112 protein-coding genes, 2 tRNA genes and 2 pseudogenes (2 of these 116 cut by a window edge) are annotated in these 110916 nt (G+C 68.2%); 38 read left to right on the forward strand and 78 right to left on the reverse strand.

The genetic code is table 11. The annotated features are described in order from the left end of the window. The 6 genes from dapF to AB6732_RS09060 form a co-directional block, all read right to left on the reverse strand. A protein-coding gene (dapF, locus tag AB6732_RS09035) for a diaminopimelate epimerase (RefSeq protein ID WP_370959667.1) crosses the window boundary here: on the reverse strand, positions 1–200 show its beginning. It extends 745 nt beyond the left edge of the window; 200 of the gene's 945 nt are visible here — the first part of the coding sequence; it begins with the start codon at positions 198–200; its stop codon lies beyond the left edge, outside the window. A gap of 23 nt (positions 201–223) precedes the next feature. Then, on the reverse strand, positions 224–1156 hold the full coding sequence (gene miaA, locus AB6732_RS09040; RefSeq protein ID WP_370959668.1) for a tRNA (adenosine(37)-N6)-dimethylallyltransferase MiaA: 933 nt from the start codon (positions 1154–1156) through the stop codon (positions 224–226). Between the two features lie 88 nt (positions 1157–1244). After that, positions 1245–2819, reverse strand: a complete 1575-nt coding sequence (gene miaB / locus AB6732_RS09045; protein WP_370959669.1) for a tRNA (N6-isopentenyl adenosine(37)-C2)-methylthiotransferase MiaB — start codon at positions 2817–2819, stop codon at positions 1245–1247. Between the two features lie 79 nt (positions 2820–2898). After that, positions 2899–3570, reverse strand: coding sequence for a regulatory protein RecX (locus AB6732_RS09050; protein ID WP_370959670.1), 672 nt, complete (start codon positions 3568–3570; stop codon positions 2899–2901). 61 nt (positions 3571–3631) lie between these two features. After that, entirely contained in the window at positions 3632–4684 is a 1053-nt protein-coding gene (gene recA / locus AB6732_RS09055) for a recombinase RecA (RefSeq protein WP_370959671.1), read from the reverse strand. Positions 4685–4936: 252 nt separating this feature from the next. Beyond that, positions 4937–5164: a DUF3046 domain-containing protein gene (locus tag AB6732_RS09060; RefSeq protein ID WP_370959672.1), complete on the reverse strand. Its 228-nt coding sequence runs from the start codon at positions 5162–5164 to the stop codon at positions 4937–4939. 88 nt (positions 5165–5252) lie between these two features. Here AB6732_RS09060 and AB6732_RS09065 point away from each other — a divergent pair, with 88 nt between their 5' ends. Continuing rightward, positions 5253–5795: a MarR family winged helix-turn-helix transcriptional regulator gene (locus AB6732_RS09065; protein ID WP_370959673.1), complete on the forward strand. Its 543-nt coding sequence runs from the start codon at positions 5253–5255 to the stop codon at positions 5793–5795. A 78-nt stretch (positions 5796–5873) separates the two neighbouring features. Here the strand turns inward: AB6732_RS09065 and AB6732_RS09070 are convergent, their stop codons facing one another. The 13 genes from AB6732_RS09070 to AB6732_RS09130 all read right to left on the reverse strand — a co-directional run bounded on the left by AB6732_RS09070 (position 5874) and on the right by AB6732_RS09130 (position 18933). After that, on the reverse strand, positions 5874–6293 hold the full coding sequence (locus AB6732_RS09070) for a helix-turn-helix domain-containing protein (RefSeq protein ID WP_066215327.1): 420 nt from the start codon (positions 6291–6293) through the stop codon (positions 5874–5876). Between the two features lie 93 nt (positions 6294–6386). Further along, entirely contained in the window at positions 6387–6884 is a 498-nt protein-coding gene (locus tag AB6732_RS09075) for a CinA family protein (RefSeq protein WP_370960105.1), read from the reverse strand. A gap of 10 nt (positions 6885–6894) precedes the next feature. Then, positions 6895–7476 (reverse strand): CDP-diacylglycerol--glycerol-3-phosphate 3-phosphatidyltransferase, encoded by a 582-nt coding sequence (gene pgsA / locus AB6732_RS09080; protein ID WP_370959674.1) that lies wholly within the window; start codon positions 7474–7476, stop codon positions 6895–6897. Between the two features lie 9 nt (positions 7477–7485). Continuing rightward, positions 7486–10323, reverse strand: a complete 2838-nt coding sequence (locus AB6732_RS09085) for a DNA translocase FtsK 4TM domain-containing protein (RefSeq protein ID WP_370959675.1) — start codon at positions 10321–10323, stop codon at positions 7486–7488. 82 nt (positions 10324–10405) lie between these two features. Further along, positions 10406–12097, reverse strand: coding sequence for a ribonuclease J (locus tag AB6732_RS09090; RefSeq protein WP_370959676.1), 1692 nt, complete (start codon positions 12095–12097; stop codon positions 10406–10408). 44 nt (positions 12098–12141) lie between these two features. Continuing rightward, complete coding sequence (dapA, locus tag AB6732_RS09095; protein WP_066215317.1) at positions 12142–13050, reverse strand: 4-hydroxy-tetrahydrodipicolinate synthase; 909 nt, start codon at positions 13048–13050, stop codon at positions 12142–12144. A gap of 101 nt (positions 13051–13151) precedes the next feature. Beyond that, on the reverse strand, positions 13152–13613 hold the full coding sequence (locus AB6732_RS09100) for a hypothetical protein (protein ID WP_370959677.1): 462 nt from the start codon (positions 13611–13613) through the stop codon (positions 13152–13154). Further along, positions 13614–14366, reverse strand: a complete 753-nt coding sequence (gene dapB, locus AB6732_RS09105) for a 4-hydroxy-tetrahydrodipicolinate reductase (RefSeq protein ID WP_370959678.1) — start codon at positions 14364–14366, stop codon at positions 13614–13616. Between the two features lie 65 nt (positions 14367–14431). Next, a complete protein-coding gene (locus AB6732_RS09110) occupies positions 14432–14800 on the reverse strand; it encodes a molybdenum cofactor biosynthesis protein MoaE (protein WP_370960106.1) in 369 nt (122 codons plus the stop codon). A gap of 178 nt (positions 14801–14978) precedes the next feature. Continuing rightward, positions 14979–15473, reverse strand: coding sequence for a molybdenum cofactor biosynthesis protein B (locus tag AB6732_RS09115; RefSeq protein ID WP_066215309.1), 495 nt, complete (start codon positions 15471–15473; stop codon positions 14979–14981). After that, complete coding sequence (moaC, locus tag AB6732_RS09120; protein WP_370959679.1) at positions 15470–15961, reverse strand: cyclic pyranopterin monophosphate synthase MoaC; 492 nt, start codon at positions 15959–15961, stop codon at positions 15470–15472. Before moaC ends, AB6732_RS09115 begins: the two co-directional genes overlap by 4 nt. Next, on the reverse strand, positions 15958–17193 hold the full coding sequence (glp, locus tag AB6732_RS09125) for a gephyrin-like molybdotransferase Glp (protein WP_370959680.1): 1236 nt from the start codon (positions 17191–17193) through the stop codon (positions 15958–15960). Before glp ends, moaC begins: the two co-directional genes overlap by 4 nt. Before the next feature lie 117 nt (positions 17194–17310). Next, on the reverse strand, positions 17311–18933 hold the full coding sequence (locus AB6732_RS09130; RefSeq protein WP_370959681.1) for a molybdopterin-dependent oxidoreductase: 1623 nt from the start codon (positions 18931–18933) through the stop codon (positions 17311–17313). A 147-nt stretch (positions 18934–19080) separates the two neighbouring features. Here AB6732_RS09130 and moaA point away from each other — a divergent pair, with 147 nt between their 5' ends. Beyond that, on the forward strand, positions 19081–20157 hold the full coding sequence (moaA, locus tag AB6732_RS09135; protein WP_370960107.1) for a GTP 3',8-cyclase MoaA: 1077 nt from the start codon (positions 19081–19083) through the stop codon (positions 20155–20157). A 32-nt stretch (positions 20158–20189) separates the two neighbouring features. Then, positions 20190–20501 (forward strand): MoaD/ThiS family protein, encoded by a 312-nt coding sequence (locus AB6732_RS09140; RefSeq protein ID WP_370959682.1) that lies wholly within the window; start codon positions 20190–20192, stop codon positions 20499–20501. 155 nt (positions 20502–20656) lie between these two features. On the opposite strand, the gene AB6732_RS09145 is transcribed toward AB6732_RS09140, so the two are convergent. From AB6732_RS09145 to rpsO, 3 genes are all read right to left on the reverse strand, one after another. Continuing rightward, positions 20657–21997, reverse strand: a complete 1341-nt coding sequence (locus AB6732_RS09145; RefSeq protein ID WP_370959683.1) for a M16 family metallopeptidase — start codon at positions 21995–21997, stop codon at positions 20657–20659. A gap of 3 nt (positions 21998–22000) precedes the next feature. Beyond that, complete coding sequence (locus AB6732_RS09150; protein WP_370959684.1) at positions 22001–24220, reverse strand: polyribonucleotide nucleotidyltransferase; 2220 nt, start codon at positions 24218–24220, stop codon at positions 22001–22003. Between the two features lie 251 nt (positions 24221–24471). Beyond that, positions 24472–24741 carry a 30S ribosomal protein S15 gene (rpsO, locus tag AB6732_RS09155; protein ID WP_066215295.1) on the reverse strand — a complete coding sequence of 90 codons (270 nt, stop codon included), beginning with the start codon at positions 24739–24741 and terminating at the stop codon, positions 24472–24474. Positions 24742–24959: 218 nt separating this feature from the next. Here rpsO and AB6732_RS09160 point away from each other — a divergent pair, with 218 nt between their 5' ends. Next, the gene (locus tag AB6732_RS09160; protein ID WP_370959685.1) at positions 24960–26330 is read left to right on the forward strand and encodes a DUF2252 domain-containing protein; all 1371 of its coding nucleotides are present in this window, start codon (positions 24960–24962) and stop codon (positions 26328–26330) included. Between the two features lie 56 nt (positions 26331–26386). Here AB6732_RS09160 and AB6732_RS09165 read toward each other — a convergent pair whose 3' ends face one another. The 4 genes from AB6732_RS09165 to truB form a co-directional block, all read right to left on the reverse strand. Further along, positions 26387–27367, reverse strand: a complete 981-nt coding sequence (locus tag AB6732_RS09165; RefSeq protein ID WP_370959686.1) for a bifunctional riboflavin kinase/FAD synthetase — start codon at positions 27365–27367, stop codon at positions 26387–26389. Between the two features lie 85 nt (positions 27368–27452). Then, the gene (locus AB6732_RS09170; RefSeq protein WP_370959687.1) at positions 27453–27905 is read right to left on the reverse strand and encodes a hypothetical protein; all 453 of its coding nucleotides are present in this window, start codon (positions 27903–27905) and stop codon (positions 27453–27455) included. 15 nt (positions 27906–27920) lie between these two features. Next, entirely contained in the window at positions 27921–28274 is a 354-nt protein-coding gene (locus tag AB6732_RS09175) for a hypothetical protein (protein WP_370959688.1), read from the reverse strand. Continuing rightward, positions 28274–29206 (reverse strand): tRNA pseudouridine(55) synthase TruB, encoded by a 933-nt coding sequence (gene truB / locus AB6732_RS09180; RefSeq protein ID WP_370959689.1) that lies wholly within the window; start codon positions 29204–29206, stop codon positions 28274–28276. Before truB ends, AB6732_RS09175 begins: the two co-directional genes overlap by 1 nt. Positions 29207–29442: 236 nt before the next feature. Here truB and AB6732_RS09185 point away from each other — a divergent pair, with 236 nt between their 5' ends. Next, positions 29443–30210: a hypothetical protein gene (locus AB6732_RS09185; protein WP_370959690.1), complete on the forward strand. Its 768-nt coding sequence runs from the start codon at positions 29443–29445 to the stop codon at positions 30208–30210. Between the two features lie 152 nt (positions 30211–30362). Here the strand turns inward: AB6732_RS09185 and rbfA are convergent, their stop codons facing one another. The 5 genes from rbfA to rimP all read right to left on the reverse strand — a co-directional run bounded on the left by rbfA (position 30363) and on the right by rimP (position 35906). Next, positions 30363–30797: a 30S ribosome-binding factor RbfA gene (rbfA, locus tag AB6732_RS09190; RefSeq protein ID WP_370959691.1), complete on the reverse strand. Its 435-nt coding sequence runs from the start codon at positions 30795–30797 to the stop codon at positions 30363–30365. Between the two features lie 81 nt (positions 30798–30878). Next, positions 30879–33707, reverse strand: a complete 2829-nt coding sequence (gene infB, locus AB6732_RS09195) for a translation initiation factor IF-2 (RefSeq protein ID WP_370959692.1) — start codon at positions 33705–33707, stop codon at positions 30879–30881. Positions 33708–33861: 154 nt separating this feature from the next. Further along, positions 33862–34260 (reverse strand): YlxR family protein, encoded by a 399-nt coding sequence (locus AB6732_RS09200; RefSeq protein WP_370959693.1) that lies wholly within the window; start codon positions 34258–34260, stop codon positions 33862–33864. A gap of 80 nt (positions 34261–34340) precedes the next feature. Continuing rightward, positions 34341–35312, reverse strand: a complete 972-nt coding sequence (nusA, locus tag AB6732_RS09205) for a transcription termination factor NusA (protein WP_370959694.1) — start codon at positions 35310–35312, stop codon at positions 34341–34343. Next, the gene (gene rimP, locus AB6732_RS09210; protein WP_370959695.1) at positions 35313–35906 is read right to left on the reverse strand and encodes a ribosome maturation factor RimP; all 594 of its coding nucleotides are present in this window, start codon (positions 35904–35906) and stop codon (positions 35313–35315) included. A 152-nt stretch (positions 35907–36058) separates the two neighbouring features. Here rimP and AB6732_RS09215 point away from each other — a divergent pair, with 152 nt between their 5' ends. The 3 genes from AB6732_RS09215 (at position 36059) to AB6732_RS09225 (ending at position 39231) form a co-directional block, all read left to right on the forward strand. Then, positions 36059–37219 carry a DUF4439 domain-containing protein gene (locus AB6732_RS09215; protein ID WP_370959696.1) on the forward strand — a complete coding sequence of 387 codons (1161 nt, stop codon included), beginning with the start codon at positions 36059–36061 and terminating at the stop codon, positions 37217–37219. Positions 37220–37346: 127 nt separating this feature from the next. After that, entirely contained in the window at positions 37347–38075 is a 729-nt protein-coding gene (locus tag AB6732_RS09220; protein WP_370959697.1) for a VIT1/CCC1 transporter family protein, read from the forward strand. A 145-nt stretch (positions 38076–38220) separates the two neighbouring features. Next, entirely contained in the window at positions 38221–39231 is a 1011-nt protein-coding gene (locus AB6732_RS09225; RefSeq protein ID WP_370959698.1) for an aminoglycoside phosphotransferase family protein, read from the forward strand. Positions 39232–39252: 21 nt separating this feature from the next. Here the strand turns inward: AB6732_RS09225 and AB6732_RS09230 are convergent, their stop codons facing one another. The 3 genes from AB6732_RS09230 to AB6732_RS09240 all read right to left on the reverse strand — a co-directional run bounded on the left by AB6732_RS09230 (position 39253) and on the right by AB6732_RS09240 (position 42374). Further along, the gene (locus AB6732_RS09230; protein WP_370959699.1) at positions 39253–40047 is read right to left on the reverse strand and encodes a sulfite exporter TauE/SafE family protein; all 795 of its coding nucleotides are present in this window, start codon (positions 40045–40047) and stop codon (positions 39253–39255) included. 60 nt (positions 40048–40107) lie between these two features. Continuing rightward, positions 40108–41907, reverse strand: a complete 1800-nt coding sequence (locus tag AB6732_RS09235; protein WP_370959700.1) for a proline--tRNA ligase — start codon at positions 41905–41907, stop codon at positions 40108–40110. A 242-nt stretch (positions 41908–42149) separates the two neighbouring features. After that, positions 42150–42374 carry a hypothetical protein gene (locus tag AB6732_RS09240; protein ID WP_066215271.1) on the reverse strand — a complete coding sequence of 75 codons (225 nt, stop codon included), beginning with the start codon at positions 42372–42374 and terminating at the stop codon, positions 42150–42152. Positions 42375–42569: 195 nt separating this feature from the next. On the opposite strand from AB6732_RS09240, the gene AB6732_RS09245 reads away from it, so the two are divergent. From AB6732_RS09245 to AB6732_RS09255, 3 genes are read left to right on the forward strand one after another with little or no spacing between them, the layout of a single operon-like run. Beyond that, a complete protein-coding gene (locus AB6732_RS09245) occupies positions 42570–43352 on the forward strand; it encodes an ABC transporter ATP-binding protein (protein ID WP_370959701.1) in 783 nt (260 codons plus the stop codon). Beyond that, positions 43349–44104 carry an ABC transporter permease gene (locus AB6732_RS09250; protein ID WP_370959702.1) on the forward strand — a complete coding sequence of 252 codons (756 nt, stop codon included), beginning with the start codon at positions 43349–43351 and terminating at the stop codon, positions 44102–44104. Before AB6732_RS09245 ends, AB6732_RS09250 begins: the two co-directional genes overlap by 4 nt. After that, on the forward strand, positions 44101–44865 hold the full coding sequence (locus tag AB6732_RS09255; protein ID WP_370959703.1) for a TetR family transcriptional regulator: 765 nt from the start codon (positions 44101–44103) through the stop codon (positions 44863–44865). The genes AB6732_RS09250 and AB6732_RS09255 overlap by 4 nt, the downstream gene beginning before the upstream one ends. 77 nt (positions 44866–44942) lie before the next feature. Here the strand turns inward: AB6732_RS09255 and AB6732_RS09260 are convergent, their stop codons facing one another. The 14 genes and pseudogenes from AB6732_RS09260 to AB6732_RS09325 form a co-directional block, all read right to left on the reverse strand. Next, a complete protein-coding gene (locus AB6732_RS09260; RefSeq protein ID WP_370959704.1) occupies positions 44943–45674 on the reverse strand; it encodes a hypothetical protein in 732 nt (243 codons plus the stop codon). Positions 45675–45798: 124 nt separating this feature from the next. Further along, the gene (locus AB6732_RS09265) at positions 45799–46467 is read right to left on the reverse strand and encodes a hypothetical protein (RefSeq protein ID WP_370959705.1); all 669 of its coding nucleotides are present in this window, start codon (positions 46465–46467) and stop codon (positions 45799–45801) included. A 96-nt stretch (positions 46468–46563) separates the two neighbouring features. Then, positions 46564–47379, reverse strand: a complete 816-nt coding sequence (locus AB6732_RS09270; RefSeq protein ID WP_370959706.1) for a GNAT family N-acetyltransferase — start codon at positions 47377–47379, stop codon at positions 46564–46566. A gap of 19 nt (positions 47380–47398) precedes the next feature. Then, positions 47399–48562 carry a flavodoxin-dependent (E)-4-hydroxy-3-methylbut-2-enyl-diphosphate synthase gene (gene ispG, locus AB6732_RS09275; protein ID WP_066215257.1) on the reverse strand — a complete coding sequence of 388 codons (1164 nt, stop codon included), beginning with the start codon at positions 48560–48562 and terminating at the stop codon, positions 47399–47401. 52 nt (positions 48563–48614) lie between these two features. Beyond that, complete coding sequence (locus AB6732_RS09280; protein ID WP_066215256.1) at positions 48615–48908, reverse strand: YciI family protein; 294 nt, start codon at positions 48906–48908, stop codon at positions 48615–48617. Between the two features lie 208 nt (positions 48909–49116). After that, on the reverse strand, positions 49117–50448 hold the full coding sequence (locus AB6732_RS09285) for an RIP metalloprotease (RefSeq protein ID WP_370959707.1): 1332 nt from the start codon (positions 50446–50448) through the stop codon (positions 49117–49119). Positions 50449–50494: 46 nt separating this feature from the next. Next, a complete protein-coding gene (gene dxr, locus AB6732_RS09290) occupies positions 50495–51664 on the reverse strand; it encodes a 1-deoxy-D-xylulose-5-phosphate reductoisomerase (protein ID WP_370959708.1) in 1170 nt (389 codons plus the stop codon). A 232-nt stretch (positions 51665–51896) separates the two neighbouring features. Beyond that, positions 51897–52718: a CoA ester lyase gene (locus AB6732_RS09295; RefSeq protein ID WP_370959709.1), complete on the reverse strand. Its 822-nt coding sequence runs from the start codon at positions 52716–52718 to the stop codon at positions 51897–51899. Further along, the gene (locus AB6732_RS09300; RefSeq protein ID WP_370959710.1) at positions 52715–53257 is read right to left on the reverse strand and encodes a MaoC family dehydratase; all 543 of its coding nucleotides are present in this window, start codon (positions 53255–53257) and stop codon (positions 52715–52717) included. The genes AB6732_RS09295 and AB6732_RS09300 overlap by 4 nt, the downstream gene beginning before the upstream one ends. A 17-nt stretch (positions 53258–53274) precedes the next feature. After that, positions 53275–53907 carry a CoA transferase subunit B gene (locus tag AB6732_RS09305; protein ID WP_370960108.1) on the reverse strand — a complete coding sequence of 211 codons (633 nt, stop codon included), beginning with the start codon at positions 53905–53907 and terminating at the stop codon, positions 53275–53277. 78 nt (positions 53908–53985) lie between these two features. Continuing rightward, positions 53986–54765 (reverse strand): annotated as a pseudogene (locus AB6732_RS09310) (CoA transferase subunit A); the annotation flags it as partial. 44 nt (positions 54766–54809) lie between these two features. Next, positions 54810–55973: an acyl-CoA dehydrogenase family protein gene (locus AB6732_RS09315; protein WP_370959711.1), complete on the reverse strand. Its 1164-nt coding sequence runs from the start codon at positions 55971–55973 to the stop codon at positions 54810–54812. A gap of 8 nt (positions 55974–55981) precedes the next feature. After that, positions 55982–58234, reverse strand: a complete 2253-nt coding sequence (locus AB6732_RS09320; protein WP_370959712.1) for a biotin carboxylase N-terminal domain-containing protein — start codon at positions 58232–58234, stop codon at positions 55982–55984. A gap of 2 nt (positions 58235–58236) precedes the next feature. Beyond that, complete coding sequence (locus AB6732_RS09325; protein WP_370959713.1) at positions 58237–59844, reverse strand: carboxyl transferase domain-containing protein; 1608 nt, start codon at positions 59842–59844, stop codon at positions 58237–58239. 83 nt (positions 59845–59927) lie between these two features. On the opposite strand from AB6732_RS09325, the gene AB6732_RS09330 reads away from it, so the two are divergent. After that, positions 59928–60575, forward strand: coding sequence for a TetR/AcrR family transcriptional regulator (locus AB6732_RS09330; protein ID WP_370959714.1), 648 nt, complete (start codon positions 59928–59930; stop codon positions 60573–60575). Between the two features lie 64 nt (positions 60576–60639). On the opposite strand, the gene AB6732_RS09335 is transcribed toward AB6732_RS09330, so the two are convergent. The 4 genes from AB6732_RS09335 to AB6732_RS09350 form a co-directional block, all read right to left on the reverse strand. Next, positions 60640–62034, reverse strand: a complete 1395-nt coding sequence (locus AB6732_RS09335) for a dihydrolipoamide acetyltransferase family protein (RefSeq protein ID WP_370959715.1) — start codon at positions 62032–62034, stop codon at positions 60640–60642. Position 62035: 1 nt separating this feature from the next. Beyond that, on the reverse strand, positions 62036–63055 hold the full coding sequence (locus tag AB6732_RS09340; protein ID WP_370959716.1) for an alpha-ketoacid dehydrogenase subunit beta: 1020 nt from the start codon (positions 63053–63055) through the stop codon (positions 62036–62038). Further along, complete coding sequence (gene pdhA / locus AB6732_RS09345; protein WP_370960109.1) at positions 63055–64167, reverse strand: pyruvate dehydrogenase (acetyl-transferring) E1 component subunit alpha; 1113 nt, start codon at positions 64165–64167, stop codon at positions 63055–63057. The genes AB6732_RS09340 and pdhA overlap by 1 nt, the downstream gene beginning before the upstream one ends. 259 nt (positions 64168–64426) lie before the next feature. Beyond that, entirely contained in the window at positions 64427–64783 is a 357-nt protein-coding gene (locus tag AB6732_RS09350; RefSeq protein ID WP_370959717.1) for a winged helix-turn-helix transcriptional regulator, read from the reverse strand. Between the two features lie 102 nt (positions 64784–64885). Here AB6732_RS09350 and AB6732_RS09355 point away from each other — a divergent pair, with 102 nt between their 5' ends. Further along, positions 64886–66331, forward strand: coding sequence for an MFS transporter (locus tag AB6732_RS09355; RefSeq protein WP_370959718.1), 1446 nt, complete (start codon positions 64886–64888; stop codon positions 66329–66331). On the opposite strand, the gene AB6732_RS09360 is transcribed toward AB6732_RS09355, so the two are convergent. Both AB6732_RS09360 and AB6732_RS09365 read right to left on the reverse strand, forming a co-directional pair. Beyond that, on the reverse strand, positions 66328–67926 hold the full coding sequence (locus AB6732_RS09360) for a cation acetate symporter (protein ID WP_370959719.1): 1599 nt from the start codon (positions 67924–67926) through the stop codon (positions 66328–66330). The genes AB6732_RS09355 and AB6732_RS09360 overlap by 4 nt on opposite strands. A gap of 8 nt (positions 67927–67934) precedes the next feature. After that, positions 67935–68318, reverse strand: a complete 384-nt coding sequence (locus AB6732_RS09365) for a DUF485 domain-containing protein (RefSeq protein ID WP_370959720.1) — start codon at positions 68316–68318, stop codon at positions 67935–67937. A 234-nt stretch (positions 68319–68552) separates the two neighbouring features. Between AB6732_RS09365 and AB6732_RS09370 the strand changes: the two genes are divergently transcribed. Genes AB6732_RS09370 through AB6732_RS09385 form a run of 4 tightly spaced genes read left to right on the forward strand, consistent with a single transcriptional unit; the run spans position 68553 to position 72371 of the window. Next, a complete protein-coding gene (locus AB6732_RS09370; RefSeq protein ID WP_370959721.1) occupies positions 68553–69800 on the forward strand; it encodes a sensor histidine kinase in 1248 nt (415 codons plus the stop codon). A 23-nt stretch (positions 69801–69823) separates the two neighbouring features. Beyond that, complete coding sequence (locus AB6732_RS09375; RefSeq protein WP_370959722.1) at positions 69824–70561, forward strand: LytR/AlgR family response regulator transcription factor; 738 nt, start codon at positions 69824–69826, stop codon at positions 70559–70561. Next, on the forward strand, positions 70558–70926 hold the full coding sequence (locus tag AB6732_RS09380; RefSeq protein ID WP_370959723.1) for a hypothetical protein: 369 nt from the start codon (positions 70558–70560) through the stop codon (positions 70924–70926). Before AB6732_RS09375 ends, AB6732_RS09380 begins: the two co-directional genes overlap by 4 nt. Beyond that, complete coding sequence (locus AB6732_RS09385) at positions 70923–72371, forward strand: cation acetate symporter (RefSeq protein WP_370959724.1); 1449 nt, start codon at positions 70923–70925, stop codon at positions 72369–72371. Before AB6732_RS09380 ends, AB6732_RS09385 begins: the two co-directional genes overlap by 4 nt. 78 nt (positions 72372–72449) lie before the next feature. Here AB6732_RS09385 and AB6732_RS09390 read toward each other — a convergent pair whose 3' ends face one another. The 6 genes from AB6732_RS09390 to rpsB all read right to left on the reverse strand — a co-directional run bounded on the left by AB6732_RS09390 (position 72450) and on the right by rpsB (position 77389). Further along, positions 72450–73031, reverse strand: coding sequence for a DivIVA domain-containing protein (locus tag AB6732_RS09390; protein ID WP_370959725.1), 582 nt, complete (start codon positions 73029–73031; stop codon positions 72450–72452). Between the two features lie 47 nt (positions 73032–73078). Next, positions 73079–73990 (reverse strand): phosphatidate cytidylyltransferase, encoded by a 912-nt coding sequence (locus AB6732_RS09395; RefSeq protein WP_107002054.1) that lies wholly within the window; start codon positions 73988–73990, stop codon positions 73079–73081. Continuing rightward, entirely contained in the window at positions 73990–74547 is a 558-nt protein-coding gene (frr, locus tag AB6732_RS09400) for a ribosome recycling factor (protein ID WP_066215217.1), read from the reverse strand. The genes AB6732_RS09395 and frr overlap by 1 nt, the downstream gene beginning before the upstream one ends. Before the next feature lie 120 nt (positions 74548–74667). Beyond that, the gene (gene pyrH / locus AB6732_RS09405) at positions 74668–75408 is read right to left on the reverse strand and encodes a UMP kinase (protein WP_370959726.1); all 741 of its coding nucleotides are present in this window, start codon (positions 75406–75408) and stop codon (positions 74668–74670) included. Between the two features lie 156 nt (positions 75409–75564). Further along, positions 75565–76401 carry a translation elongation factor Ts gene (tsf, locus tag AB6732_RS09410; protein WP_370959727.1) on the reverse strand — a complete coding sequence of 279 codons (837 nt, stop codon included), beginning with the start codon at positions 76399–76401 and terminating at the stop codon, positions 75565–75567. Between the two features lie 130 nt (positions 76402–76531). Further along, on the reverse strand, positions 76532–77389 hold the full coding sequence (rpsB, locus tag AB6732_RS09415; protein ID WP_370959728.1) for a 30S ribosomal protein S2: 858 nt from the start codon (positions 77387–77389) through the stop codon (positions 76532–76534). A 515-nt stretch (positions 77390–77904) separates the two neighbouring features. Here rpsB and AB6732_RS09420 point away from each other — a divergent pair. Continuing rightward, complete coding sequence (locus AB6732_RS09420) at positions 77905–78417, forward strand: M23 family metallopeptidase (RefSeq protein ID WP_370959729.1); 513 nt, start codon at positions 77905–77907, stop codon at positions 78415–78417. A 134-nt stretch (positions 78418–78551) separates the two neighbouring features. Here AB6732_RS09420 and AB6732_RS09425 read toward each other — a convergent pair whose 3' ends face one another. Then, positions 78552–79742 (reverse strand): acyl-CoA dehydrogenase family protein, encoded by a 1191-nt coding sequence (locus AB6732_RS09425; protein ID WP_370960110.1) that lies wholly within the window; start codon positions 79740–79742, stop codon positions 78552–78554. Between the two features lie 199 nt (positions 79743–79941). Between AB6732_RS09425 and AB6732_RS09430 the strand changes: the two genes are divergently transcribed. From AB6732_RS09430 to AB6732_RS09440, 3 genes are all read left to right on the forward strand, one after another. Then, positions 79942–81696 carry a biotin carboxylase gene (locus AB6732_RS09430; RefSeq protein ID WP_370959730.1) on the forward strand — a complete coding sequence of 585 codons (1755 nt, stop codon included), beginning with the start codon at positions 79942–79944 and terminating at the stop codon, positions 81694–81696. A 24-nt stretch (positions 81697–81720) separates the two neighbouring features. Next, a complete protein-coding gene (locus tag AB6732_RS09435; RefSeq protein WP_370959731.1) occupies positions 81721–82929 on the forward strand; it encodes a serine hydrolase domain-containing protein in 1209 nt (402 codons plus the stop codon). Between the two features lie 136 nt (positions 82930–83065). Continuing rightward, the gene (locus AB6732_RS09440; RefSeq protein ID WP_370959732.1) at positions 83066–83704 is read left to right on the forward strand and encodes an NAD(P)-dependent oxidoreductase; all 639 of its coding nucleotides are present in this window, start codon (positions 83066–83068) and stop codon (positions 83702–83704) included. Between the two features lie 7 nt (positions 83705–83711). Here AB6732_RS09440 and AB6732_RS09445 read toward each other — a convergent pair whose 3' ends face one another. Continuing rightward, entirely contained in the window at positions 83712–84830 is a 1119-nt protein-coding gene (locus AB6732_RS09445) for a serine hydrolase domain-containing protein (protein ID WP_370959733.1), read from the reverse strand. A gap of 214 nt (positions 84831–85044) precedes the next feature. Here AB6732_RS09445 and AB6732_RS09450 point away from each other — a divergent pair, with 214 nt between their 5' ends. Next, the gene (locus AB6732_RS09450; protein ID WP_370959734.1) at positions 85045–85254 is read left to right on the forward strand and encodes a stress protein; all 210 of its coding nucleotides are present in this window, start codon (positions 85045–85047) and stop codon (positions 85252–85254) included. A gap of 119 nt (positions 85255–85373) precedes the next feature. Further along, entirely contained in the window at positions 85374–85880 is a 507-nt protein-coding gene (locus AB6732_RS09455; protein ID WP_370959735.1) for an SRPBCC family protein, read from the forward strand. A gap of 3 nt (positions 85881–85883) precedes the next feature. Here the strand turns inward: AB6732_RS09455 and AB6732_RS09460 are convergent, their stop codons facing one another. After that, positions 85884–86360: a MarR family winged helix-turn-helix transcriptional regulator gene (locus tag AB6732_RS09460; RefSeq protein ID WP_370959736.1), complete on the reverse strand. Its 477-nt coding sequence runs from the start codon at positions 86358–86360 to the stop codon at positions 85884–85886. Between the two features lie 203 nt (positions 86361–86563). Here AB6732_RS09460 and AB6732_RS09465 point away from each other — a divergent pair, with 203 nt between their 5' ends. Both AB6732_RS09465 and AB6732_RS09470 read left to right on the forward strand, forming a co-directional pair. Beyond that, positions 86564–87457 carry an SDR family oxidoreductase gene (locus tag AB6732_RS09465; protein WP_370959737.1) on the forward strand — a complete coding sequence of 298 codons (894 nt, stop codon included), beginning with the start codon at positions 86564–86566 and terminating at the stop codon, positions 87455–87457. 36 nt (positions 87458–87493) lie between these two features. Next, entirely contained in the window at positions 87494–88018 is a 525-nt protein-coding gene (locus AB6732_RS09470) for a DUF6328 family protein (RefSeq protein ID WP_370959738.1), read from the forward strand. A gap of 109 nt (positions 88019–88127) precedes the next feature. Here AB6732_RS09470 and AB6732_RS09475 read toward each other — a convergent pair whose 3' ends face one another. Further along, positions 88128–88394, reverse strand: coding sequence for a Rho termination factor N-terminal domain-containing protein (locus tag AB6732_RS09475; RefSeq protein ID WP_370959739.1), 267 nt, complete (start codon positions 88392–88394; stop codon positions 88128–88130). A 69-nt stretch (positions 88395–88463) separates the two neighbouring features. Then, entirely contained in the window at positions 88464–88613 is a 150-nt protein-coding gene (locus AB6732_RS09480; RefSeq protein WP_370959740.1) for a hypothetical protein, read from the reverse strand. A 170-nt stretch (positions 88614–88783) separates the two neighbouring features. Here AB6732_RS09480 and AB6732_RS09485 point away from each other — a divergent pair, with 170 nt between their 5' ends. From AB6732_RS09485 to AB6732_RS09495, 3 genes are all read left to right on the forward strand, one after another. Continuing rightward, positions 88784–89248: a Dps family protein gene (locus AB6732_RS09485; protein WP_370959741.1), complete on the forward strand. Its 465-nt coding sequence runs from the start codon at positions 88784–88786 to the stop codon at positions 89246–89248. Positions 89249–89346: 98 nt separating this feature from the next. Next, entirely contained in the window at positions 89347–89643 is a 297-nt protein-coding gene (locus AB6732_RS09490; protein ID WP_370959742.1) for a hypothetical protein, read from the forward strand. Between the two features lie 90 nt (positions 89644–89733). Further along, positions 89734–90375, forward strand: a complete 642-nt coding sequence (locus AB6732_RS09495) for an SRPBCC family protein (RefSeq protein WP_370959743.1) — start codon at positions 89734–89736, stop codon at positions 90373–90375. A gap of 151 nt (positions 90376–90526) precedes the next feature. Here AB6732_RS09495 and AB6732_RS09500 read toward each other — a convergent pair whose 3' ends face one another. The 4 genes from AB6732_RS09500 to AB6732_RS09515 all read right to left on the reverse strand — a co-directional run bounded on the left by AB6732_RS09500 (position 90527) and on the right by AB6732_RS09515 (position 94268). Next, positions 90527–92212, reverse strand: coding sequence for an MDR family MFS transporter (locus AB6732_RS09500; protein WP_370959744.1), 1686 nt, complete (start codon positions 92210–92212; stop codon positions 90527–90529). Then, a complete protein-coding gene (locus AB6732_RS09505; RefSeq protein WP_370959745.1) occupies positions 92209–92901 on the reverse strand; it encodes a TetR/AcrR family transcriptional regulator in 693 nt (230 codons plus the stop codon). Before AB6732_RS09505 ends, AB6732_RS09500 begins: the two co-directional genes overlap by 4 nt. A 232-nt stretch (positions 92902–93133) precedes the next feature. Beyond that, entirely contained in the window at positions 93134–93484 is a 351-nt protein-coding gene (locus tag AB6732_RS09510) for a VOC family protein (protein ID WP_370959746.1), read from the reverse strand. 49 nt (positions 93485–93533) lie between these two features. Next, the gene (locus AB6732_RS09515; protein ID WP_307496388.1) at positions 93534–94268 is read right to left on the reverse strand and encodes a S9 family peptidase; all 735 of its coding nucleotides are present in this window, start codon (positions 94266–94268) and stop codon (positions 93534–93536) included. Positions 94269–95413: 1145 nt separating this feature from the next. On the opposite strand from AB6732_RS09515, the gene AB6732_RS09520 reads away from it, so the two are divergent. Next, a complete protein-coding gene (locus AB6732_RS09520) occupies positions 95414–95524 on the forward strand; it encodes a hypothetical protein (RefSeq protein WP_370960111.1) in 111 nt (36 codons plus the stop codon). Continuing rightward, positions 95514–96446 (forward strand): diacylglycerol kinase family protein, encoded by a 933-nt coding sequence (locus AB6732_RS09525; RefSeq protein WP_370959747.1) that lies wholly within the window; start codon positions 95514–95516, stop codon positions 96444–96446. The genes AB6732_RS09520 and AB6732_RS09525 overlap by 11 nt, the downstream gene beginning before the upstream one ends. Before the next feature lie 11 nt (positions 96447–96457). On the opposite strand, the gene AB6732_RS09530 is transcribed toward AB6732_RS09525, so the two are convergent. Beyond that, a complete protein-coding gene (locus tag AB6732_RS09530; RefSeq protein WP_370959748.1) occupies positions 96458–96883 on the reverse strand; it encodes a pyridoxamine 5'-phosphate oxidase family protein in 426 nt (141 codons plus the stop codon). Between the two features lie 306 nt (positions 96884–97189). On the opposite strand from AB6732_RS09530, the gene AB6732_RS09535 reads away from it, so the two are divergent. Continuing rightward, the gene (locus AB6732_RS09535; protein WP_370959749.1) at positions 97190–97747 is read left to right on the forward strand and encodes a hypothetical protein; all 558 of its coding nucleotides are present in this window, start codon (positions 97190–97192) and stop codon (positions 97745–97747) included. Between the two features lie 76 nt (positions 97748–97823). Here AB6732_RS09535 and AB6732_RS09540 read toward each other — a convergent pair whose 3' ends face one another. The 6 genes and pseudogenes from AB6732_RS09540 to AB6732_RS09565 all read right to left on the reverse strand — a co-directional run bounded on the left by AB6732_RS09540 (position 97824) and on the right by AB6732_RS09565 (position 102079). Next, entirely contained in the window at positions 97824–98093 is a 270-nt protein-coding gene (locus AB6732_RS09540) for a hypothetical protein (protein WP_370959750.1), read from the reverse strand. A 37-nt stretch (positions 98094–98130) separates the two neighbouring features. Beyond that, positions 98131–98204: transfer RNA gene (locus AB6732_RS09545), tRNA-Ile, on the reverse strand. A 105-nt stretch (positions 98205–98309) separates the two neighbouring features. Beyond that, the gene (locus AB6732_RS09550; protein WP_307496385.1) at positions 98310–99506 is read right to left on the reverse strand and encodes a glycosyltransferase; all 1197 of its coding nucleotides are present in this window, start codon (positions 99504–99506) and stop codon (positions 98310–98312) included. Between the two features lie 42 nt (positions 99507–99548). Then, positions 99549–100457 (reverse strand): DMT family transporter, encoded by a 909-nt coding sequence (locus AB6732_RS09555; protein ID WP_307496384.1) that lies wholly within the window; start codon positions 100455–100457, stop codon positions 99549–99551. Positions 100458–100582: 125 nt separating this feature from the next. Continuing rightward, positions 100583–101176: pseudogene (locus AB6732_RS09560) on the reverse strand (CDP-alcohol phosphatidyltransferase family protein); the annotation flags it as partial. Between the two features lie 57 nt (positions 101177–101233). After that, a complete protein-coding gene (locus tag AB6732_RS09565; protein ID WP_370959751.1) occupies positions 101234–102079 on the reverse strand; it encodes a phage holin family protein in 846 nt (281 codons plus the stop codon). A 250-nt stretch (positions 102080–102329) separates the two neighbouring features. Here AB6732_RS09565 and AB6732_RS09570 point away from each other — a divergent pair, with 250 nt between their 5' ends. From AB6732_RS09570 to AB6732_RS09580, 3 genes are read left to right on the forward strand one after another with little or no spacing between them, the layout of a single operon-like run. Further along, positions 102330–103523, forward strand: coding sequence for a multidrug effflux MFS transporter (locus tag AB6732_RS09570; RefSeq protein WP_370960112.1), 1194 nt, complete (start codon positions 102330–102332; stop codon positions 103521–103523). Between the two features lie 9 nt (positions 103524–103532). Then, positions 103533–103850 (forward strand): hypothetical protein, encoded by a 318-nt coding sequence (locus AB6732_RS09575; protein ID WP_370959752.1) that lies wholly within the window; start codon positions 103533–103535, stop codon positions 103848–103850. 41 nt (positions 103851–103891) lie between these two features. Continuing rightward, positions 103892–104455: a GNAT family N-acetyltransferase gene (locus tag AB6732_RS09580; RefSeq protein ID WP_370959753.1), complete on the forward strand. Its 564-nt coding sequence runs from the start codon at positions 103892–103894 to the stop codon at positions 104453–104455. A gap of 113 nt (positions 104456–104568) precedes the next feature. Here the strand turns inward: AB6732_RS09580 and AB6732_RS09585 are convergent. Continuing rightward, positions 104569–104641: transfer RNA gene (locus AB6732_RS09585), tRNA-Asn, on the reverse strand. A gap of 245 nt (positions 104642–104886) precedes the next feature. Between AB6732_RS09585 and AB6732_RS09590 the strand changes: the two genes are divergently transcribed. Genes AB6732_RS09590 through AB6732_RS09600 form a run of 3 tightly spaced genes read left to right on the forward strand, consistent with a single transcriptional unit; the run spans position 104887 to position 109947 of the window. Then, a complete protein-coding gene (locus AB6732_RS09590; RefSeq protein ID WP_370959754.1) occupies positions 104887–106302 on the forward strand; it encodes an MFS transporter in 1416 nt (471 codons plus the stop codon). Position 106303: 1 nt separating this feature from the next. Further along, entirely contained in the window at positions 106304–108418 is a 2115-nt protein-coding gene (locus AB6732_RS09595; protein WP_370959755.1) for a molybdopterin oxidoreductase family protein, read from the forward strand. Continuing rightward, positions 108415–109947: an FAD-dependent oxidoreductase gene (locus AB6732_RS09600; RefSeq protein ID WP_370959756.1), complete on the forward strand. Its 1533-nt coding sequence runs from the start codon at positions 108415–108417 to the stop codon at positions 109945–109947. The genes AB6732_RS09595 and AB6732_RS09600 overlap by 4 nt, the downstream gene beginning before the upstream one ends. 132 nt (positions 109948–110079) lie before the next feature. Here AB6732_RS09600 and nirD read toward each other — a convergent pair whose 3' ends face one another. Beyond that, positions 110080–110469: a nitrite reductase small subunit NirD gene (nirD, locus tag AB6732_RS09605; RefSeq protein WP_370960113.1), complete on the reverse strand. Its 390-nt coding sequence runs from the start codon at positions 110467–110469 to the stop codon at positions 110080–110082. A gap of 218 nt (positions 110470–110687) precedes the next feature. On the opposite strand from nirD, the gene nirB reads away from it, so the two are divergent. Beyond that, on the forward strand, positions 110688–110916 hold the 5' end (the start) of the coding sequence (nirB, locus tag AB6732_RS09610) for a nitrite reductase large subunit NirB (RefSeq protein WP_370959757.1). The gene runs 2423 nt beyond the window's last position; 229 of the gene's 2652 nt are visible here — the first part of the coding sequence; its start codon is at positions 110688–110690; the stop codon falls past the right edge of the window.

Genomic DNA, 110916 nt, shown 5'->3' on the forward strand with positions numbered 1-110916 from the left:
ATGGCGCGGATGAGCCCGTCGCCGCCGATGCCCTGGTGCCGGTCGCACAGCACGGCGACCTGCTCCGCCGTGAGAGGACGCAGGCCGTCAGGGTCGGCGATCAACACGAAATCGTTGCCCGTGCCGTGTCCCTTGGCGAACTCCAGGCCGCTCAATCCGGCGAGGACGACGGCGGCGGGAGCAGGAAGCGTCTCAGTCATGTTTCCAGCGTACAGATGTTCACCTAAGCGACAGAACCCGGGAACTCCTCCTCCACCCGGCGCAGGGCCTGTTCCACGAGGTCCGGGGCGGTCCAGTCCAGCCAGTGGATCCGGGGATCAGCCCGGAACCAGGTCAGCTGGCGGCGCGCGAACTTGCGGGTCGCCACGATCGTGTCCTCGACGGCCTCCGCCAAGGTGACTGTGCCGTCCTGAGCCGCAAGGAACTGCGCATAGCCGATGGCCCGCCCGGCCGTCTTCCCCTTACGCAGCCCGCGGGCCTCCAGCGCCCGGACCTCCTCCGGCAGCCCCTGCTCGACCATGCGGTGGACCCGCAGGGCGAGACGCTCCTTGAGGGCCTCCCTGTCGGCTTCGAGCCCCAGTTGCAGGGCCGGCTGGACGTACTCCCGCGTGGGCATGAATGAACTGAACGGCCGACCCGTGAGCCGGTGCACCTCGAGGGCTCGGATGACACGGCGCTCGTCCTGCAGACGCTCCGCACTGACGGGGTCGACGGCCCGGAGGCGTTCCCGCAACGAGGCCAGGCCGCGGGCCGCCGCCTCCGCCTCCAGCGTGGCGCGCAGTTCAGGGTCGGTGCCGGGGAATTCCAGGACATCAAGAGCCGCGCGGACGTACAGCCCCGAGCCTCCGACCAGGATGGGCACCGCGCCCCGTCCCCGGATATCGTCGATCAACGCCCGGGCCTGGGCCTGGAAGTCGCTGACGCTGGCTTCCTCGACCACGTCGAGGATGTCGAGCAGGTGGTGAGGGATCCCCTCGCGCTCCGCGACGCTGAGCTTGGCCGTGCCGATGTCCATCCCGCGGTAGAACTGCATGGCATCGGCGTTGATGATCTCGCCGCCCAGGCGCTCGGCCAGACGGAGTCCCAGCTCGGACTTCCCCGTTCCCGTGGCCCCGACGACGGCGAGCAGCGGCAAGGGACGGTCAGGCGCCGTCATGCTGCGGGCTTCCGGGCCGGGGACTCGTGAGTCTTCCTGCTCGCCGGAGTACCGCGCACCGCGGAGACCACCGACGAGATCCCTGCCCTCATCGAACAGGAGTGGGAAGCTTCGGCATCCCGAGCAGGACGCCCTTGCCCGGCACCGTGCCGGCGGTCCCGGCAGACGGGACCCCACACGAATCCGCCTGGGCACGGTCCCATGCATCGCCCGCGCGGGACCTCCGGAGCCGGTATTCCGAGGCATCACGAGGGTCGGCGATGAGGTGGAACGGCGCCGCCTCCGTGATGGTCACGGTGACGAGGTCTCCGGGCCGGGGCGTCTCCGCACCTTCGGGGACACTGAAGTGGACCAGTCGCTGGTCCTTGGCACGTCCACTGAGGCGGTGTGTCTGATCCGATTTCCGACCGCTCTGCGCTGCGACCAGGATCTCCACCTCCCGGCCGACCTGCCCGGCGTTCTCCTCGGCGGCGATCCGGTCCTGGAGCGCGGTCAGGCGTTCGTAGCGCTCCTGGACCACGGCCTTGGGCAGCTGGCCTTCGAGTTCGGCAGCAGGTGTGCCCGGGCGCTTGGAGTACTGGAAGGTGAAGGCCGTGGCGAAGCGGGACTTCTCCACGACGTCGAGGGTCGCCTGGAAATCCTCCTCCGTCTCGCCCGGGAAGCCCACGATGATGTCGGTCGAGATGGCCGCGTCCGGGATCCGTTCCCGCACCTTGTCCAGGATGCCGAGGAAGCGAGTGGAACGGTACGAACGGCGCATGTCCTTGAGGACCTTGTCCGAACCGGACTGCAGCGGCATGTGCAGCTGCGGCATCACGTTGGGGGTCTCGGCCATCGCGGCGATCACGTCGTCCGTGAATGCCGCGGGATGCGGGCTGGTGAACCGGACCCGTTCGAGTCCTTCGATCTCACCGCACGCCCGCAGGAGCTTGCTGAAGGCCTGGCGATCCCCGAATTCGACACCGTAGGAGTTCACGTTCTGCCCGAGCAACGTCACTTCGATGGCTCCGTCGTCCACGAGAGCCTGGATCTCCGCGAGGATCTCCCCCGGCCGGCGGTCACGCTCCTTGCCGCGGAGCGAGGGAACGATGCAGAAGGTGCACGTGTTGTTGCAGCCGACGCTGATGGACACCCAGCCCGAGTAGACGGAGTCCCTCTTGGTCGGCAGCGTAGAGGGGAAGACCTCGAGGGATTCCAGGATCTCCAGTTCGGCTTTGGCGTTGTGCCGGGCACGTTCCAGCAGTGCCGGAAGGGCGCCCACATTGTGCGTTCCGAAGACGGCGTCCACCCACGGAGCCTTCTGAAGGATTGTCTCGCGATCTTTCTGGGCCAGGCAGCCGCCGACGGCGATCTGCATCCCGGGGTTCTTCTCCTTGACGGGACGCAGCTGGCCCAGGTGCCCGTAGAGCTTGTTGTCGGCGTTCTCGCGGACGGCACAGGTGTTGAAGACGATGACGTCGGCCAGCTCCTCGGTGGCGGGCACCAGCCCGGCGTCCTCGAGCAGACCCGACATGCGCTCCGAGTCGTGGACGTTCATCTGGCAGCCGAACGTCCGGACCTGATAGGTCCGCGGGGCTGAGTTCTCCGGCACGTCGTGTCCGACGGCGGCAGGAACGGAGGCCGGAGTGCCGGCAGTAGTCGAAGAAGGAATGCTCACGCTCACCTTTCAAGGGTACCGGGACTCAAGAGCACCGGGACCGGGACGGACGCCTCCTCTCGGACTCGCACTCAGCAACCGGTGCTCACTCCCAGGAGTCGTCCTCACGGTTCAGCTCCTCCGCGACGATGCCGAAGGCCACGCCCGGTGCGTGCCCCTTGCGCACCAGCATGGCCACGAGCCTGCGGGTGTGCTTGTCCTTCTCGGCACGGTCCAGGGACGCACGGTCCACCCGCGCGAGTTTCTTGGCCACCAGATAGCGTGCCGCCTCGCGTTCATCAGCGGCGGTCAGCTGCTGCAAGGCGGCTTCGATGAGGTGATCTGCCACGCCCTTCTCCCGGAGCTCGCGGCGCAAGGTCGATGATCCCAGGTGACGGTGCTCCGCCCGGCTGCGGACCCAGAGCTCGGCGAACTCGGCATCGTTGATGAGCCGGAGCTCCTCGAACCGGTCCAGCACGGCTCGGGCGGCCGCTTCGGGAACCTCGCGGTCCTTGAGCTTGATCGCGAGCTGGTGCCGGGTCCGAGGCCCGGCGCTCAGCTGCCTCAGGATGATGGTGCGGGCCACCGCTTCCGGATCGGCATCGCGATCCTGCTCGGCTTCCGGTGGAGGGGTGCCCTTGGACTCAGAACGCTTGCGCCTCCGCGCAGGGACGGCCTCAGAGCCGCCTCCCGGACCCTCCTCGCTCCACGGCAACTCCTGGGGAGGGCCCGTGGGCTTGGAAAGGGCCGAAGCGGGCTGGAGCCCCGGCACAGTCATGCCAGGGCTCCAGGGTTCAGCGCTCGTGGTTTCGGCAGAGGGCCGTTCCGAACGTGCCAACTCAGTACCCGTCGACGGCCTTCAGCTTCGGGTTCTCTTCCTCCTCCGGAGCGACCTGGCCCACGCCGAGCTTCTCCTTGATGAGACGCTCGAGCTCGTCGGCGAGATCCGGGTTGTCCCGGAGGAAACGGCGGGAGTTCTCCATGCCCTGGCCGAGCTGATCGCCGTCATAGGTGTACCAGGAGCCGGACTTCTTGATGATGCCGTGCTCCACACCCATGTCGATGATGCCGCCCTCGCGGGAGATGCCCTGACCATAGATGATGTCGAACTCGGCGGTCTTGAAGGGCGGAGCCATCTTGTTCTTGACGATCTTGACCTTCGTCCGGTTGCCCACCGAGTCAGCACCCTCCTTGAGGGTCTGGATACGGCGCACGTCCATACGCACCGAGGCGTAGAACTTCAGGGCCTTACCACCGGTGGTCGTCTCAGGAGAGCCGAAGAAGACACCGATCTTCTCACGCAGCTGGTTGATGAAGATGGCGGTGGTCTTGGTCTGGTTCAGTCGACCGGTGATCTTACGGAGGGCCTGGCTCATCAGACGGGCCTGCAGACCCACATGGCTGTCACCCATCTCGCCCTCGATTTCCGCGCGCGGCACCAGGGCGGCCACGGAGTCGATGACGATGATGTCCAGCGCGCCGGAAGAGACCAGCATGTCCATGATCTCCAGGGCCTGCTCACCGGTGTCCGGCTGGGAGACCAGCAGGGCGTCCGTGTCCACGCCCAGCTTGCCCGCGTATTCCGGGTCCAGAGCGTGCTCGGCATCGATGAAGGCTGCGAGACCGCCATTGCGCTGCGCGTTGGCGACGGCGTGAAGAGCGACCGTGGTCTTACCGGAGGATTCCGGACCATAGATCTCCACCACGCGTCCGCGCGGCAGGCCGCCGATGCCCAGAGCCACGTCCATGGCGATGGAGCCGGTGGGGATCACTTCGATGGGCGCACGGGTGTCATCCCCGAGCCGCATGATGGATCCCTTGCCGAATTGCTTGTCGATCTGGGCCAGTGCCGCTTCAAGAGCTTTGGCGCGGTCCGGTGTTGCTGCCGCCATGACGTACCCCTACCCCTAGGTTGTTTCGCGGACCCGTGCGGCCCGGCGAAGATGATGACGCGAATCGTTGGTTCCCGGTTGAGAACCTTCACTGACGAGCCTAGGAAGCGGGACTGACATTAATTCCCGCGACCTTGCTCATGTGGACAACTCGCCCGTCTTTTCTCTGGATATCAGCCTAGCCCCATTCGAACAACTATTCGAATGATTTCGCGGCGTGTTGAAGGAACTTGCGGGAGAAGTCCCCGCGATTCAGGCCTTCTTGGCGGGCTTCGGGTCCTTTCCGAGCCTCCGGCTCTCCGGAACATCCTGGGCTTCGCAGACCGCGAGCCAGATGGACCTCAGGTCGAGTCCGTCCCGGAGCGCCTGATCCGGCGTCCGGCTGCCCAGCTCGCGCAGCGCGAGGTTCGTGGCCAGATGGCGCGCGTAGGCGGGGCCGAACTCGTCGTCCATCAACTGCCAGAACTGGGAACGTCGCATCGGTCCAGCTTCTCATGCCCCGGTCACCGCCGTGGTCACAGTGCCACCTCGCAAGGGAAGGCTCCGATGACCAAACTAGAATGGACGCATGATTCCAGCCGAGCGCAACGGCAGCGCCGACAGCCCCACCCCCGGCGACGTGCCCAGGGCGGTGGAGACGCCGTCGTCGGACACCCCGGAAGGCGCGCGCCTGGACGAGGCGATCCACGCCGTCGAGCATCAGCTCAGCCTGCTCTGGCGACGGGGCCGGGCGGTCTCTTTGCGCCTGTCACGGCAGGTCCATCCCGACATGGACCCCTCGGCGTATGGCCTGCTCTCGGTCCTCCGCCGGCAGGGGCCCATCCGACTGACGGAACTCGCCGGTCTGATCGGGGTCGGCAAGCCCACGGTGAGCCGCCAGATCACCTTCCTCATGCAGCTGGGGCTGGTGTCCAAGGACGCCGACCCTCTGGACGGCCGGGCCCAATTGCTGCACCTCACCGATCATGGCGAAGAGACCATGGCGCGCGTGCAGGACGCCCGGCGGGAGATCTTCCGGCAGCGTCTGGGCGAATGGGACACTCCCGCCCTGGACGCACTGGCCGAGAACCTCGAGCGGCTCAACACCATCTACGAACGGGACGGCCTGTAGAAGCGCCACCCGTCAGAGAACAGGGAAGGGCCCCGGCACACGAGATGCCGGGGCCCTTTCTTCTCACATCTGCCGCTCTCAGCGGCTCCCGACGAGCTCCAGCTCGTCCCCCAGGCCACGGCCGTAGCGCTGGGTGAAGTCCTGCGGGACGGTGTCCGGGACGGCGACGCCCTCGGCCACGGCCACACGGTCACTGACCTCACGGAGCATGCTGGACAGCGGAACGTCCAATGCCGAGCAGATCGAGGAGAGCAGCTCAGAGGAGGCTTCCTTCTGGCCACGCTCGACCTCACTCAGATACCCGAGCGAAACCCGCGCGCTGTGGGAGACCTCCCGCAGTGTGCGTCCCTGGCGCTGACGGACATCGCGGAGGACGTCACCGATCTCGTGACGTAGGATCACCATCTTGCGCTCCTTCGCTTCGTGCTGTGCCGGATCGAGTAGGCCCACATCCTTCCAGCGGACCACGCCGTTCACGGATACGGGCTGCTTGACCATGTGTATCGCTTGCTCCTTCGTTCAGGCCTGGGCCTGAATTTCATCCTATGACCATCACCCTTGTGATGGCGACACTAAAGTAACTCCCGGCTCTCAGCTTTTGTTCCCCGGAGGCTCTTTCCCAGGGAACTCACGGAGTGCGTCCAGCAAATGGCCGATCGCTCCACGTAATGCCGCTTCACGGATCTGTTCCCGTCCTCCCACGAAATGGTGCGCGAACGCCCGCGCGCCCTGCGCGTCCGCGATCCCGATGAACACGGTGCCGACGGACTTGCCGTCATGGGCCTCGGGGCCGGCGACCCCCGTGGTGCTCACCGCCACGTCAGCTCCGCAGGCACGCCGCGCTCCGGCGGCCATCTCCCGCGCCACGTCGGCATCCACCGAGCCACGCTCGGCAAGCAGTGCGCCGCTCACGCCCAGGACGTGTTCCTTGACCTCGTTGTGGTACGACACGACTCCCCCGCGCAGGGTCGCCGAGGCCCCCGGCACATCGGCCAGCCGGGCCGCGACGAGACCCGCGGTCAGGGATTCGGCCGTGGCGACCGTGACGCCGTGCGAGATGGCCAGCTCGACAGTCTCCCGGACCGTCATGGGGAAACCGTCAGGCACGGGCGCCTCCCCGGATGAGCCGCGCCGACAGGAACACGTACTGCAGGCCCGTCACCAACGTCACCGCCACGGTGGCGAGCAGCAGCACGAACGCCACCACGCCCAGCCACGTCCACTGCGCCGTCAACGGGAGGAGGTACAGGAACAGCACCACCGTCTGGAGCACGGTCTTGATCTTGCCGCCACTGGAGGCCGGGATGACCCCGTACCTGATGACCACCAGGCGGAGCAGCGTTATCCCCCATTCCCGCACCAGGATGATCAGCGTCGCCCACCAGGGGATCTCGCCGAGGACAGAGAGGATCACGAAGGCCGCGCCGGTCAGGAGCTTGTCCGCGATGGGATCGGCGATCTTGCCGAAATCCGTGATCAGCCCACGCGCACGGGCGATGTCACCATCCAGCTTGTCCGTGTACATCGCGACGGCGAACACCGCCAGCGCGGCCCAGCGCCACAGGCCGTGCTCGCCCGCGTCCGCGAGCAGGAACCAGGCGAAAAACGGGACCAGCGCGATCCGCAGCATGGTCAGGATGTTGGGCAGGTTCCAGACCTGCGACGTCGGGGTTCCGCTCACGTTCTCAGGCTACCGTCCGGTCAGCTGCCACGCGTCTTCACCCTCGTCATCATCGTCGTCGCCGTAGTCACTCGCCTGGTTGCGGGCGTCGAGGTCCTGCTGGACCAGGTCGACGCCGTAGTCACCCATCTGGTGATTCGCGTTGGCGTTGTCGGCGAGGGCCGCGGTCGTGCTGTCCGGCTCAGCCGTGACGTCATCACCGCGGATCGTGGCGAGGACGGCGCCCAGGTCGTCCGGCTTGACCAGCACGTCGCGGGCCTTCGACCCCTCGGACGGCCCGACGACGCCACGCGACTCCATGAGGTCCATCAGACGGCCGGCCTTGGCGAAGCCCACGCGGAGCTTGCGCTGCAGCATGGAGGTGGAGCCGAACTGCGTGGTGACCACGAGTTCAGTGGCCTGCAGCAGCAGGTCCAGATCGTCCCCGATGTCGTCGTCGATCTGCTTCTTGGGCGCCTCGGCCGCCACATCGTCACGGTAGGTGACCTGAAGCTGGCCCTTGACGTGCTCGACGACCTTGTGGATCTCGGACTCGCCCACCCACGCACCCTGGACACGCATCGGCTTCGACGCGCCCATCGGCAGGAACAGCGCGTCACCCTGGCCGATGAGCTTCTCGGCTCCCGGCTGGTCGAGGACCACGCGGGAGTCGGTGACGGAGGACGTCGCGAACGCCATGCGCGACGGGACGTTGGCCTTGATCAGACCGGTGACCACGTCCACGGAGGGGCGCTGGGTCGCGAGCACGAGGTGGATGCCGGCTGCACGGGCCAGCTGGGTGATGCGGACGATCGAGTCCTCGACGTCGCGCGGCGCGACCATCATGAGGTCGGCGAGCTCGTCCACGATCACCAGGAGGTACGGGTACGGCTTGATGATGCGCTTCGAATCCGGCGGCGGGACCACCTTGCCGGCGCGCACGGCCTTGTTGAAGTCGTCGATGTGCTTGTATCCGTAATTGGCGAGGTCGTCGTACCGCGCGTCCATCTCCCGCACCACCCACTGAAGGGCCTCGGCGGCCTTCTTCGGGTTGGTGATGATCGGGGTGATGAGGTGCGGCACGCCTTCGTAGGCGGTGAGTTCCACGCGCTTCGGGTCGACCATGACCATGCGCACCTCGTCCGGCGTCGCGCGCATGAGGATGGACGTGATCATGGAGTTCACGAAGGACGACTTACCGGCGCCCGTGGCGCCGGCCACCAGCATGTGCGGCATCTTCGCCAGGTTGGCGACCACGAAGCCGCCCTCGACGTCCTTGCCGACGCCCATCACCATGGGGTGGTCGGTGCGGCGGGCGTTCTGGCTGCGCAGGACATCGCCCAGGGACACGGTCTCGCGGTCCGTGTTCGGGATCTCGATGCCGATGGCGCTCTTGCCCGGGATGGGGCTCAGAATGCGGACGTCCGAGCTCGCCACGGCGTAGGAGATGTTCTTGGACAGCGCGGTGACCCGCTCCACCTTGGTGCCGGGAGCCAGCTCGATCTCGTAACGCGTCACGGTCGGGCCACGGCTGAAGCCGGTCACGGCGGCGTCCACATTGAACTGCTGCAGGGTGTCCGTCAAGGCGGCGACGACGGCGTCGTTGGCCTCCGTGCGCTCCTTCGGCACGCTGCCGGCCACCAGGGCGTCGGCGTTGGGCAGCGTGTACGTCACGTCCCCGGCGAGCGAGAGCTGCTCGGTCCGCTGAGGGATCGGCGCCGGAATGGGCGGCTTCTGCGGCTCGACGTTGAACACCGTGGTGGCCGCGACCGCGGGAAGGGCCTGAGTCGCGGTGTCGTCCTGGTTCGTGGGTTCGGGCTGCGCCTGGCGTTCCTTGATCTTCTCCCGGGCGAGTTCGGACTGGGTGGGCCGGCGGACGCCTGCGGGGACGGCCGGTGCGGCAGGGGCTGCGACGCCGGTAGCCGGAGCCGGAGCGGCCGCAGGGCCCGCCGCGTCGTCGTCGATCACGGCGTGTTCGAAGGCCTCATCGCCCACGTACCGGTCCACGGCACGGTCCTCCGCGCCCTTGTCCTTGCCGAAGAGCTTGCGCTTCCGGGTCGGCTTCGCGGGCCGGTCGTGTTCGTAGAGGTAACTGCGGTCATGTCCGTCGGCGGTGAGGGGGTCCTGAAGGTCCATGCCCATGAGGTGTTCGTAGGCCTCGCGGATCCTGCGGGGAATGGCCGTGAACGGGGTGGCGGTCACGATCAGGACCGAGGTGAAGGCCAGGAACGAGTACAGCGCGATCGGCAGGGCTGCGTGGACGGCCGCCAGCGGGGATCCCACGAGGAAACCGACCATCCCGCCGGCGCGGCGCACGCCGTCGAAACCGTCGAAGGGGCTCGGCTGGCCGCCGATCACGTGGGCGAGGCCGGAACCGGCGATGGTCATGATGATGAAGCCGATGCCGATGCGGTTGTTCCCGCGAGTGTCCTCCGGGTGGCGGAAGAGCCGGACCCCGCAGACGGCCAGCATGAGCGGCAGCAGATAGGTCATCCACCCGAAGGTGCCGTTGACCACGGAGGCCACCACGGTGGGCAGCCAGCCGCTCAGTCCCCACCAGGCGAACGTGGCGATGAAGACCGCGAGGAGCAGGTTGAAGAAGGCGGCGCCGTCACGGCGGGCCTCCGGATCCAGGCCGCTGACGTCGCGCCCGATCCGGCGCACCCCCGCGCCGACGGCGTGCGCCACGCCCAGGTAGGCGCCCGCCAGGGCGCGGACGATCCACGGCTGTTCGGCGGCTCCGGCATTCTGGTGCCGGGCGGCCGCAGCCTTGGAAGCAGTGCCCCGGCCTGAACCGCCACGCGTGGTGGAAGTGCCGGTTTTGCTTTTCGTGGTGCCTTTAGGCGCGGAAGGGGTGCGGGTCGCCATAGTCCCACCCTAGCCCAGAAGCGCCGTAGAACCCCGGATTTCCGGGGTTCTACGGCGCTTCTGGAGTCGGGGCCGGGAGGAATCAGGCCTCCAGGACCACCGGGATGATCATCGGCTTGCGGCGCAGACGGCGATTCACCCAGGTGCCGATCACGCGGCGCACCACCTGCTGGAGCTGGTGGGTGGTGTGATCCTTGCGCTCCGCCACGGCCTCTTCGAGGGCCGCGTTGATCTTGGGGATGATCTCGTCGAAGACGGCGTCCTCCTCCGCGACACCGCGGGCGTGGATCTCCGGTCCGGAGACCACCTTGCCGGTGCTGCGGTTGATGACGGTGACGATCGAGATGAAGCCCTCATCACCCAGGATGCGGCGGTCCTTCAGATCGGCGTCCGTGATCTCACCGACACTGGAGCCGTCCACGTAGACGAAGCCCACCTCGACCTGGCCGACGATGTTCGCCAGACCGTCATGCAGATCGACCACGGTGCCGTTGTCCGCCAGCACCACGTTGTCGCCCGGGACACCGGACTCCTCGGCGATCTTGCCGTTGGCGATCAGGTGCCGCGTCTCGCCGTGCACGGGCATGGCGTTGAGCGGTTCCAGGATGTTGTAGCAGTACAGGAGCTCACCGGCCGCGGCGTGGCCGGAGACGTGGACCTTGGCGTTGCCCTTGTGGATCACGTCGGCGCCGAGCTTGAGCAGGCCGTTGATGATGCGGAACACGGCGTTCTCGTTGCCCGGGATCAGGCTGGAGGCGAGGATCACGGTGTCGCCCGTGCCCACCTGCACACGGTGGTCGCCATTGGCCATGCGGGACAGCGCGGCCATCGGCTCACCCTGAGAACCGGTGGACATGAGGACGACCTTCTCATCGGGAAGCTTGTCCACGTTCTTCAGGTCCACCAGGATGCCGTCCGGCACCTCGAGGTAGCCGAGCTTCGCAGCGATCTGCATGTTGCGGACCATGGAGCGGCCCACGAAGGCCACCTTGCGGCCGTGCTTCGCGGCGGCGTCGAGCACCTGCTGCACGCGGTGCACGTGCGAGGAGAAGGAGGCGACGATGATGCGCTTCTTGGCCTGTCCGAAGAGACGGTCCAGGGTCGGGCCGATCTCCTTCTCCGCGGTGGTGAACCCGGGGACGTCGGCGTTGGTCGAGTCCGACATGAAGAGATCCACGCCCTCCTCACCCAGGCGGGCGAAGTGGCGGAGGTCGGTGATGCGACCGTCCAGGGGAAGCTGGTCCATCTTGAAGTCACCGGTGTGCAGCACGGTGCCGCCCGCGGTGCGGATGAAGACGGCCAGGGCGTCCGGGATCGAGTGGTTGACGGCCACGAACTCACAGTTGAAGGGTCCGAACTGCTCGACCTGCCCCTCCTCCACCACCATGGTCTTCGGGCGGATGCGGTGCTCCACGAGCTTCGCCTCCACGAGGGCCAGCGTCAGCTGGGAGCCCACCAGAGGGATGTCGCGGCGCAGGCGCAGGAGGTACGGCACGGCGCCGATGTGGTCCTCGTGGCCGTGCGTCAGAACGACGGCCACGATGTCATCGACACGGTCCTCGATGTAGGAGAAGTCCGGCAGGATGAGATCCACGCCGGGCTGAGTCTCCTCGGGGAAGAGCACGCCGCAGTCCACGATGAGGAGCTTGCCGGCGATCTCGAAGACCGCCATGTTGCGCCCCACCTCCCCCAGGCCACCCAGGGGAACGATACGGAGCGTGTCCTTCGCCAGCTTGGGAGGCGTGGTGAGGTGGGAAAACGCGAGTTGGGTCATATCTGGCTACTTTCCGGCGGCAGCCGCAGGGGTTCCCGGGCGTTCTAGCCCAGGACCCATGCGGCCTCCGCCAAATCTTCACGGATGATGGCTTGCTCGGCGTCGCTCAGCTCCACGAGGGGCAGGCGAACACGCGAGTTGGGCAGGACGTTCTGCCACTGAAGAATCTGCTTGGCCGCCACGGCGCCCTGGGCGCGGGTCATGGTGGCACGGACCACGGGTTCGAGGTCGAAGTTGAGGGTGCGGGCGGTGGCCAGGTCCCCGGCGTTCACGGCGTCCACGAGAGCGCGGAACTTGGCCGTGGCGACATGGGTGGTCACGCCCACCAGGCCGACGGCCCCGAGGGCCATCCATTCCAGGGTGAGGCCGTCATCGCCCGAGTAGAACACCAGATCGGTCTCCCGCAGGACACGGGTGGCCTTGGCGAAGTCCGCCTTGGCGTCCTTGACGGCGACGATGTTGGGGTGCTCCGCCAGGCGGATCATGGTCTCCGGCGCGATCTCGATCGAGGAACGGCCCGGAATGTCGTACAGCATGACGGGCAGGCCCGTGGAGTCCGCGACGGCTTCGAAGTGCGCCTGCACTCCGGCCTGGCTCGGCTTGTTGTAGTACGGCGTCACGATCAGCAGGCCGTCGACGCCCACTTCTTCGGCACGACGGGAGAGCTGGATCGAGTGAGCGGTGTCATTGGTGCCCGTGCCCGCGATGATCACGGCACGGTCGCCGACGGCTTCCTTGACGGCGCGGAACATGCCCACGTTCTCGTCATCGGTCAGCGTGGAGGTCTCCCCCGTGGTGCCGGTGACGACGAGACCGTCGCAGCCGTTGTCCACGAGGTGCTCGGCGAGCTCCGCCGCTTTCCGGTAATCGACCACTCCATCATCGGTGAACGGTGTGACCATTGCGGTCAGAAGAGTTCCGAGGTTGGGGGTGCGCGTACCAGAAACAGCCATGCATGAAGGTTATCGTGAATCCGTCAAACCTCTGCAACACGGTCCCGTATGGCGGGAATCCAGCGGCGTCCGGCACGGTGCGGACCGCCCCGGCGGCGCTGCTAGCCGCGGTGGAAGAGGCCCACCGCGTCACGCATGGCGGCGCGGGCACGACGGCGGTCCCCTGCGGCGTCGTACGCGCAGCTCAGCCGGAACCAGACGCGCCAGTCCTCCGGCGCCGCCTCGGCCTCCCGCTGATACTTCACGAACTCCGCGTCGGCCGCCTCACGGACGATCCGGCCGGCCGGGGTGCGCGGCAGATTGTCCGGCGGCAGGCCGCCCTCCTCCTCCAGGATGCGCGCCATGCGCTCGGTGCGTGCCCCGAACATCAGCTCCCGGATCAGCGCCCAGGCGCCCACCACCGGCAGCACGAGGTATGCCAGGCCCATCGCCTTCGCCACTGGCTGCGGATCCATCAGCAGCAGCACGGCCCGGTTGAACGTCACCACCAGGTAGAAGACCAGCAGCAGGGTGATGGCGCCCACCCAGATCTTGGTCTTGTAGGCGGCCCAGAACTCTTTCATCTACAGCCCCAGATCCAGGTAGCCGTCGAGCCCGTGGGTCAGGCCCGCGTGCCCGGCCACCTCGCGCAGGCCCAGCAGGACGCCCGGCATGAACGACGCGCGGTCGTAGGAATCGTGCCGGATGGTCAGCTGCTCGCCCGGACTGCCCAGCAGGACCTCCTGGTGCGCCACCAGGCCGCGGAGCCGGACGCTGTGGACGTGAACACCGTCGACGACGGCGCCCCGGGCCCCGAGCGGGTCGCTCTGCGTCGCGTCGGGGCTCGCCGGGACCCCTGCCGCCTCCCGCGCGGCGCCGATCAGCTCCGCGGTGCGCGCAGCGGTGCCGGACGGTGCGTCCACCTTGTCCGGGTGGTGCAGCTCGACGATCTCCACGGATTCGAAGTAACGGGAGGCCTTGGCCGCGAAAGCACTGGCCAGCACGGATCCCAGAGCGAAGTTCGGCGCGATCAGGACACCCACGCCGGGCTGCGTCGCGAGCAGTCCGCGGAGCGCATCGAGCCGTTCGGGCGTCCAGCCCGTGGTCCCGACCACGGCGTGCAGGCCGTGCTCGACCGCGAATCGGACATTGCGCTCCGTGGAGTCCGGGACGCTCAGGTCCACCACGTGGGTGGCGCCGGCGTCGAGGATGCCCTCGAGCGCGTCCTGGCGGCCCAGCGCGGCGACCAGCTCCAGGTCAGGAGCCGCCTCCACGGCCTTCACGGCCTCGCTGCCCATGCGCCCGCCCGCGCCGATCACTGCCACTCTGATGCTCATGGAGCAAGCGTATCCGGGCGCCGGGCAGGCACTGAAAACGGGGACGGCACCTCAGACGCGGAACCTCAGACGCCCACCCATTCGACGGTCCCGTCCGAGAAGAACTGTTCCTTCCAGATCGGCACCTCCGCCTTGACGCGCTCGACGATGTCGGAGCACAGCGCGAACGCCTCCCGACGGTGCGGTGTGGCGACCGCGCACACGAGCGCCGCATCGCCGATCGAGAGCGCCCCCACGCGGTGCGACACCCAGAGCGTCGCCTCGCCGTGGGAATCCCCCAGCTCGGCGACGATCCGGTCGAGGGCCTCCTGCGCGCTGGGATGCGCCGAATAGTTCAGACGGTCCACGGAGCGGCCGCCGTCATGGTCCCTGACCACCCCGCAGAAGGTCACGACGGCGCCGGCCCGGTCGTGCGACACGGCGTCGAGGGCCATGTCGGCGGAGATCGGCGCGGAGCTCAGTTCCGCGAACAGGACGCGGGCGTGCGGTGCCGGCTCTGCAATCTCAGTGGGCTGCGTGTTGTCAGTGGGCTGCGTGTTGTCAGTGGGCTGTGCGTTGTCAGTGGGCTGTGCGTTGTCAGTGGGCTGTGCGTTGTCAGTGGGCTGTGCGTTGTCAGTGGTCATGGTGTTCTCCCTGGGCCTGGGCGCAGATGTGGCTGATGAGGGGGTCGAGGACGCCGAGGCCGTCCATGACGCCCTTCGGGGAACCCGGCAGGTTGACCACCAGGCAGTCACCGGCCAGGCCGGCATACCCCCGGCTCAGGGCGGCGAACGGGGTCTTGGCGAGGCCGACCGCGCGGATGGCCTCCATGAGCCCGGGCACCTGACGGTCCAGAAGCGGAAGGGTCTCCTCCGGGGTGAGGTCATCGGGGGTCAGGCCGGTGCCCCCGGTGGTGATCACGACGGCGGAGCCCACCTGCACGAGCGCGCGGAGAGCGGCGCCCACGGCGGCGCCGTCGGGCACCACGAGCGGCTCCCCGACCTCGAAGCCGTGTTCCCGCAGCCAGTCCACCAGCACCGGGCCGGTCAGGTCTTCGGCGAGTCCTGCCGCGGCACTCGTGGACGCCACCACCACTCCGGCGCGGTTCTTCCTCAGTCCGTGGCTCATCGCGTCCAGTCCCCGCTCTTGCCGCCGCTCTTCGCGAGCACTTGGATGTCGGTGATGACCGCGTGCTTGTCCACGGCCTTGATCATGTCGTAGACGCCGAGAGCTGCGACGCTCGCCGCGGTGAGGGCCTCCATCTCCACCCCGGTCACGCCGCGCGTCTTGACCAGCGCCTCGATGCGGACGGAATCTTCCAGGAGCTCGAAGTCCACGGTGACTTTGGAGATCGGCAGCGGATGACACAGCGGCACGAGCTCCGGCGTCTTTTTCGCGGCCATGATGCCGGCGACGCGGGCGACGGCGAGCGCGTCGCCCTTGGGGAGACCGCCTTCCCCGAGGAGTCTCAGGACCTCGGGCGTGGTCCGGAGCACCGCCTGGGCCGTGGCCACGCGCGTGGTCTCCTCCTTGGCCGAGACATCGACCATGTGGGCACTGCCGTCGGCCCGGACATGGGTCAGCTGAGGGCCGTCTCCGGCCTGGGGTTGCGTCATACGATCCATACTTCCACTTCGGCGCCGTCGTCGGCGCGGTCGAGGCCCACGGGGAGGTGGACCAGGCAATCGGCCTGCGCCAGGGCGTGCAGGAGGTGCGATCCGGCGCCGCCTTCGAGACGGACCTTTCCGTCCTGCAGGGCGCCCCGCCGCACCTGGTGTTTGGCCGCCGGGCTGTCCGCGGCGCCGTCCAGCGCGGCCCGGACCCGGGGCCTCGGACCCACCAGGAGGGGGCGGAGGAACATCTCGAACGAGACGAGGGAACTCACGGGGTTGCCCGGGAATCCGAGGAACGGCACGGATCCGCTCGCGACGGCCACGGCGCCCAGGGCCTGGGGACCGCCCGGCTGCAGAGCGACCGAAACGAACTCCACCCCGCCCGCCAGCCCCTGTTTGACGACTTCGAAGGCACCCTGGCTGATGCCGCCCGTGCTCACGACCAGGTCCACCCCGTCGATCCGGGACAGCGCGGCCCGCAAGCCTTCAGGACTGTCCTCCTGCGCCTGGACGGTCAGCACTGTCGCGCCGGCGTCGTCGAGCGCGGCCGCGAGCATGGGACCGTTCGAATCGTAGATCCGCCCGGGAGGCAGGGGCTCCCCCGGCTGCACCAGCTCATCGCCGGTGCTGAGCACCGCGACGCGCAGTGCGTCACGCACTGGAACGTCCACCAGGCCGAGGGCGGCGAGCAGCGCGATCTGAGCCGGTCCCAGGCGCACCCCCGGCTCCAGCACGGTGGTCCCCCGCGTGACATCGCTCCCCTGGGCGCGGACGAACTGCCCCGCCGGCGCCTCCGGCAGGGTCACCTCCTCGCCGGTCGCCACGAAGCGCGGCGGATCGGCGGCTTCCACGGGCACGACGGCGTCCGCCCAGGCCGGCAGCATGGCGCCGGTCATGATCGGGGCGGCGGCGCGCGGGCCGGGTTCCGGTGCGAGCGCCGCCTCGGCGTGGCCCGCCGCGATCGTCGCCACGGCCGTCACCCGCCCCGGAAGATCGGCGGACCGGACGGCATACCCGTCCATCTGGGAGTTGTCGAAGGGCGGAAGGTCCAGCGGCGCGATCACCGGCCGGGCCAGCACCCGTCCACGGGCCTCCACGAGCGGCACGGTGGCGGCGTCACGGTCCAGGCGTTCCAGCGCGGGACGCAGTAGGTCCCGGACGGCGGCCGCATGGGCGTCGACGCTCCGGCGGGCCGGACGGACCCGCGGCGAAGCAGGCTCGGAATGCGAAGTCATGGCCCCATTGTGGCAGGCCGCAGCGGGTCCCGGACCACGGCCGAGGATCCGGCTCGGACGACACGGCGCCGATGGTCCGGCATCACCGCACGGTGACCGCGCCACGACCGCACAGGATCATCCGACCCGGAAGGTGACCGTGTGCAGACCACTCGAACCGTTCGGCGCCGGGGGCGCCAGGTCCGTCGACTGGGGCTGGCCGTCCCGGCCCGTCATGCGGACCGTGAGCCGGTGCTCGCCCGCGGCGGGGGTTCCTCCACTCAGCCCGGCGAGGGGCAGCGACCACTGCCGCCAGGAGTCCGTGCCGCCGTCTCCGCCGAGGCGCGCGGGCTGCCACGCGCCGTCGTCGAGCCGCACGTCCACCGACGCGACGCCGGTGCCCTGTGCCCAGGCCACGCCGCCGATGACGCCGTCCCGAGCGACAGTCGCTCCCTGGCGGGGCGTGTCGATCCGGCTGGACCGTTTGATGGGGCCGTGATCGGACCAGCCTCGGGATGTCCAGTACGCCATGTCCTGGGCGAACGTCGTGACCTTGAGCTCGGTGACCCACTTGGTCGCGGAGACGTAGCCGTACAGGCCGGGCACCACGAGGCGGACCGGGAAACCGTGTTCGGGAGGCAGCGGCTGGCCGTTCATGCCGATCGCGAGGAGGGCGCCCCGGCCATCGCTCAGCGCCTCGAGCGGCGTGCTGGCGGTGAAGCCGTCCACACTCGTGGAGAGCACCATGTCGGCGCCGGGCCGTACTCCTGCCTGCGCGAGCAGTTCCCGCACGGGCCAGCCGAGCCAGCGGGCGTTCCCCACGAGGTCGCCGCCGACCTCGTTGGACACGCACGCGAGGGTGACGTCGAGTTCACGGAGGGGCTTGGCGAGCAGCTCGTCGAAGCTGAGCGTGACCTCCCGGTCGACCAGCCCGGTGACTTTGAGGGTCCAGGTGGCGGGGTCCACGAAGGGCACCACCAGGGCGGTGTCGATCCGGTAGAACTCGCCGTTCGGGGTGGCCCACGGCGAGATGCCCGGCACGGGGAGATCCGCCGGAGCGGGCGGCGCGGCCTTCGCGGGGGCGGGGAGTTTCAGGGCCGCACGCGCTGTCTGGTAACCGTTCCGGGCGCCGCGCGCCACGGCCGTGCCCGCCGCGAGGACGGCGACCCCCACGGCGCTCGCGGCGACCGCGCCGAGGAACCGGCGGCGGGTGCTCATGGAGTCCTCCACGGAGCCGCTCGCCGGCTGCGTCCGGGCGCCGCTCCGGGCCCAGTCGCCGAGCCGGGTGATCAGGAATGACAGCACGACGCCGGCCGCCACCCCGGACAGCAGGCCCAGCACCGCCGGCACGGCGCCGCCGTCGGGCCTCACAGCGCCGGCCCAGGCCGCGACGATCCCGACCGCGGCCACGATGAGAACTCCGACGCGGCGTCGACGGAGTTCCAGGATCCCGGCCAGCGCCGCCAGCAGCCCGGCGATCACGCGCATGACGATGCCGAACACCGTCTTGTCCGAGGTCCCGAAGCTGGCGATCGCCCATTCCTTGACGGGCGCGGGGACCGCGTCGATCACCATCCCGCCCACGGCGTTCAAGGGTGTCAGCGAGGGGCTCAGCCAGGTGCTGAGGAACTCCCCCGCGAGCACGCCGGTTCCGACGGCGAGCAGACCGCACACGGCGGCCAGAGTCGTCACCCGCCAGAGCGGAGCCCGGCCGGAGCGTGAAGCCGCCGGGGATTCCGGGGAGGGCGAGGCACCGTTCATTTCTCCAGGGTAGGCCGGTGGCACCGATCAAGAGCCGGGGATCGGCAGTTATGACAAGACTGAAACATCCCGGTGCCGTCCGGCTGGCGTAGGGTGAAAGACATGGAGAACACCGCACACGATGCGGGCGTGCGCGTAGCCCTCGGCATGCCCGGGCTTCCCCCTGCCGTGCGGGACGGCGACCTGTCGCCGATGCCTGACCACAACGGTCTTCTGGACCGTTTCGGGCGCCTTGCGACCGACCTCCGGGTCTCGCTGATCGACAAGTGCAATCTGCGCTGCACGTACTGCATGCCCGCCAACGGACTCGACTGGATGGCGAAGGACCGCCTCATGACCCAGGACGAGATCCGCCGTCTGGTGCGCCTGGCCGTGCACCGCCTCGGCGTGCGCGAACTGCGCCTGACCGGCGGTGAGCCGCTGGTCCGCGCCGACCTGGTGGAGATCATCGCGGGGCTGCGTTCCGATCATCCCGAGCTGCCCATCTCGATGACCACGAACGCCGTCGGCCTTGAATCACGGGCCCAGGCGCTCCGGGATGCGGGTCTGAGCAGGATCAACGTCTCGCTTGACTCCATCCACCCCGAAACCTTCGCCACGCTGACCCGGCGCAACTTCCTGGACCAGGTGCTGCGCGGCGTCGAGGCGGCCGCCCAGGCGGGGCTGACGCCTCTCAAGCTCAACGCGGTTCTCATGCGCGGCCTCAACGACCACCAGGCGCCGGATCTGCTGGCGTGGGCGCTGGAACACGGCTACGAGCTGCGGTTCATCGAGCAGATGCCGCTGGACGCGGACCACATCTGGCAGCGCGAACAGCTCATCACCGCCGCTCAGACTCGGGAGATCATCGAGGAGCGGTTCGACCTCGGTCCGGATCCCCGGCAGCGCGACGGCGCCCCGGCGGAACGGTTCACGGTGTTCTCCCGGGAGACCGGTCAGGCGCTCGGCACGGTGGGCATCATCGCGTCCGTGACGGAGCCGTTCTGCTCCGACTGCCGGCGCACCCGCCTCACCGCCGAGGGCAAGGTCATGAGCTGCCTGTTCTCCCGCGAGGAGTTCGACCTCCTCGGGCCGCTCCGCTCCGGCGCGGACGACGCCGAACTCGTGCGCCGCTGGCAGGAGGCCATGTGGGTCAAGCCGAAGGCCCACGGCATGGGCCATGTGGGCCTGGACGCCCCCGATTTCGTGCAGCCGGACCGCTCCATGAGCGCCATCGGCGGCTGAGTCACGCAGAGTCACGCAGGAGAACAGAACAGATGATCACGGTACGGTACTTCGCCGCGGCCAAGGCCGCCGCCGGGCTGGACGAGGAGCGCATCGACCCCGCGGCATTCACCCACCCGGACGACGACGGCGCGGCCACCCCCATGGCCCCGTTCACCCTTGGCGCGCTCCTGGAGACCTTGCTGCGGCTCGAGCGCCCCGGCACCCCCTCGGGCGCCCCGGAACTCTCCCGGGTCCTGTCCCGGAGCTCGTTCCTCGTGAACGGCGTGGCCGCCAAGGACCACACCAAGCCCCTCTCCCCCGGGGACATGGTGGACGTCCTCCCACCCTTCGCCGGTGGCTGACCACGCGACGAGCCGCAGACGTCCGCAGAAAGCCCAGCGCGGAGCAAGGATCTGCGGCAGCCTGCGTAAAAGGGCCCCACGGCCCTGGCCACGGCATGTGGTGACCACGCCGCCGTGGGAATAGCAGGCAGAGCAGATCGTTGCTCCGCGCTTCGTTAAAGCCCGAACGTCTCCGACTCGTCGAATGGTCCGACGACGGTGATGGTGCGGGGACGCCCGGCCATGTCCCGCGCTAGCTCCAGAACCTCGTCCGCAGTCACCGCGTCGATCCGCGCGAGCGTGTCGTCGATGCTCTGGAACTCGCCGGACACCAGTTCCGCACGGCCCAGGCGTGACATCCGGGAGCCGGTGTCCTCCAGGGCCAGCACGATCCCGCCGGAGAGCTGGCCCTTGGCCTTGCTCAGTTCCGACTCGGTGATGCCGTGCTCGGCGAGCTTCTCCAGTTCGGCCTGGAGCAGGGTGATGACCTGCCCCACCTTGGCCGGACTGCAGCCCGCATACAGGCCGAAGTAGCCCGTGTCCGCGTAGCTCGACGAGAAGGAGTACGTGGAGTACACCAGGCCCTTCTTCTCGCGGATCTCCTGGAACAGGCGGGAGGACATGCCTCCGCCGAGCACGGAGTTCAGCACGCTCATGACGTAACGACGCGAGTCGCCGGCCACCAGGCCCGGGCAGCCCAGGATGATGTTGGCCTGCTCCACCTGACGCTTCACCACGGCGAGGCCCGGCTGCCCGGAGATCTCGGCCGCCACGGAGGACCGGCGCGGCTTCGGCGCGGTGCCCTGCGTCATCGGCCAGCCGGCGGACCGGAGAGCCTCCTCCACGAGCGAGCACACGACGTCGTGATCCAGACCGCCGGCGGCAGTGACCACGAGTTCCTGGGGGCGGTAGTGCTCCCGGTAGTGCTCCCAGACCGAGTCCCGCGCCACGGCACGGATGGCTTCGGGGGTGCCGCCGATCGGGCGGCCCAGCGGATGCTCACCGAGGACGGCGGACACGAAGTGCTCGTGCGCCACATCGGTGGGATCGTCCGCGTCCATGGCGATCTCTTCGAGGATGACCTCGCGCTCCTGCTCGAGCTCCTCGGGGTCGAGGACGGCGCCCGTGATCATGTCCGCGATGACGTCGATCGCCATGGGCAGATCACGGTCCAGCACGCGGGCGTAGTAGCAGGTGCTCTCCTTCGCGGTGGCCGCGTTGGATTCGCCGCCCACCTCGTCGAAGGCGGAGGCGATCTCCAGGGCGGTCCGGCGTCGGGTGCCCTTGAAGAGCAGGTGCTCGAGGAAGTGGGTGGAGCCGTGCTGGCCGCCCACCTCGTCGCGAGAGCCCACGCCGACCCAGAAACCGATGGTGGCGGAGCGCTGCCCCGGCATGGATTCGGTGACGACCCGAACGCCGCCCGGGAGGATGGTCCGGCGGACTTCTGCCCCATCATGAGCGTGGAGCAGGACCGGACGGCCCTGCTCCACGCTCAGAGGCAGCTCAGTGGCTGCCATGTACTACTCGCCAGCCGGGGCTTCGGCCTCGTCCTCAACCACCGGGGAGAGGGAGAGCTTGCCACGGTCGTCGATCTTGGTGATCTCCACCTGGACCTTCTGGCCCACGGAGACGACGTCCTCGACGTTGTCCACGCGCTTGCCACCGGCCAGCTTGCGCAGCTCGGTGACGTGCAGGAGGCCGTCCTTGCCCGGGGTGAGGGAGACGAACGCGCCGAACGTGGTGGTCTTGACCACGGTGCCCAGGTAACGCTCACCGACCTCGGGGATCTGCGGGTTCGCGATGGCGTTGATCGCGGACCGGGCGGCGTCGGCGGACGGGCCGTTGGTGGCGCCGATGTAGACGGTGCCGTCGTCCTCGATGGAGATGTCCGCGCCGGTGTCCTCCTGGATCTGGTTGATCATCTTGCCCTTGGGGCCGATGACCTCGCCGATCTTGTCCACGGGGATCTTCACGGCGATGACGCGCGGAGCGAACTCGGAGAGCTCGTCAGGGGTGTCGATCGCGGCGTTGAGCACGTCGAGGATGTGGAGGCGGGCCTCGCGGGCCTGCTTCAGAGCGGCGGCCAGCACGGAGGCGGGGATGCCGTCCAGCTTGGTGTCGAGCTGGATGGCCGTGACGAACTCACGGGTGCCGGCGACCTTGAAGTCCATGTCGCCGAAGGCGTCCTCGGCGCCGAGGATGTCGGTCAGGGCCGCGTAGCGGGTCTGACCGTCGACCTCGTCGGACACCAGGCCCATGGCGATGCCGGCGACGGGGGCCTTCAGCGGCACACCGGCGTTCAGCAGGGACAGGGTGGAGGCGCAGACGGAACCCATCGACGTCGAGCCGTTGGAGCTGAGAGCCTCAGACACCTGACGGATCGCGTAGGGGAACTCCTCGCGGCTCGGCAGCACCGGCACCAGGGCGCGCTCGGCGAGAGCGCCGTGACCGATTTCGCGGCGCTTCGGGGAACCGACGCGGCCGGTCTCACCGGTGGAGTACGGCGGGAAGTTGTAGTTGTGCATGTAGCGCTTGGTCTTCTCCGGCGACAGGGAGTCGATCTGCTGCTCCATCTTGAGCATGTTCAGCGTGGTGACACCCATGATCTGGGTCTCGCCGCGCTCGAAGATGGCGGAACCGTGCACGCGGGGCAGAACCTCGACCTCGGCGGTGAGCTGACGGATGTCCGTCAGGCCACGGCCGTCGATGCGGACCTGGTCCTTGAGGATGCGCTGGCGCACGACCTGCTTGGTGACGGAGCGGAAGGCAGCGGACAGCTCCTTCTCGCGGCCTTCGAACTGCTCGGAGAGGGAAGCGACCACTTCGTCCTTGAGGGCGTCGGTGGCGGCGTCGCGCTCCTGCTTGTCCGCGATCTGGAAGACCTCGGCCAGGCGGGTCGCAGCGGCGGCCTCGACGGCGGCGAACACGTCGTCCTGGTAGTCGAGGAAGACGGGGAACTCGACCGTGGGCTTGGCGGCGCGCGCGGCCAGGTCGGCCTGTGCCTCGCAGAGGGCCTTGATGAACGGCTTGGCGGCCTCGAGGCCCTCGGCCACGACATCTTCGGTCGGGGCGGTGGCGCCCTGTTCCTTGATGAGGTTCCAGGAGTTGTCGGTGGCCTCGGCCTCGACCATCATGATCGCGACGTCGTCACCGGCGATGCGGCCGGCCACGACCATGTCGAACACGGCGTTCTCGAGCTGGGAGTGCTTCGGGAAGGCGACCCACTGGCTGCCCTGCTCATCGGCGATCAGCGCGACGCGGACGCCGCCGATCGGGCCGGAGAACGGCAGACCGGAGAGCTGAGTGGACATGGAGGACGCGTTGATGGCGACCACGTCGTAGAGCTCGTCCGGGTTGATCGCGAGGACGGTCACCACGATCTGAACCTCGTTGCGCAGGCCCTTCACGAAGGCCGGGCGCAGCGGGCGGTCCATCAGACGGCAGGCCAGGATGGCTTCCGTGGAGGGACGGCCTTCGCGGCGGAAGAAGCTGCCGGGGATGCGGCCGGCGGCGTACATGCGCTCTTCCACATCGACGGTGAGCGGGAAGAAGTCGAAGCCCTCACGCGGGTGCTTGCCCGCGGTGGTGGCGGAGAGCAGGGCGGTGTCATCGTCGATGTACACCATGGCCGCACCTGCGGCCTGCTTGGCCAGACGGCCGGTTTCAAAGCGGATCACGCGCTGGCCGAATCGGCCGTTGTCGATGATCGCTTCGGAGAACTGGATCTCGGGACCCTCCAAGGGTCACCTCCGTTTCATGTGTGAAAACCGTCCGCTCCAGCCCAGGGGCGGCGTCGCCGTCCTGTACGTCACCCGGTCTTCGATCGAGACTCTCGGGCCCAGGGCTTCAGGCCCGTCCCGCGAGTCACTACCGAGGACCGCGAATGCGCGGATCCGGAAGGTCTTCTGCTGATGTGCTTTTCTGTCGAACTCAGTTTTCGCCAGTGCCGCAGGAAGCGGCCCACTCGAGGAGCGGGCCGCTTCCGGACCAACTAGCGGCGCAGGCCGAGGCGCTCGATGAGCGAACGGTAGCGGTTGATGTCGGTGTCGTGCAGGTAACGCAGCATGCGCTTGCGGCGACCGACCAGAGCCATGAGGCCACGGCGGGTGTGGTGGTCGTGCTTGTGGAACTTCAGGTGCTCCGTCAGGTCAGAGATGCGCTTGGACAGCACAGCGATCTGAACCTCGGGGGAACCGGTGTCACCCTCGTGGGTGGCGAATTCCTGGATGATCTGCGTCTTTACGGCGGCGTCAAGTGCCACAGTGAACTCCTATGAGTTGTGCCGTGCGGCCCGGACAGAAACTCACTGCCGGGTAGCCACCTGCCGCCGAGGCGGGCAGGCAACAGATTCGGCAACCACGGACTGCAGCCGAATCCACCTGTCATTCTATCGTCATCCGCCGCACCTTGTCGAAAGGCGGGGCGGAAGCGACGGCGGCGCTGCTTGTCCGGAGCGACGGCGGCCACCAGACTGTCCTCATGGAGCCTGCACGCGCCACCCTCACGGAACAGCTCACCGCCGGCCGGGCCGCCCGGTCGTCCCATCCCCGCCGGGAACTGGCGCGGCTCACCACGGACGGGCGGGAGCCTCTCGACATCCTCGACCGGCAGAACGCGACGCGCGTCCCCTCCCTCGCGCCCCTGCGCGAGGAGAGGATGGCGGCGTCTCCGTTCGCCTTCTACCGCGGAGCCGCCGCCGTGATGGCCGCGGACCTCGCCCGCGACCGGCACAGCGGCATCCTGGTGGCCTCCTGCGGGGATGCGCACCTCGCCAACTTCGGGTTCTATGCCTCCCCGGAACGGAGCCTGGTGTTCGATCTCAACGACTTCGACGAAGCCGCCTGGGCGCCGTGGGAGTGGGACCTCAAGCGCCTCGTCACGAGCCTTGTCATCGCCGGGCGGGACAGCGGACGCAGCGCCGAGGTCATCGAGAACGCCGTGCTGGCCGCCGTCGACGGCTACCGTCTGGGACTGGACGCCGCGCTCCGGCTGAGCCCCGTGGAACGGTACTACGCGAACGTCGACGCCGAAGAGACGCTGAGCAGGCTGTCCGGACCGTCGCGGAAGGCACTCCAGGACGCGATCACGAAGGCGCGGAAGCGGACCACCGGACAGGCCGCCCGCAAGCTGACCCGGAAAGGCGAGGACGGCCGCATCCGGTTCCTCGACGACCCGCCCGTCATGGAGCACGTGGATCCGTCCCTGACCCGCGACCTCAACGCGCTCTTCAAGGCCTATCAGCGCAACGCCGCGATCGACATCGCCTTCCTGGTCCAGCACTACTCCCTCGCGGACTTCGCCCGCCGGGTGGTGGGCGTGGGGAGCGTCGGAACCCAGTGCTTCGTGCTGGCGCTGCAGGACTCCGCAGACGATGTGCTCATCCTTCAGGCGAAGGAGGCTCGCCGGAGCGTGCTGGCCGAATACGGCGGGATCACGCAGCCGCGCCCCCTGCTGGACGGAGTGGCCGAACGCGGCGAAGGCGCCCGCGTGGTGGGCCTCCAGAAGATCCTCCAGGCGTGTTCCGACCCGTTCCTGGGCCATCTGCAGGCTCCGGAAGGCGATTTCTACCTGCGGCAGTTCCGCGACATGAAGGGCGGGATCGACGCCTCGACCCTGGAGGACGGCCCGTTCCACGGATATGCCCAGGCCTGTGCGCTGCTGTTGTCCCGAGCCCACTCCCAGTCTCCGGCCGCCACCAGGATCGCCGGATACCTCGGCCGGGGCCGGAAAGTGGGATCGGCCCTGCTGGACTGGTCGCTCGCCTACGAAGAGGTCAACGCGGCGGACCACCGGGCATTCGCCGAGCGGCTCCGGGCCGGATCGTCCGAGGCCGGGGCCGCGGCCTCCTGAGATTCCGCCCCGGTCTCACCGTGCCGGGCGCAGCCCGGCGTGGGCAGCCCTGACGGTCAGGCCTGGGACGCGCCGACTCCGAGGATCTCGCGCGTCTGAGCCACGTCGAGGCACATCTGCTCCACGAGCGCCTCGGGACCCCGGTACGCGACCATCCCTCGCAGATGGGAGACGAACTCCACGACGACGCACTGACCGTACAAGTTGAAGCTCTCCACCGGCTCGTCCGGCCGGCCGATCACGTGGGCCTCGACCTGGCGCTGAACGCCCTCGAAGGTGGGGTTGGAGCCCACGGAGATGGCGGCGGGCCAACGGGTTCCGGCTTCGTCGACGAGCCACCCGGCGTAGATGCCGTCCGCGGGCACGAAGCCCGAGGATTCGTGAGCCAGGTTCGCCGTCGGGAATCCGAGTTCGCGGCCACGGGCGGCCCCGTGGACCACTTCTCCGCGCATGCGGTGCGGACGGCCCAGCACCTCGGCGGCCTGCTCGACGTTCCCCGAGGCGAGTGCCTCCCGCACCCAGGTGGACGAACAGCGGCGCGACAGGCCGCCGTCGTCGTCGCTGCCGTATTCGTCGATGACCTCCACCTGGAAGCCGAGTTCGGCGCCCAGCTCACGCATGGTGTCCACGTCGCCGCTGTTGCCCGCGCCGAAGCGGGTGTCGTGGCCGATCACAGCGCCGGCGGCCCGCAGGCCGTCCACCAGGACGTCCTGCACGAAGCCGCGCGCGCTCATGGCGGCCAGCTCCGGCGTGTAGTGCATGACGAGGACCGCGTCGACGCCTTCGGCGCCGAGCGCTTCGATCCGGTCCTGAAGGCCCATGATCAGTTCGGGCGCGTGCTCGGGGCGGTGAACCTGGGCGGGATGCGGATCGAACGTCACGACGACGGCGCGTGCGCCGCTCTCCCGGGCGGCCTCGACCAGGCGGCTGAGGACGCGGCGGTGGCCCCGGTGCACGCCGTCGAAGTTCCCGATCGTCACCACGGTGGGACCGTAAGCCTCCGGAACCTCCGCGAGGTCCCGCCAAATGTCAACCATGAGCCATCCCCTACAAGAGCGGTGTGCCGCGGCTAGCGGCCTGTCAAGAATACCGGGTGCGCGGGCTGCGGAAAGTGCCGGGCCGTCAGACCGCGGCCGGCCGGCGCTTGTACAGCCACCAGAGGCCGAGCAGCGGCAGCAGCAGCGGCACGAAACCGTAGCCCTTGCCGAATCCGGACCAGACCGTGTCCGCCGGGAACGCCTGGGCGTCGAAGACGCTCAGCGCGCCGACCACCAGGACGCCGAGGAGCTCCAGGCTCACGGCCACCACGGAGACCCGGAAGGACGCCGTGCCGCGGCGCGCGAGCGACACCGTCGCGACGATGTACACCACGGCGGCCAGCGCCGAGAGGAGGTAGGCCAGCGGAGCGGTGTGGAACTTGGTGGCGATCTGATACGCGGCGCGCGCGGTGGCCGCCAGGGCGAAGACGCCGTAGACGGCGATCAGCAGGCGGCCTGGACCGGTGTTCCGGGTGTTGCCCTGCTCCGGGCTCGTCTGCTCCGGGCTCGTCTGTTCCTTGTTGCTGGGGGTGGTCATCACCGAGTTCTTCCTTTAGTACCAGATCTGGTTCATGCGTGCGGCCATCACGAGCGCCGTCACGCCCACCACCGCCATGACGAAATTGCTCCACCGGGTCCGTTCCACCACGGACCAGTAGACGGCGCCCAACGGCAGGACCAGGGCCGTGATCATGTAGCCCCAGAACTCCCAGGCCTCGCCGCGGATCCGCTCCCCCAGGCTCACGCGGATGATGGAGCCCACCAGGTAGGCGAGCAGGGCGACCCACACGGCCCCCACGGAGAGGATGGTGACGTCGTTGGGTTTCTTGCCCAGGGCGCCGGCGACGGCGCAGATCACCGTGGAGGCGACCCCCACGACGGCGATGATCCAGAAATAGACGTCCATCACCGCTCCCCCGCGGCAGACCCGCCAGACCCGGCGGGCGCCTCCGGGGCGTCCGGCGGGAAGACGAGCACGGGCTTGGCGTGTCGGCCGGAGTCGGCCAGGAGCGCCACGAGGGTCCCGTCCGGCGCGAAGGCGGCCACGGGATGCTCGGCGGTGCCCGGCTGCGCCTCGTCCCGGGGGATGCGGCGTCCGTGGGACAGGTCCCCGGCCTCCTCGGCGCTGAGTTCCCGGACCGGCATCAGATCGCGGGCGGCCTGGGCCAGGTCCAGGACCTGGAAGTCCTCCGCGAGCTGCTCCAGCGTCCGGGCGGAGCCGAGCGTGAAAGGCCCGACTTCGTGACGGCGGAGGACCGTGAGGTGGCCCCCGACGCCGAGCGCGGCGCCCAGGTCGCGGGCGAGGGCACGGATGTAGGTCCCCGAGGAGCACTCCACGTCCACGTCCACGTCGACGACGGCGCCGTCGTGGCGGATGTCCAGGACGTCGAAGCGGCGGATGGTCACGGGACGCGCTGCCAGCGCCACGTCCTCGCCGGCGCGCACGCGGGCGTAGGAGCGTTCGCCGTTGACCTTGATGGCGCTGACGCTGCTGGGCACCTGCTGGATGTCGCCGAGGAACTGCAGCACGGCGTCGCGGATCGACTGGTCGTCCACGGCAGAGGCGTCCTGCTCGGCGGTGATCTCACCCTCGGCGTCGTCGGTCACGGTGGCCTGGCCGAGGCGGATGGTAGCGGTGTAGCGCTTGCCGGTGCCCACGATGTAGGTCAGCAGGCGGGTGGCTTTGTTGACGCCGACCACCAGGACGCCGGTGGCCATGGGATCCAGGGTGCCGGCATGACCCACCTTGCGGGTTCCCGCCAGCCGACGCATACGGGCCACGACATCGTGGCTCGTCCAACCCTGTGGTTTGTCCACGATCACCAGTCCCGAAAGCACGCCTTCCAGTATAGGAGGTCGCGGGCGGCACTCGTCCCCCGGCGGCCTTCCAACCCACCACGGACCAGGCTGTCACCTGCGGTTGCACGGGCCGCCTCCGGCCCTCCACCCGCGCCGCTGAGCACCGCGTCATGGGGAGGGGTCCCCATCGCCTTCCAGGCCCGGACCATGCCACAATTGCTCCAATGATTGCACTAACAGGTGCCATCTGACGCAGTAGCAAGGATCAGGGAACCATGTCACTCTTCACCACTCGCACGCGCAGCGCGGGCGCCGTCGCAGCCTTGGCCGCACTGGCCCTCGGCCTGAGCGCCTGCTCCATCACCGTGGACACCAAGAAGGATCCGGCACCGACGGAGAGCTCCTCGAGCACCCCGTCGCAGACCCCGGAAGAGACTCCGTCCACCGAGTCGTCCCCCTCGGACACCCCGTCCGAGTCGCCGTCGGAGACCAGTGCCGCCCCCGCAGCCGACCCCAAGGGCGGCCCGTCGGTGGAGCAGATGACTCCCGCCGGCACCACCCTGAAGATCGGCCAGACCGGCAAGATCTTCGTCCAGACCGGCAAGCCCGGCAAGGACTACTACGACAAGCAGCTCTTCGACGTGAAGGTCACCAGCATCGAGAAGGGCTCCTTCGCGGACCTGTCCGGCCTCAAGAACTCGGACAAGTACAAGGGCTACGTGCCGTACTACATCCACAGCGAGGTCACCCTCAAGCAGACGCTGAACCCGATCAAGACCTCGGTCTCCTGGACGCACACGTCCTTCAAGGGCACCCTGGCCGGCGGCTCGCCGGCCGGCAGCCTGATCATCTTCGGCGGCTTCGACAAGTGCCCCTACCCCAAGCCCTTCCGGGCCATCGGCGACACCCAGGTGGACTGCCAGATCGCCCTCGCTCCGACGGGAACCGCGGTGACCGGGGTGTCCTACACGGGCAACTCCAGCAACTACCTCAGCTACGACCTGAACCCGTACCGCGACAAGCCGCTCGTCTGGTCCAAGTAAAGCCCTGGGCGCCCTCTCCTGAGGGCGCCCGACACCTGTCAGCACGACAGAGACCTGACGGTACGACTGAGGCCCACCGGGACATCCCGGTGGGCCTCAGTCGTACCCGGCGCCACGGCACGGATGCCGGGCTCATTCAGCAGGGCGAGGGATCAGTCTTCCTGGTCCTCTTCGTCCTTCTTGTACGGATCGGACTCGCCGGCGAAGACGGCCCCTTCGGCCAGAGCCGCCACTTCGGCGTCCCGCTCCTTGGCCTTGCGGATCAGTTCCTCAAGGTTCGAGGCGTTCTCCGGGATCTCGTCGGCGACGAACTCCAGGGTGGGTGTCAGGCGGATGGTCAGATTGCGTCCGACCTCCCGGCGCAGGATCCCCTTGTTCTGGGCCAGGACTTCTTCCGCTCCGGCCCGGGTGTCGGCGTCGCCGAGGACCGTGTAGTAGACGGTGGCGTGCTGGAGATCGTTCGTGACGCGGGCATCGGTCACGGTGATGTCGAGCGCGCGCTCGTCCTTGACGGCCTTCCTGAGAGCCTCAGCCACCAGGACCTTGATGCGCTGCGCCAGCCTTCCGGCGCGTGCTGGATCTGCCATGTTCTCCTCCTCAAAAGACGTGTGACGGTGAACGGAAGGCCGGGCCCACGGTCTCCCCCGGGCCCGGCCTTCCCGACACTCCTAGACGCGCGGCTTCTCGCGCATCTCGAAGGTCTCGATGATGTCGCCCTCGGTGAGGTCGTTGTACGAGCCGAGACCGATACCGCACTCGAAGCCCTCGCGGACCTCGGTGGCGTCGTCCTTGAAGCGCTTGAGCGAATCGATGGACAGGTTCTGCCCGATGACCTTGCCATCGCGCAGCACACGGGCCTTGGCGTTACGGCGGATGAGGCCGGAACGGACGATCGAGCCTGCGATGTTGCCGAACTTGGAGGAACGGAACACTTCGCGGACCTCGGCCGTGCCGAGCTGGACCTCTTCGTACTCGGGCTTGAGCATGCCCTTGAGCGCGAGTTCGATGTCGTCGATCGCCGCGTAGATGACCGAGTAGAAGCGCATGTCGACGCCCTCGCGCTCGGCCAGCTCGGCCACGCGCTCGGCCGGCTTCACGTTGAAGCCGATGATGATCGCGCTGTCCACGGTCGCCAGGTTGACGTCGTTCTGCGTGATGGCACCCACACCGCGGTGGATGACGCGCAGCTGGACGTCGTCGCCCACGTCGATCTTGAGCAGGGCATCCTCGAGGGCTTCCACGGCACCGGACACGTCACCCTTGAGGATGAGGTTGAGGGTGTCGATCTTGCCTTCGGCGACGGCCTGGTCGAAGTCTTCCAGGCTGATGCGCTTGCGGCGCTTCGCCAGGGCGGCGTTGCGGTCCGCGGCTTCACGCTTCTCGGCGATCTGACGGGCGGTGCGCTCGTCGGAGGTCACGAAGAAGGTGTCACCGGCACGCGGGACGTTGGACAGGCCCAGGACCTGCACCGGACGCGACGGACCCGCCTCGGTGAGAGACTCGCCGTCCTCGTCGAACATGGCGCGGACGCGGCCGTGAGCCGTGCCGGCCACGATCGTGTCGCCGATGTGCAGGGTGCCGGACTGAACCAGAACGGTCGCCACGGAACCACGGCCACGGTCCAGGTTCGCTTCGATCGCGATGCCGCGAGCGTCCTTGTCCGGGTTGGCGCGCAGATCCAGAGCGGCGTCGGCCGTCAGCAGGACGGCTTCCAGCAGCTCGTTGATGTTCAGGTTCTGACGTGCGGAGACGTCGACGAACATGGTGTCGCCGCCGTACTCTTCCGGAACCAGGCCGTACTCGGTCAGCTGGCCACGGATCTTGTCCGGGTTGGCGCCTTCCTTGTCGATCTTGTTCACGGCCACCACGATCGGCACGTTCGCCGCCTGAGCGTGGTTGAGCGCTTCAACCGTCTGCGGCATCACACCGTCATCGGCCGCGACCACGAGGATCGCGATGTCGGTGACCTTGGCGCCACGGGCACGCATGGCCGTGAAGGCCTCGTGACCGGGGGTGTCGATGAAGGTGACCTTGCGATCGACGCCCTCGTGCTCGTGGGTGATCTGGTAGGCGCCGATGTGCTGGGTGATGCCACCGTGCTCGCCGGCCACGACGTCCGAGTTGCGGATCGCGTCCAGCAGTCGGGTCTTACCGTGATCGACGTGGCCCATGACGGTGACGACCGGCGGGCGCGCCTCCAGCTCGTCGTCGCCTTCGGCCTCAAGCTCGGCTTCGAAGTCGATGTCGAAGCTGCTCAGCAGCTCGCGCTCCTCGTCCTCCGGGGAGACGATCTGGAGCTTGTAGCCCAGTTCGGCGCCCAGGAGTTCGAAGGTCTCCTCATCCAGCGACTGCGTGGCCGTGGCCATCTCGCCGAGGTGGAACAGCACCGTGACGAGCGACGCGGGGTTCGCATCGATCTTCTCGGCGAAGTCCGTGATGGAGGAACCACGGCGCAGACGGACGACCGTCTGGCCGTCGCCGCGGGGCACGCTCACGCCGCCCAGCGACGGTGCGCTCATCTGCTCCAGTTCCTGGCGCTTGGCACGCTTCGACTTGCGCTGCTTGCCACGACCGGCGCCACCCTTGCCGAAGGCGCCCTGAGTGCCACCGCGACCGCGGCCGCCCTTGCCGAAGCCACCGCCGGCGGGAGCACCGCCACCAGTGCCGCCACCGGGACGGCCGGGGCCGCCACCGGGACGTGCGCCCGGACGCGCTGCCGCACCGGGAGCGGGACGCTCAATGCGGCTGGGCATCATGCCCGGGGTGGGGCGGGGACCGCCGGGGCGCGGAGCACCCGGACGGGGAGCGCCGGGACGCGGTGCGCCCGGACGCGGGCCACCGGCGCCCGCTGCGGGACGAGGCCCACCGGCGCCGGCTGCCGGGCGGGGACCGCCGGCGCCTGCTGCGGGACGGGGTCCGCCCGGACGGGGCATGCCCTGGGAGCTGGCGAACGGGTTGTTACCCGGACGGGGAGCACGCTCGCCGTCGCGCCCACGGGGCATGCCCTGGGAGCTGGCGAACGGGTTGTTGCCCGGACGAGGGCCGCCGGCACGAGGACCGGACTGGCGCTGCTGGGAAGCCGGCTTGGCCGCACGGGCGGCGGCCACACGTGCTGCCTCCGCTTCGGCGGCAGCACGGGAACCCGGCTTGGGGGCTCCACCCGGCTTCATGCCACCCGGGCGAGCGGCCGGGGAGGCGGCAGGCGCGGAGGATGCAGACGGCGCGGCAGGGGCCGCAGGAGCCTGGGGTGCGGAGGCGGAAGCCGCCGCAGGTGCTTTGGGGGCGGCCGGAGCGGCTGCCTTCGCTGCGGGTGCAGCGGACGGGGCGGGAGCGGAACCCCCACCCGGGAATGCGTCACGCAGTTTCTTCGCCACCGGGGGTTCGATGGTCGACGATGCGGAACGGACGAACTCTCCGAGGCTCTGCAGCTTTGCAAGCGCATCCTTGGAGGTGATACCGAGCTCCTTGGCGAGCTCGTGTACGCGGACCTTGGCCACATTTCTCCTGTCTCGGTCCGCGCATCAGCCTTGGCACGAACCGTCTAATACTTCTTCCTGCCCTGAGCCATGAAAAGCGGCTCGGGGCGCTGTGCAGCGCGCAACAGATTGGTCATGGTTACGCGCTCATCGCAGGGAACTCATCGGGTTTCCATCAGATTTCTGACCCGCTTTCGGATAGGACGGTCGTCCCCTGAGGCGTCTCCGCCCCGGTGGGGACACTGTGCGGTGCCAGCTTCTCCTCCAGACCGTCGCTGACGACGGCGCTCCGGAAAGCACGCGCGAACGCACGCTTCCGCTGGGCGAGGGCAAGGCACTCAGTGGTGGGGTGCAGCCATGCACCCCGGCCGCCCACCCGGCGTCGCGCGTCCACCACCACGAGGTTTTCACCTGCGTCGGAGGTCACGGTCGCCAGCCGGATGAGCTGATCCTGGGTTTCCCGGCGGCGGCATCCGACACAGGTCCGCAGAGGTGCACTTGTCGGTGCTGCCACGTGCGCCTGCCTCGCTTGAAATGCGCGTGCCGCCCGAGGGGCGGACACGCATGATGCCATGCCGGGGAACCGGCGTTATCCATTCTACGCCTTCCGGCGGCCCCCGCCGTGCGCGACGGCGCGTCGGGGCCCCCGGAGGCTTACTCGCCGGCCGCGTCGGAGACGATGTCGATCCGCCAGCCCGTGAGCTTGGCGGCCAGACGGGCGTTCTGCCCTTCCTTGCCGATGGCGAGCGAGAGCTGGTAATCCGGCACCACCACGCGGGCGGAACGGGTCGCCGGGTCCGCGATGGTGACGCTGGTGACGCTGGACGGCGAGAGGGCGTTCGCGATGAACGTCTCCGGGGTGTCGGAGAAGTCCACGATGTCGATCTTCTCGTCGTTCAGCTCGGTCATGACGGCGCGCACCCGAGAGCCCATCTCTCCGATGCAGGCGCCCTTGGCGTTGATGCCGGGGCGGTTGGCGCGCACGGCCATCTTGGTCCGGTGGCCGGCTTCACGGGCCAGGGCGACGATCTCCACGGAGCCGTCCGCGATCTCCGGGACCTCGAGTTCGAAGAGCTTGCGGACCAGGCCCGGGTGGGTCCGGGACAGCGTGATGCTGGGGCCCTTCTGGCCGCGCTGCACGCTCACGACGAACGCGCGGATGCGGTTGCCGTGGAGGTATTTCTCGCCCGGCACCTGCTCGGGCGGCGGCATGAGGGCTTCCACGGTTCCCAGGTTGACCTGCACCATGTGCGCGGAGTGGCCCTGCTGGATCTGGCCGGCCACGAGCTCGCCCTCACGGCCCTTGAACTCGCCCAGGACGTTGTCGTCCTCGACATCGCGCAGGCGCTGGAGGATGATCTGGCGCGCGGTGCTCGCCGCGATGCGGCCGAAGCCGTCAGGAGTGTCGTCGAACTCGCCGACGACCTCGCCCTCCTCGTCGATCTCGCTCGCCCAGATGGTCACGTGACCACTCTTGCGGTCCAGTTCCGCCCGTGCCTGATCGATGGCGCCGGGGGTCTTGTGATAAGCCACCAGCAGTGCCTGCTCGATGGTGGGGATGAGCTTGTCCAGGGGGATTTCGCGTTCCCGCTCCAGGAGTCGCAGCGCGCTCATGTCGATATCCATTTAGGCCTCCTCAGTTTCTTCGGGGTCCAATGCTTCGTCCAGCGCCGCATGGTCCAGATGTGTGAATTCGATCTCCACCTTGGCCTGGCGGATCGTGCTGAAGGCCACCGTGACCGGTGCGCCTTCCTTGGCTTTGACGCCCTTCTTCGCTTCGAGCTGCGGGACCAGGGTCACACTGTCCTCGTGGACTTCGCGGATCCGGCCGGTGAGCGGCTCAGCGTCGCTCAGCTTCACGCGCACCAGGCGGCCTAGATTCCGGCGCCAGTGACGCGGCTGCGTGAGCGGGCGCGAGACACCCGGCGAGGAGACCTCGAGCTCGTACGCCTGGGCGCCGTCCAGCGGGTCCGCGTCCAGTGCCTCCGAGATGTCCGTGGAGACCTCCGCGATGCGGTCGAGGCTCACGCCGCCCTGCTGGTCCTCGGGGAGGTCCACCAGCACCTGAACGGTGCGCTGGGTCCCGGCCCTGTGGATCTCCACTTCCTCGAGGAAGAGACCCTGGGCGGTCACCACGGGCTCGAGGAGTCCGTGCAGCCGTGCTGCTTCGGAGTCCTGGCCGCCCTGGTCTGGGGTAGTCGAATGTCCGGCACCGCTCATGGTCCGCAAGGCCTCCCTGATTGAAGTTTTCAGACTATAGAGTATCGACTTTTTGGCCCCGGCGGCTTCCGGACGCCGCATTCCTCCGCGATCCTCGCGTGCCGGGCGGGCCCCGGCGCCGGGAATCGCGGGGCCATGGCAAGATCATGGTGATGAAAAACGCGGGAAAGACGGGACGGACGGGCACGGTCCTCCGTCGGCTGGGAGCTTCGGCAGTGGTGCTGGCCACAGTTCTGGGACTGAGCGCCGCCGTGAGCCAGGTCCTCTCCCCCGCGCCCGTCGACGCCGCGGCTCAGGCTCCGCAGGCCGTCCTCGCCACCAGCACGGGCGAGCTCGCCGCACAGGCACGCGTGCTCGCCTCCACCACGGCCCCGAAGGCGGCCCCGCTCGCCACAATCCTCGAGCAGCAGCGCGCGGCCCTGACTCCGCCGGCGCCGTCAGCGGGCCTTCCCTCGCCGCACCCTTCACCATCCGCGGGCCCCACGACGCTCCCCCAGCTCGTGGCCGCCGTCCGCACGAGCGCCGCGAACCTCCTCGACCAGGCCCGGCGCGATCCGGACGGTGGACTGGCCCGCCTCTACACCGCCGCCGCGCAGGGACGCCTCGACGCCCTGGGCCCACTCCTGCCATCGGGGGCGCCCTCCGGCACGGACCTCGTGAAGCCGGGGGCGAGTGCCCCCTCGGCGTCCTGCGAGTCCGGCACGCCTTCACCGGACGGTGACGCCATGCCGGCCACGACGACGGCGGCCACCGCCTCGGCGAGCGGCGCGGCGAGCAGCGGGCCGGCGTCGTCCGCGTCCGGCGCGCCGACACCGTCACCGCAAGCGGTCGAGGCCACGCAGGCGGTCCTGCGCGCGGGCCGGCACCTGACGTACCTCTACCAGGTGGCCGAAGTCCGTCTGGACCACGGGGCCCGGGCCGACGCGGACCGCTTCGAGACCGCGGTCCGTGCCGCTGGTTCCGACGCCGCCGCGTGGGTGCGGGCCGCTTGCGGGACGCCCGCGGTGCCGGAGGCCGGGTACGAACTGCCGGTCACCTTCCTCAAGACCCCGGCCGCCGGCCTGGGCGCGGTCGAGGGGGAAATGGCGAACGCGGCCCTCGATCTCGTGGCGGTCTCCGAAGGGGATCTCCGGGCCTGGGCCATCGAGCAGTATCTCGCGGCGGGCTCGCGTGCCCGGCACTGGGATCCGTCGGCGGGAGCAGGTGCGGCGTTGCCGGGGGTTCCGGAGGCCGTCACGCCGACGCCGTCCACTGCTCCGTCCTCGGCTCCGTCCTCGGCTCCGTCCTCGACGCCGTCCTCCGGCTCACGCTGAGTCCGGATTTCGGCCCGCTTTTCCTCTCCGAGTGAGCCAAGGCTTACTTCAATGAGCTGAGCCTTCTCTCAATAAGTGAAGGCAAACATTGCTGGAATTGTTTTTCCGGGAGTGCTTTCCTGAAGACATGACGACAATGGAGATCAAGGCCGGCGCCGGGAAGAAGAGCGCCCGGGGCAATCTGGCACAGCGCCTCAACTGGCTGCGGGCCGGTGTTCTCGGGGCCAATGACGGCATCGTTTCGGTGGCCGCGATCGTGGTCGGCGTCGCGGGCGCCACCACCCAGCAAGGCCCCCTTCTCGCGGCCGGCGCCGCCGGTCTGATCGGCGGGGCCATTTCGATGGCTCTCGGCGAGTATGTCTCGGTCAGCAGCCAGAGCGACAGCCAGCGAGCCATCGTCCGCCAGAAGCGCACGGCGTTGAATGACGATCCCGCCGGAGAACTGATCCGGCTCAAGGAGCGCTATATCGCCCAGGGAATTTCGCCGTCCACCGCCACGCTCGTGGCCGAGGAATTGAGTGCCAAGGATGCTCTGGGCGCTCATTTGAAAAGCGAATTCAATATCGACGAAGAAGAAATCGTCAGCCCGTGGCATGCGGCCCTCGCCTCGGCACTGGCTTTCACCGCCGGCGCGATCCTGCCTCTGCTCGCGGTGCTGCTCCTTTCCCCGTCGATCCGGATCCCCGTGACGTTCGGCGTCGTGCTCACGGCCCTGGCCGCCACCGGCGCCGTCGGCGCCTGGATCGGCGGGGCGAGTGTGCCCCGCGCGGCCGTTCGAGTGGTGATCGGCGGCGCGCTCGCCCTCACGGCGACGTTCCTGGTGGGCAGCCTCCTGGGACAGTCCGGCATCCTCTGATCCCGGGGGCCTGGGGTTGGGCGTGATCGCCGTCCTCGTCGCGCTCGCGTGGGCGCCGACGGTGGCAGCAGCCCCGCCGCACCCGCGAGACTAAGCTGGACCCGTGAGCTCCCCCGTGACGTTACCGCCCGGCCTGGTCAGGAGAATGACGCGGAGCGCCGAAGGCGCCCGGTGGATCGGAGCCCTGCCCCGCCTCCTCGAGGAGTGCTTCGACATCTGGGGTCTGAGCCTGGACCTGTCCCCCGGCTTCCCGGTCCTGCACGGCTACAGCGGCATCGTGGTCCCGGTCCGCGGACAGGACGGGGCGGCAGTTCTCAAGGTGTCCCTGCCGGTCGAGGAGACGCTGTCTGAAGGCCCCTCCCTGCGTGTCTGGCACGGACGGGGCGCCGTTCGCGTCCTGGCGGACGACCCAGGGCGGTGCGCCCTCCTGCTCGAACGGCTCGAACCTCATCGGACCCTCATCAGCATGGATCTCCAGGACGCAGCAGAGGTCTGGGGCGGGATCGTCCGTCGGCTGAGCGTCCCCGCGGACGACGTCGGCCGGATCCTCGGTGACACGCCCGCCTTCGCGGCCATCCCGCGACTCTCCGAAACCGCCGAGCGCTGGTGCGACGAGCTCCCGCAGAGCTGGCAGGATGCGGGGGAACCCTTCCCCCGCTGGCTGCTGGAAGCCGCGCTGGAGGTCTGCCAGGTGCACGGCACGGTGGGAAGGCGCGATTCCCGTGAGGTCCTGGTGCACCAGGACCTCCACTTTTTGAACATCCTGGCGCGGCCGGGCGGTCCGGACCCGGACGGCCCCGGCGGCCTGGACACCACCGAGTGGGTGGCGATCGACCCGCAGGCCGTGCTGGGCGACGCCGAGTTCTCGCTGCCTCCCGTGCTGCGCAACCGCCTGGCCGAGTACCCCGTGGTGCGGCCCGCCGAAGGGGTGCTGCGCAGGCTTGAGGACTACTGCGCGGCCGCGGGACTGGACGCGGAACTCGCCCGGCAGTGGAGTGTGGTCAGCTTCGTGGAGGACGCCCTCTGGTTCGCCACGAAGGGCGGGCATGAGCGGGAGACGGAGCGGTCGCTCTGGCTGGCCTCCGCCCTGGCCGGGAAGGTCCTGGACGACACCATCGACCCCCGGCGGCTCCTCGACCCCGGTCAGGTCGACTGACCCGGCTGCGCTTGCTGCCCTCTACCGGACGTTGTCCTGCCAGACGTCGAACCCGAGCTTGACGATCAGGACCGCCACGACTCCCAGGAACACCCACCGGATGAAGGAGTTTCCGCGAGCCACGGCCATGCGCGCTCCGAGGTAGCCGCCCGCGGTGTTGGCCGCCCCGAGGAGCAGCCCCACGCCCCAGAGCAGGGAGCCGTGCGGCAGGAAGAACAGGAGCGCCCCGGCGTTGGTGGCCATATTGACGATCTTGGCCTTGGCGCTGGCCTCGGTGAAGGCGTACCCCATGAGGGAGACGAGGGCGATCACCAGGAACGAACCCGTGCCGGGGCCGATCAGCCCGTCGTAACAGCCGATCACGGCCCCGATGAGGCACGCGAGGACGTAGTGCTTCCGGCCCTGATGCCTCAGAGCCGTCTCACCGCCCACCGCGGGGCGGAACGCGGTGAAGAGCAGCACAGCCACGAGGGCCACCACGATGATCGGTTTGAACGCCTTGCCCGGCAACTGCGTGGCGATCACGGCGCCCCCGAAACTGCCGGTCAGGGCGATCAGGGCCATGGGCACGGCCGTTCTCAGATCGGGGTGCACGCGCCGGTAGAACGTGATGGAGCTCGTGGTGGTCCCGAAGATGGACCCGAGCTTGTTCGTGGCCAGCGCCTGCACCGGGGTGATGCCGGGCACCAGGAGCAGGGCGGGCAGCTGGATGAGACCGCCGCCGCCCACCACCGCGTCGACCCAGCCGGCGCAGAAGCCGGCCAGGACGATCACGGCGAGCGTGCCGCCGTCGAGCAGTTCGAAACCGCTCAGCATGACACGCCCGCCCGTGATCCGGTCATCCGGCCAGTCTGCATCCGGTCAATGCGCATCCTGTCAGTGTGCGACGGCGGCGCGCACTGTGGCGACCGCCTCGGCCACCGGCACGTTCTGCGCTTCCCCGCTGCGGCGGTCCTTGAGCTCCACGACTCCATCGGCGAGGCCCTTGCCGACCGCGAGGATCGTGGGGACGCCGAGCAGTTCGGCGTCGCCGAACTTCACACCGGGAGAGACCTTGGGGCGGTCGTCGTAGATGACGTCCAGGCCTGCGGCGGAGAGCTCGTCCGCGAGCTGAGCGGCGGTGGAGAAGATCTCCTCGCCGCGGCCCACGGCCACCACGTGCACATCGGCCGGGGCGACGTTCCGGGGCCAGATCAGTCCGCGGTCGTCGTGGTTGGACTCCGCCAGTGCCGCGACGGCACGGGTCACGCCGACGCCGTAGGAACCCATCGTCACCACGACCTGCTTGCCGTTCTGGTCAAGCACCTTCAGGTCCAGCGCTTCAGCGTACTTGCGTCCCAGCTGGAAGATGTGACCCATCTCGATGCCGCGGGCCAGCTCCAGCGGACCGCTCCCGTCGGGGGCGAGGTCACCTTCGCGCACCTCGGTCGCCTCGATGACGCCGTCCCAGCCGAAGTCACGCTCGGCGACCAGGCCGAAGACATGCTTGCCGTCGACGTTCGCACCGGTGATCCAACTGGAACCGGGCACCACGCGGGGATCCACCAGGTACAGGACCTTGGCGGCGCCCTCGGAACCCAGCACGGGCTCCTCGGTGCTCAGGCCGGGGCCGATGTACCCCTTGACCAGCGCGGAGTTCTTCTTGAGGTCCTCCTCGGAGGCGGCCTCGAGCCCGATCTCGCCGCCCACCGGCAGGAAAGCGCCGATGTTCGCCTCGACGCGCTTGAGATCCACCGCGCGGTCGCCGGGGACGCCGATGATGACGAGCTGACGCTCGCCCGTGGGCAGCGTGACGGCAAGGACCACGTTCTTGAGGGTGTCGGCGGCCGTCCAGGGACGGTCGGCGCGCGGCTCGGTGCGGTTGGCCGCGTCGACGAGCGTGTCGATGGTCGGCGTGTCCGGGGTGTCGCGGACGACGGCGGCCGGCAGCGACGCGTACTCGATGGGCTCGGGCGCCACCGTGGTCACGGCCTCCACGTTCGCGGCGTACCCGCCCGCCGAGCGCACGAAAGTGTCCTCACCGATCGCGGTGGGGTGCAGGAACTCCTCGCTCCGGGACCCGCCCATGGCGCCGGCGGTGGCCTTCACGGGGACCACTTCGAGGCCGAGGCGTTCGAAGATGCGCAGGTAGGCGCCGCGGTGAGCCAAGTAGCTGGCGTCCAGGCCGGCGTCGTCGACGTCGAAGGAATACGAGTCCTTCATGATGAACTCGCGGCCGCGCAGGAGGCCGGCCCGCGGGCGTGCCTCATCGCGGTACTTGTTCTGGATCTGGTAGATCGCGAGGGGCAGGTCCTTGTACGAGGAGTACAGGTCCTTCACGAGGAGGGTGAACATCTCCTCGTGGGTCGGAGCCAGGAGGTAGTCGGCGCCCTTGCGGTCCTGCAGGCGGAAGAGGCCCTCGCCGTACTCGGTCCAGCGATTGGTGACCTCGTAGGGCTCCTTGGGCAGCAGGGCCGGGAAGTGGACTTCCTGCGCGCCGATGGCCGCCATCTCCTCGCGGATGATCTGCTCCACCTTGCGCAGCACGCTCAGACCGAGCGGCAGCCACGTGTAGATGCCTGGGGCGGCACGCCGGATGTATCCGGCACGGACCAGGAGCTTGTGGCTGGCGACCTCGGCGTCCACCGGGTCTTCACGCAGGGTTCGCAGGAAGAGCGAGGAAAGGCGTGTGATCACTGAAATTCCGTTTCTGGCGCAATCGGGGCTGAAGCCCGTCCGGACAGGCCGGGGACAGGGCTGCGGTCCGGGATGACCGGACCGTACCCCGAGTTTATCCGTTGCGGGCCGTCACGCAGGCACGGGACGCCCGGCCCGCGCACCGAACGCACCGAACACCCGGAGGCCGGGGACGGCGAAGGGCCCGGAGCGACCGCGCTCCGGGCCCTCACGGCGGATTCCCGAGGGTGTCCGCGGAAGGCTCAGCCTTCCTTGCCCTCCAGGGCCACCAGGACGCCGGCCAGGGCGAAGTACTTGTTGGAGCCGAGATCACGGACGGTCTTGATCCCGAGTTCCTTGGCCAGGAATTCACCCTTGGCGTCCGTGATGCCCGCCAGCGCGGACACGGGCGCGTCCAGGATCTCCTTCAGGCTCTTGTCCTCGAAGTCCTTGTCCAGACCCTTGCCGAGGTTGACGCTAACTGCCATGTTCCAGCTCCCTTACGTCGGTGACATGCCCTGTTGGCCGCTGCGGACAGCGACGACACATCTGAGCCGAACGTAGTTCACACCGGTTCGCCGATCAAGGATCTTGACGGACCTTTTCGATGAACTTACTTTTAATTCATCAGTCGATGAATTATTCCGGTCAGCGTCAGACGGGGCCGGAAGACGGGAGCGGTCATGGACAGGTCGCAGCGATCCGGCTCACAGCCGGCACCGGGAGAGGCCGCAGTCACCATCCGGGGGCTGCACGTGCGGCGTGGCCGTCTGCACGTGCTGAGGAACCTGGACTTCGCGGTCGCCTCCGGCACCATCACGGGACTGCTGGGCCCCTCCGGCAGTGGCAAGACGACCCTCATGCGGGTGATCATGGGCCTCCAGCGTTTCGGCTCCGGCACCGTGACCGTGCTGGGCTCGCCGGCCGGCGCCGCTGCGCTCCGACGGAAGCTCGGCTACATGACCCAGTCCCCCAGCATCTACCGGGACCTGACCGTGCTGGACAACGTCCGCTACTTCGCCACCTTGCACGGCAAATCGGCCGCCGAGGCCCGCGATGCCGTCGGAGCCGTGGGGCTGACCGGGGAGTCCCGAAGGCTCACAGCGGACCTGTCCGGCGGGCAGTTCAACCGTGTCTCCCTGGCCTGCGCCCTGGTCGGAGACCCGGAACTCCTCATCATGGACGAGCCCACCGTCGGCCTGGACCCCGTCCTCCGCGCGGAGCTCTGGGCCCACTTCCGCCGCCTCGCCGACGCCGGCACCACCCTCCTGGTGTCGAGCCACGTCATGGAGGAGGCCCGGCACTGTCAGGATCTCCTGCTGCTGCGGGACGGCAGGCTCCTGGCGCAGCTGACGCCCGGAGAGCTGGCGGAACGCGGCCACACCACGGACCTGGAACAGGCGTTCCTGGCCATGATCCAGGATTCCGGGGCTTCCGGACCAGGACAGGAAGAGGCGGCATCATGAACCCCCGGCTCCTCGGCGCCACCACGGCGCGCGTGCTCACCCAGATCCGCCACGACCACCGCAGTGTGGCCATGATCCTCGTAGTGCCATCGTTCCTTCTGGCCGCGGTCTACTTCCTCTTTGAGAACGAGACACTGCCCCCGGGCATGCCCCGCACCTTCGATCGGGTGGGACTGGTCATGCTGGCCATCTTCCCGTTCCTCATCATGTTCCTCATCACCTCGGTCACGATGCTGCGCGAGCGGACCAGCGGCACGCTCGAACGGCTCCTCACCACTCCCCTGGGCAAGGCCGATCTCCTCTTCGGCTACGCACTGGCGTTCTCGGTGCTCGCGGCGGTCCAGGCGCTTGTCACCCTGGCCGTCGCCTACTGGGTGTTCCAGCTCGACGTGCAGGGAAGTCCCTTGCTGGTGGGGCTGGTGTGCATCCTGAACTCGGTGCTGGGCGTGGCCCTGGGACTTCTCTGCTCGGCGTTCGCCCGCACCGAGTTCCAGGCGGTGCAGTTCATGCCCGTGGTGGTGGTCCCCCAGATCCTCCTCTGCGGGTTGTTCGTCGCGCGGGACTCGATGAACTCGGTGCTGGAGGCCATCTCCAACGTGCTCCCCCTGAGCTACTCCGTGGAGGCCCTGCAGGAGATCGGCCGCAACAGCGACCCCACGGACACCCTCCGGAACGACCTCATCGCCCTGTCGGTGATCGCCTTCGGACTCCTGGTGCTCGCGGCCGCCACCCTGCGCCGGCGGACGGCGTGAGCGGGTTCTCGCCGGGAGTGCCCACCTCGGGCGGGCCTGTCCCGCCTGGGCACGACGACGGCGCCCCGGGCCGAGCCACCGCGGAACCATCCGCGGCTCCCGGCCGCCGTCGTGGTCGCCGGGGAGGGCAGGCGGACAGCCGCGAGAGGATCCTGGCTGCGGCCCGCCGTCTGTTCGCCGAGCACGGATTCGAGGGCACGAGCCTGCGCCAGGTGGGGCGGGAGGCGGGGGTCGATCCGGCGATGGTCCATCACTTCTTCCAGGGCAAGGACGAGTTGTTCGCGCTCAGTGTCGAGCTGCCCGCCGATCCCGCAGACGTGTTGGCCGGGGTCACCTCCCTCGACCCCCGTCGGCGCTCGGAGGAGATCGTCCGCGCGGTGCTCCGGCTCTGGGAGAGCCCGGCCCAGCACAGCCTGGTGGCCTTCATCCGCGGGACCATCGGGTCCCGCACCAAGACCGCGATGCTCCGGGAGATGGTCAGCCGGACGATCCTGTCCCGTATCACGGCCGGGCTGCCGGGCACCCCGCAGGAGCTCGCACTCCGTGGCGACCTGGTGGCGTCGCAGATGGTGGGTCTCATGCTGACCCGGTACGTGGTGCGGCTGGAACCGCTGGCCTCGGCGACGCCCGAAGAGGTGGTCCGGCACGTGGCGCCGACCATTGAGCGGTACCTCCTGGGCGAGACCGGCGAAGGGCCGGCGCCGGGCATGGGGTGTGACCCCCGTCCGGCGGTGCGGCCACGGACGGTTCAGGAGGAATAGTGCGCACGACACACGAAACGGGCCGCGTCCAGAGTGGACGCGGCCCGTTCGGGTGCTGCTGAGGAACGTCGGCGCTCCTACTTGATCTGGTCCGCGACGGCGTCCAGGGTGGCGACGGCCTTCTCGACGTCGGCCGTGCCCGCGCCGCCCGCCAGGGAGACGCTGGTGATCGCGACGCCGTTCTTCACGGCCATGACGCTCACCTGCTTCATCTTCGAGGCGCCGCCCGGCAGCCCGGTCGTGGTCTCGAACGCGGTGGCGCCCGGGGTCTTCGCCGAGATCTGGAGCGTCTCGGTGGTCGCCTCGGCCTTCTGGCCCGCGATCTCGACCGTCATGGTCTTGCACTTCTCAAGGCGGTCCTTGGACTTCGAGAGGGCGCCCTCCAGCGCCGAAGCGTCGACGCCGGAGATCAGGCTGACAGCCTGGCTGGGGATGCCGTCGGCGCCGGTCGAGGTGCCCACCGCCGTGGTGGCGCCGTCCAGCATCTGGAGACCGGCGGTGACATCACCCCCGCCGCACTCGGCCGGGGAGATCTTCGTCTTCGAGAGCAGTTCCTTCGAGGCTTCGAGGGACTTCTTCAGGTCCGCGGAGGGGAGCACCTTGAGCTCCTTGCCGTCGGCGCCCTTGGAAGCCTTGAGCACCGCCTCCAGTTCGGCCTCGCTGTACTTCTTCGCGGCCACCGGCGCGGCGGACTGCCCGCCACCTCCGGAAGTCCCACCGGACTGCTGCTGTGCCGGGCCGGAACAGGCCGTGACGGCCAGCAGCGAGGCCGCGGAGAGAGCCAGGAGGGCCCGACGTGCGTTCTTCATGATGTTTTCCCCGATCAGAAAGCGATTCGATTGGTGAGACTGAACTCGACAGTGATTATTCCATTCGATGCGGAAATCCGCGATGGGCACCCCTCCCCATGACGCGAGTGCGACAGACGGGGGCTCACTCCAGGAGCGCGGCGGCCTGCTCGACGACGGCGTTCGCCACCGCCGTCGTGTCCGCCCCGCCTTTCCGCCCGGCCACGCTGACGAAGACGTTCACGCGGCCCACCGTCACCGTGGACAGCGCGATCTCCATGGTGCCGTCGGAGCCGGTGATCGTCATGGTCCACGCAAGACCGCCCTCCACCTTCGGCGGCGTCGCTGCGGCCATGGCCACCGCGGCCGTCTGAACACCTCGGATCAGCTTGAGGGTGGAACAGCGCCGCAGGATCTCCCGGTCGACGCCGGGACGAAGCAGCTCCGGTGGGCCGCTGCTGAGGACGACGGCCACCGTCGCATCACGGCCGGTGTCGTTGAGGCCCAGGGCCACACGGGCCCGGTCGAGGAGCTTCGTGGAGACGCGGTTGTTGGAGAATGCCACGTCCTGACACGCCGCCGGCGCCACGTCGGTCCTCGCCTCGGTCCGTTCGTTCGCCTCGACGGTCTTGCGGATCTTGTCGACCGCGACCTGCGTGAACGGGCCGTCGTTGGGCCCCTTGAGCCGGGTCACGACGTCTTCCAGTTCCGCCGAGTTCCAGGCCTTGCCCGGACTCGGGATCGTGACCGCGCATCCGCTCAGGACCAGGGCGGACAGCAGCACGGACAGCATGGCGAGCAGTGGTCTTCTCATGGCGGCTTCCCCCTGGAGACGGTGAAGTCAACGCTATGCCGCCGCGAGGCCCACGACAAGCAGGCCCGTGGGATACCGGACCAGTACAGCACCGGACTAGTACAGCACCGTCGCGAACTCGCCGTGCTCGCGGAAGCCGACCTTCTCGTAGACCTTCCGCGCCGCGGTGTTGTAATCATTCACGTATAGGGAGGCGATGCCCGCCACGCGCCGCGAATACTCGACGACGGCGGCGACCCGGGCGGCGGCCATCCCCCGTCCGCGCTGGGACGGGTCCATCCAGACGCCTTGGATCTGGCACACCCCGCGGGTGACCACCCCCAGATCCGCCTTGAAGAGCACCTGGCCCGCGGGATTGAAACGCGCGAGGGTGTGGCCCTGACGGAGCAGGTTCAGCACACGGCGCCGGTAGTTCTCCTGCCCGCCCAGGAACGGCGAGTACCCCACCTCTTCCTCGAACATCGCCACGGAGGCCGGGAGGATCCTGTCGAAGTCCTCCATCGAGGCGGCACGGACGGAGGGGTCCGCTTCGACCCCCACCTCGCCATCATGCAGGAGGAACGGCTGGGACCGGCGGACTTCCAAGGGGACGTGCCCGAAGGCCTCCAAAGCCGGAAGCAGCGCGAGCACCGCATCGCTCGGGCCGAAGATCGAGGCGTAGCGGTGCGAACGGGCGTGCAGCGCATAGGCGAAGAGCGGCGCGAGGGACGGGTCAAGGGCGATGGGCACCACATTGGCGCCCGCCCAGCAGGCGGCGATCAGCCCGCCGTCGTCGAACACGCCGAAGACCGTGGCGCCCAGGGAGCGCCACGGCCTGACGGTCTGGGCCAGGACGAAGGCATTGACCGCTTCGTCCCGCAGGGCCAGATCCCGGAGTGCGGGAAGATCCTCGTCCACGAGTTCACGGATCATGGGCCCTCCCGCGACCTTGCTAGGAGACGGTGACCACTGGACTGCCGGAGGGAGCACTCGGATCATCGGACTCCATTTCGTCGGCAATGCGCATGGCTTCTTCGATCAGTGTCTCAACGATCTCGTGTTCCGGCACGGTCTTGATGACCTGGCCCTTCACAAAGATCTGGCCCTTGCCGTTTCCGGAGGCGACGCCGAGGTCTGCTTCGCGGGCCTCGCCTGGGCCGTTCACCACGCAGCCCATGACGGCCACGCGCAGCGGGATCTCCATGCCTTCCAGGCCTGCCGTGACCTGCTCGGCGAGCGTGTAGACGTCCACCTGGGCGCGGCCGCAGGAGGGGCAGGAGACGATCTCGAGCTTGCGGGGGCGCAGGTTCAGGGACTGCAGGATCTGGTTGCCCACCTTGACCTCCTCCACGGGAGGGGCCGAGAGGGAGACGCGGATGGTGTCGCCGATGCCGCGGGACAGCAGGGCGCCGAACGCGGTGGCGGACTTGATGGTGCCCTGGAACGCCGGGCCGGCCTCGGTCACGCCGAGGTGCAGGGGCCAGTCGCCCTTTTCGGCGAGCATCTCGTACGCGGCCACCATGACCACGGGGTCGTTGTGCTTGACCGAGATCTTGAAGTCGTGGAAGCCGTGTTCCTCGAAGAGGCTCGCCTCCCAGACGGCCGACTCCACGAGGGCCTCCGGGGTGGCCTTGCCGTACTTCTTCAGCAGGCTGGGCTCCAGGGAACCGGCGTTGACGCCGATGCGGATGCTGGTGCCGTGGTCCTTGGCGGCCTGGGCGATCTCCTTGACCTGGTCATCGAACTTCCGGATGTTGCCCGGGTTCACGCGCACCGCGGCACAACCGGCCTCGATCGCCGCGAAGACGTACTTCGGCTGGAAGTGGATGTCCGCGATCACGGGGATCTGCGACTTCTTGGCGATGATGGGCAGGGCCGCAGCGTCGTCCGCCGACGGGCACGCCACGCGCACGATGTCACAGCCGGAGGCGGTGAGTTCCGCGATCTGTTGCAGGGTCGCGTTGATGTCCGTGGTGGGGGTGGTGGTCATGGACTGCACGCTGATGGGCGAGTCGGACCCGACGCCCACCGAACCCACCTTGATCTGGCGGGTCTTGCGCCGCGGTGCGAGCACGGGCGGCGGGGCGGACGGCATTCCAAGGCTGACCGATGTCACTTCTGATTCCTCAGTTCTGTAGCTCTTGTGGTTCTGGTGAGTCCGGCCCCGGTCAGGAGACGAATTCGCTGAAGCGGCCGATCACGGGGCTCCACTCGCGGGCGCTCGTCTGGGCGACGGCGCCGTTGATCTGGAACGGGTCCTCCCGGAGGAGCCCGTCCAGCGCGGGCTGGTCCTCGGCCACCATGATCAGGAGGGCTCCCGCCCCGGAATCGACGGGTCCAGAGGCCAGCACAGTGCCCTCCTCAGCGAGCGCTCCGAGCCAGGCGCGGTGGGCGGGGCGGAACTCGTCGCGCACGGCGGCCGTTGCGGCGTCGTACACGTACTCCACGGCGAAAACAGTCATGGGTTCACTCTATCCCTCAGGCCCGGAACCGCGGGGCGTCGGCACTGTGACACTGAGCGCTCGACGGCGGGCTGCACACTGATCTGAACAGGAGCCGGTCGCGGATGTTCCGCGGGCGCCGTTGTCGCGTGAGGAACGAGCGCAGGCGCCGCGGGACATCCGCGACTGGCCGCCAGGCCGAACGGCTCAGTGCATGCGACCGCCGTCGTCATCCGAACAGCTTCACGGGTTTGACGATGTCCGCGTAGATCAGGACCACACCCATCACGAGCAGCAGCCCCGCCACCGTGTACGTCACGGGCAGCAGCTTGGCGAGGTCGAAGGGGCCCGGATCGGGTCGGCGGAAGATGCGGGCGATGCCACGGCGGATTCCCTCGTACAGCGCTCCGGCCACATGACCGCCGTCCAGGGGCGGCAGCGGGATCAGGTTGAAGATGGCCAGCGCGAAGTTCAGCCCGGCCAGGATCCCGATCAGGCTCGCGATACGGGCGTCCAGCGGGATCTCCTCCATGGCGGAGACCTCGCCGGCGACGCGTCCGACGCCCACCACGCTGATGGGTCCGTTGGGATCACGGGGCTCCGAGCTGAACGCCGCCTTGGCCACCCCGATCACACGGGCGGGCAGGTCGAGGACGACGTGGCTGACCTGGGTGATCTGCGTCCCCGCGGCCGGCAGCACCGTCTCGGGTCCTTGCGGGACCAGGGCCTGACGAGGCCCGACGCCGATGAAGCCGACGTCCTGCGTGAGGACCTTGCCGGCGGAGTCCTTCGCCGGCTGGCCGTCCGCGCCGTAGACCGGACGGGCGGTCAGGACCGGGGTGACGGAGGTGTCGATCGTCTGGTCGCCGCGCTGGACGACGACCGGGACCTTGCGCCCGGCCGACTGCCGGATCTGCTCTGTCAGGGTGTTCCAGTCATTGGCGGGTTTGCCGTCGAAACTGACGATCCGGTCGCCGGGTTTGAGACCCGCAGCCGCCGCGGGAGCCGGAGTGCACTTCTCCCCCGGTCCCGGCTCCTTGTCGCCCTGCGTCACCTGGCAGGCGGACACGGTGGAGAGCGTGGTCGTGGGCTGCGCGCTGCCGAAGCCCATCAGCAGGATCGCCGTGAAGAGGATGCCCAGCACGATGTTCATGGCCGGACCGCCCAGCATGACCACGGCCTTCTTCCACACCGGCAGCTTGTAGAAGACGCGGTTCCCGTCCTCGGGCCCCACCTCCTCGCTCGCTTGCTGGCGGGCCTCGCGGGCGAGGTTCTGGAACATGCCCGTGCTGGAGGCGCGCATGGTGCCGTCCTCGGGATTCGGCGGGTACATCCCGATCATCTGGACGTAGCCGCCCAAGGGCAGCGCCTTGAGACCGTACTCGGTCTCCCCCTTCTTCCGGGAGAAGATCGTGGGTCCGAAACCGATCATGTACCGCGTGACGCGGACCTTGAACAGCTTGGCGGGCAGCAGATGGCCCACTTCGTGCAGCGCGATGGACACGGCGATGCCGATCGCCACGAACAGCACCCCGCCCAGGAACAGCAGCGGCCCGCTCATGCCCACAGCCTCGTCATCTCAGTGGTCTTTCTCCTCGAAGCATTCATCACGAGGACAAACGTTCGTGGGTGCGCTTTCGTGCCCACTCCTCGGCGGCGAGCACCGATTCCAGGCTGAGCGCGGCGTGGTCGGAGTGCTCGGCGAGCACGGCCTCCACGGTGTCCACGATGTCCGTGAAGCTGATCTCACCGCGGTGGAACGCCAGCACGGCCTCCTCATTGGCGGCGTTGAAGACGGCAGGGTGCGTACCGCCCTGCTTGGCGGCGTCCTTGGCGAGGTCGACGGCGGGGAACGCCACGGCGTCGAGCGGTTCGAAGGTCCACTGGGTCGCCTGCGTCCAGTCGCAGGGGGTCGCGGCGTGAGCGACCCGCTCCGGCCAGGCCATGCCGAGGGCGATGGGCAGCCGCATGTCCGGCGGCGACGCCTGTGCGATCGAGGAGCCGTCCACGAACTGCACCATCGAATGCACCACGGACTGCGGATGGACGACGACGTCGATCCGGTCCAGCGGCACATCGAACAGCAGGTGGGCCTCGATGACCTCGAGGCCCTTGTTCACGAGGCTGGCGGAGTTGGTGGTGACCATGAGGCCCATATCCCAGGTCGGGTGGTCGAGGGCCTCGGCGGGGGTGACGTGCTGGAGTTCCGCGCGGGTCTTGCCACGGAACGGTCCCCCGGAGGCCGTCAGGACCAGGCGGTCCACCTCGGTCTCAGTGCCGGAGCGGAGGCACTGGGCGATCGCCGAATGCTCGGAGTCGACCGGCACGATCTGGCCCGGCCGGGCGAGATCCTTGACGAGGGCGCCGCCCACGATCAGGGATTCCTTGTTGGCCAGCGCCAGAGTCGCCCCGGACTCGAGAGCCGCCAGGGTGGGCGCGAGGCCGATGGAGCCCGTGATGCCGTTCAGGACCACGTCGACCGGGATCGAGGCGATGCGGGTCGACGCTTCGGGCCCGAAATACAGCTCCGGGGCGTAGCCCTGCAGGCCGGCCCGGGCCGCTTCATCGGTCAGCAGCTCCCGGAACTCGCTTTCGCTTCCCGAGGCCACGCCCACGGCCTGGGCACGGACGTGGACCGCCTGCCGTGCCAGGAGGGCGAGGTTGCCACCGCCCGCGCTCAGCGCCGTGACGCTGAAACGGTGAGGGGCGCCGTCGACGACGTCGATCGCCTGGGTGCCGATGGAACCGGTGGAGCCGAGCAGGGTCACAGAACGCATGGTTCCAGTATCCCGGAGAACCTGAGCGCCCGCTGCACGGGGCCCGTGCGGCGCCTGCGCTCAGCTTCCGGCCGGCCCGTAGACCGCTGTCCCGAACGCACCAACAACGGCGCACAGCACCCCGGGGCGCTGCACCACCCCGAGTTCGCGGGTTTCGAGTGAATTCGCGGGCCGTGCCCACGAACTCAGCCGGAAACCACGAAATCGGCGGAGGGCACCGCTTTGCGCGAACTCAGCGAGACGCGCCCGCCCGGCGGAGCACCGATTCGGCGTGCCGGAGGATCGGGCCGTCGATCATGCGGCCCTCGTGGCTGAACACCCCGTTGCCCGCGGAAGCCGCTGCGGCGAGGAGGTCGCGCGCGGCCTGGACCGCGGCGTCGTCGGGCAAATACGCCTCCCGCACCACGGCGACCTGGTTCGGATGGATGCAGGCCTTCGCCGCAAATCCGGACGCCACCGCGTCGGCTGATTCCGCGGCGAGCCCGTCCAGGTCCGGGATGTTGACGTAGACGGCATCGATCGCGGCCTTCCCGAACGCCCCGGCGGCGAGCAGCACCTGGGATCGGGCGTGCAGCGCGACCGCACGGTAGCCGCCGTCGACGTCCCGGCTGGAGGTCCCGCCGAGCGACGCCAGCAGGTCCTCGGCGCCCCACATGAGTCCCACGACGTTCGGCCGCGCGGCGATCTCGGCGGCGTTCAGCACGCCTCGCGCGGTCTCGCACAGGGCGAGGATCTCGTAGTCCCCCAGGGCGTCGAGCTGCTGGCCGCTCTCGGCCTTGGCCAGCATGAGCGTCCGGTAGGGCGTCTTCGCCACGGCTTCCAGGTCCAGCCGGATCTCGGGTGTCCCCACCGGGTTGACCCGGACGATGGTCCGTTCCGGATCAAGGGCGTTCGCGGGATCCGCGAGCGCCAGCCGGGCCGCGGCCTTGGCGTCGGCGGACACGGCGTCCTCCAGATCCAGGATGACGGCGTCGGCGCGGTCGGCGGCCTTGGCGTAGCGTTCGGGCCGGTCGGCCGGGCAGAACAGGAGGCTGGGTCCCATCGAGAAGCTCATGCCTCCAGTGTCCCCCGTCCGGCGGCTTCGTGGGCCTCGCGGGTCCACATCAACGTCGTCCGCCGGGCGAGGGCCACGACCTCGCCCCGTTGGTTGTAGCCGGTGTGCTGGAAGGTCACCACACCCTGCCCCGGACGCGACGCCGACGGCCGGCGTTCCAGCACGGTGGTCTCCGTGTAGAGGGTGTCGCCGTGGAACATCGGTTTCGGGAAGCTGATCCCGTCGAGACCCAGCTGGGCGATGATGGTCCCGGCCGTGAGCTGCGGCACCGACTGCCCCACCAGCGTGGCGAGAGTCAGCATCGAGTTCACGAGGCGCTGTCCGAACGGCTGGGACTCGCTCCACGCGGCGTCCAGGTGGAGGGCCTGGGTGTTCATCGTCAGGGTCGTGAACAGGACGTTGTCCGCTTCGGTCAGGGTCCTGCCGGGACGGTGGACGTAGACGGCGCCGTCCTCCAGTTCGTCGAAGTACAGTCCCCGCTGCACGATCCTGCGGGGTTCGCCCTGCTGGGTCACGGGTTCATCCCCGGGCTCCCTCATACGGTTCTCCTGCGTGCTCATACGGTGTCCGGGTCGTGCATCTCGACGCGCAGTTCAGCGCCCGTCGCGGCGAGGACGTCCTCCACCGAGACGCCCGGCGCGGTCTCCCGGAGGACCAGACCGTCATCGGTCACGTCGATGACCGCAAGGTCCGTGATGATCCGGTCCACACAGCCCTTGCCGGTGACCGGAAGGGAACAGCTCTCGACGATCTTCGGCCGCCCGTTGCGGTCCACGTGCTCCATCATCACGATCAGGCGCTTCGCTCCGAACACGAGGTCCATGGCGCCGCCCATCCCCTTGACCATCTTGCCGGGGATCATCCAGTTGGCCAGGTCGCCGTTCTCCGCGACCTCCATCGCGCCGAGGACCGCGACATCGACGTGACCGCCACGGACCATGCCGAAGGACAGCGCCGAGTCGAAGAAGGCGGCGCCTGGGTTGACCGTCACCGTCTCCTTGCCCGCGTTGATGAGGTCCGGATCCACCGCGTCATCGGTGGGGTACGGCCCGGTGCCCAGGATGCCGTTCTCGGAATGCAGGACCACCTCGACGCCGTCGGGGATGTGGTTCGGGATGAGGGTCGGCATGCCGATCCCGAGATTGACGTACTGGCCGTTCCGCAGCTCACGGGCCACCCGGGCCGCCAGCTGGTTGCGATCGAGCCCGCGCGCCGGTGTTTCCGCATGTGTTTCCCCGGAGCCCGACGCCGGAGGGCCGGCGACGCTCGCGGGCCCCGGAGCCTGCTCCTTCCGGACCGTCCGCTTCTCGATGCGCTTCTCCGCGAGCGGGCTTCCCGCCGGCACGTGGACGACGCGCTGCACGAAGATCCCCGGCACGTGGATGTGCTCCGGATCCAGCTCGCCCGGTTCCACGAGCTCCTCGACCTCGGCGATGGTGATCCGCCCCGCCATGGCGCACAGGGAATTGAAGTTCAGTGCCGTGGCGTGGAAGACGAGGTTCCCGTGGCGGTCGCCCTTCGCGGCGTGCACCAGAGCGAAGTCCGGCGTGAGGGATTCCTCCAGGACGTAGTCCGCACCCCCGAAGCTGCGCACCTCCTTGGGGGCGGAGCCGAGCGCGATCCCGCCGGCGTCGTCGTACTTCTGGGGCAGGCCGCCCTCGGCCACCTGCGTGCCCACGCCGGCCGCCGTGTAGAAGGCGGGAATGCCCGCGCCACCGGCTCGGAGCTTCTCCGCCAGCGTGCCCTGCGGAGTGAGGACCACTTCGAGCTCACCGGCCAAGTATTGCCGGGCGAACTCCTTGTTCTCACCCACATAGGAGCTGACCGTGCGGCGGATCCGGCCGTCGGAGAGCAGGATGCCGAGACCCCAGTCGTCCACGCCGCAGTTGTTGCTGATGGTCTCCAGACGGCCCGTGCCCTGACGGTGCAAGGCGTCGATCAGGCCGACGGGGATCCCGCACAGCCCGAATCCGCCCACCGCCAGGGAGGCGCCCTCATGAATGTCAGCCACGGCACGCTCCACGCTGCCGACCACTTTGTCGATCATGCTCCGATCCTCTCCTGTGGCGTCGTCGATTTCCAGAGGCGCGGCTACAAACCGAGCTCGCGCGCGATCAGCATGAGCTGCACCTCGGTGGTGCCCTCGCCGATCTCCAGGATCTTGGAGTCGCGGTAGTGCCGGGCCACGGGGAACTCGTTGATGAACCCGTAGCCGCCGAACACCTGAGTGGCGTCACGGGCGTTGTCCATGGCGGCCTCACCCGCGACCATCTTGGCGATCGCGGCCTGCGACTTGAACGGCTTGCCGGCCAGCATGCGCGCCGCGGCGTCGTAGTACGCGAGGCGGGCGGTGTGGGCGCGGGCCTGCATCCGGGCGATCTTGAACTGGATCGCCTGGTACTTGCCGATCGCGTTCCCGAAAGCGCTCCGCTCCCGGGCGTAGCGGACGGACGCGTCCACGCAGCCCTGTGCGGCGCCGGTGGCGAGCGCCGCGATGGCGATACGGCCCTCGTCCAGGATGGAGAGGAAATTCGCGTAGCCGCGCCCCTCGACGCCCAGGAGGTTCTCCTCGGGAACGCGGACGTCCTTCAGGGTGAGAGGGTGGGTGTCGGAGGCGTTCCAGCCGACCTTGTTGTACGCCTTCTCGGCGATGAAGCCGGGGGTGTCCGTGGGGACGAGGATTGTGGAGATCTCCTTCTTCACGGTGCCGTCAGGACGTTCAGTACTGCCAGTGACCGCCGTGACGGTGACCAGGCGGGTGATGTCCGTCCCGGAGTTCGTGATGAACTCCTTGCTGCCGTTGATGACCCACTGGCCGTCCTCGCGACGTGCCTTGGTCTGCGTGCCGCCGGCGTCGGAACCGGCCTCCCGCTCGGTCAGACCGAAGCCCGCGAGCGCCTGGCCGGACGCCAGCGACGGCAGCCATTCCTCCTTCTGGGCGTCGGTGCCGAAGCGGTACACCGGCATCGCGCCCAGCGAGACGCCCGCTTCCAGCGTGATCGCCACGGACTGATCCACCCGGCCGAGCTGCTCCAACGCCAGGGCCAGGGCGAAGTAGTCGCCGCCCATGCCGCCGTACTCCTCGGGGAACGGCAGACCGAAGAGGCCCAGCTCGGCCATGCCGGCCACCACCTCATAAGGGAAGCTGTGCTCCTCGTCGTGCTTCTGCGCGACCGGAGCCACGACCTCGTCCGCGAACTCGCGGACCGTGTCACTGAGGTCCTGGTACTCGTCGCTGAGTTCAAAATCAGGCATGTCGTGTCCTAGTTCTCGTGTCCCGGATCTTCGGGATGGATGGTGGCCACTGCGGCCTTGGCTTTGACCTGATCGCCCGGTGCGACGTTCAGGTGCACGATGCCCCCGAGGGGCGCGGTGAGCTGGTGCTCCATCTTCATGGCTTCGACGCTGAGCAGATGGCGGCCGGCCTCCACCCGCTCGCCGTCCTGCACCATGACGGCGACGACGGTGCCCGGCATCGGCGTCACGACGCGCGGATCCGCCTCGCCCTCCACCCGGTCGAGCCGGGCCAGACGGCGAGTCAGGGCCTCTTCGCGGCCCAGGAGCTCGACCTCGGCGGACCAGCCGTCGCGGCCGATCCAGACCGTGAATTCCCGGGGAACCGGACCGTCGGGGCTGAGGAACCGCGGCTGGCCGAGGACGTACTCGCGCCGTTCGCCCTCCACGGTCGCCTCCACCGGACCGTGGAAGATCTGCGACGTCTCGATCCGCACCGTCCGGCCTCCCGCGAGGGTGACCACGTTGTCGCCGAGTTCGGTGCGGCGGAAGGCGGTCTGGTCCTGGCGGTCGCCCGTGACGAATGCCTCCAGCTCCACGCCGTCGACGGTCGCGTGGACCCGGCGGGGCTTGGGAATGCCAAGACGCCAGCCGTCACTCGTGCCCCACTCCGGTCCCAGCCCCCGGCCGTTCCCGTCGGACTGTGCGCGTCGGGCCGCCGTGCCCACGTGGTCGGCGAGCACGGCCACGAAGGCCAGATCGGCGTCGTCCACTTTGTGGAAGGGGAAGCCGTCCAGCTTGCGTTCGATCAGACCCGTGTCCAGGCGCCCGGCCTGGACATCCTCGTCCGCCAGAAGGAGCCGCAGGTACTCGACGTTCGTGGACAGCCCGAGCAGGCGGTAGTTCGCCAGGGCCAGGTCGAGCTGCCGGAGGGCGTCCGCACGGTCCTCGCCGTGCACGATGACCTTCGCCAGCATGGGGTCGTAGTCCGAGCCGATGGTCTGGCCTTCATACAGCGAGGAGTCGATCCTCAGGCGTCGGGGCCATTCGGGCATCGAGTGGTGCACGCCGACGAAACGCGGGGCCGGACCCCGCCGGTGATACTCGTCGAGCACGAGCACCGTGCCCGTGGCCGGCAGGAAGCCGTTGCGTGGGTCCTCCGCGTACACCCGGGCCTCGATCGCGTGCCCGTTCAGCCGGATGTCCTCCTGCGTCAGCGACAGGGTCTCCCCCGCGGCCACCCGCAGCTGCTGCTCCACGAGGTCGATGCCGGTCACCTCCTCGGTGACGGGGTGCTCGACCTGTAGCCGGGTGTTCATCTCCATGAAGAAGAACTCGTCGGGGCGGTCGTCCGAGACCAGGAACTCCACGGTCCCCGCGCCCACGTAGTCGACGCTCAGGGCGGCGTCGCAGGCCGCCCGGCCCATCCGCTCCCGGATCTCGGCGCCGTTCGGCAGGCTCTCGAGCAACGCCGACGGCGCCTCTTCGATGACCTTCTGGTGGCGGCGCTGCAAGGAGCACTCGCGCTCCCCCAGATGGATGACGTTCCCGTGGGAGTCGGCCAGCACCTGGACCTCGATGTGACGGGGGTTCCGCACGAGCCGTTCGATGAACAGGGTGTCGTCGCCGAAGGCGCTCGCGGCCACGCGGCGCGCGGTGGCCAGGCCGGCGTCGAGATCCGCCGGCGTCTCCACCACGACCATGCCCTTGCCGCCGCCGCCCGCGGACGGCTTGATGAGCAGCGGGTAGCCGACGTCGGCGGCGTGCTCCCGCAGCTCGTCGTCGCTGGGCGGCCGGCCCGGCGAGCCGGCATAGCCGGGAACAGTGGGCACGCCGGAGCGGGACACATGATTCTTGGCGGTAATCTTGTCGCCCATCACGGCGAGTGCGTTCACGCCAGGACCGATGAAGGTGACTCCCGCGGCGGCGAGCGCTTCGGCGAAGCGCGCGTTCTCGCTGAGGAAGCCGTAGCCCGGGTGCACGGCATCGGCGCCGCTCTCCACGGCGGCCCGCACGACGGCGTCGATGTTCAAGTAGCTCTCGGTGGCGGCCGCCGGACCGATCCGGACCGCTTCATCCGCCAGCTGGACGTGCAGGGCGTCCGCGTCGGCGTCGCTGTAGACGGCGATCGAGCGGATGCCCAGGCGCTGGAGGGTGCGGATGATCCGCACCGCGATCTCGCCGCGGTTGGCGATGAGCACCGAACCGAACGGACGTCCCTCGGCGAGGGCCGCCCGGACCCGGCGCTCGTCCGGAGTTCCTGCGATGAATCCGAAGTCCATGATCACATCCTGAAAAGGCCGAAGGAGGTCTCGGGCAGAGGAACCCGTGACGCGGCGTCGAGGGCGAGACCGAGCACCCGGCGGGTGTCCATCGGGTCGATGATGCCGTCGTCCCAGAGCCGCGCCGTGGAATAGTACGGGCTGCCCTGGATTTCGTACTGTTCGCGGATGGGAGCCTTGAAGGCCTCCTCATCCTCGGCGCTCCACTCCTGGCCGGCCGCCTCGAGCTGGTCTCGCTTGACGGTGGCCAGGACGCTCGACGCCTGGGCGCCGCCCATGACGGAGATGCGCGCCGCGGGCCACATCCAGAGGAAACGCGGGCTGTAGGCCCGGCCGCACATCGAGTAGTTTCCGGCGCCGAACGAGCCGCCGATCACGATGGTGAACTTCGGCACCCGGGCGGTGGCGACGGCAGTGACCATCTTGGCGCCGTCGCGGGCGATGCCCCCGTGCTCGGCGTCCTTGCCGACCATGAAGCCGGTGATGTTCTGCAGGAACAAGAGCGGAACGCCCCGCTGATCGCAGAGCTCGATGAAGTGCGCCCCCTTGCGGGCGGATTCGGAGAACAGCACGCCGTTGTTGGCGACGATGCCGACCGGGTGACCCATCACGTGTGCGAAGCCGGTGACCAGGGTGTCCCCGTACTCACGCTTGAACTCGTGGAACTCGCTGCCGTCCACGAGCCGCGCGATGACCTCCCGGACGTCGTAGGAGGCATTCACGTCCACGGGCACGGCGCCATACAACTCTCCGGGATCCACCACGGGCTCCCGGACCGGCAGCACGTCCCAGGCGCGGGCCGGGGTCTCCGGCAGCGTGGCGATGATGTCCCTGACGATCTGCAGGGCGTGCTCGTCATTCTCGGCCAGATGGTCGGCCACGCCGGAGATCCTGGCGTGGACCTCTCCCCCGCCCAGTTCCTCGGCCGTGACGACCTCGCCGATGGCCGCCTTCACGAGAGGCGGCCCGCCCAGGAAGATCGTGCCCTGGTTCTTGACGATGACGGTCTCGTCACTCATGGCCGGGACGTATGCGCCGCCGGCGGTGCAGGAGCCCATGACGGCCGCGATCTGCGGGATCTTCCGCGCGGAGAGCTGGGCCTGGTTGTAGAAGATGCGTCCGAAGTGGTCCTTCGACGGGAAGACCTCGTCCTGCATCGGGAGGAACGCGCCGCCGGAATCCACGAGGTACACGCACGGCAGGCCGTTCTCCAGGGCGATCTCCTGCGCCCGCAGGTGCTTGCGCACCGTCAGGGGATAGTAGGTGCCGCCCTTCACGGTGGCGTCGTTGCAGACCACCATCACCAGACGGCCCTCCACGACACCGATACCGGCGATCACGCCCGCCGCCGGCGACGCGCCGTCGTACAGATCCTCGGCCGCCAGGGGCGCGACCTCCAGGAAGGGGCTGCCCTCGTCCAGGAGAAGGTCGACGCGTTCGCGGGGCAGCAGTTTGCCGCGGGCGACATGCCGTTCGCGGGACTTCTCCGGACCGCCGAGCGCCGCGGTGGCCAGCTTCTCCCGGAGCTCCTCCACCAGGGCACGTTGAGCGGCGTCGTTGGCCTCGAACTGCCGGGAGGCCGGTTCCACTGTGGTGGACAGAATCTCCATTGACCTGCTCTTTCCGAAGCGGGTAGGTCACATTTCAGTTAGTGACATATAACTGAGTTTGAGGTTAGTCTCGAATGAGCGTGATGTCCACCACTCGGGAGGAACAAGTGAGCGAAAGCCCCGGCACGGCGCGATCCGCGGCCAAGGAGGAACGCCGGAAGGCCCTGGTGTCCCAGGCCGCCCGGCTTTTCGCCGACTCCGGATTCGCCAAGGTGTCCCTGGAAGCGCTGGGCGCCGCCGTCGGGATGAGCGGCCCGGCCGTCTACCGGCACTTCCCGTCGAAGCAGGCCGTCCTGGAGGAGCTGCTCCTGGGTGTGAGCCGGAGGCTGCTCGACGGCGGCCGTGAAGTGATGGACGCAGCCGCGGATTCCGCGCCGGACGGCACGGCCCTCCGCGCCCTCGTGCGGTTCCACACCGACTTCGCCCTGTCCCAGCCGGAGGTGATCCGGATCCAGGACCGTGATTTCCAGTCGCTCCCCGAGGCGAGCCGGAAGCAGGTGCGCGAGCTCCAGCGCGCCTACGTCGAACTGTGGGTCCAGGCCCTCGGCGCCGAGCTGCCCGGTGCGGGACCCAGTGAACGGCGGCTGCGGGTCCACGCCTGTTTCGGCCTGATCAACTCCACCCCGCACTCGCTCCGCGAACGTGGACGGACCGTTCCGGCGAGGACGGCGCGCCCCGTGCTCGAGGCCATGGCTTACGCCGCGCTCACGGCGCCCGGCGGGTCGGACTGAGGCACGCCCCGTCCGCTCGCCGGGCACCTGAACGCGTCCCCGACCAAGGCGTCTGACCGGCGCCTCAGATCATGGCGAGGACCATGCCCGGGTCCGCCAGGATCCGGCCCACGTCGGCCAGGAAACGGGAACCCTGCTCCCCGTCGACCAGTCGGTGGTCGAAGGACAGGCTGAGGGTCAGCACCTGCCGCAGCGCGACCTCCCCCTGGTACTCCCACGGCTGCCGGCGCACCGCGCCGACGGCCAGGATCCCGGCCTCCCCGGGGTACAGCATCGGGGTGCCGGCGTCGATCCCGAACACGCCGATGTTCGTGATGGTGAACGTCCCGCCACTCAGTTCGGCGGGCGTGGTGCGGGCGGCGCGTGCCTTCTCCGCCAGGTCCGCGAGCGCCACCGCGAGGTCGCGCAGGCCGAGCGTGTGGGCGTCCTTGATGTTCGGCACCGTGAGCCCCCGGGGCGTGGCCGCCGCGATGCCCAGATTCACGTAGTGATACTGCACGATCTCCTGAGCGGCGTCATCCCAGTGGCTGTTGAGCGTCGGATTGTTCGTGAGCGCCACGAGCACGGCCTTGGCCACGAGCGTGAGCGGCGTGAACTTGAGCCCGGCGAAGGTCCGGTCCGCCTTGATCCGGGCGAGCAACTCCATGGTCGGCGTGACGTCCACCGTGAGGAATTCGGAGACCTGCGGCGCCGTGAAAGCGCTCGCGACCATCGCCGCGGCCGTGTGCTTGCGCACCCCCTTGATGGGGCTCCGGCTCTCCCGCCCGACGACGCCGGCCTCCGCCCCACGCGCGACCGTCCCGGTGAGCGCGGACGCGCCGCCGTCCGCGGCCTGTCCCGCGGCCTCGCCACCTGACGCGGCGGCCGCCCCGGAGAACGCCAGCACGTCCTCCCGGGTGATGAGGCCACGCTCCCCCGTGCCCTGCACGAGTTCCAGGTCGACGCCGAGGTCCTTGGCCAGTTTCCGCACGGGAGGCGTGGACCGCGGACGTTCCGCGCGGGGCGCCGGGGCGGTCGTCGCGACGGGCGCGGCCACGGCAGGTGCCGGGGTGGACGCCGGAGCCGCAGGCGCGGCTGCCGTGGCGGGGACGGACGCCACCGGAGAGACGGAAGCCGCCACCCGCGCGCGGCGGGCCGGACGACCGCCCTTCTCCACGAGCGCGCCGTAGCCGACCAGGTTCGCCTCGCGCTGAGGCGGCTGCGCGGCGTCGTCGTCCGCGCCGATCACGTCGAAGGACACGAGCGGGTGCCCGACCTCCACGACCGTCCCGGGGTCCGCGTGCAGCGCGGAGATGGTGCCGGTGAAGGGCGACGGCAGCTCCACGACGGCCTTGGCCGTCTCCACCTCCGCGATGATCTCGTTGAGGGCGACCGCCTGGCCGGGAGCGACCTTCCAGGCCACCACTTCAGATTCCGTGAGTCCTTCACCCAGGTCCGGCAGGTTGAAAACCTTGATCATGTCAGTCGTCCGCTCCTGGGAGGTTCGAGAGGGAATTGGCCCGCCCCATGGCCCGGTCCACGCCGTCCAGGATGCGGTCCAGGTCGGGCAGGTGATGGGATTCGAGCTTGGAGTACGGGTAGGGGATGTCGAAACCCGTGACCCGCACGGGCGCGTGCTCCAAGTAGTGGAAGCACCGCTCGGTGATGCTCGCCGCGATCTCCGCGCCGAGCCCACCGTTCTGCCCCGCCTCATGGGTGATCACCAGTCGGCCGGTCTTGCGGACCGAGGCCTCCACCACCGGGTAGTCCACCGGCGAGAGGGACCGCAGATCGATGACCTCCACGGAGACGCCCTCGTCCCCCGCTGCCACCGCGACATCCAGCGCCGTCTTCACGAGCGGACCGTACGTCACCAGCGTGACGTCGCGGCCTTCGGTCAGCACCTGTGCGGACCCCAGGGACAGCGCCGTGCCGGGGTCCAGCGACTCGTCCACTTCGCCGCGGTCGTGATAGCGGCGCTTCGGCTCGAAGTAGAGGACCGGATCGTCACAGGCGATCGCCTGCTGGATCATCGTGTAGGCGTCCTGCGGGTTGGACACGGAGATCACCCGCAGGCCCGAGGTGTGGGTGAAGTAGGCCTCGGGCGATTCGGAGTGGTGCTCGGGCGAGCCGATGCCGCCGCCGAACGGCACGCGGATGGTCAGCGGCACCTTCACGAGGCCCTGGGTCCGGTAGTGCAGCTTGGCCACCTGGGAGACGATCTGGTCGAACGCCGGGTAGATGAAGCCGTCGAACTGGATCTCACACACGGGACGGTAGCCCCGGTACGCCAGGCCGACCGCGGTGCCGATGATGCCGGATTCGGCCAACGGAGTGTCGAGGACGCGGTGGGCGCCGAAGTCCTTCTGGAGTCCGTCCGTGATCCGGAAGACGCCGCCGAGGGACCCGATGTCCTCCCCCATCAGGAGGACCTTGGGATCCGTTTCCATGGCGCGCCGGAGCCCTGCGTTGATCGCGCGAGCGAAGGTCATGGTCGCCATCAGCGCTGCCCTCCCTCGGTGGTCGCGCCTGCCGTGACGCCGGGCTGGCCGAATTGGTCCAGATACCGCCGGTAGTGGTCCTCCTGGCGTTCGAGCCAGGGATTCGGCGTGGCGTAGACGTGCTGGAACACGTCGAGCGCCTCGGGTTCGGGCATGGTGATGACCCCGGCACGGACGACGGCGGCCACCTCGTCCGCCTTGTCGGCCACCCGCTGCCGCAGGGCGTCGTCCAGGACGCCGGTCGCCTCGAGGTGCCGCTCCAGCCGGGCGATCGGGTCCTTGGCGGCCCAGTCCTCGAGCTCGTTGGCATCCCGGTAGCGGGTGGGGTCGTCCGCGGTCGTGTGGGGGCCCATGCGGTAGGTCACCGCTTCGATGAAGCTCGGACCGCCGCCCTGGCGGGCACGGTCCAGGGCGATACGGGTGGCCGCGAGCACCGCCAGCACGTCGTTGCCGTCGACTCGGAGATGCGGGATGCCGAAGCCGCCGGCCCGCTCGGCCAGGGTGATGTGGCTCTGGAGACTCACGGGCTCGGAGATGGCCCAGTGGTTGTTCTGGCAGAAGAAGATGGCGGGCGCCTGGTAGCTCGCGGCGAACACCATCGCCTCGTTGACATCACCCTCGCTCGTGGCGCCGTCGCCGAAGTACGCGACCGCGGCCGCGTCCGCGCCGTCGAACTGGATGCCCATCGCATAACCGACCGCGTGGAGCGTCTGGGCGCCGATGATGATCTGCGGCGTGGCCATGTTGATAGCGAACGGGTCCCAGCCGGAGGAGGCGTTGCCGCGCCAGACCCGGAGGACCTGGCTGAGGTCCACGCCGCGGCAGTACGCCACACCGTTCTCGCGGTAGCTGGAGAACACGAAGTCGTCCTGGCGGAGCGCGCGGCCGGAGCCGATCTGTGCGGCCTCCTGCCCGAGGAGCGGCGGCCAGAGGGCCAGTTCACCCTGGCGCTGGAGGGCGGTGGCTTCGGCGTCGATCCGCCGGATCACCACCATGTCCTCATACAGTCCGGCCAGGACGGCGGCGCCGTCGTCGCCGTCGAGGTCCTGGAGCCAGGGGTCCAGCTGGGGCTCCGGCAGGCGCTCTCCGCTCGGGGCGAGCACCTGGAGCATTTCTTCCCCGGGGTGGTGGGGATTGAGGTCGGGCACGATAGTCAACTTCCCTTCGCCGCGGCCGAGTCACTCCAGGGATCGCCCGGAGCCCCTCTGGACGCCATCGTCACATGCAGCTCTTACTTGTGAGGCTACTCACATTGAAAAGCGCGAACAAGCACTTCCGGCGCAATTGCGCGGAATGCGGTGTTCGCTCGATGGAAGGCTCTGGTGACCAGGCCGAATGCCCAGCGGGCAGGTACCACACTGGGCATTCTGCTCAATCTCCCGCGTCGATCCTGCCCGCATAGTCGGCGCCCCACCGGGCGAGCTGGTCGATGATCGGCAAGGCGCCACGGCCCAGGTCCGTCAGCGAGTATTCGACTTTCGGCGGCACCTGCGGATACACCGTCCGTAGGACGAGCCCGTCGTCCTCGAGTTCCCGCAGCTGGCGGGTGAGGACCCGTGGCGGCGGGTCCCCCAGGCGACGTCCCAGCTCGCCGAAGCGGATCACCTCCTCCTGGTGCAGCAGGCTGAGAATGGCCGGCTTCCAGGACCCGCCGAGCACCACCACGGCCACCTCGGCCGCGCACTCCGCAGGCCACTCGCGGACCACCTTCTCCGTCCGTTCCCGCATCCGGGTCCTCCTTCCGACGACCGCCCATACTGACATTTTTGTCAGTACGGGCAGAAAAAGTCAGTACTTGCCCATGGTAGGCATACCCACCAGTCTGAGAACATGTCCCACCTCCACAGCACCCCCACGACGGCGCCCTCCTCCCGCCGCTGGCTCGCCCTCGTCCCCATGCTGCTCGGCGTGCTGATCGGAAGTCTGAGCCTCAGCTCGATCATCACCGCGCTCCCGGCCCTGCTGACCGAGCTGCGGCTGGACCCCGGGGTCGGGGTGTGGATCATCGACATCTACCCGCTCACCCTCGGCGTCACGCTCGTCCTGGCCGCGCGCGCCGGTGACCACTGGGGCCGGCGGAAGATCATGATGCTGGGGCTCGGCGGCTTCGCCGTGTTCAATCTGATCGCCGGGCTGCAGTCGGCGGGGCCTGGGCTCATCGCCCTCCGGATGCTCCTGGGGATTTCCGAAGCCATGGTCATCTCGAGCGTGGTCTCGACCATCGGCACCCAGTTCCACGCGCGCGAACGAGTCCTCGCCTACGGCCTCTGGACGGCGGCGTTCGGGGCCGGGAGCGCGTTCGGGCCCCTGCTCGGCGGCGTGCTGACCGAAGGGCCGGGATGGCGCTGGATCTTCCTGGGCTGTGTGCCGCTCTCGGTCATCGCGGTCCTGGCAGCCCTCCGCTTCGTCCCGGAAGGCCGGGCGCCCGTCCGTCCGCACTGGGATCCGCTGAGCATCGCCACGTCGGTGCTCGCGATCGGCGGGATCGTCTACGCTCTCCAGCATGCCCTGGCCGAGCCGGTCGCCGCCTCGGTGGTGGCCGTGGCCGGCCTCGCCGCAGGCTTCGTCTTCGTGCGCCGCCAGAAGGCGCTCGACAACCCGCTGATCGATGTCGGGATCTTCCGCATCCGCGAGTTCAGCATCGCCTACAGCCACATCCTCGTGATCACCGGGACCACGGCCGCGACCCTCTACCTGGTCGGGCAGCAGGTGCAGGACGAGCAGGGGCTCAGCCCCGCCGGCGCCGGCCTGGTGCTGCTCCCCCTGGCGGCGCTGACCGGAATCGTCGGCGCGACGGCTCCCCTGGCCCTGCGCCGGGTGAGCCGCAAGACCATCACGACGCTCGCACTGGCGGTGGCGCTGCTCGGGCAGCTCTGGCTGGCATCCGGTTTGCCGGGCATCCCGGTCGCGCTCGGGCTCATCGGGGCAGGCTTCGGCGCGGTGGGAACGCTGGCCGCGGCCGCCCTCTTCGACTACACGACGCCGGCCCAGGCCGGTCAGGTGGGCGCGGTCCAGGAGGTCAGTTTCGCGCTCGGGAACGGCGTCGGCGTGGCGGTCTTCGGCACCGTCGCCCTCGCAGCCGGCCCGGACGGCTACCGGTTCGCCATGCTTGCGGCAGGCGCAGTGCTGGCCGTCGCCGTCGTCGTGTATCCCGTCCAGGCGGTGCGGTCGGCCGTGCGCGGCCGAGGCCGCCGGCGGCCTGCGGACCGTCCCATGGCGGGACGGGTGCAGCGCGAGCCGGCGGCCTCGACGAGAGCCTGCGCGGGAACGGACTAGTGGTCCACCGCCTTCTCGGCGCCCACGCCCGTCAGGGACCGGACCTCCATCTCCGCCTGCTTGGCGGGATCCTCCTTCCGCCGGTCCAGGATCGTGCCCAGCCAGCCGAGCACGAAGGCCAGCGGAATCGAGATGATCCCGGGGTTGCTGAGCGGGAACCAGGCGAAATCAGCGTTCTGGATCATCGAGGTCTTGGTGCCGGAGACCACCGGACTGAAGGTGATCAGCAGCACCGCGGACGCCAGACCGCCGTACATGCTCCACAGCGCGCCCTGAGTGGTGAACCTCTTCCAGAACAGGGAGTAGATGATCGTGGGCAGGTTTGCTGAAGCGGCCACCGCGAAGGCCAGCGCCACGAGGAACGCGACGTTCTGCCCGTTCGCGAACACCCCGCCGATGATCGCCAGCACCCCGATCACCACCACGGTCCGCCGCGCCACCTTGACCTCCTGGGCCGGATCCGACTTCCCCTTCGCGATCACATTGGCGTAGATGTCATGCGCGAAGGACGCCGCAGCGGTGATGGTCAGGCCCGCGACCACGGCGAGAATCGTGGCGAACGCGACCGCCGAGATGAAGCCCAGCAGCAGCGGACCGCCCAAGTGGAAGGCGAGCAGCGGGGCCGCCGAGTTCACCCCGCCCGGAGCCTTCTTGATGAGGTCGGCGCCCACCATGGCGCCCGCTCCGTAGCCCAGGACCAGGGTGATCAGGTAGAACGCGCCGATCAGCCAGATCGCCCACACCACCGACTTGCGGGCCTCCTTGGCCGTGGGCACGGTGTAGAACCTCATGAGGACGTGCGGGAGCGCCGCCGTGCCGAGCACCAGGGCCAGCGCCAGGGAGACGAAGTCCAGCTTGGTCGTCGGGCTCTTGCCGTACTGGAGGCCTGGATTCAGGACGGCCGGATTCTGCGCGGCGTCGGCTGCGCCGCCGAGCAGGGCCGAGAGGTTGAAGCCGTAGCTCGCCAGCACCCACAGGGTCATGACGGCTGCACCCGCGATCAGCAGCACCGCCTTGATGATCTGGACCCAGGTGGTGCCCTTCATGCCGCCGATCAGCACATACACGATCATCAGGACGCCGACCACCACGATCACGAGCGCCTGACCGCCCCAGTCGCTGATGCCCAGCAGCAGCGAGATGAGGCTGCCGGCGCCCGCCATCTGCGCGAGCAGGTAGAAGAAGCAGACGGCCAGCGTGGACAGGGCCGCCGCGATCCGCACCGGGCGCTGCCGGAGTCGGAAGGACAGGACGTCCGCCATGGTGAACTTGCCCGTGTTGCGCAGGAGCTCCGCGACCAGCAGCAGCGCCACGAGCCAGGCCACGAGGAACCCGATCGAATACAGGAATCCGTCATAGCCGTTGAGAGCGATCGCCCCGGTGATCCCGAGGAACGAGGCCGCAGAGAGATAGTCGCCGGCGATCGCGGTGCCGTTCTGGGAGCCCGTGAACGATCGGCCGGCGGCATAGTAGTCGGCCGCCGTCTTGTTGTTGCGGCTGGCCCGGATCACGATCACGAGGGTCACCAGCACGAAGGCGGCGAAGATCCCCATGTTCAGGAGCGTGGTCTCTTTGAGTGCCGAAAGCTGCACCATGGGAAGACTCATCGTGCCGCCCCCTCGCCCGGGGTGGTGGCGGAGCGGTCATGCTCGTGCCGTTCGATGCCCTCGCGGATGCCGGTCGCGATCGGATCCAGCGTCTTGTTCGAATACCGCACGTACCAGGCCGTGATGCCGAAGGTGGTGACGAACTGGAGAAGCCCGAACACCAGCCCGACGTTGATGTTCCCCCAGAGCTTCGTCGACATGAACTCGTGGGCGTAATCGGCTAGGAGGACGTAGGCGAAGTACCAGAGCAGGAAGAACGCGGCCAGCGGGAAGACGAAACTGCGATGCCTCCTTCGCAGGTCCTGGAACTCCGGCGAGGCCTGGACCTCTTGAAAGTCCACGGCTGGCGCGCCGTCCTCGGGAGGGATCTCGTGTCCCATGGCTTCCTCCTTGAAGCTGCTGGTGCTGCCTGGTCCGGGCCGGGGTGGCCCGGCGGTCTCCGACCGCGAGATCGGATGTGACTGACATCACTATGCGATCGTCGCGGGGCCCGTGTCCGGCAGACACAGGATCTGATCGCCCAGCGGAGTGAGACGTGCGACGAACGGCAGCGAGCCTGACCTCCGGCGGTCCGGTTCCGGCCCGCCCGGGCCGGGGCTCGCTACGCTGAGCCCATGCCGGATTCCGTGCTCCTGCTCGCCCTCGCCGTCGGCGTCGTCACCCTGGCCATCGCCGCGGTGGCCGGCGTCGGCGTTCAGATCCTGCGCTCTTTCCGCGAACTCGGCAGCGACGCCGAACGCGCCACCTACCAGACCCTGCACAGCGCGGCGCTCGCGGGAGGGCACCTGCGCGCCGGCCTGACACCGGACAGCGCGGCCCGGGCCGCACGTCATCTGCGCACTCTGCTCGGTTGCGAGGCGATCGCACTGCTGGACGCCGACGGCGGCCTCCTCACCTGGGACGGAGCGGAACCTCCCGTACGCCGCGAGATCCTGGACCGCGCCCGGGACGACGGCCGTCGGCACCGGCCGGCGCTGCTCAAGCCGACGCCGCAGGCCCGGGGTCGCCGCCATGGACGTGGCCCGGGGCGCGGGAGCCGTCGTGGAAGAGAGCACCGAGGCGACACCTCTCCCGGAGCCGCGACAGCGCCCGTCCGGGTGGACGGGGACGTGGTCGGCCTGCTGGTCGCCGTGAGCCCCTCCCCCGGCGCGGGCCTGCTCCGGGCGACCACCGAACTGGCCTCCTGGCTGGGTTCTCAACTCGAGCTCGCGGACCTCGAACGGTCCCGCACCATGCTCGTCGAGGCCGAGCTCAAGGCTCTCCGTGCCCAGATCAGCCCCCACTTCATCTACAACTCGCTCAACGCGATCGCCTCGTTCATCAACACGGACCCCGCCCGCGCCCGCGAACTCGTGCTCGAATTCGCGGATTTCACCCGGTACTCGTTCCGGCGGCACGGAGACTTCACCACGCTCGCCGAGGAGCTCCGGAGCATCGACCGGTACCTCCTGCTCGAGCGGGCGCGGTTCGGCGAGCGGCTTCAGCTGTCCCTGACGATCGCGCCCGAAGTGCTGAGCACGATCGTGCCGTTCCTCAGCCTCCAGCCGCTGGTCGAGAACGCGGTCCGCCACGGACTGGAATCCCGGGCCGGGACCGGGACCATCACCATCAGGGCGTACGAGGAGGGCGGTGACGCCGTGGTCAGCGTGGAGGACGACGGCGTCGGCATGGATCCCGAGCGGCTGCGCGCCCTGCTCGCGGGGCAGGACGGTGGCGGGAATCACGTCGGGCTGCGGAACGTCGACCTCCGGCTGCGGCAGGTGTACGGCGACGGTCACGGCCTGGTCGTGGAGACCGCGCCGGGTGAGGGGACTCTCGTGACACTCCGCGTCCCGAAGTCCCAGCCTCGCCACGAGGTCTGAAGCGCCCGCGCTACCCTGGTCGGGTGACAGCAATCACAGCGGCGCTCAGGGTCCTGGTGGTGGATGACGAGCTCCCCGCCATCGAAGAACTCGCGTTCCTGCTGGGCAAGGACGCCCGGGTGGGAGACATCCACCGGGCGGATTCCGGGGAACAGGCGCTGAAGGAACTGGAAGCCACGGTGTTCGACGCCGTCTTCCTGGACATCCACATGCCCGGCCTGTCCGGATTGCAGCTCGCCCGCACGCTCAACTCCCGGCCTTCTCCACCCGCCGTGGTGTTCGTGACCGCCGACGAGGACTGTGCCCTGGAAGCCTTCGAACTGGCCGCCGTCGACTATCTGCTCAAGCCGATCCGCCCGGAACGCCTGGCACGCTCCGTGTCCCGGATCAGCGAACCCGCAGGAGAAGCCCCCAGGGCGCCGGAGATGATCCCCGTGGAGCTGGGAGGTGTCACGCGCATGATCCGCCGGGACGAGGTGCAGTACGTCCAGGCCCAGGGTGACTACGCACGGCTCCACACCGCCGAGGCGAGCTATCTGGTCCGTGTCCCTCTCAGCGAGCTCGAGCAGCAGTGGAACGCCGCGGGATTCCTGCGGATCCATCGCTCCTACCTCGTGGCCCTCGGGCACGTCAGCTCGCTGAAGCTTGGAGCGGCCGCGCCGAGCGTCACCGTCGCCGGCGCGGAGCTGCCCATCAGCCGTCGGCTCCTGCCTGCTGTGCGAAGCGCGCTCACTCCCCCGCGCCTGAGGTCCGGCGGATGACGCGGGTCCGGGTCGTAGCCCCTTCCGGCCGGACGCAGACGCCGGTCCCTCTGCGCACAGCACCGGGCATCACCCGGCAGTCCGTGGAGGACGACGCCGCCCAGGTCTACCTGCGGTCCCTGCTCCGCACCCAGCTGCGCCTGGCCCTCGTGGTCGCCCTGGGATTCCTGCTGATCGCGGCCACCTTCTCGATCCTGCTGGTGTGGGTCCCCTGGCTCCGCGATCTCAGCGTGCTCGGCGTCCCGTTCGAATGGATCCTCCTGGGAGCGGGGCTCTTCCCCGTGATCCTTCTCAGCGCCGTCCTCTACACCAGGCTGGCCCAGCGCAACGAGGACCGGTACCGAGACCTCACCGAGGACCGGTGAACGCCTCACTCGCCGTCGGCGCGATCCTCCTGGTCGCGGCGGCCACCCTCCTCATCGGAATCCACGGATTGCGGATCTCCCGGACCACGAGCGATTTCTACGTGGCGTCCCGCACGGTTCAGCCCTGGTGGAACGCCTCGGCCATCGGCGGTGAATACCTGTCCGCCGCAAGTTTCCTGGGGGTGGCCGGGCTGGTGTTCCTGAACGGACGGGACGCTCTCTGGTACCCGGTCGGGTACACCGCCGGATACCTCATGCTGCTGCTCTTCGTGGCGGCCCCGCTGTGTCGCTCCGGAGCGTACACGGTCCCGGACTTCGTCCAGGCCAGGCTCGGTTCCCTCCCGGCGCGGCGGCTGACCAGCCTTCTCGTGGTCCTGGTCGGGTGCCTCTACATCATCCCTCAGCTGCATGGGGCGGCGCTGACCGTCTCGACCATGACGGGACTGCCGTCGTGGGCCGGTTCGGGGACGGTCGCGCTGGTCGTCACACTGGCCGTCGTCGCGGGCGGCATGCGGTCCATGACCTTCGTTCAGGCGTTCCAGTTCTGGCTCAAGCTCGCGGCCCTGGCGGTCCCGGTGCTCTTCATGCTGTTCTCCCTGCCCGGGCTGCATCCCGCCGCGGCGCCCCAGACGGTGCCGAACCCGGTCGCCACCGGAGCTCTCGGGACGTATCAGAACGTCTCGCTCTTCCTCGCCCTGCTGCTGGGAACCCTCGGCCTGCCCCACGTCCTGGTGCGCTTCTACACGAATCCGGACGGCCCGACGGCCCGGAAGACGACCGTCCTGGTACTCGGCCTCCTGTCGGCGTTCTACCTGCTGCCCGTCGCCTTCGGCTATCTGGCCCGCGTCTATGCGCCTGGCGTCGTCGCCGGAACCCAGCCCGACGCCGTCGTGCTCCTCCTGCCGCACGCGCTGGTGCCGGGGGCAGTCGGCGATCTGCTCACCGCCCTCGTGGTGGCCGGGGCCTTCGCGGCGTTCCTGTCCACGACCTCCGGTCTCGTGGTGTCCGTGGCGGGAGTGCTGTCGCAGGACGCGCTGGGCGGCGGGGTGAAGGGCTTCCGGCGAGCGGCCGTGCTCGCGATGCTCGTGCCGTTCCTGCTCTCGGTGCCGACGCAGAGTCCGGCCCTGGCGGGCAGCGTGGGCCAGGTGTTCGCGTTCACCGCCTCGACCCTCTGCCCCGTGCTCGTGCTGGGCATCTGGTGGCCCCGCCTCAGCACGGCGGGTGCGGTGGCGGGCATGGTCGCGGGAGGCGCGGGCTGCGGCGCCGCGATGATCGCGACGGCGGTTCTGGGCACGACGGCGCCGGTCTGGCTTTCGCAGCCGGCCGCCTGGAGCGTGCCCCTGGCGTTCGCCGTCATGGTCGGCGTCTCGTGGCGGACCCCGCGGAGCGTTCCTGTCGACGCCTGGCGGGTCCTCACCCGTCTCCACGCGCCGGAACGCCGCTGACGCCGGAACGCCGCTGACGGCGGAGCGCCGACAGAGGAGCGCGGCCGACAACCGACAGAGGAGCGCGGCGAAGCGCCGTCAGTCGATAGCGGCCATCAGCTCGACCACGCGGTCGAGGAAGGCGTCCACCTGTGCCTCTTCGTAGGCGTCCTGGCCCTTCGCGGGCGGGAAGGAGGCGCGACGGACGTCATCGACGCTCAGCGCGTGATCGTGTTCCAGGTAATCCACGATGTCCTTGCACAGCGCGTCGACCTCGGTCACCGCATAGCCCTGCGTCCGGGACTTGGACGGATGGCGGAACTTCTCGCCGTCGGGACGGTAGAGACGCTGGCGCAGCAGGGCGGACAGTCGTCCGACCTCGCCGAGCCAGGCTTCCTCGCCCGCGCTCGAGATCAGGCGGTCGCGCTCGCGACGTGCCAGGGCGTCCTCCAGGATGTCCAGGGCGTGATCGACCTGGGCGGCCTCGTAGCCGCCGCGTGCCGGATCGAAGGCGACCTTACGGACATCGGTGCTGGTGAGGGGACGGTCGTGCGCGGGGTCCTCGAAGACCGCACGCCCGCGCTCCATGAAGTCGTCCACCTGCGCCACACTGTAGCCATAGCTGGAGCGTTCGACACGGCGGAAGGTCGCGGGGATCTTGCCGCTGCTCGCTTCTGTCATGGATTTCCCCTTACGGAAAGTACGTGATGCGGTGTCTTCATCCGGCATCAATGTGCGTTTTCAAAGACATGGAACAGGATAAAGGCCACCGGTGCGGCGAAGAGAACGGAGTCCAGCCGGTCCATGACGCCGCCGTGGCCGGGAAGGATCGAGCTCATGTCCTTGACGCCCAGCTCCCGCTTGACCATCGACTCGGCCAGGTCACCCGCCGTGGCGGCGCCGACCATGCCGATCGCGAGCACCACGCCCAGCCACCAGGGCTTGTCGAGGAAGAACACGCAGGCCAGGATTCCGATGAGCACGGCTCCGGCCACGGAACCGGCGAAGCCCTCCCAGGACTTCTTAGGGCTGATCTTCGGCGCCATCGGGTGCTTGCCCAGCGATGCCCCCACCAGGTACCCGAAGGTGTCATTCGCGACCACGAGGAGGAGCATGGTCATCAGCTGGAAGACGCCTTGCGGAGCCTGACCGCCCGGCCAGAGACCGATACTGGCCTGACCCACCCCGGTGTGCAGGGCCAGGACCGCGAAGCTGATGAAGAACGGCACCCAGGCCAGGATGAAGATGCTCGCATAGATGCTGGGAGCGGCCCCTTCGGCGGATTCGGCGCTGCGCCACACGAGGATCGCGAAGGCGCCGGCCACGACCCCGTAGAGCAGGGCTTCGAGTCCCCCGAAATACGAGACGAACGGCAGCGCGACCGAGGCCAGCATGAGGGGCGCGATCGTCACACGGATGCCGTAGCTCTCCAGGGCGCGGGCGACCTCCCAGACGCCGAGACAGGCGAAGCCCGTCACGACGGCCACGAAGCCGAGAGGAAGGAAGAACAGCGTGCCCAGCACCACGACGAGCAGCCCGAGACCCACGCCGATGGCGGCCGGGAGATCCCGGCCTGCCTTCGGCGTGGGGTTGGGACGCGCGGTTCGCGGGGGACGGCGCCGCCCGGCGTGCTCAGTCATCAGACTTCGAGGAGCTCAGCTTCCTTGCGCTTCAGCAGCTCGTCGATCGCGTCGACGTGCTGCTTGGTCAGGGCGTCGAGCTCCTTCTCGCCACGGGCGCCGTCGTCCTCGCCGGCTTCGCCGTCCTTGACGAGCTTGTCCAGGGTGTCCTTGGCCTTGCGGCGGATGGAGCGGACGGAGACCTTGGCGTCTTCGGCCTTGCCCTTGACGATCTTGACGTACTCCTTGCGGCGCTCCTGCGTCAGCTCGGGGAGGACCACGCGGATGACGTTGCCGTCGTTGGACGGGTTGGCGCCCACCTCGGAGTCGCTGAGCGCCTTCTCGATGTCACGCAGCGCCGTCTTGTCGTAGGGGGTGATGAGAATGGTGCGGGCTTCCGGAACGGCGAAGGAGGCCAGCTGCTGCAGCGGCGTGGGAGTGCCGTAGTACTCCACGATCACCTTGCTGTAGAGAGCCGGGTTCGCGCGACCCGTGCGCACCGAGGCGAAATCTTCCTTGGCCACCTCGATGGCCTTGTCCATCTTTTCGCCCGCTTCGAGCAGGGTCTCTTCGATCACGGTTTCTCCTGTGAACTCATGGGTGAAACGTGCCTGAGATCCAGGCACAACTACAAACATCCTAGCCGCAGCCGCCGCCCCCGGCTTTCCGCACGGTTCGGGGCGGCCGCGGCCACGGTGCTACGGGGTGACGCGGGTGCCGAGGTCCTCGCCGAGGATGGCGCGGGTGACGTTGCCTTCACCTTCCATGCCGAACACCAGCATGGGGAGCTTGTTGTCCTTGCACATGGTCATGGCGGTCTGGTCCATGACGCGGATGTCGCGGCGCAGGGCCTCGTCATAGCTGAGGGCGTCGAGCTTCTCGGCGTCCGGATTGGTCTTGGGGTCTGCGGTGTAGACGCCGTCCACGCCGCTCTTGGCCATCAGGACCTCGTCGGCGTGGATCTCCAGCGCGCGCTGGGCCGCCACGGTGTCCGTGGAGAAGTACGGCAGGCCGGCGCCGGCGCCGAAGATCACCACACGGTTCTTCTCCATGTGACGGATGGCACGGCGCGGGATGTAGACCTCGGCCACCTGGGCCATGGAGATGGCCGACTGCACACGGGTGTCGACGCCGGCCTGCTCCAGGAAGTCCTGGAGGGCCAGGCTGTTCATGACCGTGCCGAGCATGCCCATGTAGTCCGCGCGGGAACGGTCCATGCCGCTCTGCGACAGTTCGGCGCCCCGGAAGAAGTTGCCACCGCCCACCACGACGGCCACTTCCACCTCGTTCCTGACCGCCTCGGCGATCTGGGTGGCGATGCCACGCACCGTTTCAGGGTCCACGCCCAGCTTGCCTCCACCGAAGACCTCACCGGAGAGCTTCAGCAGCACTCGACGGCGGCGCGGCGACGGATCGTTGGCGATGGTGGTGTTTTCCATGGGGCCTCCCTGGCTCGGTTCTGTCTTCACTATATGTTGCGGAGCCCGGCGCCAGCGGCGCCGTCTGTGCGCCCTCCCCTGGCGGGCGGAAACTGCCCGTCAGTGCGCACACAAAAGGGGCGGCTACCGAAGTAGCCACCCCTTCTGAATGTCTGACTAGGAGCCGACGCGGAAGCGTGCGACGGCCACAGCCTGGACGCCCGCCTCTTCGAGGACGGCGCCCACGGACTTCTTGGCATCCTTGGCGAACGCCTGGTCCACGAGAACCTCGCCCTTGAAGAAGCCGGTCACACGGCCTTCGACGATCTTCGGCAGCGCAGCCTCGGGCTTGCCCTCGGCCTTGGCGGTCTCCTCGGCGATGCGGCGCTCGTTGTCGACCAGCTCGGCCGGAACGTCTTCACGGGTCAGGTAGTTCGGGGCCATGGCGGCCACGTGAACGGCGACGTCGTGAGCGGCGGTCTCGGCGGCCTCGCCGGTGCCGGAGACGGCGAACAGCACGCCGACCTGAGCCGGGAGGTCCTTGGAGGTCTTGTGCAGGTAGGCGTCAACGGTGCCACCCTCGACGCGGGCCACGCGGCGAACGGCGACCTTCTCGCCCAGCACGGCGCCCTCTTCGACGACGACCTCGGACAGCGGCTTGCCGTCGACGTCGGCGGCGAGCAGGGTCTCCAGGTCACCGGTGTTGGCGGCCACGGCTGCGGCGAGCACCTTGTCGGCGATGGAGATGAACTTGTCGCTCTTGGCGACGAAGTCGGTCTCGCAGTTGACCTCGACCATGTAGCCGACGTTGCCCACGACCTTGGCGGCGACGAGGCCCTCGGCGGTGGAGCGGCCTTCGCGCTTGGTGGCGCCCTTCAGGCCCTTGATACGGATGATTTCAATGGCCTTCTCGGCATCACCGTTGGCCTCGTCAAGAGCCTTCTTGACGTCCATCATGCCGGCGCCGGTGCGCTCACGCAGGGCCTTGATGTCAGCAGCAGTGTAGTTCGCCATGGGAACCCCTCAAATGTGTTGTTGCGTCTAAAGATCTGGGTATGACATGCGTGACAGGATGGCCGCCCGGAGGCAGCCATCCTGTCACCAGCCGTTCCGGGCGGGGCCCGGAACGGTCGCAGTCAGGGACTTACTCGGCGGCCGGAGCCTCAGCTGCGGGAGCCTCGGTAGCTTCAGCAGCAGGAGCCTCAGTAGCTTCAGCAGCGGGAGCCTCAGCAGCCTTCTCGCCTTCCAGGAGCTCGCGCTCCCAGGCGGCCAGGGGCTCTTCAGCAGTCTCGGCGGTGCCGTTTGCGCGGTTGTTACGAGCGATCAAACCCTCGGCGACGGCGTCGGCAACAACGCGGGTCAGCAGGTTCACGGAGCGGATGGCGTCATCGTTGCCCGGGATCGGGAAGTCGACCTCATCCGGATCGCAGTTGGTGTCGAGGATGGCGACGACCGGGATACCCAGCTTCTTGGCCTCGTCAACCGCCAGGTGCTCCTTCTTGGTGTCAACCACCCAGAGGAGGGAAGGGGTCTTGGTGAGGTTGCGGATACCGCCGAGGTTGGCCTCGAGCTTGGTCAGCTCACGCTTGAGGAGCAGGAGCTCCTTCTTGGTGTAGCCGGAGCCGGCGACGTCGTCGAAGTTGAGCTCTTCGAGCTCCTTCATGCGCTGGATGCGCTTGGCGACGGTCTGGAAGTTGGTGAGCATACCGCCCAGCCAGCGCTGGTTCACGTAGGGCTGGCCCACGCGGGTGGCCTGCTCGGCGATTGCTTCCTGAGCCTGCTTCTTGGTGCCGACGAAGAGCACGGTGCCGCCGTGGGCGACCGTGGCCTTGACGTGCTCGTAAGCACGGTCGATGTAGGACAGAGCCTGCTGCAGGTCGATGATGTAGATGCCGTTGCGCTCGGTGAGGATGAAGCGCTTCATCTTCGGGTTCCAACGGCGGGTCTGGTGGCCGAAGTGGACACCGCTGTCGAGCAGCTGGCGCATGGTTACGACGGGCATGCCATCGCTCCTTCCGGCAGGTCACGCATTCTCGTGAGAGGGCCTTTCGAGTGGCCGCTCTTGCCCTGCCATAGTGTTTTGTCGGTTATCAGTCCGGACTTGGGATCCGGGCTCCTGGTGCCCCAGGAACCACTCGCCGCGTTTCCGGCGAACCGGAATCGTGGACCGTGAGCAGTCCCAGCCCACAGCGATCACTCCGCGAACGGATTGAGGGGGCTGCGAGGATGGACACGCGAAGTCAGTCGACGCAACCTCCGCCGGGCAGGCGCAGGGCACAGAAGACTGCAGTCCTCAGTGTACTACACGGGCGCTACCTGCCCCGCTCTCCACAGGGCGCCGCGCCCCACCCCTCCACATACGTCATCCGCCCCGTTTCCCCGCCCCCGGAGCCCGGCGACAGTGGAGTCATGACGAGCACGAAGACCACGGATCGACCACGAGGCTGTCCGCCACCAGTGCGTCCACCACGACGGCGCCGGGTCGCCGCACGCCCCGTCGTCTGGGCAGGCGTTCTGGTGGCATCGCTGCTGGCGGCGCTGCCCGCATCCGCCGCGGCCGACACCCCGGGAGAATTTCCCGGCACCGCTGTCGGGCCCGTCTCACACTGGAGGTGGCCCCTGGAACATCCCGGACGGCCGCTGCGCCACGACGTGCTCAGACCGTTCGATCCCCCGGACCAGCCCTGGCTGAGCGGGCACCGCGGAGTTGACCTCCGAGCCTCAGAGGGGAGCGGCGCCGCCGTCCTCTCCCCCGCCGACGGCGTGGTCAGCTTCCGCGGCACGGTCGTGGACCGCCCGGTCATCACGATCGACCATGGTCATGGCCTGAAGAGCAGCTTCGAACCGGTCGAGAGTGACCTCAAGTCCGGGGACGCGGTGCGCCAGGGCCAGCGCATCGGGTCGCTCCGTCCGGGACACTGCGCCGTCTCCGTCTGCGTCCATTGGGGCGTGCGGCAGGAGGACGAGTACGTGGATCCTCTGCGTTTCATCCAGGATCTCCGCCCCTCGATCCTTCTCCCGTGGGGATGAGGCTTCCTCATGCCACAGGCCGGTCCTCCGATGCCACAGGCCGGTCCCCCGCGAGGGGAACCGGCCTGTCAGTGGAGTGCATCGCCACGGCGATGGACGAGCCACCGCCTGGAATCCTGGGGAGCGCCCCGGCCTCAGACGATGGCGGAGATCCCAGTGATGGCGCGGCCCGTCACCAGGGTGTTGATCTCGTAGGTGCCTTCATAGGAGTAGATGGCCTCCGCGTCGGCAAAGATCTTGGCGATCTCGTAGTCCGTCACGATGCCGTTGCCGCCCAGGAGGCTGCGGCCGATCGCCACCGACTCACGCATCCGCGCGGTGGTGAAGGCCTTGGCCAGCGCGGACTGCTCGTCCTTCGCGACACCGGCGTCCTCGAGCTGCGACAGCCGGACCATCATCCCCATGGAGCTCACGGCGTTGCCGAGGATCTTGACGAGCTGTTCCTGCACGAGCTGGAACGAGGCCAGCGGGCGGCCGAACTGGTGGCGCTCCACCGCATAGCGCCGGGCGACGTCGAACGCGGCGAGCTGCTGCCCCACCGCCTGCCAGGCGACCGCCAGGCGGGTGACCTTGAGAACCTTGTTGGTGTCCCGGAAGCTGTTGCCGCCCGCGAGCTTGTGGCTGTCCGGAACGACGACGTTCTCCAGCACGATGTCCGCGTTCTGCACGGTGCGCAGCGAGATCTTGTTCTCGATCTTCGTGGCATGGTAGCCCGGCAGCGTGGTGTCCACGAGGAACGCCTTGACCTGGTTGTCCGCGACGTCACGGGCGTAGATGACGACGTAGTCCGAGAAGGTGGCGTTGCCGATCCAGCGCTTCGCTCCGTTGAGGATCCACGTGTCCCCGTCCTTCTGCGCGGTCGTGCGCGTGCCACCGGCCACGTCCGAACCGCCGAGGGGTTCGGTCAGCCCGAAGGCGCCGATCTTCTTCATGGCGTAGATGTCCGGCAGCCACGCTTCCTTCTGCTCCTCCGAAGCGAGCGCTTCGATCGAGCCGGTGAAGAGGCCGTCGTGGACTCCCATGAAGGTGGCGATGGACGTGTCTGCACGCGTGAACTCAGCGTGGACGATCCCCGCGAACAGATTCGAATACCCCTGGCGATGCACCGGGCTCATCACGTCCAGCTCCGCGAGCTTCGGAATCAGCTCCATGGGGAATTCGCCGCGGTTCCAGCAGTCCACGGCGATGGGCCGGACCTCACGGTCGAGCCAGGTCCTGATCTCGGTCAGGCGGTCGCGCTCCTTGTCGGAGAGCAATTGTTCGAAGGCGAAGAAGTCGCCATCCGCGTACGGCAGATTGTTGATGTCCAGCTCGGCCTTGGCCATGATCCCTCCACAGGAATTGATGTTACTCATGAGTAACTTATCCCACTTTGCGGGACTGGTAAAGGGTGCGTCGGACCATCGCCCGAGCCGCAATAATCGCGGGGCCGCCGACATAAACCGGAGGCCGGTGGAACATTCTTGGTGCGACCTGGGTCACATGCCAAGATGACGCTACGTACCCCGGAGGGAAGGAATCGCCATGGTCCGGAAAGCAGCGTCCAGCGGAGCAGACAGCCAGCAGGACACCCCCGCAGCCACCGCGTCGCCACGCACCAGAAAAGCCGCCGCCACGGCCGTTCCGCCCGAACCGACGCCGACCCTCGAACCGGTCGCGCCGACCCTCGAACCCACGGTCGCCGCCGTCGTCGCACCGGATGTCAAAACCGGCCCCGCCAAAGCCTCCGGCATGCGAGGCGCGCTCACCAAGCGCATTCCGGCGCCGCGCCGTTCGCGGACCAGCAAACCGGCTCCCCGCATCCGCAACCGGAGCAAGGGCGACGGACGCCACCTGAACAACATGTCCGAGATCCGGCACTTCTTCCGGACGGACGAATCCCCCATCTTCTTCGTGGGCGCGTCGGCGTTCAATCTCCTCGGTCTCGACCGCTGGGTCCGCGGTTTCTCCTACATCACCTACTACGACAGCTGGGAAGGCACCCATCCCCGGGTGTTCACCCCCGCCGACAAGCCGTACATCGAATTCCAGAGCGGCGAGGAGATCAACAACTGGCTGCTGACGAACCACGAGGTCCGCGCGCATATCGAGCACCGCACCCCGGCCGGCGTCCACCCCAAGATCGTGATGGTCTTCTTCAACGAGGAGACCGAGCACATCTGCCAGGAACTCGGCTACGAGCTGATCCTTCCGCCGGCCGCGCTGCGCGAGCGTCTCGACTCCAAGATGGAGACCACCCGCATCGCCACATCCGCCGGTGTGGACAGCGTGCCGAACGTGATGACGACGGTGGAGAACTGGGCCGACGTCGTGAAGGCGACCAAGGCGGCGAAGCTCGGCACGGACCTGGTCATCCAGACCGCTTACGGCGACTCCGGCAAGACCACCTACTTCGTCACCTCGGAAGAGGAGTTCGACGCAGTGGCCGAACACCTCCGGGGTGAGGAGGTGAAGATCATGAAGCGGATCAACAACCGCCCTATCGCGGTCGAGGCCGTCATCACCCACCACGGCACCATCGTGGGCCCGTGCATGACCGAGATCACCGGCCACAAGGCACTCACCCCGTACCGCGGCGGCTGGGCCGGCAACGAGATGTACCCGGACGTCCTGGCCGAGAAGGCCCGCCATGCCACCACGGAACTCGTGCGGAAGCTCGGTGACCGTCTCGCCAAGGAGGGCTACCGTGGGTTCTTCGAAGTGGACGTCCTACTCGACACGGACACCGACGAGGTGTACCTGGGTGAGCTGAACCCCCGCATCAGTGGCGCCTCGGCCATCACCAACGTGACGGCGGGCGCCTATGCCGACGTGCCGCTCTTCGTCTTCCACCTCCTCGAGTACTCAGGCGTCGAGTTCACTCTGGACGTCGATGAGATCAACGCCCGCTGGGAGGAACTCGCCTCAGAGGACGAGTGGAGCCACATGGTGATCAAACACACGGACAAGACCGTGGAGCACATCGACGCCGCCCCCACCACCGGTCTGTACGTGCTGGACGGGCAGGGCCGCTTCGTCTTCGCGCACCGCGAGCTGGACTGGCACCTGGTCAACAACGAGTCCGAAGCGTTCTACCTGCGGATTTACGGCCCGGGCGATTACCGCTGGAAGGGCGCGGACCTCGGAATCCTGGTCACGAAGGGCCGTCTCCAGGGCTCCCATGGCGGCCTGACCATTCATGCGCGTCACCTCATCGAGTCGATCCGTAGCATGTACCGCGCCACCCCGCTTCCGGATTCCGAACCCGTGAAATGGCCCGCTCCCGCGAAAGGCAATTAAATTGCCCATGCCATACTTGGTGGAATGTTTGCAGACGAGAGCTACGGCATGAGCACCGGCCAACCGAGCACTCCGGCAGCCCCTCCTCTGGACCAGTGGCAGCTGGCTCCGCACCTCAACTGGTCGATGCAGAACATCGCCACGTTCCTTCCGGTGCGGTCCATCCCGCGGGGCGTCCGCGCCACTGTTCTGCCTCCGGCCCCGGTCGATCTGTCCGCCGTGCCGGTCCCCCATCCGTGGGAGGACAGGACGGCGACGTTCGCCGAGGTCCTGGAGAGCACCTTCACCGACGGCTGGGTGGTGACCAAGGATGGCGCCCTCATCGGTGAGGGCTACTTCAACACCATGACGCCGGCCAGCGTCCACCTCCTCATGTCCGTGAGCAAGTCCCTCACCACCTCGGTGGCGGGATCCCTCCAGGGCAGCGGAGAGCTGGATGCCGACGCTCTCGTCACCAGCTATGTCCCGGCCCTGGCCGGCTCCGGCTACGAAGGCGCCACCGTCCGTCACCTCATGGATATGCGGACGGGCGTCCGTTTCTCTGAGAAGTACCTCGACCCCGACGCCGAGGTGCGGCTCCTGGAGCAGGCCATCGGCTGGGCTCCTCGCCGGCACCCGAACGCCCCGGCCACCCTCCTGGACTTCCTGGCGAGCCTGGGCAAGGACCGCGACCACGGCGGCGCCTTCGACTACAAGTCGTGCGAGACCGACGCTCTCGGTTTCGTCCTTGAAGGCGCGACGGGCCGTCACGCCGCCGACCTCATGTCCGAGCGGCTCTGGCAGCCCATGGGCGCCGAACTCGGCGCCCATGTGGGCGTGGACAGCGCGGGCGAGGGCATGTTCGACGGCGGCGTCTCGGCCGGGCTGCGGGACCTGGCACGCTTCGGCAACCTGTTCCTGCGCGACGGCTTCGCGCTCGACGACACTCCGGTGCTCCCGTCCTGGTGGGTCGCGGACACATTCGCCGGCGGCCCCGACAGCCGGGACGCTTTCGCGAACGCACCCGAGCCCACGCTCATGCCGGGCGGCATGTACCGCAACGGGTTCTGGTTCCCCCGCGAGGGATCCAATCCCCTGCTGGCCCTCGGCATCCACGGCCAGATGGTGTACGTGAACCGGTCCGCCGGCGTCGTGGCCGCGAAGCTCTCCAGCTGGCCGACCCCGCAGGACGGGGAAAAGCTGCTCTGGACCGTGAACGCCTTCGACGCGGTGTCCTGGGTCCTGACCCGCTGACACGCCTCAAGTCCACCCCTCAGGCCGTCCCCCACGTTCCGGGGGACGGCCTGAGCCGTCTCCGGGACGTGAACCCGGATGTGCGCCTCAGGAACCCGTTCCGCCGGACCGTCTTCCGCCCGGATACGCTGGGGTCATGAAGCCATTGATCGCTGTACTCGCTGCTCAGGGACGATCCGGCCAGGCGTGCGTGACCGCTCTGCTCGAGGCCGGTTTCCGGGTCCGGGCGGGCGTGAGGTCCGCATCGACCCTGCCGAGCCATCCTGACCTCGAGGAGATGCGCTGCGACGCGAGGAACAAGGATGAGGTCGCCGCCCTTCTGGACGGGGCCGACGTCGTGGTCAGCATGATCGGCCACAACCGTCGCTCCAGCGCGGACGTGCAGTCCGTCGCGATCCAGCACTGCGTCGACATCATCGCCGCCCGGCAGCCGGAGACCCGCCTCATCTCCCTCACCGGGACCGGTGTCCGTCTCCCCGGAGACCGCATCCCGCTCTTCGACCGTGCCGCCAACTTCGCGATCGGCGTCGTGGATCCGAAGCGCATCGCCGACGGCACGGAGCACGTGCGGATCCTCCGGGAGAGCCCCGTGAACTACACGATCATCCGCGTCCTGAAACTCACGGGCGGGACCCATCACGGCACGGTGAAGCTCACCCCGCACGGCCCGGCAGAGCTGTTCACGCCGCGCGCCCGGGTGGGCGCCGCCGTCGTGCAGCTGGTGGAATCCGGCGGCTTCTCCCGGGCCATGCCGGTCATCAGCGGCACCGCCTGACGAATGGTCAGAGGTCTCCGGCCAGCTCCATGAGCTTCTGACGGAAAGCGGCGAACCGCTCGTCCGCGCCCCGTTGCGGGTGCACCCGGTTGCTCAGCAGGACGGCGCTCCGACGCCCTTCCGGCACGAATCCGAAGGCCGTTCCCGTGTACCCGCCATGACCGGCCGGAGTCCGCGCACTCGTCGGCGCCAATGCGCGGAGCCACGGTTCGCCCACGCGGAGCCCGACCGCCTGTTCGTACTCTCCGGAGACCGGTCCGGACACGGGCGTCGTCATGAGGTCGACAGCGCTCGGACTCAGCACCTCGACACCCTCATGGGTCCCGCCGATCCGCAGCATCTCGGCGAAGGCCAGAAGGTCCCCGGCCGTGCCGAACAGACCCGCGTTGCCGCTCACCCCGCCGAGGGCCCAGGCCGTCTCGTCGTGGACTTCACCGTGCACCAGACCCCTGCCCGGCTGAATCTCGGTCGCCGCGATTCCTTCCAGCCGAGAGGAAGGCCGGTAGCCGGTGCGCGCGAGGCCCAACGGGCGCAGGATCCGCTCCCCCAGAAGCTCATCGAGCCGTCGGCCCGTCATGGCTTCCAGGCAGAGGCCCAGCCAGATGAATCCCACGCACGAGTAGGCATGACCGGCTCCGGCGGGACCGGTGGGCAGCACGGTGCGGAACCGTTCCCAGGCGTCAGGTCCCGGCGCGTTGTCCCCCCACTCGCCCGGCAGACCGGAGCGGTGCGTCAGGAGGTCGAGAAGGGTCACCGCGGGCAGTTCCCGGTACTCGGGCAGCCATTCGCTCACGGGGATGCGCAGGCCTTCCAGCCCGGACTCCAGGTAGCCACGGTCCCTGAACTCCGCGAGTGCCGTGGCGGTGACGAATGACTTCGTGATCGACGCCAGGTCGAACAGCGTGTCCACCGTGACCGGCGCTCCGCTTCGGCGTCTGCCGCTCTCGTCCACGTAGTCGGCCGTCAGCCCATGGGCTTCGCTCACGAGCCGCTCCCCCGCATCGCTCACCAAGACGACGACGGCGGAGAACAGCGGCGCCGATCCGTCACCTGGGTGCAGGGCGCCGAGCAGGTGGTCGCGGAGCGCCGTCGCCGCCGTCGCGCGGGAGGCCGGGTGTTCGTTCATGGTCGCATTCTCCCACCCGACCCCCAACCGGCCTCTCGGTGACTAGCCGCCGCGGGCCTACTTGCACGGCCGGCAGGGGTGAAAAACCGGCCCCACAGTGTACCGCTGCGACGCCTTGAACCACAGGGCTACCGTCGACCGCCGCGGGCCTGTTTGGCTGGAATCACGGCTGCGGTACGCGGCCACCGGCACAGTCATTCGAAAGGAGAACAGCATGGCTGACACGAAGAACCCAGGACAGTTCGGAAACCGCAAGGACACCGAGGAACAGGCCCGCCGCGGTGGCGAGGCCAGCACCGGCAAGTTCGGTTCAGAACACGGCGCCGATCCCCACGAAGCAGGACGCAAGGGTGCCGAAGCACAGCCCCACGAAGCCAAGGTCCGCGGCGGCCGAAACAGCCACCAGGGTGCCCGGAGCACCTGAGCAGAACGGCCGGAGTTCCGACCCGGCAGCGTCGGACTAGAAGGCCCGGGAGCTCAGATCATTCCGGACGGGCGGTTCGCAGAGACGCCCGTCGCAGAGAACACCAGGAGGCCAGCACCATGGCACAGATTCACGAGACCGTCGACGTCGAAGTCCCCCTCTGGACCGCGTACGACCAGTGGACGCAGTTCGAACTCTTCCCAGAGTTCATGGACCACGTCGCTCAGACGGAGCAGCTCGAGGACGATCTGGTCCGGTTCACGACCACGATCGGCGGTGTCCGGCGGACCTTCACCGCGCGGATCCAGGAACAGAGGCCGGACCGGGTGATCCGGTGGCAGGACACGGATCGTCCCGCGCACCACGGCGAGATCCGTTTCGAACCTGTCGGCCCGGACGCCACCCGGCTGGACGTCACCATCCTGTGGAACCCGGAGGACGTGGTGGAAGCGATCGGTTCATTCTTCAAGCTCGACCAGGTCAGCGTCCACCAGGATCTGGCGAACTTCAAGAAGTACATCGAGCAACGCCACCAAGCGAGCGGCGGGTGGCACGGAACGATCCCCTCGCCGAACGACGGTCCGCCTCCGGGGCAGCCCCGGCTGACGGACCCGCCGACGGTGTGAGGCTCAGGAGCGGAGGGCGTCAGTGACCGCTTGCAGGAAATCCTCGACGACGGCGAGTTCGTCCGGGTTGAAGGATCCGGCCGCAGTGAGCAGGGACGACACCTGCCGCTGGAGGCTGGACTCCAGCAGCACGCGTGCCGCCTGGGTGGTGTGGAGCACCAGGCCCCTGCGGTCCTTGGGGTCCGGTTCCCGGCGCAGGTACCCCGCATGCTCAAGCCGGTTGACGAGGGCGGTGGTGGAGGCCGAAGTGATGCCGAGGTGGTGCCCGAGGGCGCGAGGGCTGACCGCGCCTTCATCCGAGCCGTCGAGGACGAAGCGCAGTGCTGAGAGGTCGTTGCTCTTGATCTTCAGGTCCGCCATGAGGTTGGTCCGGGTTTCGGCCTCCACCACGACGAACTCCCTCAGCAAGTGGAGGGCGGACAGGACGCGGTCCTGCTCGCCTCCTTCAAGCCAGCTTCTGTTGATGAGTTCCAGTGCCATAGAACACCATTCCCCTTCCACTCTCTAACTACTAGACGATCTAGATACATCGCCCCCGCTTGCAAGTCTATGCCCCGCAAGCCAGGGTGAGCGGGCATTCTTTCCCGTTCCGCCGCCATCCGTCCCATCCGGGACGGCCGTGTCCCCCCGTTCGTCAGGACACGACGAACGATCATCCGCATTCCGCTTGGAGGAGTTGAACCATGAGTGACCAGTACACGTTCCGCGACCCCGTCACGCTGTTCCCGGAGGTGACTCCACCCATCCAGCACCAGGAGCCCCCCGGTCTCGAGGTCCTGATGACTCCGCAGCCGGATCTGGGGGACGATTACTACCGCGGTCTCGGCCGCCTGGAGGGCCGTAAAGCCCTCGTGACCGGCGGGGACTCCGGCATCGGCGCCGCCGTCGCCATCGCGTTCGCCCGGGAGGGGGCCGACGTCGCCATCTCCTATCTTCCTGAAGAAGAAGACGACGCGGCGAGGATCGCCGCACTCATCGAGAAGGCCGGCCGCAAGGCCCTCACACTGCCGGCCGACCTCACGGACCCCGACGCCCCCGCCGCCCTCGTCGCCGACGTGGTGGAGGGACTGGGCGGACTGGACATCCTGGTCAGCAACGCCGGCCGGCAGGTCGCCACCGCCCAGCTGAACGAGATCGAGGAAGAGCAGTTCGAGGAGACCTACCAGATCAACGTCTTCGCGATGATCCGCCTCATCCAGGCCGCGGTGCCCCACATGCCGCCCGGGTCGAGCATCGTGGCGAGCACGTCCATCCAGGCGTACAAGCCGTCCTCGGATCTGCTGGACTACGCCTCGACGAAGGCCGCGATCAATAATCTCACCAAGGGCCTGGCGCAGCAGCTGGCGCCGAAGGGCATCCGCGTCAACGCCGTGGCGCCCGGCCCGGTCTGGACGGCACTGCAGATCAGCGGCGGGCAGCTCAAGGAGAGCCTGCCCGAATTCGGCAAGGACACGGCGCTCGGCCGGGCAGGGCATCCGGCGGAGATGGCCCCGTGCTACGTGTTCCTGGCCTCCTCCGAGTCCAGCTATGTGGTGGGCGAGACGCTCAACGCGAACGGCGGCATTCCCAGCCCGTGAGACCGGCCGCGGCTGCGGCCTCAGAGGAGGTGTGAGTTGGAAGACAGCGACGACGACTACCAGCGCCGGGAGTCGGAGACCCATCGCCTGGACCGGCATTGGAATGAGCTCCTCCAGGAGCTCCGTGTCACGCAGACGGCCGCGCAGATCATCGGCGGCTTCCTCTTCACGCTGCCCTTTCAGCAGCGTTTCGCGTCCCTCGACTCGTTCGACAAGGCGCTGTATCTGGGGCTCGTCCTCCTGGCCGCGGCGACCACGATCATCACGCTCCTGCCGGTGGCCGTGCATCGCCGGGTGTTCCGGCGCCATCAGCGCGGGTCCCTCGTGGGACTGGCCGATCGCGCGAGCAAGACCGTGCTGGTCCTGCTCCCCTTGCTGGTGGCCGGCACGCTGACCTTCACGGTCGACGTCGTAGCCGGTAGGACCGCGGCGACGCTGTGCGCCGTGGCCGCGGTCGGCGTCCTGGCGATCCTCTTCGTGACGGTCGCGTTCATCGGACCGCGGGTGCACACCATCGTCGACGACGTGCAGGAGGAGGACGACCTGGAGAAGGGCCGCTGACGTTTCCTCCTGTGAACAGCAAGGAACTGCCCCGGGATTTCCGTCCCGGGGCCGTTCCGCCTGATCAGTTGCGGCTTGTCAGTTCCGCCTAGCTAGTGAGGTGCGAGGTTCATGAATTCCGGAGCGCGTCGATCAGTTCTGACTTGCGCTGATCCGAATACCCCTTCAACCCGATTTCCTTGGCCTTGGATTTGAGCTCCTTGACCGTCCAGTCCTCATAGTCGCCGGATTTTCCGCCTTTACGACCGACAGCACTACGGCCTTTCTTGGCCGCGGCATTGGATATTCTGGCTGCTTTGCTCTTGGAAGCCCCGTCCTCACGGAGTTCCTCATAGAGTTCCGGGTCCTTCAATGACGGATTCTTCTTGTCAGGCACGATTTCTCCTTCATGAAAGTTCATGAGTCACGGACAGCGCTCTCGGGGTCCGCGCCCGGGTCGTGCGCCTCAGCCGGCGTCGAATCGATCCGCTTCCGGCTCGTGTCGCTCGTCCAGATCGGTTCCGGAGCCGTCCGGAACCTCTTCCGCGTTGCGGCGATCCTGGTCCTTGTCAGGCGCGGCCCCGCCATTCTCGCGGTCCTGGGTCTGTTTCCCCACGTCATGCCCCTCGTCCTGAGGGCGGGGATCTCGGTCAGTTTCCTTCTCGTGGTGTCCCATGTTTCGAGCCTACGCCGATCCCTTGTTTTTTACTAGCTTGTCAAGCTATCGTTATTTCAGCTACGTTACCTTCCAACCGCCAGCCCGCACTTCAAGGGAGGGATCAGCGCATGAAGGCATCATCCGACCTTGCACGGCATGTGCAGGCAGTACTGGTCGACCTTATTGCCCTGGGAATTCAGGGCAAGCAAGCACATTGGAATGTGGTGGGTCCGAATTTCCGGGACCTCCATTTGCAACTCGACGAAATCGTCGCCGCCTCCCGGCTCCTCTCCGACCGGTTGGCCGAACGCCTGAGGGCTCTGCACGCTGAGCCCGACGGACGAACGCGCACCATCACGGAGACGAGCACGCTGAAAGAATCCCCTCCCGGCCTGGTGAGCACCGACGTAGTCGTGGCGGAAATCGGCGAGCGACTGCAAGCCGCGACCGCCACCGCTCGTGCCGTGCACGACGCGGTGGACTCCGAGGATCCCACGACAGCGGACCTCCTCCACGACGTCCTCGAAACTCTCGAACAGCTCCACTGGATGCTGACCGCGGAGCATCCGGAGCTGCGGAACAGCAGCGACTGAACCACGCCGGATCTCCGGCCACCCCTCTCGCGGCGCCAGCTCAGCCACCTCAAGGCATCCGGTTCCGCCGTTCCCGCACCACCAGTCAGGAGAACATCATGCGTCTTATCAGCCGGGACGAGCACATCGTCGACAACGTCGTCCAGTCCCAGTTCGAGATGTACCGCAATGGCACGGTCATCGGGGTCGCCCGCTACCAGATGCACGGAGACCGGATCGTGTTCATGCTCTGCCAGACCACCCCGGCCTGCTCACGCCTGGAGAGAAGGTCGTTCTATCTCGCCGCGGTCCGTGACGCCCACCACCGGCATCTGCGGATCGACATCACCTCCCGCTCCATGGCGGAGGAACTGCGCGTTCCGCGCGTCGAGCGGGAGCTGTCACTGACCGTCTGACCCCTTCACCCAAGCGCCCCGGCATGGCACGGCGAATCCCTCGTCGGCCGGGCGGAGCGCAGTTTCACACTTCTCAAGGAGATGATGCAGTTGGCACAGATTCAGGAAGAGATCGACGTCAGAGCCCCGTTATGGCTCAGCTACGAGCAGTGGGCCGAGTTCGAACTCTTCCCCCAGTTCATGAAGCATGTGGTGTCCGTCGAGCGGCAAGACGAGGCGCCCGCCCTCCTCACGGCCGAGGTCGACGGAAAGCCTCGCACGATCGAGACGACCATCGAGGAGCAGCGCCCCGACCGGTTGATCCGCTGGGACTGCAGCGACGGGCTCGAGAGCCACGGTCAGCTGCTCTTCGATTCCCTGGAGCCGGAACTCACGAGGATCACCGTGGACGTCATCTGGGATCCCCGCGAGCCGGCGGAACACACCGTCTCGCTGTTCCGCCTGGTGCCGACAAGTGTCCGCGAGGATCTGGAGCGGTTCCGGGACTTCGTCGAGAAGCGACACCAGGAGCGGAAGAAGGCCCGGGCTCACCAGGACGACGCGCATCCGCTGACCGGTCCCCTGCTGCTCAAGGAGACCCGGCGGGAACCGGCTCTCGTGGGAGAGGTCACCACGCGGCTCTCCGGCGACGACTTCCCGAAGGACCGCTCGGGGACGCTTCCCTACGGCGTGGGGTTCGCGTCACAGGACACCCCCGGAGAAGACCGCCCGCAGATGTCCATCGTGCTCTGAGCACCCTCCGGCCGCGGGTTGACGGCCATGGGCTGACGGCGGGTCGTCCCGAAACGGGGCACACCGGCCACGGGATACACGGAAGGGTGGCCGCACCTGAGGTGCGCCCACCCTTCTTCCGGGACGCGGGCTGCGCGTCACGCGCGGGACGTCAGCTGCGCGGAGAGGCGAGCTCGGCGTCGTCGTCCTTCTCGTGATCGGCCTCCACCAGCACAACCGGGGCGTCCGACGCCGGGGCACCGCTCAGGCGCTCGGCCTCCAGACGCTCCGCCTCTTCGCCGCCCACGGCCTCGCCGCGGGCGACCATGCCGGCCGTGTCGGACAGCGGGATCTGCTTGAGCGTGATGGCCAGCAGCAGCGCCACCGCGATGAACGGGATCAGGTACCAGAAGACCGGGGCCAGGGAGTCGGCGTAGGCGTTCACGATCGCGTCCCGGACCGCGGCCGGCAGCTGGGACAGCGTCTGCGGATCCAGCGTCTTGGTGGCCTGGGACGCCTGCTCGGTCGAGGCGCCGCCACCGGTGAACGCCTTGGTCAGCGAGTCGGCGAGACGGGTGGTGAACAGGGACCCGAACACGGCGACACCGAGGGAGGCGCCCACTTCGCGGAAGTAGTTGTTGGTGCTGGTGGCGGTGCCGATCAGTTCGGCCGGGACCGCGTTCTGCACCACCAGGACGATCACCTGCATGATGAGGCCGAGGCCGGCGCCGAAGATGAACAGCTGGATGCAGATGACCCAGATCGGGGTGGCGGCCGTCAGGGTGGTGAACCAGAGCATTGCCACGATCGTGAGCGCGGCACCGAGGATGGGGTACATCTTGTACTTGCCGGTCTTGGAGATGCGGATGCCGGAGAAGATCGAGGTGCCCATCAGGCCCACCATCATGGGCAGCATCAGCAGGCCGGAAACAGCCGCCGAGGTGCCGGAGGACATCTGGAGGAAGGTCGGCACGAAGGCGATGGCCGCGAACATGCCAAGGCCGAGCGTGAAGCCGATGGCCGTGGCGTTGATGAAGATCCGGTTCTTGAACAGGCTCAACGGGATGATCGGATCCTCGGCCTTGCGTTCCACGAGCACGAACAGGACGGCGGCCACGAGAAGCCCCGCGCCGAACAGCCACGTGGTGGGTGAGTCCCAGCCCTCGTCCTTCTTGCCGCCGAAGTCGGTGAAGAAGATGAGGCAGGCGGTGGCGGCCGAGAGCAGCAGCACACCCAGGATGTCGATGCGCTTCTCGGCCTTCTTGTTCGGCAGGGTCAGCGTGAACCAGGCGATGGCGAAGGCTGCGATTCCGATCGGGATGTTGATGTAGAAGGCCCACTCCCAAGTGAGGTGGTCCACGAAGAAGCCGCCCAGCAGCGGGCCGGCGACGGCGGAGAGGCCGAAGATGGCGCCCAGCGGGCCCATGTACTTGCCGCGTTCCTTGGCGGGCACGATGTCCGCGATGATCGCCTGCGAGAGGATCATGAGGCCACCGCCGCCCAGGCCCTGGATGGCGCGGAAGATCACGAACGACCAGAAGTCGGTGGCGAACGCGCAGCCGACGGACGCCGCGGTGAACAGGCCGATCGCGACCAGGAAGAGGTTGCGGCGGCCGAGGACGTCGCCGAACTTGCCGTAGATCGGCATGACGATGGTGGTCGCCAGGAGGTAGGCCGTGGTGATCCACGCCTGGTGCTCGACGCCTCCGAGCTTGCCGACGATGGTCGGCATCGCGGTGGAGACGATGGTCTGGTCGAGGCTGGACAGCAGCATCCCGGCGATCAGGGCCGAGAAGATGATCCAGATTCTTCGTTGGGTCAGCAGCAGGGGTTGCGCTGCCGTGGTGGTGGTGCTCATGGGCGGTCCTCGGGGGTGTCAGAAGAGGGGATGTCAGAAGAAGGGGTGTCGAAGGAGTCGGACGAGTGGTCGAAGAGGGCGCGGGCGGCGCGGAGGTTCCGGGCCAGCAGCTCGCGGTACGGAGTGGTGTTGTCCTCGGAGAAGAAGGTCTGGTTGGTCTTCTTGCAGACGGCGCTGAAGATGGCGACGGCCATGACGATCTCCGGGTGGTCCACCGGCAAGCCCTCGCGGGCGGCGACGAGCTCCGCGAACTGGCGTTCGCGGGCCTCCCCTTCCGCGGTCAGACGGCCGAGCAGCTGGGGCTCCGCGGCGATGGCCGCGATCAGCTGGCGGATCTCCGTCGGGCTGACGGTGGAACGGGTCACGACGTCGACGGTGAAGCGGAAGAGCGCCTCCAGCAGCGTGCCGGAGATCCTTCCCTCTTCACGCCGGGGGTTCGCGGCGAAGGTCTCGAGCGCGTCATGGGGCAGTTCATCCGAGAAGGCGCCGATCACGGCGTCCTCCTTGGTGTGAAAGTAGTTGAAGAACGTGCGACGGGAGATGCCTGCCTGCTCGCAGACCTCCTCCACGGTGAAACCGCTCAGGCCGTGGGCCGCCGTGAGGGACCGCGCGGCCGTGGTGATCGCCTGACGCGTCGCCGCGCGCTTGCGTTCGCGGAGCCCGCCCTCAATGTTTGCACTATTACTCACATAGTGTATTTTTGCACCATTAGTTGCCTGGTGCAATCTTTTGCCCCTGAGGTCCTCATCACACTCCCCCGCACCTTCCCTGAGAGCGACGACGGCGCCGCTCACCTCAGAGGTGAGCGGCGCCGTCGGGGGCTGTTCGGGATGCGGTGGCCGGGCTGGTCTGGCGGTGCTGCTCAGGCAGTGATGCTCAGTCGGTGGCAGTCAGTCGGCGTCGGTCATTTGACGCGGTTCACTAGGCTTGCCACAGCTCGATCCGGTTGCCCTCCGGGTCGATGACCCACGCGAAGCGGCCGACGCCCTCCATCTCCTGTACGTCGTCCACCACGTTCGCGTCCTTGTCCCGGAGCTGAGCGAGCATGGAGTCCAGATCCCTGACCCGGAAGTTGAACATCACCTGCTGGGTCTGGGATCCGAAATAGTCGGTGTCGGCAGGGAAGGCGGCGAAGACCGTGGGGCCGGCTTCTTGCTGCCAGAGGCCGTGCTGGTCGAGGTCCAGTCCGAGGACGTCCCGGTACCAGGCGGTCAGAGTCTCGGGGTCGGCCGATCGCACGAAGTGCCCGCCGATACCTGTCACGCGTTCCATGAGGACAGCATGGCATGGCGACGGGGCGGGGTACAGGGTCAGCCGGGTGTCACCGTAGCTGGTGGCCGAGGATCGCGTGAATCGCGTCGACGCTGACCTGATAAGCCTCGGAGCCGGGCCGGATGATGGCGAGATGATCGCCTTCGACCTGGATCAGCCGGGCGTCGGCTCCGGCCTCCTGCGCCGCAGTGACGTACTGCTGCGACAACGAGAAGGGCACGATCTTGTCGAGGCCCGGGTGCAGCGCGATGAGCGGCACGCTCAAGGGGATGTTCTTGAGCGGGTCCGCCTGCTCGTACACCGCGGGGTTCTCCTCGGGCGTGGCACCGAGGAAGTTCACGGTGGCCCCGTCCCCGATGCCGAGTCGCGCGCTCTCGGTGAGCGCCAGAGGACCTGCCTGGCTGACCACCCCCGCGACCCCGACCTGACCTGCGGCCCAGGCGGCGAGCTGGCCGCCCGCGGAGTGGCCCAGCAGCACGATGGGAAGCCCGCTCACCGCGGTGTCCTGCAGGGCGCGGATTCCGGCGACGATGTCTTCACCCGTCGCGGGCCACCCGCCGTCGCCCGCCCCCTCGGAGTCACTGACGCGGCGGTACTCCAGGTTGAGGACGGCGAAGCCGCGGGCCGCCAGATCCTCGGACTCGTCGACGGTGTCCTCCGCCGTGTGCCGCTCCCGCCAGAAGCCGCCGTGGATCGCGACCACGACGCCGCGCGCCGTCCCCTCCGGAAGATAGAGGTCACCCCACTGGTCTTTCCCCGGCCCGTACTGAATTCTCTCCGGCATGTCGGATCCCTCTCGTGGCAGTTCGGTGGACCGGAAACCGGCCGGGCCGCGCGTGATCGCGACGGCTTGGGGCGATGGTAAGGCGGGCGCTTGTCACAGGGCGAGTCGAACGGGGCTGCAGCGACGTGCCGAAGTTCCCGAATTGGCTCATCGATAAGCATCTAAAAACCGGCGTGGCACGAGCCGTACCATAAGCTGCCAAACTCACCACGGGAGGTGGGTCTTCCGAGACGTCGTCGTCCGTGGATCCGCCGTCGAAAACAACGACCTCAAACGTGTGGCACCTCCCGAACTGCTCGACCAAATAGCTGGCAACGTCTTGGCCCTCCGTCTCGGGGACCGCGCGTTCGCCGAGGAGGTTTACGCGGATGTACGCGACCAAGCCCTCCGCGCACCTCAACGGTGGCATGACGTCGATGTCCAGATCCGCCTCTCCTCATCGTCACCGCACGATGGGGTTACACGTTCATTCCATCTCACGCGACCCAACGCTTCGCCTGTGTGTCAGATAAGGACGAGTTCCGAGAACTTGTCCCCGACATTCCGGCGACGACCACATGGTTCATGACACCACCATCAGAACTCGATGCCTCGGCCCAAGAATCTGTGGACGCTGAATTCGGAGCTGCCGAGCCATCAGACACCCCAAAGGAAATCCGGGATGCCTGCGAATGACCCGAACGTTCGAATGGCCCACGGCTCTGCACCTCGCGCGCCATCATCACTCCTAGAACTCAGTTCTACCTCTCAGGGCCCGGCCGGCGTAGCCTGGAGTTAGAGGCCGGGACGTGCCTGGCATAGGGCCGTTGAGTCGGCTTCGGAGCCGACTTGGGAGGAAGACCGGCCTGAGAGAAGGGAGGCCCGAGATGGTCTCTAATCCAGATCCCCGAGACGCGTTCGAACAGAACCCGCCGTCTGCGCCGAGCGTGGACGCAGTGGTGCCGCCCAACCCTCAGACGAAGGGGACACAAGCAGATCCGTCAAAGGTTCGTCGTGCCGAGTCCGGAGTGACGCGGGCAGGTTTGGTGTGGGTCGCGGTAGTTATTGGCTTGATTTTGCTGGTCTTGATGATCATTATCATCCTTCAGAATCAACAACCCGTGCGGGTCTTTTTCCTTGGACTGGACGGCACTATTGCGTTAGGCATGGCCTTGCTTGTCGCGGCTGTGGGTGGGGGCCTCTTCGTCGCTGCGGCCGGGGTTGCGCGCGTCGTGCAGCTGCGCATGCGTGCTTATCGGACTCGGCATGGCTCCTGAGGGGTCAGCCTCTGCTCGAGACCCAAGCACGGAAGGAGGCCCGCCGTTCAGCAGGGTTGTGTTGATCTTCAATCCTGCAGCGGGAAAGACCCCAGCCATGGCGGCCGAACGAATGCGGCTTGCTTTGAGGACCCGGGTTCCTGATCTTCCAGTGCGCTTGGAACCGACAGCTTACGCCGGTCACGCCCGGATCCTGTCTCGGGCTGCCCTTGACCAAGGGAGGGGCACGCCCTTGCTGATCTCCGTAAGCGGGGACGGCGGGTACAGCGATGTGGTGAATGGGGTCATGGAGAACGGTGGAAGGGCCGTATGCGCAGTCGTGGGGGCAGGGAACGCCAACGATCATCGTCGAAGTACGCGAACCGAACCGTTGGTCGACGCAATCGAACGTGGTCAAGTGCGCCGTATCGATCTGTTGAGGATCAGCGTGGGGGAAGGCGGCGGGCAGTGGACGCGGTGGGCGCATTCCTACATCGGTTTCGGCCTGACCCCACGTATGGCAATCGGTATCGAGCGAGGAGTCAAAGGCCGATTCAGCGAACTTGTGTCTGTTGCGCGGGTGCTGCGGACTCTGGCACCCATTGAAATCATCCGCGAGAACGGGTCGTACGCGACGCTGGACAGCCTGCTTCTGGCGAATATCACCGGCGTCGCGAAGTACGGGAAGATCGCCTCGGCCAGTGAACCGGACGACGGCAAGTTTGAGGTGCTGGTGCTTCCACACGCTGCCAAGTGGCGGATCGCACTTATGGCACTGCGGGCGGTGACTATCGGCCTGGACCCGCAAGAAAGCGTCCAGAGATTCAGTTTCATGAGCTCGCGGACCATTCCGATTCAAGTCGATGGGGAGGTCCTGAAGCTCCAGGCGGGTCAGCAGGTGGTAGTGGAGTCAATCCCTCTCTCGCTGACGACGCTTGGCTGAGCGTCCGGTGTTTATTGCCAGGTTTCTGGTCCTCGAGCGGAGCGACGGCCGCAGATGGTGTGTGGTGTGATCTGGACGTAGAGGTACTTCACCGTGGGAATCCAAGATGGCAGGGGTAGCCTTCGTGCGGCCTCGATATGGTCGGTATCTTGGATCGTTCGGGCGGTTCCCTTCACGATCACGCTCCACGCTGTCTCGGCGTCGTAGCCGTCAGCTTCCAATGCCACGTTCCGATTGATCGTCAAATGCACGAGTTTGCTGCCCTGCGCCGTTATGAAGATCACCGTCCGGTCATGGACGAAGTAGTTGATCGGGAAGATCTCGGGCACATCCCCCACGCTGACGGCCAGCCGACCCAGTTCTGAAGCGGCTAACAACGCCCACGAATCGCTCGGCTCTAAGTCTTCGATTGGGTGGTCCTGGTCTAGCGCCATCATGTCCCCGCTCCGCACCCGTCAGGGGCATCCCCTAGTGCTTGTCGTCCTCGATGAATGCCGTACCGACAGCTCCTGTCCTATTCTCCTCCCTAAAAACTGAAATCCGTGAGAAACCGAGGCTGAGCCCGCGCGATGACTCCTCGGAGGCGTAGACTTAAAGTATGTCGGGACGTCGCGACCGAGTACCAGAAGACGCACCCCCGAAGACTCAGCCAAGAACGTCCCCGGACCTCACCGAGCAGGACACCACCATGGTTCCTCGTAACGATGAAGACGCGGCGGAAGGCTGGGACAACGAGGGCGGGCATGATCGCGCTCACCTCGCAGAGGAATAGCGCTCGATCGAGCGCACCCATAGCCGCCACCCACTTTGTGGAATCGACAGCGCATCGATACGAAACGGCGGAACCCGTCATGACCACGACAACACCCACCGAACCTCTCGCCCTCACGGGCGTCTTGGCTTCGGCTCTTCCACCCGAACTCGGAACCGCTCAAGCTCCGGCACGATACACGGTGCCGGCAGTCTTCACTCGCCGACCCGAGATCCGGGAAATCTATTTGCTCCGCGGGGATGATGTCCGACAGAGGCTCAGCGAAGCCGGTTATCCCGCGGTGGAGTTGCACGTCGAGGATCGGCGGCTGCTGATCACCAACACCAACCTCGAAGAGCTCAAACATGGACTCGCCGGCCTCATCGGTGTGATCCTCTCGCAGATCTCGGCCGAGGTCCTTCAAGAGTGGACGACACGGACTGAAGGACTGGCTTCCCGGGCTCATGAAGAAGAGCTCCGACTGAGCGAAGTGAAGTCCGCTGCCGCCGAAATCGTCTTCACCATCAACGAAGGATCCACCCTGCGGTGAAGCGGAGCGAGCTCAACGAGTCGGTTGCATGGCCGGATTTTGGCCTCCATTCTGGCGCGATACCAGCCACGATGGGTCAATACGGCAGGGACACCCCTGGGGCAGCCAGCTCTGAAGAACGAGCGGCGACGCTCGTTGGCATTCTGCCCGTTACCATCTCGAACGGGCGATCATCCAGAACACCTGCGGCGAATACTCGATTGCCCGGCTTCACCGCAGGCTTGCCGAGCAGGGCCTGATGACACCAACGGCCCAAATTCAGGCCCTTCGCCTCTCGGACATCGTCCAAAAACAAAATCATCCCCGTCAGAACGACGGGGATGACCTTGAAACCGCTGATCCCCAAAGTTCTTGGTTCACTGGTTTGTCTAAATACAACGCGGTAGGGGCACTGGGACTTGAACCCAGGACCAAGGGATTATGAGTCCCCTGCTCTAACCGGCTGAGCTATACCCCCTCAAGGTGCCGCCACGAGGTCGCAGACCCCGAAACGGCACCCGGACAGTCTACCCGGCGGCCGCCGTCGTACCTGTCATGGAGACGCCCCGAAGGGCGCGAAGTCTCAGACCTGGAGGTCCTCGTACGCAGCGCCGCGGTAGATGTCCTCGAAGGTCTTCAGCGTGTTCTCCAAGCTGTGCTTCTGGACCATCTCGTGGCTGGCGTCACCCATGGCCTTGCGGGCCTCCTCCGGCTGGTCCAGGACCAGCCGGATCTTCTCGGTCAGGTCGACCACGTTGTTCGGTTCGAACAGGTAGCCGTTGACGCCGTCGTCGGCCAGGTGCGGCAGCGCCATGGCGTTGGCCAGCACGACGGGCGTGGATGCGCTCATGGCCTCCAGCGTCACGAGGGATTGCAGCTCCGCCGTGCCCGGCATGCAGAACAGGTCGGCACGGATGTAGGCGCGGCGCAGCTCATCGTCGGGCGCGAGGCCCAGGAACCGGACGCGGTCCCCCAGACCCAGGGAGGCCACGAGCTGCTCCAGAGCAGGACGGACCTCGCCGCCGCCCACGATCTCGAGGTGGACGTTCAGCTCCTTCGGGAGCCGGGCGATCGCCTTGATCAGGACGTCGATGTTCTTCTCTTCGGCCAGACGGCCGGCGAACAGGATGGTCGGGTATGGGTTCTTCTCCACCACTTCACCGGGCTGCAGCTCGTACGCCGGGGTGTCGATGCCGTTGGAGAGCGGCAGCACCTGGTGCAGGAAGGCGTGCTGGTGCATGGCGCGGGCGGCGAGAGGCGTCGGGGTGGTGACGACGTCGGCCTGACCCATGACCTTGCCCATGTCCTTCCAGGAGATGCGGCCGACGATGTCCTTGAACCACTGCGGGAACGGCAGGAACGGGTTCAGGTTCTCCGGCATGAAGTGGTTGGTGGCCACCACACGGATGCCGCGCTTCACGGCTTCGTACAGCACGTGCTCGCCGATCATGTAGTGGCTCTGGATGTGGACCACGTCCGGCTGCACCTTGTCGAAGAGGAGTGCGATCTCCTTCTTGATCTCCCACGGGAAGGTGATGCGGAATGAATCGTGCGTGGGCACCGCGTGGGAGCGGATCCGGTGCACCGTGCCCTCCGGCCGGAATTCGGTGTAGCTCTTGCCCTTGTCAGGGCGGGCGGCCAGGACGTGCACCCTGTGCCCACGAGCGGTCATGCCCTTGGCCAGACGGTAGCCGAACTGCGCGGCCCCGTTCACATGCGGCGGATAGGTGTCCGCGGCGATCAGAATGGTCAGGGGCTTACTGCCGTCGGTGGACGTCATGGGTGAGGTTCTCCTGGCGTTGGTGGGTCGCGGGCTGTGGCCCTAGGCCGATTTACCGGCCGATTTCCGTGCAGCTTCCTTCTTGCGCTTGGTCACCTCGGGATGGTGACGGGACAAGGCGATCACCCCAACGATAGCAAGGCATGCCGCTGCGATCATGGATATCCCGATCACCGGCTGCACATCGGGACGCAGCTCACCGAGGATGGTGACGCCGATCGCAATGCCCACGATCGGGTCGATCACGGTCAGGCCCGCGATGACCAGATCTGGCGGGCCTCCGGAGTAGGCACTCTGCACGAACCACGAGCCGAGGCCACCCGCGGCGGCGATCGCCACGACCGTGTACCACGGCACATTGAGCAGGAACTGGCCGTTCGGGTCCAGCAGGTGGCGGCCGATGATGCGGGTCAGAACCGCCACGAAACCGAACAGCACCCCGGCGCCGAGAATGTAGACGAAAGCGTTCAGACGGTGACGGAAGCCCACCGCCAGGGAGCCGAAGACTCCCACCGCCAGGACCAGCAGCAGCACCACGGCCAGTTCATCCGACGCCGCCACATGGTGGTTCTCCTGCGTGGCATTCACCGCCAGCAGCACGAAGAGCGCGGAACCAGTGACACAGGCTGAGATCGCCACCACGGTGGCGCGGTTGATCTTGAGGCCCTGGTCCTTGGAGTTCACGATCGTGGTGATCACCAGCGCGATCGCGCCGATCGGCTGGATCACGGTGAGCGGCGCCGAGATCAGCGCGATGCAGTTCATGATCATGCCGCCGGCAAGGAGCGCGAGGCCCAGGAGCCAGCGGGGGTTGCGCAGCAGACGGACGAAGCTGCTGGAGCCGAGGGCCAGACCACCGGTGTCCGCCTTGACGGCGCTCCCCTGCCGCTGGGCGCCGATCGCCAGGCAGAACGCGCCGAGGATCGCCAGGATGACAGCGAACCAGATCACCGGTCCTCACCGTCCTTCTCCCCCGTCTCAGGGCGCCCGACGACGCCGTTCCGCCCGCCGTCGTCAACGCCGGTTGCCGTGGTGCTCGGGTCCGTCCCCTCCCGGTGGCCGGCGACGCGCGCCTCCCGCACGGGACGGCCCTTGCGGATGATCGCGGCGAAGTAGCCCGTGGCCGCGATCCAGTGACCCACCAGCCCGAGGCCGAGGAGCACCCACGCCGTGATGGCCAGGGGCCGCCCGCCGGCGAACTCGGACAGCACGAGCAGCGGGGTTCCGAGGAGGAGCAGCGCCGTCCGGACCTTGCCCACGACGCTGACGGGAAGATCGGGGTGGCTGCGGAAATACAGCAGGGACGCCGTGCCGAGGATCAGATCCGGGACCAGCAGGGCGGCCAGGTACCACCACGTCACCACTCCGGCCAGGACCAGGGTCACGGCCACGGCGATCAGCGCGAGCCGGTCGGCGGCGGGATCGAGGATGCGGCCGAGCTTGGAGGTCTGGTCGAAGCGACGGGCCACATAGCCGTCCACCCAGTCGGTGGACCCCATGACGGCCAGGACGGCGACGGCCCAGCCGTACTCGTGGACACCCAGGACGAGCCACATGAACAGCGGGACGCCGAGGAACCGGATCACCGTGAGGGCGTTGGGCACCGTGAGGATGCGGTCATGGTCGACTTGCGGCACGCCAGGGCGTGCGCCAGCGCCGATGAGCTTCATCCTCCCCCTTCCTCCGTGCGAATCCGTCGAACCAGCCCGGCTCCGGCCGGGTAAGCGTCAGGACTTGATGAGCTTGCGCAGGAGGACCACGAAGGCTGTTCCGGCGGCCACCGCGACGGCGATCGGCTTCCAGCGCTGCGCCAGCTCGCCGGCGATGCCGTTGTCTCCACCCGTCGCGCCGGCGAAACGCTGCTGCGCGGACTCGCGGACCGACTCGGCACGTTCCTTGACCTCGGACACGAGGCCCTGGGCCTGGGTCTTGACGTCGAGCTGAACGCCCAGGTCGTCGCGGATGCCGGTCAGGTGGGCGCGGCGCTCGTCCAGGCGGGCCAGGATCTGCTGCTGCGTGGGAGCGGGACCTTCCTCGGCGAGCTTCTGCTTCGCCTTGGCCTCCGCCTCTTCTCGGGCCTTGGCCTTGGCTGCCGCCTTCGCCTCGGCAGCGGCCTTCGCGGTGGGCGACTCCGGGTCGAGGATGCTCGCGTCGAACGCGCTGCCTTCCTTGACGATGCCGAGATCGTGCTTGAAGCCGCGGATCGCCTCGGCGGGCAGCAGTGGCATGGCCGACTTGAGCTTGAGGAACCCGAACAGACCGCCGATGCCGGCGATGATCAGGAACGCGGCGGAGACGATGAGAGCCGAGAGCCAGGCCGGCATGACCGTGGCCAGACCCATGATGGCGGCGACCACCAGCGCGATCACGAGCAGGCCCACGAAGACGAGGGCCGCGACGAAACCGGCGGAGGCGATCCCTACCTTGACGCCCTTGTCCTTGAGCTCCAGCTGGGCGAGGGTGAGCTCGTCCTGGATCTGGCGGGGCAGCAGCTGGGCCGCACTCCGGGCCGTGGCCGGAAGCGCCTTGAGGCTTGTCTGGGGCCGTACGGTGCTCGCATGGCGTCCGCTCATCAGTTTCGCCTCACATCGACTCGACGGATAGAAAAGGCCGTGACCAGGGCCACGGTGGCGGCAGACCGACCCCTGGAGGACAGCCCCGCCTTGGACAAAACTATCATTGCGCCACGGTCGTGGAGGTTCCGCTGTCGCCATGTTCATGTGCGTTCACCTGCATCGAGTGGTCCCCGCACCCCTTCCCGGGGCAGAGCAGCCGCTTAAGATAGTGGAGGTGACCACCCCCACCCTTTCCCTTGGCTCCGCCATGTCCCGGCGGCAGAAGATCACCTACGTCCTGATTCTCGGCGCCCTGACCGCGCTGGGTCCCTTCACCATCGATCTGTACCTGCCGGCGTTCCCCGCGATCGAACGGGACCTCGGTGTGAGCCAGGCGGCCGTGCAGCTCACCCTGACGGGCACCACCGTCGGCTTCGCGCTGGGTCAGCTGCTGGTGGGCCCGCTGAGCGACAAGGTGGGGCGGCGGGTCCCGCTCCTCTGCGTCACCGCGCTCCACATCCTGGCCTCGATCGGGGCGTCGTTCTCACACGACATCGTGCCGCTGGGCATCTTCCGCGTCCTCATGGGCATCGGCGCGGCCGGCGGCGGCGTGGTCTCCATGGCCATGGTCCGCGACCTCTTCGCGGGGTACTCGATGGTGCGGATGTTCGCCGCCATGTCCCTGGTCAACGGCCTGGCGCCCATCCTGGCCCCGGTGATCGGCTCCCAGCTGCTCCTCATCACCCCGTGGCCCGGCATCTTCCTCTTCCTGGCCGGCTACGGCGCGCTCGTCATCCTCGGCTGCCTCTTCCTCGTCCGCGAGACGCTTCCGGTGGAGCGCCGCCGCGTGTCCGGCACCAGCGTGCTCAGCCACTACCGCGTGCTGTTCACGGACCGGATCTTCGTGGGCGTGCTCATCATGGCCGGCATGAATTTCGCGGGCCTGTTCTCCTACCTTTCAGCCTCCCCGTTCCTGTTCGAACGGCTCTACGGCTTCACCCCGCAGCAGTACGGCTACCTGTTCGGCATCAATTCGCTGGGCATCGTCGCCGGGGTGCAGATCAGTTCGCGGCTGATCAAGAAGGTCGGCCCTCAATGGATCCTGGCCTTCGCGACGGTGGGCCAGATCGTCTCCGCCCTGCTGATCATCGTGGCGGACGCCTCCCACGCCGGGCTCCTCGGGCTGGCGATCCCGCTGTGGTTCTACATCATGTGCACCGGCTTCTGCTTCCCGTGCGTCCAGGTGCTCGGCCTGGCCAGTCACGGTGACCGCGCGGGGACGGCGGCCTCCCTGCTGGGCGCGAGCACCTTCCTCACGGCGGGACTCCTCTCCCCCGTGGTGGGCCTGCTCGGCACCGACTCGGCCGTGCCGATGGCCGCGATCATGATCGCCTGCATCGGCGTCGGGATCCTGAGCCTCTGGCTTGTCATCCGGCCCCGCTCGGTCCCCGCGATCGCCTAGGCTGGCCACGTGACCCACGACGACGCCCCGCGCCCACGCCGCACCTCCCCCTTCCGCGGGGCGAGGGAGCGCGCACGGGCCCTGCGTGCGTCCGGCGCCCGGGTGGCGGCCCCCTGGCGTCGCGACCCGACGGACCCCCGCTACGGAAAGAAGGCGCACCGCAACGGGCGGGGCCTCTTCGTGGGTGCCGTGATCGGCGGTGTGCTCGGATACTTCGCAGGCCGCGCGATCGGGCAGGGCGCCCTCGGAATCGTGTTCGGCGCCCTCATCGGCGCCGCGGTGCTCTACCGGCTGAATCCGGGCCCGTGGGGCAAAGACCGCAAGTAGCTTCCCGGCCTGGGCTTCCGCACACGTGGAAGGATGGCCGTATGACGCTTCCCACCCCCACGCTGGACACCGCACGGCTCCGTCTGCGGCCCGTCGCGGACACCGACGCGGACGACCTCTTCACCCTGAACAGCGACGCCGAGGTGCTGCGCTACTGGGACTCCCCACCCTGGACGGACCGGTCCGCCGTCGAGCGCTTCCTCGCAGGCTCGCGCCGCATGGCGGAGGACGGCACAGGCGCCCGCCTCGTGATCGAACGGGGCTCCGACCAGGCATTCCTCGGCTGGTGCACGTTCAACGGCTGGAATCCCACCTTCCGCAGCGCCTCCCTCGGCTACTGCCTGAGCCGCACCGCCTGGGGCCAGGGATACGCGACCGAGGCCGCCGGCGCTCTCCTGGGATGGGCGTTCGGGGCTCTGGACCTCAACCGCGTGCAAGCGGAGGCCGACACCCGGAACGGGGCCTCGGCCCGGGTGCTCGAAAAACTCGGGTTCGTCCGGGAGGGCACGCTGCGCGAGGACTGCATCGTCAACGGCGTCGTCTCCGACTCCTGGGTCTACGGGCTGCTGCGCCGCGACTGGGAGAAGCAACGCACCCTCGGGTGACTGCTGCCGTCCACGCGGGTCCTCAGCCCTCACCGCTTCCCGCCGCACCGGGTCCGGGCAAAGAAAAACCCCGGGTCAGCGGCCATTTCAGGCCGCCCACCCGGGGCGAAAAGCTCCTCCTGCTGGACTTGAACCAGCAACCCTTCGATTAACAGTCGAATGCTCTGCCAATTGAGCTAAGGAGGATCGAAGCGAGTAAGACATTACCAGGACAGATGCCTCTTGGCGAAATCGGCCCTTGTGGGAGACCTGCGGCAGGCGTGCGTGTCCGGCATGTTGCCGACGCATTTCTGAGTGTTTCCTCTTCCTCACACGGCTCTTGTCCGGGGCAAGACGTCTTCGTTACCAGCACGTCACGACGCACTCGTCCCGCGGAAACACGCGGTTTCTACGGTGGAATCCATACAGGAACCAACCCGTTGGAGGCGACCGTGAACACCCCTACGATCACAACCCCGGCCGGCGCCGAAGCGCCACCCCGCGCGGCTGCCGCGCTCAGTTTCCGGGAGGGACGCTGGATCGATGGCTGGGACGCCGAGAATCCCGCTCAGTGGGCCGAGCAGGGTGAGGCCATTGCCCGGCGGAACCTGCGGTGGTCCATCTTCGCCGAGTTCCTGGGCTTCGTCGTGTGGCAGCTGTGGACGATCGTGGTGGTACAGCTCCCGGCAGCGGGATTCCGTCTGGACACGGCCCAGCTCTTCTGGCTGATCTCCATGCCCAGTCTGGTCGGAGCGACCCTGCGCATCCCCTACACCTTCCTGGTCTCCCGCTTCGGTGGACGGAACTGGACGGTGGTCTCCGCCCTCCTGCTACTCATCCCCAGCCTGGGCCTGGCCGCGTGCGTGTCCAATCCGGCCACGCCCTTCGGCGTGCTGCTTCTTATGGCAGGACTGGCCGGATTCGGCGGCGGCAACTTCGCCAGTTCCATGGCGAACATCACCTTCTTCTACCCCGCCCGGCAGAAGGGCTGGGCGCTCGGGCTGAACGCCGCGGGCGGAAACCTCGGCGCTGCTGTCGCGCAATTGGCCGTTCCACTCGCGGTGAGCCTCACCGCCGCCCTGACCCTCGGCGTCCCTTCTCTCGCCATCGCGGGGCTGATGTGGGTGCCATTCATCCTGCTGGCGGCCTGGGGCGCGTATCGCCGGATGGACAACCTCACCCATGCGAGGGGCGACGTGGCGGGCACACTCGCCGCACTCAAGGAGCCTCAGCTGTGGGTGGTGGCCTTCCTCTACATCGGCACCTTCGGTTCCTTCATCGGGTTCTCCGGAGTCTTCCCGAAGCTCATCAAGGATCTGTTCCCGATGTACTCGACCTTCACGGTTGGTGCCGCCGCGCTCTCACTGTCCTTCCTCGGACCGCTGTTCGGGTCCCTCGCCCGGCCCTACGGTGGACGTCTGGCGGACCGCTTCGGAGGAGCCCGGATCACCGTCCTTTCCTTCGCGGCCATGGCGGCGACCACCCTGACCGTGATCGTCACCCTGCCCCTGAAGAACTTCTGGCTCTTTCTGGCCCTGTTCCTGCTGCTGTTCACGGCGAGCGGAGTCGGCAATGGCTCAACGTACCGCATGATCCCGGCGATCTTCACGCACTCCAGCAGGGCCGCCCGTTCGGGAGCCTCCCCCGAACAGACGGCCAGGCTCGCCTCCGCCGCCCTTGGGCTGGTGTCCGCCATCGGCGCGTACGGCGGGTTCGTCATCCCTCAGCTGCTGGGAGCCTCGGCGAGCCTGACGAGCTCCTACGTCCCCGCGTTCCTCGGATTCCTGGCCGCCTACGTGATCATGCTGGCCACCACCTGGGCGTGTTACCTGCGCCGCACCACATCCCCCACGGCGATGGTGGTCTGACGTGACCGATACCCATTGCCCCTACTGCGCACTGCAATGCGCCATGACGCTCGCGCCCAGCCCCGGGGCGGGCCCCGTGGAGGTGTCCGGGCGGGACTTTCCCACCAACCGCGGCGGGCTCTGCCGCAAGGGCTGGACCGCGGCCGATCTGCTGAGGCATCCGGACCGGCTGACCACTCCCCTGGTCCGCGACCGGGAAGGCACCCTGCGCCCGGCGTCCTGGGACGATGCACTGAACCACGTGGCGAAAGCGCTTCTGGCGGTGCAGGAACAGCACGGACGGGATGCCGTAGGAGTGTTCGGGAGCGGTGGGCTGACCAATGAGAAGGCCTATCTGCTGGGTAAGTTCGCGCGGGTCGCGCTGCGGACCTCGCGCATCGACTACAACGGCCGCTTCTGCATGTCCTCGGCCGCCGCTGCCGGAAACCGGGCCTTCGGGCTGGACCGCGGTCTGCCGTTCCCCCTGAGTGACCTGGGCACGGCGGACACCGTCCTGCTGCTCGGCTCCAACGTCGCCGAGACCATGCCGCCCTTCGTACAGCACCTCGCCGCCGCCCGCGCCGCGGGTGGACTGATCGTGGTGGACCCCCGGCGCTCCCCTACCGCCCTTCTCACGGGATCCGGCGCAGGCACCCACCTGGCCCCCGCGCCCAAGACGGATCTGATCCTCCTCCTCGGCCTGGCGCATGTGCTCATCAACCGGGGATGGCTTGCCGATACATATCTCGCCTGCCGGACCGAAGGCCTGGGACCCCTCATCCGTTCGGTGGCGCCCTGGTGGCCGGAACGGGTGCAGGCCGTCACCGGCGTCCCCGCAGAGCTGCTGATCTCCACCGCCCGCCGCCTGGCGGAGGCCGCCCGGACAGGGTCCTGCTACATCCTCACCGGGCGGGGAATCGAACAGCACGACAATGGCACGGACACCGCGACAGCCGCCATCAATCTAGCCCTACTGCTCGGACTCCCCGGAACAGCCCGAGGGGGCTACGGGACACTCACGGGACAAGGAAACGGACAGGGCGGCCGGGAGCACGGCCAAAAGGCCGATCAGCTGCCGGGATACCGCAAGATCACAGACCCTGAGGCACGGCGTCATATGGCCTCCGTCTGGGGAGTGCCGGAAAAGGACATCCCCGGGCCAGGCCTTCCCGCGGTGGAGCTCCTGAACACTCTCGGGCTGTCCGGAGGCGTCCGTGCGCTCCTGGTCCACGGGGCCAACCCCGCCGTGTCGGCGCCCGATGCCTCCTCGGTGAGAGACGGACTGGAACGCCTGGACCTCCTGGTGGTCTGTGACTTCTTCCTCTCGGAGACCGCCCGCCAGGCCGATACGGTCCTTCCGGTGCTGCAATGGGCCGAGGAGGAAGGGACCATGACCAACCTGGAGGGCCGGGTCCTGCGCCGCCGCCGGGCCATCGACCCTCCGGAAGGAGCCCGGTCCGAGCTCTGGGTGTTCAACCGCCTCGCAGCCCTGCTGGGCACTGCGACGGGCTTCCCCACGGATCCTGAGGAGGCATTCGAGGAACTCCGTGCGGCCTCCGCCGGAGGGCCGGCCGACTATTCGGGCATCTCCTACGGACTCCTGGACTCGGGCGCGGAGGTCCACTGGCCCTACCCCAGTCAGAGCGCCGGAAGCCCACGCCTCTTCCTGGAAAGCTTCGCGCATCCCGACGGCAAGGCCCGGCTGATCCCGGTGCAGCCGTCGTCGAGCACTCCGGACACCACCCGCCTGCAAAGCGACGAGTTCCATCTGGCCACGGGCCGCCTCCTTGAGCACTACCAATCAGGCGCTCAGACCCGGAGGGTCCCCAGCCTGGCCGCCGCTCAGCCCGAACCGTTCCTGCAGATCCACCCTGCCTCCGCAGCACGGATCGGAGTGCGGGACGGCGAATGGATCCAGCTGCACCGCAGCGGCGCGGGAGCTTTCGGACCACGGATGGTCTGCAGGGCGGAACTGACCGCGAACATCCGGCTGGACACCGTGTTCGCACCGTTTCACTTCCCGGACGAATCCGCGGCCAACCAACTCACGGAACGCCTGACGGACCCGGTTTCGGGAATGCCCGAGTTCAAGACGACCCGCGTCCGGCTCAGTCTCCTGCAGGACGGCCGGTCATGACCGGCACCAGTCCCGAACGAATCGTGGTGGTGGGCTACGGCCCAGTAGCCGCCCGGTTCATCGATGCGCTCCGTCCCCTGGCGATCTCCGGGACCGTGGACGTGACCGTGGTGGGCGAAGAACGGGTGCCTGCCTACAACCGGGTGCTCCTGGCCGATCTCGGGACGGGGAGGGTCCCCCTCACCTCCATGGCGCTCTCCGATCCCGAAGAGCTGGCCGGCGACGGCATCCGAGTCCTGCTGGATACGGCGGTCAGGCGAGTGGACCGCAGCAGCAGGCGGGTGCTCCTCGACGGCGGCACCTGGCTCCCCTACGACCGCCTGGTGTTCGCCACCGGCGCCCGTGCCACGGTACCGAACCTGACTGGCCTGAACCCCTCACCGATCGATCCGGTGCTCCCAGTGGGCGTCACCACGCTACGAGACCTCGGCGATGCCGAGCGGCTGCAAGCCGCGGTCACCGACCGCCGGCACGTCGTGGTGCTCGGCGGAGGCGTACTGGGTCTGGAGGCCGCTCTCGCGGCCGCTGAGGAAGGCTGCCCCGTCACGGTGGTGCACCACGGCGAGCGCCCGATGGGACGACAGCTGGACACAGGCTCCGGAGCGACCCTCATGGCGGCTCTCCGCAGCCAGGGGCTGACCCTCATACCGAACGCCCGCGCCGTCGCCGTCAGCAGTGAGAACGGGGTGTTCCAGGCTCTGGAGCTCTCCGACGGGACCCTCGTAGAGGGCGAATTGCTCGTCCTCGCCTGTGGCGCCCGCCCCCGGAAGGAACTCGCGGAGGGCGCGGGCCTGGCCGTCGGAGCAGGCATCCTGGTGGATCACTCGCTCCGGGCCCTCCACACCGAACACGTCTTCGCCATCGGTGATTGCGCCGAGATCCGTTGCCCTGACCCGGGGTGCCGCCCCTGTTCGGAAACCACCGGACCGAGCGGGCTGATCGCCCCCGGCTGGCGCCAGGCCGACTGGCTCGCGGCCTCGTTCGCCGCGAGGCTCACGGGCGCCGCCCCGCCCGCGGCTCTCCCGGAGGAGAAACCCGGGATCATCCTGTTGAAGGCCACAGGCGTGAACCTGGCCGCAGCAGGTGACCTCCGGGGCGATCCCTGGACCACCTCCCCGGAGGAGGATGAGGTCTCCCTCTGGGCGGATACCGCCCGCGGCCGCTACGTGAAAATGTGCACTCAAGAGGGCGTCCTGACCGGCTTCGTCGCACTCGGAATGCCCCGCGTCGCTGCAGAGCTGACGCTGTTGTTCGGCAGCGGAGGGACTCTTCCGGATGACCGGTCGACCCTCCTGAGACTGGACGGGCCTGAGGCCGCTCCGGGCACAGGCGGATCAGCCGCCGGACCGGAATCAGTGCTGTGCCGGTGCGCGGGCGTCACTCAAGGATCCGTCGAGGAGGCCATCACGGAAGGATGTTCCTCGGTGGAGGATGTCTCCCGCTTCACCAAGGCCGGCACGGGCTGTGGCGGCTGCAAGGACGGAATCCGCGGGCTGATCGAAACGCATTTCTCCCGGACGGCAGCCTGAACCGGCCCGACCCCGGTGCCCCGGACGCACGAAAGGGCCCGCTTCCAGGATCTGGAGTCCTCTGAACTCAGAGGTTCGCAGATCATGGAAGCCGGCCCTTCGGCCTTCTCCGGAACCGGAGGATGCTGAAAGCTAGGCAGCCACCTGGATCACGCCATCCACCAGCCGTGTGGAGAATGCGGCCAGCGGAGCACCCGTGCCGTCCAGCCGTGAGCCGTCCGCGAGGCTGTACACCTCCTTGTGCAGGGGCGCGGCGATGGTGGGCTTCCCCTGGCGGGAACCCACGATTCCGCGGGCCATCACGTGGGCTCCGGTCATCGGATCACGGTGCTCCACCGCATAGACCTCCCCCGTCGGGAGCAGGAACAGCGCCACCTGGATGCCGTTCACCAGGGCGGCTTCGCCCCAATTGGGTTCGAGGTCCTGCACCCGGCACACACTGTGCCAGGTGCAGGCCGACGTTCGAAGCCCCGGCAGCGCTGCGTCTGAAACGGAGGCGAGAAGGTCTGGAGCTGCTGTCATGGTCATGTCTCCACGGTACGGATCCAGCCGTTTCCGGCCGGTTTTTCCCAGATCACGGACAGGTAAAACCCACCTCACGGAGCGCGAAACGCGACCGTGACGATGACGTTAAGGCGGCGTTACACATGGGCAACTGGAACGAAATCGCTCGTCCCTAGGCTGGAGAAAAGCCCCGGTGAGGCACCACGTGTCCCGGGACCGGCTGGAAGGACAGGATCGTGAGCGAGAGCACCCCACCCCCCAGGAGTACGCCCCGGGGTGGCACCAGGCACGTCGTCGTCATCGGCGGTGGGCCGGCGGCCCACCGCTTTGTGGAAGCCATCGTGTCGCGCGGCGCGGACGGCATGTCCCTCACCGTGATCTCCGAGGAGAACTACCTCCCCTATGACCGGGTGAATCTGGGCAAGGCCCTGCTGCACGAGATTGACCTCTCCCTGGGTGAAGCGG

Origin of the sequence: Arthrobacter sp. RCC_34 (genome assembly GCF_041360795.1) — a bacterium.
In the GTDB taxonomy this organism is placed as follows: domain Bacteria; phylum Actinomycetota; class Actinomycetes; order Actinomycetales; family Micrococcaceae; genus Arthrobacter_E.

Bases quoted from the DNA above. Each gene is read 5' to 3' on its own strand.
- AB6732_RS09510 (WP_370959746.1), bottom strand. From the start codon at position 93,484: ATGGAACGCGTGACAGGTATCGGCGGGCACTTCGTGCGATCGGCCGAC.
- AB6732_RS09230 (WP_370959699.1), bottom strand. From the start codon at position 40,047: ATGCTGAGCGGTTTCGAACTGCTCGACGGCGGCACGCTCGCCGTGATC.
- pyrH (WP_370959726.1), bottom strand. From the start codon at position 75,408: ATGGAAAACACCACCATCGCCAACGATCCGTCGCCGCGCCGCCGTCGA.
- AB6732_RS09215 (WP_370959696.1), top strand. From the start codon at position 36,059: ATGAAAAACGCGGGAAAGACGGGACGGACGGGCACGGTCCTCCGTCGG.
- AB6732_RS09115 (WP_066215309.1), bottom strand. From the start codon at position 15,473: ATGAGCCACGGACTGAGGAAGAACCGCGCCGGAGTGGTGGTGGCGTCC.
- AB6732_RS09365 (WP_370959720.1), bottom strand. From the start codon at position 68,318: ATGGGACACGAGATCCCTCCCGAGGACGGCGCGCCAGCCGTGGACTTT.
- AB6732_RS09360 (WP_370959719.1), bottom strand. From the start codon at position 67,926: ATGGTGCAGCTTTCGGCACTCAAAGAGACCACGCTCCTGAACATGGGG.
- AB6732_RS09570 (WP_370960112.1), top strand. From the start codon at position 102,330: ATGTCCCGGCGGCAGAAGATCACCTACGTCCTGATTCTCGGCGCCCTG.
- miaA (WP_370959668.1), bottom strand. From the start codon at position 1,156: ATGACGGCGCCTGACCGTCCCTTGCCGCTGCTCGCCGTCGTCGGGGCC.
- rbfA (WP_370959691.1), bottom strand. From the start codon at position 30,797: ATGGCAGATCCAGCACGCGCCGGAAGGCTGGCGCAGCGCATCAAGGTC.
- moaC (WP_370959679.1), bottom strand. From the start codon at position 15,961: ATGACGCAACCCCAGGCCGGAGACGGCCCTCAGCTGACCCATGTCCGG.
- AB6732_RS09380 (WP_370959723.1), top strand. From the start codon at position 70,558: ATGACGCGGGTCCGGGTCGTAGCCCCTTCCGGCCGGACGCAGACGCCG.
- AB6732_RS09250 (WP_370959702.1), top strand. From the start codon at position 43,349: ATGAACCCCCGGCTCCTCGGCGCCACCACGGCGCGCGTGCTCACCCAG.
- rpsB (WP_370959728.1), bottom strand. From the start codon at position 77,389: ATGCCCGTCGTAACCATGCGCCAGCTGCTCGACAGCGGTGTCCACTTC.
- dxr (WP_370959708.1), bottom strand. From the start codon at position 51,664: ATGCGTTCTGTGACCCTGCTCGGCTCCACCGGTTCCATCGGCACCCAG.
- AB6732_RS09485 (WP_370959741.1), top strand. From the start codon at position 88,784: ATGAAGGCATCATCCGACCTTGCACGGCATGTGCAGGCAGTACTGGTC.
- AB6732_RS09065 (WP_370959673.1), top strand. From the start codon at position 5,253: ATGATTCCAGCCGAGCGCAACGGCAGCGCCGACAGCCCCACCCCCGGC.
- AB6732_RS09370 (WP_370959721.1), top strand. From the start codon at position 68,553: ATGCCGGATTCCGTGCTCCTGCTCGCCCTCGCCGTCGGCGTCGTCACC.
- AB6732_RS09320 (WP_370959712.1), bottom strand. From the start codon at position 58,234: ATGGACTTCGGATTCATCGCAGGAACTCCGGACGAGCGCCGGGTCCGG.
- AB6732_RS09525 (WP_370959747.1), top strand. From the start codon at position 95,514: ATGGCTCCTGAGGGGTCAGCCTCTGCTCGAGACCCAAGCACGGAAGGA.
- tsf (WP_370959727.1), bottom strand. From the start codon at position 76,401: ATGGCGAACTACACTGCTGCTGACATCAAGGCCCTGCGTGAGCGCACC.
- AB6732_RS09185 (WP_370959690.1), top strand. From the start codon at position 29,443: ATGTCACTCTTCACCACTCGCACGCGCAGCGCGGGCGCCGTCGCAGCC.
- pdhA (WP_370960109.1), bottom strand. From the start codon at position 64,167: ATGCTCCAGGTGCTCGCCCCGAGCGGAGAGCGCCTGCCGGAGCCCCAG.
- AB6732_RS09440 (WP_370959732.1), top strand. From the start codon at position 83,066: ATGAAGCCATTGATCGCTGTACTCGCTGCTCAGGGACGATCCGGCCAG.
- AB6732_RS09160 (WP_370959685.1), top strand. From the start codon at position 24,960: ATGGAGCCTGCACGCGCCACCCTCACGGAACAGCTCACCGCCGGCCGG.
- AB6732_RS09445 (WP_370959733.1), bottom strand. From the start codon at position 84,830: ATGAACGAACACCCGGCCTCCCGCGCGACGGCGGCGACGGCGCTCCGC.
- AB6732_RS09430 (WP_370959730.1), top strand. From the start codon at position 79,942: ATGGTCCGGAAAGCAGCGTCCAGCGGAGCAGACAGCCAGCAGGACACC.
- AB6732_RS09490 (WP_370959742.1), top strand. From the start codon at position 89,347: ATGCGTCTTATCAGCCGGGACGAGCACATCGTCGACAACGTCGTCCAG.
- AB6732_RS09520 (WP_370960111.1), top strand. From the start codon at position 95,414: ATGGCCTTGCTTGTCGCGGCTGTGGGTGGGGGCCTCTTCGTCGCTGCG.
- AB6732_RS09460 (WP_370959736.1), bottom strand. From the start codon at position 86,360: ATGGCACTGGAACTCATCAACAGAAGCTGGCTTGAAGGAGGCGAGCAG.
- AB6732_RS09110 (WP_370960106.1), bottom strand. From the start codon at position 14,800: ATGGCCCTCGACGCCGTGTCGCACGACCGGGCCGGCGCCGTCGTGACC.
- AB6732_RS09070 (WP_066215327.1), bottom strand. From the start codon at position 6,293: ATGGTCAAGCAGCCCGTATCCGTGAACGGCGTGGTCCGCTGGAAGGAT.
- AB6732_RS09350 (WP_370959717.1), bottom strand. From the start codon at position 64,783: ATGCGGGAACGGACGGAGAAGGTGGTCCGCGAGTGGCCTGCGGAGTGC.
- AB6732_RS09395 (WP_107002054.1), bottom strand. From the start codon at position 73,990: ATGACTGAGCACGCCGGGCGGCGCCGTCCCCCGCGAACCGCGCGTCCC.
- AB6732_RS09270 (WP_370959706.1), bottom strand. From the start codon at position 47,379: ATGATCCGTGAACTCGTGGACGAGGATCTTCCCGCACTCCGGGATCTG.
- AB6732_RS09145 (WP_370959683.1), bottom strand. From the start codon at position 21,997: ATGGCAGCCACTGAGCTGCCTCTGAGCGTGGAGCAGGGCCGTCCGGTC.
- AB6732_RS09335 (WP_370959715.1), bottom strand. From the start codon at position 62,034: ATGATCAAGGTTTTCAACCTGCCGGACCTGGGTGAAGGACTCACGGAA.
- AB6732_RS09100 (WP_370959677.1), bottom strand. From the start codon at position 13,613: ATGAAAGAGTTCTGGGCCGCCTACAAGACCAAGATCTGGGTGGGCGCC.
- AB6732_RS09225 (WP_370959698.1), top strand. From the start codon at position 38,221: ATGACGCGGAGCGCCGAAGGCGCCCGGTGGATCGGAGCCCTGCCCCGC.
- AB6732_RS09425 (WP_370960110.1), bottom strand. From the start codon at position 79,742: ATGGCCAAGGCCGAGCTGGACATCAACAATCTGCCGTACGCGGATGGC.
- AB6732_RS09565 (WP_370959751.1), bottom strand. From the start codon at position 102,079: ATGAGCGGACGCCATGCGAGCACCGTACGGCCCCAGACAAGCCTCAAG.
- AB6732_RS09085 (WP_370959675.1), bottom strand. From the start codon at position 10,323: ATGGCGACCCGCACCCCTTCCGCGCCTAAAGGCACCACGAAAAGCAAA.
- AB6732_RS09200 (WP_370959693.1), bottom strand. From the start codon at position 34,260: ATGGCATCATGCGTGTCCGCCCCTCGGGCGGCACGCGCATTTCAAGCG.
- AB6732_RS09535 (WP_370959749.1), top strand. From the start codon at position 97,190: ATGATCGCGCTCACCTCGCAGAGGAATAGCGCTCGATCGAGCGCACCC.
- AB6732_RS09130 (WP_370959681.1), bottom strand. From the start codon at position 18,933: ATGAACGGTGCCTCGCCCTCCCCGGAATCCCCGGCGGCTTCACGCTCC.
- AB6732_RS09260 (WP_370959704.1), bottom strand. From the start codon at position 45,674: ATGAAGAACGCACGTCGGGCCCTCCTGGCTCTCTCCGCGGCCTCGCTG.
- nusA (WP_370959694.1), bottom strand. From the start codon at position 35,312: ATGGATATCGACATGAGCGCGCTGCGACTCCTGGAGCGGGAACGCGAA.
- AB6732_RS09355 (WP_370959718.1), top strand. From the start codon at position 64,886: ATGTCCCACCTCCACAGCACCCCCACGACGGCGCCCTCCTCCCGCCGC.
- glp (WP_370959680.1), bottom strand. From the start codon at position 17,193: ATGACTTCGCATTCCGAGCCTGCTTCGCCGCGGGTCCGTCCGGCCCGC.
- AB6732_RS09075 (WP_370960105.1), bottom strand. From the start codon at position 6,884: ATGACGGTCCGGGAGACTGTCGAGCTGGCCATCTCGCACGGCGTCACG.
- AB6732_RS09435 (WP_370959731.1), top strand. From the start codon at position 81,721: ATGTTTGCAGACGAGAGCTACGGCATGAGCACCGGCCAACCGAGCACT.
- AB6732_RS09455 (WP_370959735.1), top strand. From the start codon at position 85,374: ATGGCACAGATTCACGAGACCGTCGACGTCGAAGTCCCCCTCTGGACC.
- AB6732_RS09450 (WP_370959734.1), top strand. From the start codon at position 85,045: ATGGCTGACACGAAGAACCCAGGACAGTTCGGAAACCGCAAGGACACC.
- AB6732_RS09295 (WP_370959709.1), bottom strand. From the start codon at position 52,718: ATGAGCTTCTCGATGGGACCCAGCCTCCTGTTCTGCCCGGCCGACCGG.
- AB6732_RS09515 (WP_307496388.1), bottom strand. From the start codon at position 94,268: ATGCCGGAGAGAATTCAGTACGGGCCGGGGAAAGACCAGTGGGGTGAC.
- recA (WP_370959671.1), bottom strand. From the start codon at position 4,684: ATGGCGGCAGCAACACCGGACCGCGCCAAAGCTCTTGAAGCGGCACTG.
- AB6732_RS09600 (WP_370959756.1), top strand. From the start codon at position 108,415: ATGACCGGCACCAGTCCCGAACGAATCGTGGTGGTGGGCTACGGCCCA.
- dapA (WP_066215317.1), bottom strand. From the start codon at position 13,050: ATGGCTGTTTCTGGTACGCGCACCCCCAACCTCGGAACTCTTCTGACC.
- AB6732_RS09140 (WP_370959682.1), top strand. From the start codon at position 20,190: ATGATCACGGTACGGTACTTCGCCGCGGCCAAGGCCGCCGCCGGGCTG.
- AB6732_RS09500 (WP_370959744.1), bottom strand. From the start codon at position 92,212: ATGAGCACCACCACCACGGCAGCGCAACCCCTGCTGCTGACCCAACGA.
- AB6732_RS09050 (WP_370959670.1), bottom strand. From the start codon at position 3,570: ATGACTGTGCCGGGGCTCCAGCCCGCTTCGGCCCTTTCCAAGCCCACG.
- AB6732_RS09340 (WP_370959716.1), bottom strand. From the start codon at position 63,055: ATGGCGACCATGACCTTCGCTCGCGCGATCAACGCAGGGCTCCGGCGC.
- AB6732_RS09060 (WP_370959672.1), bottom strand. From the start codon at position 5,164: ATGCGACGTTCCCAGTTCTGGCAGTTGATGGACGACGAGTTCGGCCCC.
- AB6732_RS09280 (WP_066215256.1), bottom strand. From the start codon at position 48,908: ATGACTGTTTTCGCCGTGGAGTACGTGTACGACGCCGCAACGGCCGCC.
- AB6732_RS09530 (WP_370959748.1), bottom strand. From the start codon at position 96,883: ATGATGGCGCTAGACCAGGACCACCCAATCGAAGACTTAGAGCCGAGC.
- AB6732_RS09175 (WP_370959688.1), bottom strand. From the start codon at position 28,274: ATGGACGTCTATTTCTGGATCATCGCCGTCGTGGGGGTCGCCTCCACG.
- AB6732_RS09245 (WP_370959701.1), top strand. From the start codon at position 42,570: ATGGACAGGTCGCAGCGATCCGGCTCACAGCCGGCACCGGGAGAGGCC.
- moaA (WP_370960107.1), top strand. From the start codon at position 19,081: ATGCCCGGGCTTCCCCCTGCCGTGCGGGACGGCGACCTGTCGCCGATG.
- AB6732_RS09390 (WP_370959725.1), bottom strand. From the start codon at position 73,031: ATGACAGAAGCGAGCAGCGGCAAGATCCCCGCGACCTTCCGCCGTGTC.
- AB6732_RS09170 (WP_370959687.1), bottom strand. From the start codon at position 27,905: ATGACCACCCCCAGCAACAAGGAACAGACGAGCCCGGAGCAGACGAGC.
- AB6732_RS09325 (WP_370959713.1), bottom strand. From the start codon at position 59,844: ATGGAGATTCTGTCCACCACAGTGGAACCGGCCTCCCGGCAGTTCGAG.
- AB6732_RS09285 (WP_370959707.1), bottom strand. From the start codon at position 50,448: ATGAGCGGGCCGCTGCTGTTCCTGGGCGGGGTGCTGTTCGTGGCGATC.
- nirD (WP_370960113.1), bottom strand. From the start codon at position 110,469: ATGACAGCAGCTCCAGACCTTCTCGCCTCCGTTTCAGACGCAGCGCTG.
- AB6732_RS09165 (WP_370959686.1), bottom strand. From the start codon at position 27,367: ATGGTTGACATTTGGCGGGACCTCGCGGAGGTTCCGGAGGCTTACGGT.
- AB6732_RS09550 (WP_307496385.1), bottom strand. From the start codon at position 99,506: ATGACGTCCACCGACGGCAGTAAGCCCCTGACCATTCTGATCGCCGCG.
- AB6732_RS09330 (WP_370959714.1), top strand. From the start codon at position 59,928: ATGTCCACCACTCGGGAGGAACAAGTGAGCGAAAGCCCCGGCACGGCG.
- AB6732_RS09220 (WP_370959697.1), top strand. From the start codon at position 37,347: ATGACGACAATGGAGATCAAGGCCGGCGCCGGGAAGAAGAGCGCCCGG.
- AB6732_RS09465 (WP_370959737.1), top strand. From the start codon at position 86,564: ATGAGTGACCAGTACACGTTCCGCGACCCCGTCACGCTGTTCCCGGAG.
- AB6732_RS09300 (WP_370959710.1), bottom strand. From the start codon at position 53,257: ATGAGGGAGCCCGGGGATGAACCCGTGACCCAGCAGGGCGAACCCCGC.
- AB6732_RS09315 (WP_370959711.1), bottom strand. From the start codon at position 55,973: ATGCCTGATTTTGAACTCAGCGACGAGTACCAGGACCTCAGTGACACG.
- AB6732_RS09090 (WP_370959676.1), bottom strand. From the start codon at position 12,097: ATGACCCAACTCGCGTTTTCCCACCTCACCACGCCTCCCAAGCTGGCG.
- AB6732_RS09240 (WP_066215271.1), bottom strand. From the start codon at position 42,374: ATGGCAGTTAGCGTCAACCTCGGCAAGGGTCTGGACAAGGACTTCGAG.
- dapB (WP_370959678.1), bottom strand. From the start codon at position 14,366: ATGAGCATCAGAGTGGCAGTGATCGGCGCGGGCGGGCGCATGGGCAGC.
- rimP (WP_370959695.1), bottom strand. From the start codon at position 35,906: ATGAGCGGTGCCGGACATTCGACTACCCCAGACCAGGGCGGCCAGGAC.
- AB6732_RS09265 (WP_370959705.1), bottom strand. From the start codon at position 46,467: ATGAGAAGACCACTGCTCGCCATGCTGTCCGTGCTGCTGTCCGCCCTG.
- AB6732_RS09580 (WP_370959753.1), top strand. From the start codon at position 103,892: ATGACGCTTCCCACCCCCACGCTGGACACCGCACGGCTCCGTCTGCGG.